This window comes from Veillonella parvula (assembly GCF_032550495.1).
Taxonomy (GTDB): Bacteria; Bacillota; Negativicutes; order Veillonellales; family Veillonellaceae; genus Veillonella; species Veillonella parvula_G.
On the sequence record NZ_JAWFZJ010000003.1, the window covers coordinates 288,357 to 403,699 of the forward strand.

Annotated in this window: 91 protein-coding genes, 1 other RNA gene and 1 riboswitch (1 of these 93 only partly in view); of the genes, 68 read left to right on the forward strand and 24 right to left on the reverse strand. The window is 39.8% G+C overall.

What is annotated here, in order from left to right; all coding sequences use genetic code 11:
- Nucleotides 1-162 precede the first annotated feature (162 nt).
- From E6X37_RS07675 to E6X37_RS07685, 3 genes are all read left to right on the forward strand, one after another.
- The gene (locus E6X37_RS07675; protein WP_004694893.1) at nt 163-1,329 is read left to right on the forward strand and encodes an iron-containing alcohol dehydrogenase; all 1,167 of its coding nucleotides are present in this window, start codon (nt 163-165) and stop codon (nt 1,327-1,329) included.
- A 100-nt stretch (nt 1,330-1,429) separates the two neighbouring features.
- A complete protein-coding gene (locus tag E6X37_RS07680; RefSeq protein WP_004694895.1) occupies nt 1,430-2,095 on the forward strand; it encodes an AzlC family ABC transporter permease in 666 nt (221 codons plus the stop codon).
- The gene (locus tag E6X37_RS07685) at nt 2,088-2,426 is read left to right on the forward strand and encodes a branched-chain amino acid transporter permease (RefSeq protein ID WP_316069005.1); all 339 of its coding nucleotides are present in this window, start codon (nt 2,088-2,090) and stop codon (nt 2,424-2,426) included. Before E6X37_RS07680 ends, E6X37_RS07685 begins: the two co-directional genes overlap by 8 nt.
- A gap of 55 nt (nt 2,427-2,481) precedes the next feature.
- On the opposite strand, the gene E6X37_RS07690 is transcribed toward E6X37_RS07685, so the two are convergent.
- The gene (locus tag E6X37_RS07690; RefSeq protein WP_123138141.1) at nt 2,482-3,333 is read right to left on the reverse strand and encodes an aldo/keto reductase; all 852 of its coding nucleotides are present in this window, start codon (nt 3,331-3,333) and stop codon (nt 2,482-2,484) included.
- A gap of 111 nt (nt 3,334-3,444) precedes the next feature.
- Between E6X37_RS07690 and E6X37_RS07695 the strand changes: the two genes are divergently transcribed.
- The 14 genes from E6X37_RS07695 (at nt 3,445) to E6X37_RS07760 (ending at nt 22,799) form a co-directional block, all read left to right on the forward strand.
- On the forward strand, nt 3,445-4,560 hold the full coding sequence (locus E6X37_RS07695; protein ID WP_287501456.1) for an efflux RND transporter periplasmic adaptor subunit: 1,116 nt from the start codon (nt 3,445-3,447) through the stop codon (nt 4,558-4,560).
- 101 nt (nt 4,561-4,661) lie between these two features.
- Nucleotides 4,662-5,597 carry a DUF2156 domain-containing protein gene (locus tag E6X37_RS07700; RefSeq protein ID WP_331711869.1) on the forward strand — a complete coding sequence of 312 codons (936 nt, stop codon included), beginning with the start codon at nt 4,662-4,664 and terminating at the stop codon, nt 5,595-5,597.
- Nucleotides 5,598-5,787: 190 nt separating this feature from the next.
- Nucleotides 5,788-6,981: a GNAT family N-acetyltransferase gene (locus E6X37_RS07705; RefSeq protein WP_316689725.1), complete on the forward strand. Its 1,194-nt coding sequence runs from the start codon at nt 5,788-5,790 to the stop codon at nt 6,979-6,981.
- A 1-nt stretch (nt 6,982) separates the two neighbouring features.
- Nucleotides 6,983-7,852 carry an RluA family pseudouridine synthase gene (locus E6X37_RS07710; RefSeq protein ID WP_077707686.1) on the forward strand — a complete coding sequence of 290 codons (870 nt, stop codon included), beginning with the start codon at nt 6,983-6,985 and terminating at the stop codon, nt 7,850-7,852.
- A 315-nt stretch (nt 7,853-8,167) separates the two neighbouring features.
- Nucleotides 8,168-12,748: a glutamate synthase large subunit gene (gene gltB / locus E6X37_RS07715; protein WP_316104923.1), complete on the forward strand. Its 4,581-nt coding sequence runs from the start codon at nt 8,168-8,170 to the stop codon at nt 12,746-12,748.
- Between the two features lie 117 nt (nt 12,749-12,865).
- Nucleotides 12,866-12,965: signal recognition particle sRNA small type (gene ffs, locus E6X37_RS07720), an RNA gene on the forward strand.
- 109 nt (nt 12,966-13,074) lie between these two features.
- Nucleotides 13,075-15,753: a DNA polymerase III subunit gamma/tau gene (dnaX, locus tag E6X37_RS07725; RefSeq protein WP_058948146.1), complete on the forward strand. Its 2,679-nt coding sequence runs from the start codon at nt 13,075-13,077 to the stop codon at nt 15,751-15,753.
- 141 nt (nt 15,754-15,894) lie between these two features.
- Nucleotides 15,895-16,224: a YbaB/EbfC family nucleoid-associated protein gene (locus tag E6X37_RS07730; protein ID WP_004694913.1), complete on the forward strand. Its 330-nt coding sequence runs from the start codon at nt 15,895-15,897 to the stop codon at nt 16,222-16,224.
- On the forward strand, nt 16,225-16,821 hold the full coding sequence (recR, locus tag E6X37_RS07735; protein WP_004694915.1) for a recombination mediator RecR: 597 nt from the start codon (nt 16,225-16,227) through the stop codon (nt 16,819-16,821).
- A 4-nt stretch (nt 16,822-16,825) separates the two neighbouring features.
- The gene (locus E6X37_RS07740; protein WP_004694917.1) at nt 16,826-17,077 is read left to right on the forward strand and encodes a hypothetical protein; all 252 of its coding nucleotides are present in this window, start codon (nt 16,826-16,828) and stop codon (nt 17,075-17,077) included.
- 12 nt (nt 17,078-17,089) lie between these two features.
- On the forward strand, nt 17,090-19,678 hold the full coding sequence (locus E6X37_RS07745; RefSeq protein WP_316689727.1) for a 3'-5' exonuclease: 2,589 nt from the start codon (nt 17,090-17,092) through the stop codon (nt 19,676-19,678).
- Nucleotides 19,678-20,796: an RluA family pseudouridine synthase gene (locus E6X37_RS07750; RefSeq protein WP_316689728.1), complete on the forward strand. Its 1,119-nt coding sequence runs from the start codon at nt 19,678-19,680 to the stop codon at nt 20,794-20,796. The genes E6X37_RS07745 and E6X37_RS07750 overlap by 1 nt, the downstream gene beginning before the upstream one ends.
- Nucleotides 20,797-21,053: 257 nt before the next feature.
- Nucleotides 21,054-22,178, forward strand: a complete 1,125-nt coding sequence (locus E6X37_RS07755; RefSeq protein ID WP_316689729.1) for a cation diffusion facilitator family transporter — start codon at nt 21,054-21,056, stop codon at nt 22,176-22,178.
- A gap of 48 nt (nt 22,179-22,226) precedes the next feature.
- Entirely contained in the window at nt 22,227-22,799 is a 573-nt protein-coding gene (locus E6X37_RS07760) for an immunity protein YezG family protein (protein WP_155085892.1), read from the forward strand.
- A 33-nt stretch (nt 22,800-22,832) separates the two neighbouring features.
- On the opposite strand, the gene E6X37_RS07765 is transcribed toward E6X37_RS07760, so the two are convergent.
- Complete coding sequence (locus E6X37_RS07765) at nt 22,833-24,275, reverse strand: amino acid permease (protein ID WP_155085894.1); 1,443 nt, start codon at nt 24,273-24,275, stop codon at nt 22,833-22,835.
- A 281-nt stretch (nt 24,276-24,556) separates the two neighbouring features.
- Here E6X37_RS07765 and E6X37_RS07770 point away from each other — a divergent pair, with 281 nt between their 5' ends.
- The 5 genes from E6X37_RS07770 (at nt 24,557) to E6X37_RS07790 (ending at nt 28,406) form a co-directional block, all read left to right on the forward strand.
- On the forward strand, nt 24,557-24,964 hold the full coding sequence (locus E6X37_RS07770) for an SRPBCC family protein (protein ID WP_004694930.1): 408 nt from the start codon (nt 24,557-24,559) through the stop codon (nt 24,962-24,964).
- A gap of 66 nt (nt 24,965-25,030) precedes the next feature.
- Nucleotides 25,031-25,420, forward strand: coding sequence for a MarR family winged helix-turn-helix transcriptional regulator (locus E6X37_RS07775; RefSeq protein WP_229039606.1), 390 nt, complete (start codon nt 25,031-25,033; stop codon nt 25,418-25,420).
- Nucleotides 25,421-25,455: 35 nt separating this feature from the next.
- Entirely contained in the window at nt 25,456-25,968 is a 513-nt protein-coding gene (locus E6X37_RS07780) for a pyridoxamine 5'-phosphate oxidase family protein (protein ID WP_004694934.1), read from the forward strand.
- Between the two features lie 238 nt (nt 25,969-26,206).
- On the forward strand, nt 26,207-26,968 hold the full coding sequence (locus E6X37_RS07785) for a hypothetical protein (protein ID WP_287531276.1): 762 nt from the start codon (nt 26,207-26,209) through the stop codon (nt 26,966-26,968).
- A 130-nt stretch (nt 26,969-27,098) separates the two neighbouring features.
- Nucleotides 27,099-28,406 (forward strand): hypothetical protein, encoded by a 1,308-nt coding sequence (locus E6X37_RS07790; protein WP_105087167.1) that lies wholly within the window; start codon nt 27,099-27,101, stop codon nt 28,404-28,406.
- A 248-nt stretch (nt 28,407-28,654) separates the two neighbouring features.
- Here E6X37_RS07790 and E6X37_RS07795 read toward each other — a convergent pair whose 3' ends face one another.
- On the reverse strand, nt 28,655-30,022 hold the full coding sequence (locus E6X37_RS07795) for an NCS2 family permease (RefSeq protein ID WP_316689730.1): 1,368 nt from the start codon (nt 30,020-30,022) through the stop codon (nt 28,655-28,657).
- Nucleotides 30,023-30,168: 146 nt separating this feature from the next.
- On the opposite strand from E6X37_RS07795, the gene E6X37_RS07800 reads away from it, so the two are divergent.
- The 3 genes from E6X37_RS07800 to aroD all read left to right on the forward strand — a co-directional run bounded on the left by E6X37_RS07800 (nt 30,169) and on the right by aroD (nt 33,198).
- Entirely contained in the window at nt 30,169-30,588 is a 420-nt protein-coding gene (locus E6X37_RS07800; RefSeq protein WP_004694942.1) for an RrF2 family transcriptional regulator, read from the forward strand.
- A gap of 261 nt (nt 30,589-30,849) precedes the next feature.
- Nucleotides 30,850-32,094 carry an MFS transporter gene (locus E6X37_RS07805; RefSeq protein WP_101928510.1) on the forward strand — a complete coding sequence of 415 codons (1,245 nt, stop codon included), beginning with the start codon at nt 30,850-30,852 and terminating at the stop codon, nt 32,092-32,094.
- Between the two features lie 309 nt (nt 32,095-32,403).
- A complete protein-coding gene (gene aroD, locus E6X37_RS07810; RefSeq protein ID WP_101928509.1) occupies nt 32,404-33,198 on the forward strand; it encodes a type I 3-dehydroquinate dehydratase in 795 nt (264 codons plus the stop codon).
- A gap of 24 nt (nt 33,199-33,222) precedes the next feature.
- On the opposite strand, the gene E6X37_RS07815 is transcribed toward aroD, so the two are convergent.
- The 8 genes from E6X37_RS07815 to aroF all read right to left on the reverse strand — a co-directional run bounded on the left by E6X37_RS07815 (nt 33,223) and on the right by aroF (nt 41,563).
- Nucleotides 33,223-33,525, reverse strand: coding sequence for a type II toxin-antitoxin system RelE/ParE family toxin (locus tag E6X37_RS07815; protein ID WP_008602295.1), 303 nt, complete (start codon nt 33,523-33,525; stop codon nt 33,223-33,225).
- A gap of 15 nt (nt 33,526-33,540) precedes the next feature.
- A complete protein-coding gene (locus E6X37_RS07820; protein ID WP_038125679.1) occupies nt 33,541-34,146 on the reverse strand; it encodes a type II toxin-antitoxin system RelB/DinJ family antitoxin in 606 nt (201 codons plus the stop codon).
- Between the two features lie 334 nt (nt 34,147-34,480).
- On the reverse strand, nt 34,481-35,716 hold the full coding sequence (locus E6X37_RS07825; RefSeq protein WP_077707673.1) for a shikimate kinase: 1,236 nt from the start codon (nt 35,714-35,716) through the stop codon (nt 34,481-34,483).
- 124 nt (nt 35,717-35,840) lie between these two features.
- Nucleotides 35,841-36,980 (reverse strand): bifunctional chorismate mutase/prephenate dehydratase, encoded by a 1,140-nt coding sequence (locus E6X37_RS07830; protein WP_008602300.1) that lies wholly within the window; start codon nt 36,978-36,980, stop codon nt 35,841-35,843.
- Nucleotides 36,967-38,061 carry a chorismate synthase gene (gene aroC, locus E6X37_RS07835; RefSeq protein ID WP_279008891.1) on the reverse strand — a complete coding sequence of 365 codons (1,095 nt, stop codon included), beginning with the start codon at nt 38,059-38,061 and terminating at the stop codon, nt 36,967-36,969. Before aroC ends, E6X37_RS07830 begins: the two co-directional genes overlap by 14 nt.
- A 74-nt stretch (nt 38,062-38,135) precedes the next feature.
- Nucleotides 38,136-39,404, reverse strand: a complete 1,269-nt coding sequence (aroA, locus tag E6X37_RS07840) for a 3-phosphoshikimate 1-carboxyvinyltransferase (RefSeq protein WP_287541406.1) — start codon at nt 39,402-39,404, stop codon at nt 38,136-38,138.
- 18 nt (nt 39,405-39,422) lie between these two features.
- Entirely contained in the window at nt 39,423-40,475 is a 1,053-nt protein-coding gene (gene aroB, locus E6X37_RS07845) for a 3-dehydroquinate synthase (RefSeq protein ID WP_316689731.1), read from the reverse strand.
- 74 nt (nt 40,476-40,549) lie between these two features.
- Nucleotides 40,550-41,563 (reverse strand): 3-deoxy-7-phosphoheptulonate synthase, encoded by a 1,014-nt coding sequence (gene aroF, locus E6X37_RS07850; RefSeq protein WP_008602305.1) that lies wholly within the window; start codon nt 41,561-41,563, stop codon nt 40,550-40,552.
- 476 nt (nt 41,564-42,039) lie between these two features.
- Here aroF and E6X37_RS07855 point away from each other — a divergent pair, with 476 nt between their 5' ends.
- Entirely contained in the window at nt 42,040-42,456 is a 417-nt protein-coding gene (locus E6X37_RS07855; protein WP_004694957.1) for a GNAT family N-acetyltransferase, read from the forward strand.
- Between the two features lie 101 nt (nt 42,457-42,557).
- Entirely contained in the window at nt 42,558-43,016 is a 459-nt protein-coding gene (locus E6X37_RS07860; protein WP_004694959.1) for a DIP1984 family protein, read from the forward strand.
- A gap of 395 nt (nt 43,017-43,411) precedes the next feature.
- On the opposite strand, the gene E6X37_RS07865 is transcribed toward E6X37_RS07860, so the two are convergent.
- The 3 genes from E6X37_RS07865 to E6X37_RS07875 all read right to left on the reverse strand — a co-directional run bounded on the left by E6X37_RS07865 (nt 43,412) and on the right by E6X37_RS07875 (nt 48,713).
- On the reverse strand, nt 43,412-44,440 hold the full coding sequence (locus tag E6X37_RS07865; protein ID WP_004698130.1) for a ribonucleotide-diphosphate reductase subunit beta: 1,029 nt from the start codon (nt 44,438-44,440) through the stop codon (nt 43,412-43,414).
- A gap of 148 nt (nt 44,441-44,588) precedes the next feature.
- Nucleotides 44,589-46,871, reverse strand: coding sequence for a ribonucleoside-diphosphate reductase subunit alpha (locus tag E6X37_RS07870; RefSeq protein ID WP_004698234.1), 2,283 nt, complete (start codon nt 46,869-46,871; stop codon nt 44,589-44,591).
- A gap of 282 nt (nt 46,872-47,153) precedes the next feature.
- Complete coding sequence (locus E6X37_RS07875) at nt 47,154-48,713, reverse strand: hypothetical protein (protein ID WP_316689732.1); 1,560 nt, start codon at nt 48,711-48,713, stop codon at nt 47,154-47,156.
- Nucleotides 48,714-48,860: 147 nt separating this feature from the next.
- On the opposite strand from E6X37_RS07875, the gene E6X37_RS07880 reads away from it, so the two are divergent.
- The 8 genes from E6X37_RS07880 (at nt 48,861) to E6X37_RS07915 (ending at nt 61,935) form a co-directional block, all read left to right on the forward strand.
- On the forward strand, nt 48,861-50,033 hold the full coding sequence (locus E6X37_RS07880) for an iron-containing alcohol dehydrogenase (protein ID WP_316066582.1): 1,173 nt from the start codon (nt 48,861-48,863) through the stop codon (nt 50,031-50,033).
- Between the two features lie 24 nt (nt 50,034-50,057).
- The gene (locus E6X37_RS07885; RefSeq protein ID WP_316066583.1) at nt 50,058-50,888 is read left to right on the forward strand and encodes a hypothetical protein; all 831 of its coding nucleotides are present in this window, start codon (nt 50,058-50,060) and stop codon (nt 50,886-50,888) included.
- 41 nt (nt 50,889-50,929) lie between these two features.
- Entirely contained in the window at nt 50,930-51,796 is an 867-nt protein-coding gene (locus E6X37_RS07890; protein WP_316066584.1) for a hypothetical protein, read from the forward strand.
- Nucleotides 51,797-51,993: 197 nt separating this feature from the next.
- A complete protein-coding gene (locus E6X37_RS07895) occupies nt 51,994-53,313 on the forward strand; it encodes a dicarboxylate/amino acid:cation symporter (RefSeq protein WP_316066585.1) in 1,320 nt (439 codons plus the stop codon).
- 285 nt (nt 53,314-53,598) lie between these two features.
- Nucleotides 53,599-54,636, forward strand: coding sequence for a nicotinate-nucleotide--dimethylbenzimidazole phosphoribosyltransferase (locus E6X37_RS07900; RefSeq protein WP_316066587.1), 1,038 nt, complete (start codon nt 53,599-53,601; stop codon nt 54,634-54,636).
- A 9-nt stretch (nt 54,637-54,645) separates the two neighbouring features.
- Nucleotides 54,646-55,959 (forward strand): DUF389 domain-containing protein, encoded by a 1,314-nt coding sequence (locus E6X37_RS07905; RefSeq protein WP_316066588.1) that lies wholly within the window; start codon nt 54,646-54,648, stop codon nt 55,957-55,959.
- A gap of 371 nt (nt 55,960-56,330) precedes the next feature.
- Nucleotides 56,331-57,164 (forward strand): MetQ/NlpA family ABC transporter substrate-binding protein, encoded by an 834-nt coding sequence (locus tag E6X37_RS07910; RefSeq protein ID WP_008714880.1) that lies wholly within the window; start codon nt 56,331-56,333, stop codon nt 57,162-57,164.
- A gap of 514 nt (nt 57,165-57,678) precedes the next feature.
- Nucleotides 57,679-61,935 (forward strand): acyl-CoA dehydratase activase-related protein, encoded by a 4,257-nt coding sequence (locus tag E6X37_RS07915; protein ID WP_316591579.1) that lies wholly within the window; start codon nt 57,679-57,681, stop codon nt 61,933-61,935.
- A gap of 714 nt (nt 61,936-62,649) precedes the next feature.
- On the opposite strand, the gene E6X37_RS07920 is transcribed toward E6X37_RS07915, so the two are convergent.
- Nucleotides 62,650-63,837 carry a multidrug effflux MFS transporter gene (locus tag E6X37_RS07920; protein WP_287533220.1) on the reverse strand — a complete coding sequence of 396 codons (1,188 nt, stop codon included), beginning with the start codon at nt 63,835-63,837 and terminating at the stop codon, nt 62,650-62,652.
- A gap of 377 nt (nt 63,838-64,214) precedes the next feature.
- On the opposite strand from E6X37_RS07920, the gene E6X37_RS07925 reads away from it, so the two are divergent.
- Nucleotides 64,215-64,499: a PepSY domain-containing protein gene (locus E6X37_RS07925; protein WP_302682633.1), complete on the forward strand. Its 285-nt coding sequence runs from the start codon at nt 64,215-64,217 to the stop codon at nt 64,497-64,499.
- Nucleotides 64,500-64,586: 87 nt separating this feature from the next.
- Here E6X37_RS07925 and E6X37_RS07930 read toward each other — a convergent pair whose 3' ends face one another.
- A complete protein-coding gene (locus E6X37_RS07930) occupies nt 64,587-66,224 on the reverse strand; it encodes an L-lactate permease (protein WP_004694986.1) in 1,638 nt (545 codons plus the stop codon).
- A 295-nt stretch (nt 66,225-66,519) separates the two neighbouring features.
- The gene (locus E6X37_RS07935) at nt 66,520-67,659 is read right to left on the reverse strand and encodes an Ldh family oxidoreductase (RefSeq protein ID WP_004698291.1); all 1,140 of its coding nucleotides are present in this window, start codon (nt 67,657-67,659) and stop codon (nt 66,520-66,522) included.
- Nucleotides 67,660-68,239: 580 nt separating this feature from the next.
- Here E6X37_RS07935 and E6X37_RS07940 point away from each other — a divergent pair.
- From E6X37_RS07940 to cysK, 15 genes are all read left to right on the forward strand, one after another.
- On the forward strand, nt 68,240-70,243 hold the full coding sequence (locus tag E6X37_RS07940) for a molybdopterin-containing oxidoreductase family protein (protein WP_316598021.1): 2,004 nt from the start codon (nt 68,240-68,242) through the stop codon (nt 70,241-70,243).
- 208 nt (nt 70,244-70,451) lie between these two features.
- Entirely contained in the window at nt 70,452-71,783 is a 1,332-nt protein-coding gene (gene brnQ / locus E6X37_RS07945; protein ID WP_004698182.1) for a branched-chain amino acid transport system II carrier protein, read from the forward strand.
- 149 nt (nt 71,784-71,932) lie between these two features.
- The gene (locus E6X37_RS07950; protein WP_008602376.1) at nt 71,933-73,006 is read left to right on the forward strand and encodes an iron-containing alcohol dehydrogenase family protein; all 1,074 of its coding nucleotides are present in this window, start codon (nt 71,933-71,935) and stop codon (nt 73,004-73,006) included.
- A gap of 44 nt (nt 73,007-73,050) precedes the next feature.
- On the forward strand, nt 73,051-73,287 hold the full coding sequence (locus E6X37_RS07955; protein WP_004698254.1) for a DUF1653 domain-containing protein: 237 nt from the start codon (nt 73,051-73,053) through the stop codon (nt 73,285-73,287).
- Nucleotides 73,288-73,295: 8 nt separating this feature from the next.
- Complete coding sequence (locus E6X37_RS07960) at nt 73,296-74,072, forward strand: HAD family hydrolase (RefSeq protein ID WP_004698247.1); 777 nt, start codon at nt 73,296-73,298, stop codon at nt 74,070-74,072.
- A gap of 136 nt (nt 74,073-74,208) precedes the next feature.
- Nucleotides 74,209-75,117 carry a DUF3829 domain-containing protein gene (locus tag E6X37_RS07965; RefSeq protein WP_004698282.1) on the forward strand — a complete coding sequence of 303 codons (909 nt, stop codon included), beginning with the start codon at nt 74,209-74,211 and terminating at the stop codon, nt 75,115-75,117.
- Nucleotides 75,118-75,343: 226 nt separating this feature from the next.
- Nucleotides 75,344-75,985, forward strand: coding sequence for a peptidylprolyl isomerase (locus E6X37_RS07970; protein ID WP_004695007.1), 642 nt, complete (start codon nt 75,344-75,346; stop codon nt 75,983-75,985).
- Between the two features lie 124 nt (nt 75,986-76,109).
- Nucleotides 76,110-76,361 (forward strand): GIY-YIG nuclease family protein, encoded by a 252-nt coding sequence (locus E6X37_RS07975; protein WP_287511048.1) that lies wholly within the window; start codon nt 76,110-76,112, stop codon nt 76,359-76,361.
- Between the two features lie 51 nt (nt 76,362-76,412).
- Complete coding sequence (locus E6X37_RS07980; protein ID WP_278457226.1) at nt 76,413-76,871, forward strand: YwiB family protein; 459 nt, start codon at nt 76,413-76,415, stop codon at nt 76,869-76,871.
- Entirely contained in the window at nt 76,837-78,570 is a 1,734-nt protein-coding gene (gene argS / locus E6X37_RS07985; protein ID WP_278457224.1) for an arginine--tRNA ligase, read from the forward strand. The genes E6X37_RS07980 and argS overlap by 35 nt, the downstream gene beginning before the upstream one ends.
- 15 nt (nt 78,571-78,585) lie before the next feature.
- Nucleotides 78,586-80,196, forward strand: a complete 1,611-nt coding sequence (locus E6X37_RS07990) for a CTP synthase (RefSeq protein WP_278457222.1) — start codon at nt 78,586-78,588, stop codon at nt 80,194-80,196.
- Between the two features lie 9 nt (nt 80,197-80,205).
- Entirely contained in the window at nt 80,206-80,421 is a 216-nt protein-coding gene (locus E6X37_RS07995; protein ID WP_316689733.1) for a hypothetical protein, read from the forward strand.
- Between the two features lie 188 nt (nt 80,422-80,609).
- Complete coding sequence (gene ahpC, locus E6X37_RS08000) at nt 80,610-81,173, forward strand: alkyl hydroperoxide reductase subunit C (RefSeq protein WP_004695016.1); 564 nt, start codon at nt 80,610-80,612, stop codon at nt 81,171-81,173.
- Nucleotides 81,174-81,655: 482 nt separating this feature from the next.
- Entirely contained in the window at nt 81,656-82,105 is a 450-nt protein-coding gene (locus E6X37_RS08005) for an RrF2 family transcriptional regulator (protein ID WP_004695020.1), read from the forward strand.
- A gap of 15 nt (nt 82,106-82,120) precedes the next feature.
- Nucleotides 82,121-83,056 carry a cysteine synthase A gene (gene cysK, locus E6X37_RS08010; protein WP_012864824.1) on the forward strand — a complete coding sequence of 312 codons (936 nt, stop codon included), beginning with the start codon at nt 82,121-82,123 and terminating at the stop codon, nt 83,054-83,056.
- Between the two features lie 275 nt (nt 83,057-83,331).
- Here cysK and E6X37_RS08015 read toward each other — a convergent pair whose 3' ends face one another.
- The 5 genes from E6X37_RS08015 to dapF form a co-directional block, all read right to left on the reverse strand.
- Complete coding sequence (locus E6X37_RS08015) at nt 83,332-86,631, reverse strand: subtype B tannase (protein ID WP_316689734.1); 3,300 nt, start codon at nt 86,629-86,631, stop codon at nt 83,332-83,334.
- A gap of 447 nt (nt 86,632-87,078) precedes the next feature.
- Complete coding sequence (locus E6X37_RS08020) at nt 87,079-89,073, reverse strand: PTS fructose transporter subunit IIABC (protein ID WP_004695026.1); 1,995 nt, start codon at nt 89,071-89,073, stop codon at nt 87,079-87,081.
- A 33-nt stretch (nt 89,074-89,106) separates the two neighbouring features.
- The gene (gene pfkB / locus E6X37_RS08025) at nt 89,107-90,021 is read right to left on the reverse strand and encodes a 1-phosphofructokinase (protein WP_004695028.1); all 915 of its coding nucleotides are present in this window, start codon (nt 90,019-90,021) and stop codon (nt 89,107-89,109) included.
- 28 nt (nt 90,022-90,049) lie between these two features.
- Nucleotides 90,050-91,447: a Na+/H+ antiporter NhaC family protein gene (locus E6X37_RS08030; protein WP_050774475.1), complete on the reverse strand. Its 1,398-nt coding sequence runs from the start codon at nt 91,445-91,447 to the stop codon at nt 90,050-90,052.
- A 1-nt stretch (nt 91,448) separates the two neighbouring features.
- Entirely contained in the window at nt 91,449-92,282 is an 834-nt protein-coding gene (gene dapF / locus E6X37_RS08035; RefSeq protein ID WP_004695030.1) for a diaminopimelate epimerase, read from the reverse strand.
- Between the two features lie 318 nt (nt 92,283-92,600).
- On the opposite strand from dapF, the gene ptsP reads away from it, so the two are divergent.
- Both ptsP and E6X37_RS08045 read left to right on the forward strand, forming a co-directional pair.
- Entirely contained in the window at nt 92,601-94,328 is a 1,728-nt protein-coding gene (ptsP, locus tag E6X37_RS08040; RefSeq protein WP_004697522.1) for a phosphoenolpyruvate--protein phosphotransferase, read from the forward strand.
- Between the two features lie 138 nt (nt 94,329-94,466).
- The gene (locus E6X37_RS08045) at nt 94,467-94,727 is read left to right on the forward strand and encodes an HPr family phosphocarrier protein (RefSeq protein WP_316689735.1); all 261 of its coding nucleotides are present in this window, start codon (nt 94,467-94,469) and stop codon (nt 94,725-94,727) included.
- Between the two features lie 92 nt (nt 94,728-94,819).
- Here the strand turns inward: E6X37_RS08045 and E6X37_RS08050 are convergent, their stop codons facing one another.
- Nucleotides 94,820-95,098, reverse strand: coding sequence for a metal-sensing transcriptional repressor (locus E6X37_RS08050; RefSeq protein ID WP_004697521.1), 279 nt, complete (start codon nt 95,096-95,098; stop codon nt 94,820-94,822).
- Nucleotides 95,099-95,429: 331 nt separating this feature from the next.
- On the opposite strand from E6X37_RS08050, the gene E6X37_RS08055 reads away from it, so the two are divergent.
- The 10 genes from E6X37_RS08055 (at nt 95,430) to E6X37_RS08100 (ending at nt 108,846) form a co-directional block, all read left to right on the forward strand.
- Nucleotides 95,430-96,236 carry a transglycosylase domain-containing protein gene (locus E6X37_RS08055; protein WP_058948111.1) on the forward strand — a complete coding sequence of 269 codons (807 nt, stop codon included), beginning with the start codon at nt 95,430-95,432 and terminating at the stop codon, nt 96,234-96,236.
- Nucleotides 96,237-96,487: 251 nt separating this feature from the next.
- Nucleotides 96,488-97,699, forward strand: a complete 1,212-nt coding sequence (locus E6X37_RS08060) for an argininosuccinate synthase (RefSeq protein ID WP_004697508.1) — start codon at nt 96,488-96,490, stop codon at nt 97,697-97,699.
- The gene (gene argH / locus E6X37_RS08065; protein WP_156697273.1) at nt 97,699-99,126 is read left to right on the forward strand and encodes an argininosuccinate lyase; all 1,428 of its coding nucleotides are present in this window, start codon (nt 97,699-97,701) and stop codon (nt 99,124-99,126) included. The genes E6X37_RS08060 and argH overlap by 1 nt, the downstream gene beginning before the upstream one ends.
- Before the next feature lie 589 nt (nt 99,127-99,715).
- Nucleotides 99,716-101,047, forward strand: coding sequence for a putrescine-ornithine antiporter (potE, locus tag E6X37_RS08070; protein WP_004697529.1), 1,332 nt, complete (start codon nt 99,716-99,718; stop codon nt 101,045-101,047).
- Nucleotides 101,048-101,453: 406 nt separating this feature from the next.
- A riboswitch (cobalamin riboswitch) is annotated at nt 101,454-101,641 on the forward strand.
- Nucleotides 101,642-101,786: 145 nt separating this feature from the next.
- Nucleotides 101,787-102,725 carry a nickel ABC transporter permease gene (gene nikB / locus E6X37_RS08075; protein ID WP_004697516.1) on the forward strand — a complete coding sequence of 313 codons (939 nt, stop codon included), beginning with the start codon at nt 101,787-101,789 and terminating at the stop codon, nt 102,723-102,725.
- A complete protein-coding gene (gene nikC / locus E6X37_RS08080; protein WP_021148552.1) occupies nt 102,725-103,546 on the forward strand; it encodes a nickel transporter permease in 822 nt (273 codons plus the stop codon). Before nikB ends, nikC begins: the two co-directional genes overlap by 1 nt.
- Nucleotides 103,547-103,719: 173 nt before the next feature.
- Nucleotides 103,720-105,288, forward strand: a complete 1,569-nt coding sequence (locus tag E6X37_RS08085; protein WP_004697531.1) for an ABC transporter substrate-binding protein — start codon at nt 103,720-103,722, stop codon at nt 105,286-105,288.
- A gap of 12 nt (nt 105,289-105,300) precedes the next feature.
- Nucleotides 105,301-106,098, forward strand: coding sequence for an ABC transporter ATP-binding protein (locus E6X37_RS08090; protein WP_187002389.1), 798 nt, complete (start codon nt 105,301-105,303; stop codon nt 106,096-106,098).
- Nucleotides 106,091-106,906 carry an ABC transporter ATP-binding protein gene (locus E6X37_RS08095; RefSeq protein ID WP_101928478.1) on the forward strand — a complete coding sequence of 272 codons (816 nt, stop codon included), beginning with the start codon at nt 106,091-106,093 and terminating at the stop codon, nt 106,904-106,906. The genes E6X37_RS08090 and E6X37_RS08095 overlap by 8 nt, the downstream gene beginning before the upstream one ends.
- Before the next feature lie 386 nt (nt 106,907-107,292).
- The gene (locus tag E6X37_RS08100) at nt 107,293-108,846 is read left to right on the forward strand and encodes an ABC transporter substrate-binding protein (RefSeq protein ID WP_215675770.1); all 1,554 of its coding nucleotides are present in this window, start codon (nt 107,293-107,295) and stop codon (nt 108,844-108,846) included.
- A gap of 67 nt (nt 108,847-108,913) precedes the next feature.
- Here the strand turns inward: E6X37_RS08100 and E6X37_RS08105 are convergent, their stop codons facing one another.
- A complete protein-coding gene (locus E6X37_RS08105; protein ID WP_187002388.1) occupies nt 108,914-109,843 on the reverse strand; it encodes a DUF3829 domain-containing protein in 930 nt (309 codons plus the stop codon).
- A gap of 314 nt (nt 109,844-110,157) precedes the next feature.
- On the opposite strand from E6X37_RS08105, the gene E6X37_RS08110 reads away from it, so the two are divergent.
- The 5 genes from E6X37_RS08110 to E6X37_RS08130 form a co-directional block, all read left to right on the forward strand.
- Entirely contained in the window at nt 110,158-113,061 is a 2,904-nt protein-coding gene (locus tag E6X37_RS08110) for a DEAD/DEAH box helicase (protein WP_316689736.1), read from the forward strand.
- Between the two features lie 8 nt (nt 113,062-113,069).
- Entirely contained in the window at nt 113,070-113,474 is a 405-nt protein-coding gene (locus E6X37_RS08115; RefSeq protein ID WP_288581859.1) for a (deoxy)nucleoside triphosphate pyrophosphohydrolase, read from the forward strand.
- 186 nt (nt 113,475-113,660) lie between these two features.
- On the forward strand, nt 113,661-114,479 hold the full coding sequence (locus E6X37_RS08120; RefSeq protein WP_316689737.1) for a sulfurtransferase: 819 nt from the start codon (nt 113,661-113,663) through the stop codon (nt 114,477-114,479).
- A 13-nt stretch (nt 114,480-114,492) separates the two neighbouring features.
- A complete protein-coding gene (locus tag E6X37_RS08125) occupies nt 114,493-114,720 on the forward strand; it encodes a hypothetical protein (protein WP_004695048.1) in 228 nt (75 codons plus the stop codon).
- A 137-nt stretch (nt 114,721-114,857) separates the two neighbouring features.
- Nucleotides 114,858-115,343 carry the 5' portion of an exodeoxyribonuclease III gene (locus E6X37_RS08130; RefSeq protein ID WP_004695049.1) on the forward strand. Its footprint extends 270 nt past the window's final position, so only the first 486 of its 756 coding nucleotides appear in the window; its start codon is at nt 114,858-114,860; its stop codon lies off the right edge, out of view.

A 115,343-nucleotide genomic window follows, 5' to 3' on the forward strand; every position in this document is an offset into this window, starting at 1 on the left:
ATGGTGAAATTCTAGCTCATTTATAATACAATTCAATATAATATATTGATTAATGTGTTATATTGAATGTGTGATCGCTAGGTAGTAAATTTATATTTTAAATATTTTTGTATAATTCTAATATGGATTCATATATCTATATGTCGGATTAATGGAGGATGTATGTATAATTTTGATTTTTATAACCCTACACATATCGTATTTGGTAAAGACCGTTTAGATGAATTAGATACATTGGTACCAAAGGATGCAAAGGTGCTCATTACTTATGGTGGTGGCTCCGCTGTGCACAGTGGTCTTATTGATCGCATTGTGAAAGCTCTTGGTAACCGCAAGGTTGAGCAGTTTGGTGGTATTGAGCCAAACCCATCTCTTGAAACTTGTGAACGTGCGGTAGCTTTCATTAAAGAACATGGCGTAGATTTCGTTCTCGCTGTAGGCGGCGGTTCTGTAGTAGATGCTACAAAACTTATCGTTATGGGTGCTACCTATGATGGTCCCGTTATTGAGGTAATGAAAGTTGGTGTGCCAGAGGTTCCGGTAGACATGGTACCAAATCCATTACCATTTGGCACAGTTATGACACTACCTGCAACTGGTTCCGAAATGAACAATGGTGCAGTTATTACTTATGGTGACGGTAAATACCCTGTATTCAGTAGCTTAGTATTCCCTAAGTTCTCCATGCTTGATCCAACATTGACTTTCACCTTGCCTGAAAGACAAGTTAAGAATGGCGTTATCGATACCTTTGTGCATACCACAGAGCAGTATTTAACATACCCTGTAGAAGGTCGTATTCAAGATCGTTTCAGCGAAGGTATTTTAAAAACTATGATTGAAATCGGCAAAGAAACAGTAGAAAATCCAGAAAACTACGATATTCGTGCTAACCACGTGTGGGCCTCTACATTGGCATTAAATGGTTTAATTGGTGCCGGCGTGCCACAAGACTGGGCAACTCATCTGATTGGCCATGAGTTAACTGCGGCGTACCATCTTGACCATGGTATTACATTGGCTATCGTATTACCTGCATTGTTAGAAGTGAAAAAAGCAGACAAACTTGAAAAATTGGCACAATATGCTACACGGGTATGGCATATTACAGAAGGTACAAACGAAGAAAAAGCGGACAAGGCTATCGCTAAAACTCGTGAATTCTTCGAGTCCCTTGGCGTATCTACGCATTTGAAAGACTATGGTCTTGGTGAAGAAGCAGTTGATAAAATTGTGAAACAATTAGAGGACCATGGCATGACACAACTTGGTGAAAATGGTGATGTAACACCAGAAGTAGCTCGCGAGATTTTAATGCGTGCCTTATAATTAAGGGGATTAACAGTGTAAACTTGTATGATATGGAAAGGAGGCGCTCCCTATAAATAAAATAAAAAATAGAAGTGCATTTTCTTTTGCACTTCCGATTATGATTCCCATGGGGCTTAGTTTCCTCTTTCTTGGAGTAGGCTTTGGTTTGTATGCTACCAGTCAAGGGTTTCCTTGGTGGACCGCTCCTGTTTTAGCTAGTACCATATTTGCAGGCTCCATGGAGTTCGTAACTATTGGGCTGTTAATGGCAGGCTTTGATCCAGTGAATACTTTTATGTTGACCTTGTTTGTCAATGGGCGTCATTTCTTCTATGGTCTATCTGCACTACAGCGATATGTGCATATGGGATGGAAGTGGTTTCCTACAGTTGCGTGGATGTGTGATGAAAGTTTTGCAATTAATGTATCTACGAAGTTACCCGATGATGTAGATGAAAAATGGTTCTACTTCCATGTATCGTGGCTTAATTATATCTTCTGGGTTGTGAGTACTCTTGTAGGGGGATTGTTCGGCGATTTATTAGCATCTGTAGATTTGCGAGGTATTGGTTTTGTATTACCTGGCTTATTTATTGTTATATTCCTTGAAATGTTATTTAATGCTAAAAGTAATAATATTCGAGGCTTAGGTGCTGTTGGAGCCGTTGTAGCCCTAGCAATGCTTCTATTAACGGGAAAATCCTTATTTATGCTTGCTTCTATGGGGTGTATGCTCGTAGTATGTTATATAGCGTATAAGTGGGGAGGTGTACATCTTGACTAGTTTTGAAATAGTCATTACTGTTGCTATTGTAGTAGCAGGTACATTGCTTACACGATTTGCTGCTTTTCTCATTTTCCCTCCCGGTAAAAAGGCGCCAGACTTTGTACTGTACTTAGGTAAAGCTTTACCTGCAGCGATTATGGGTCTGCTTGTTGTGTACACTTTTAAAGATATTGTAGTTCTAATATATCCTTACGGACTTCCTGAATTAATTGCATTCTTAGTTACAGTGGGGCTTCATATGTGGAAGCGAAATATGTTCATGTCTATTGGGGCAGGAACTGTAGCGTATATGATTCTTGTACAAGCCATATTTAATGTAACAAGATAAAATAAACCACGTATATCTATTCCTATGAAAGGTTAGATATACGTGGTTTTATGTTTTATTTTAGTTGTAAAAGTCTTTCAAGACCTGGCGCAGTATGATGGTCTTCCAAGAAGTCTTGTTGGTCTAGTAGTTCCATAACGTCCATATCGATGTTGGTGAGTTTGAAATCGAATACATCGAAGTTAGCTTCCATATGGCTCACGTTATTTGCCTTTGGCAATGGAATGATGCCTTGTTGGATGTGCCAACGCAAGATGATTTGATGTTTTGAAACACCGTATTTTTCCGCCAAGCTTTTGATGATTGGATGGTCAAAAATCGGTTGGCGGTCACGGGTAAATGGAGACCATGCCATGCCTACAACTTGATGCTTTCTCATCAATTGTAAGAGTGATTGACGTTGGTTGAACGGGTGGCATTCGATTTGGTTGACCACCGGCTTTACATTGCAGTGGTACAACAAGTCAATGAGGCGATCCTCGTAGAAGTTAGATAGGCCTAACCCACGAAGTACATTTTGATCGTATAATTCTTCCATGGCGCGCCAAGAACCGTAGTAATCACCCAGTGGTTGATGCACCAGCATGATGTCAATATAGTTGGTATTTAATTTCTTTAAGGAGCTTTCAACAGCACGCATCGTATTATCGTAGCCCGCATCAGTGTGCCAAATTTTAGTAGTGATGATTATATCTGTTCGTTTAATACCAGATGCTCTGATTCCTTTAGCCACGGCTTCTTCATTGCCATAATAGGCGGCCGTATCGAGTAAACGATAGCCTACGCTAAGTGCATTGGAAACAGCTTGTTCAGTCTCTCCTTCGGTACCTGTTTTATAGGTACCATAACCGATGGAGGGAATAAAGCTACCATTATTTAAAATCCTAAAGTCCATCCGTTCTTCCATGAGAACCTCCGTTATATTCATAAATTAAAGGAATTAGCTTTCATACAATTCTAACTGATTTTATGATATACTAAGGTATTGATAAAAATCAATATGATAGGAAGTGACAGAATGCAAATAAATCGTTTTTGCTCTGTAATTGCTATCCTTGGCGTTATGATTATGACACTCGCTATTGCGGGATGTGGTACGAAAACCGTATCCGTCGCAGAGGTAACGTACAAGGATATGCCGTTGCAGATTCATAATGATGCCAATGTAACGGCCCTTAATAAGGCGACGATAACGCCGACCTTGACGGGGCAGGTCGTGTATGCCGTGAAAGTAGGCGATCAAGTACAGCAAGGTCAAACTGTGGCAACTGTAGATACATCGGCTTTACAACAACAGCTAGCATCCTTGCAAGGACAATTAGCGCAAGCCCAATCACAATCATATGCCACAGCTGTGACGACTACGACTGCAGCATCTATAGACAGTACTCAACTGGAACAGGCTCAACGCATGCGTGAAGCGGGCATAATCACACAAAAAGAATATGATCGTATTTTGGAACGATCTCAACCACAAACTACAACAGTTACAACCGGTGGTGGCGGAGGCATCAATACGGCAGCCATTGAGGCACAAATCGCACAAGTATCGGCTCAGATGGCGGCATCTACAATCGTGGCTCCTATAGCAGGTACTGTAACATCTATCTATAACGAAGACCGTCAAATGGCGATTGCAGACCGTCCATTTATGATGATTCAGCAATCTACGCCGATGGTTGCATCCCTCAGCATTCCTCGTGATGCGGCTATGAAATTAGGTACACCTGAAGCGAAGAATGGCATGAAGGTACTTCTCAAGGTAGGTGACCAAGAATTACCAGGTGAATTGACTTACGTAGATATTACTCAACCTGAAAATGTGCCAAGTGTTCTTGTGAAAGCCACTTTCAATAATGAGAAAGGCCTAATCAAGGCTGGTGAATTCTATACACTCGTTATTGAATCTAATGTGAAAGCCAAGATGCTGACCGTTCCAACTAAGGCGGTTCGGGAAAATCAAGATGGGAAATATGTATATGTATTGACTGAGAATAATACAGTTGATGTACGTGTTGTTGAGGTAGGCATCACTGAAGGCGATGACGTAGCCATTATTTCTGGCTTAAACGAAGGTGATAAGGTTATTACGACGGATGGCACCTTTGTGTTAGGTGAATCTGTAAAATTGTAATTATGAGACCTAAGATTTTAGTACTAGATTGTTAGGATTATGTTTAAATGTGATGGAATCAAAACTTTCACAGATTGTGAAAGTAACCTCAAAAGAGGAATCTGATAGGAGGGATTATTATTTTAGAATTTAAACGTTTTGAATTGAGAGATAAACCATTAATCGACAAATATTTTGAACAACATCATTATGAAGCATCCGATAATTGCTTTACTACATTGTTTATGTGGCAAGATCCGTACGGTATTCGCTGGGCTGAAGAAAATGGCGTATTGTACATCCAAGGTGGTGGCAAGCGTGAGCCATTCCTTTTGCCTCCATTTGCTGGTAAAGATGCAAAGTTCCTTGATGGTTTGTTGCGTGCTAAAGAATGGTTCGTAGAAAATAAATTGCCGTTCCGATTTAAAGGCGTTAGCAAAGATGTAAAAGAACGCATGGAAGACCTATGTCCTGGTCGCTATGCATTTACACCTGACCGCGATAACTACGAATACATTTACAAGTCCGAAGATCTTATCAACTTGTCTGGTAAGAAATTCCGTCAAAAGAAAAACCATTTAAACCAATTCCGCATGCAATATTCTAACTATGAATATGTGCCGATTACAGATGATATTATTCCATTATGTCGTGAAACGGCAGCATCTTGGGTAGAAACGCATCATGAAGAAGGTATCGAAGATGAATTGATAGCCATCAATTTGTTATTTGATAACTGGGATGTGTTGGGACTTAAGGGCGGTGCTATTAAACTATTCGGCCGTGTCGAAGCCTTTAGTATCGGTGAGCTTCTCAATGACAGAATTGCTTTGATTCACATTGAAAAAGCAAATCCAGATATTCGTGGTTTGTATCAAGCTATCAATAATGAATTCATTCGTCATGAATTTAGCGAAGTAGAATTTATCAACCGCGAAGAAGATATGGGTTTGCCTGGCCTTCGTCAAGCAAAAGAATCTTATAACCCAGATCATTTTGCTGAAAAATATGACGCAGTATATGCTAACGAAGCTGATAATGCGACAGGCGGTAAATAAAAATTTGAGCTATGAAGCCGATGTGCTCCATAGCTCATTTTGTTATAATAGAATTGTTAGCCTATCTATTTGAATGTAACTATTGTATCATCATGGCGATATGATGTGCTTAAATTAGATCAGATTAGATATTATACGCTGTGACGCGACAGATAGATAACGGCTCTTATGATATAACGAGGACATAATTATGGAATTTAGAATTGCGACGGCTCAAGATACGCCTCATGTGGAAAATCTATGGGCGTACTGCTTTGAACCAAAGGAAGATCTATTCTTCCAATATTATTTTACAAATTGTTATGAACCAGAGAATACAATGGTCGGCCTAGAACAGGACCAATTGTTGAGTACCGTTCATTTGCGTCAATACAATCTTAATGTACGTGGTGCCGTATTGCCTACGAGCTATATGGTAGGCGTTGCAACGCATCCAGCAGCCCGCCGTGGTGGTGTAGGCGGTGCACTGTTAACTGCTGCACTAGATGAGCTTCGTAAACGCGGTCAAGCTATGACGATTTTGATGCCATCCAAGGCGGCGTTCTATCAGCAATATGGTTGGGAACTTTATGCTCATCAATGGGTGAACACCATATCGCTAGAAGACTTGCGCCCTATGACAGATAAAACGTTGAGCTTTGGCTTGCTAAATAGCGTAGATCAATGGACTTTGTTAGATCCAGTATATAAAACATATACGGCTCGTCTTTCTGGCTATGCAGAGCGTGGTGAAAAGGAATGGAAACGTTTGTTAGGCAGCTTTTTTGCAGAAGGCGTAAATGTTGCTGTAGTGCGCAACGATGACCATGTCATTGAAGGCTACGCAGTGTATCGTTTAGGTCAGCCTGAAATTCCTGTTACTGAGCTGGCTTACACGACACGCCGTGCACAACGTGCATTATTGAATTATTTCTATAATCACCGTTCCCAAGGTACGTCTATCCGTTGGAATGAAGGTCTTCACGATACATATTATCGCTTCTATCCTGATGGTAGAACTGGCCACGCTACCATGCCATATATGATGAGTCGTATTGTAGATGTAAAAGCTGCTTTCGAAGCAATTCCTGTCAATCAAGAGGCATTGATGATGCCTATAACAATGACCTTTGCTGTAAAAGATGGGCTTTGCAGTTGGAACGAAGGTCGCTATGAAGTACAATATGGCAGTGCATTAACTCCATCCGTTAAAAAGATTTCTGATACGATAGAGGATGAAACAGATATTACCATTGAGGTCGGTGCGTTGAGCCAGTTATTAATGGGCACAATTACGGCTCGAGACCTTGCGTTTGAAGGGAAACTTTCAGTAAGCGAAGAATGGTTAGACTATTTCGATATTCTCTATCCTGAACAAAAAACGTATATTAACGAATGGTGGTAATATGAGTTGGAAAACATATACGGTGAAAGAACCAACTGAGTTGACGGTTTCTAAATATGTAAAGGAACGATTTTCCTTATCCTCTCGGGATATCCAAATGATGTTTCGCAAGAAACGGGTAAAAGTTAATAGCCGTGTGGCTCATTCGCAGCGAGTACTTAAAAAGGGTGATGTATTAACTTTGGAGTTACCACAAGATAAGGATTATGGGGTTGATGTAGAAAAGGGGCCGATTACCGTTCTCTACGAAGATGCTCATACCTTAGTTGTAAATAAAGCTCCTTTTATGCTCGTTCATCCAGCAGGGCAAACAAAGTCTTGCACTTTAAGCAATTATATAGCTGGTTATTATGCGAAAAAGGGTGTAGTTCATAAGGTTCGCCCTGTGCATCGCCTCGACCGAGATACATCGGGGTGTATTCTATTTGGTAAAACAAAGGAAGCACAACAATATTATACGGATGAGCTACAAGCAGGTCGTATCGATCGTATTTATACAGGACTTGTAGAAGGTCATATTGATGCGGATGGCATGGTAGATGAGCCTATTGGGGTAGATCCAGTATTCGATAATCGCCGTGTTATCGATGAGTTTGGTCAGCCTGCTCAAACGGAATATACCGTTCTCGGTTATGAAGGAGACAATACTCTGTTACGTTTTAAATTGTTGACTGGCAGAACTCATCAAATTCGGGTTCACATGGAACATATTGGCCATCCTATTATTGGTGATGCTATGTATGGTACGCGCAATAAGCCCTATACACGCCAATGTTTGCACGCATCGGAGCTAACCTTTGTACCGTATGGTAAGGATGAAGCTATTACGATTACTTGTGAAGTAGGGGATAATTTTGGTCGAGAAAAATAACTGTTGATTTTTCCACTCAAAATAATAAGACTATCGTATTTATTGGATGAGAAGCTTATTATCCCTGTATCCTTGTATACAAAAAACAATAGTGATAAAAACTCATAGTCTATGCATGAAAAGCATAGACTATGTTTTTTTTATATTTTCAATTCACAGTGGACAGGAGTATACTGTGTATAGACATAAAATTCTATAGAATGTTAAATTGATAATTTTATAGAGAAATAGTTTGTTAGTTATACTTTTACCAAGACCGAACGGAACGATGCCGCAGTGCTTGGAATGATCAAGTGATATGAAGGAGTGCACGTTATGGATATGAAGCAAAGCACAATAGAGCAACAACGTCTAGATCAAGCTAGACTTGAAGCCAATGGTATGTACAGCAGCCAATTTGAAAAGGATGCGTGTGGCATGGGCTTCGTTGTTAATATTAAGGGAAAAAAATCTCATGATATTATCGACGATGGTTTACGCATTTTAGAGCGATTGGAACATCGTGGCGGTGCCGGTGCCGACAAGGATACTGGAGATGGTGCCGGTATTTTAGTACAAATTCCGCATGAGTTCTTTAAGCGCGAGTGCGAAGTGCTTGGTATTAACCTACCTGCAGCTGGCGAATATGGCGTAGGTATGGTCTTTGCCCATAAATATGAAAGTCTCCGTAACGAGCAAAAACGAATTCTCGAAGAGGTCGTGCGCGAAGAGGGGCAAGTTGTTCTCGGTTGGCGTGAAGTACCGGTAGATGGTACAAAGGTTGGTAAAGAGGCTGCGGCGATTCGTCCTTGGATGATTCAAATTCTCATCGGCAAAGGCCCCAATGTAACGAATAATAAGGAATTTGAACGCAAATTATATATCATCCGTAAATTGGCGGAAAAACGCATCATCCCATTGAGCAAAGAATTGTCTAGCGATTTCTATATCGCATCTTTGTCCTCTAAAACAATCGTATATAAAGGTATGTTAACACCTGGTCAATTGCGCGACTTCTACCTTGATTTGAGCGACCTTGACTTTACCTCTGCGTTGGCAATGGTTCACTCCCGTTTCAGTACGAATACATTCCCAAGTTGGGCGCGGGCACATCCTAACCGTTTCTTAGTTCACAACGGTGAAATCAATACTATTCGCGGTAATGTAAACTGGATCAATGCTCGTGAAGGTAAAGCGGAATCCCCATTATTCCCAGATATCAAAAAAGTATTCCCTGTTGTTGATGATAGCGGTTCTGACTCTGCTATGTTTGATAACACATTGGAATTCTTGCACATGACAGGCCGCTCCTTGCCTCATGCGATTATGATGATGATTCCTGAGCCTTGGGAACGCAATAATCTCATGAGTCAAGAAAAACATGATTTTTATGAGTTCAATAGCTTTATGATGGAACCTTGGGATGGTCCTGCGGCTATGGGCTTTACCGATGGTACAGTTATCGGCGGTGTCCTTGACCGCAACGGTTTGCGTCCTGCTCGTTACTATGTGACAACAGATGATCGCGTTATCATGGCTTCCGAAGTTGGCGTTGTAAACGAAAATGCTGAAAACATCCGCGCTAAAGGCCGTTTGGAACCAGGTAAAATGCTACTCATTGATACAGAGGAGCAACGTATCATCTCCGATGAAGAAATCAAACATCGCGTCGCTACTGAATTGCCATACAATGAATGGGTAAAGGAACACGTTATTCATTTGTCTGAAATTACGCAAGCCGATGAAAGTACAATTCCAACAGTAGATGATTTATTCAAAGAACAACAAGCTTTTGGTTATACCCAAGAAGACCTTGTGCGTATGATCGTGCCTATGGCAAAAGATGGGAAAGATCCTGTTGGTGCCATGGGGGCCGACGCGCCTTTAGCTATCTTGTCAGATAAACCACAATTGCTATATAGCTACTTCAAGCAAATGTTTGCGCAAGTAACGAATCCTCCAATTGATTCTATTCGTGAGGAAATGGTTACATCTACACGGGTTATGCTTGGTAACTCTGGTAATTTAACAGAACCTAACAAAGCTGGTACCTATGCATTGTCCATGCGTACCCCAATTCTTACAAACCAAGAATTGGCATCCATTAAAGCTCTTGATTGCCGTCGCATGAAATCCGTAACCTTGCCAATTCTCTTCGATCCTACTAAGGGTGCTGAAGGCTTGCGAGATGCGCTAAATGATTTATGCGAAAAGGCAGAAGAAGCAGCTCGTACAGATCAAAATGTGTTGATTTTATCCGACCGCGGTGTCGATGAAAATCATGCACCAATTCCAGCATTATTAGCTGTAGCAGCTGTTCATAATCATTTGATCGACAAAGTATTGCGTACAGAAATCGGCCTCATCCTTGAGTCTGGTGAACCACGTGAGGTTCATCACTTCTGTACATTAATTGGCTATGGCGTAACGGCCATCAACCCATATTTGGCGCTTGAAACAGTTCGCGATTTGCAAGCTCGGAAACGCCTTGGCGATATTACACCAGAACAAGCAGAAAAGAACTACATCAAGGCCGCTGTAGGTGGTATTATGAAAGTTATGTCCAAAATGGGTATTTCCACAGTTCGTTCCTACCACGGTGCACAAATCTTTGAAGCGTTGGGCTTGAATACTAACTTCATTAATAAGTTCTTCGTAAATACACCAACACGTATTGGCGGTATTGGTCTTGGTGGTGTAGCACATGAAGCATTAGCTCGTTTTGAACGTGCTTTCAAATCCGATGAAACAGTACTGGAACCAGGCGGTTGGTATGGTCCTGTAAAAGATGGGGAAGAGCATCTATTCAATCCTAAGACAATCGAGCTTTTACAAGAATCTCTTATCAACGGCGACTACGCAAAATATAAAGAATACTCCAAAGCGATTCGCAACGATTACCACGTTACATTGCGTTCCTTGATGGAATTGAACTATCCTGTAGGTGGCGGTATTCCTATCGAAGAGGTTGAACCTGAAGAATCCATTGTAAAACGCTTTAAAGCTGGTGCTATGAGCTACGGTGCCATAAGTAAAGAGGCGCATGAAGCTATCGCCATCGCAATGAATCGTTTAGGTTCTACATCTAACTCTGGTGAAGGCGGCGAAGATGTAGATCGTTTTAAACCATTGCCAAACGGCGATAGCATGAACTCCGAAGTAAAACAAATTGCATCTGGGCGGTTTGGGGTAACTGCAAACTACCTCATTCATGCAAAAGAATTGCAAATTAAATGTGCTCAAGGTGCCAAACCAGGTGAAGGCGGCCAATTACCAGGCAAAAAGGTATATCCTGAAATTGCCAAGGCTCGTCACTCCACTCCAGGCGTTGAGCTCGTATCTCCACCACCGCATCACGATATTTACTCCATCGAAGACTTGGCAGAGTTGATTTATGACTTGAAATGTGTTAACAAAGATGCGCGTATTTCCGTTAAATTGACATCTGAAGCAGGTGTTGGCACGATTGCTGCGGGTGTGGCGAAAGCGAAAGCGGATAATATCTTGATTTCCGGATACGATGGTGGTACAGGTGCGGCAGGGCGCACGTCTGTTAAACACGCTGGTGTGCCTTGGGAACTTGGTCTGTCTGAAACTCATCAAACCTTGATGCTCAACAGATTGCGTGACCGTGTTCAATTAGAAGTAGACTCCAAGTTGATGACTGGTTTCGATGTGGCTGTAGCAGCTATGCTCGGTGCTGAGCTATTCGGCTTTGGCACATTGCCTCTCGTAGCGGTAGGCTGTAAAATGGCTCGTGTATGTAATCTTAATACATGTCCTTATGGTGTAGCTACACAAGACGAAAAATTGCGTGCTCGTTTCACAGGTAAGCCTGAATATGTTGAAAACTTGATGCTTTTTATCGCTCGTGAATTGCGTGAAATCATGGCTCGCCTAGGTATTCGCTCCGTAGCAGAACTCGTTGGGCGTATCGATCTTGTTCGTCAAAAATCGCAAGACGATAACTTCAAATTGTCCCGCGTTGACCTTAAACGCATATTGTTCCGTCCATACATTGATGCCTCTGTAGGTCATATGCACATGGTTGACCAAGATCACGAGTTGGAACGCACCTTGGATATGTCCAAGCTCTTGCGTATGTGCCGTCCTGCTATTGAGGACCAAAAACCTATTCGCGCTAAATTGGCTATCACTAATATCAACCGTGTTGTAGGTACCTTGGTTGGTTCTGAGGTGACTCGTCGTTATGGTGAAAGCGGCTTGCCAGACAATACAATCAAGTTGAATTTCGAAGGCTCTGCAGGCCAATCCTTCGGTGCTTTCATTCCTAAAGGTATGACATTGGAACTCGAAGGGGATGCGAATGATTACCTTGGTAAAGGTTTATCCGGTGGTACAATCACTGTATATCCGCCTAAAGCATCTATCTTTGAGGCTGACGAAAACATTCTTATCGGTAATGTTGCCTTCTATGGTGCAACCTCTGGTACATCCTACATTAACGGTGTAGCTGGTGAACGTTTTGCCGTTCGTAACAGTGGCATCACTGCCGTTGTGGAAGGCGTCGGCGACCATGGCTGTGAATACATGACTGGTGGCGAAGTGCTCGTACTCGGTAAAATCGGCCGTAACTTCGGAGCAGGTATGTCCGGTGGCTATGCGTACATCCTCGATTGCGATGAACGCTATGTAAATCCAGGCCTCGTAGAACTACGTGCTGCCAATAATGATGACCTTAAACGCATTAAAGAACTGGTAGAACAACATGTATTGCATACTAACTCCGCTAAAGGCCGTCACATTTTAGAAAACTGGAATAACTTTGTAAACAGATTTACAAAGGTTGTACCTGTAGCATACGAGGAAATGCAAGCTACTATTGAACGATTCAAAGAACAAGGCTTGTCCTTAGAAGAAGCACAACTGGCTGCATTTAAAGAAAAATATGCATAATATATTTCTCCTTAGTTAATTTTTGTTATATAAGAATACAGTGAAAAGCCTCTATAGCTTTGACTATAGAGGCTTTTTCATGTATAATATTTATATTGCAATATTGGATCATGGCAGTTCTCGGGCCTGTGCAATGGGGGCCTGTGAATCGTGTCAGGACTGAGAGGTAGCAGCACTAAGCGGTAACCTTCATGTGCCACGGGGACCCCGGGGGCTGTCGTGATCGAATATTGCAAGGCGGCCTGTGGGGCCGCTTTTTTTATGCCTAATTTTCTTGAATATGGTATAATAAAGTATTGTAAGTTTCGGAAAAAGGGGGTGTTCCAATGGCATATATTGCGCTATATCGTAAGTATCGACCGCAGACATTTACCGATGTGGTCGGTCAGCATCAGGTGTCTGATACATTGATGCGCGCTATCCGTGAGGATAAGGTAGCTCACGCCTATTTATTTGCCGGTCCGCGGGGGACTGGTAAGACGAGCATGGCGAAGATTTTTGCGCGCGCTATCAACTGCGAGCATGGTCCAACGGATCACCCTTGTAACGAATGTAGTGCTTGTAAATCGATTTTGAGTGGACAGTCCATGGACGTTCTTGAAATCGACGCCGCATCCAATCGCGGTATCGATGAGGTTCGTGCTCTTCGTGAAAGCGTCAAATTTATGCCTGTTGAGGGGCGTAAAAAGGTGTTCATTATAGACGAAGCCCACATGCTCACTACAGAGGCGTGGAACGCGCTTTTAAAAACAATCGAAGAACCTCCTGCTCATGTGATGTTTATCTTTGCCACTACAGAAATTGAAAAATTGCCTGTTACTATCGTGTCTCGTTGTCAGCGGTACACTTTTAGACGCATTACATCTGATGATATCGCACAACGCTTATCTTACGTAGCAGAAAAAGAAGGCTTTAGCCTTGATTCTGCGGCAGCGCAGCTCATTGCTGTTCATGCAGATGGTGGCTTGCGTGATGCCTTGAGTATTTTAGACCAATGTGCAGGTATGGCAACGGGCTCTATTACACCGCAAGTGGTGGAAGAATTAATCGGTCTCGTAAGTAAGGAATGGATTATTCACTTCCTAGATGCTTTGCGTAACGGAGATGGTCCTAAAGTATTATCCTACGTTCACGATGCCTTGGCAGAAGGTCGCGATGCGACGCAAATTATGGAAGCCCTCATTCAACATGTGCGTGCCTTGCTCGTTGGTAAGGTGGCTCCTGATGCGGATGAGCTCAAGGTATACGATGCCTTTAAGGATGAGTTCCTAGCTCAGGCCAATAGCGTTGATTTCAATGAACTTAACCAATATGTGCGCAGTGCTCAATCCATCATGAATGATTCGAAACAAGTGGACAATCCAAGAACTATCATCGAAATGGGTCTACTCGTGCTTTGTGCTAAATTAGGCTCTGTTGATGAAAGCTTAGAAGACCGTATATATGCTCTAGAAAGTGCTGAGCGATCTGAACGAAATGATTTATTGAACCGCATGGCTCAATTGGAACAACGAGGCCCAGCGGCTCCTACACCAGCTTATGGTGCTAATGCATTTGGTCCACCTAGCGGCTATGCGAACAGCTTTGTTCCTGTAGATAATGCTGCTGTACAGAATACTTCCATGAGTAGTATTCAAGATACTGCTGTTGGCACTGTGCCACCTCCAAGCAGCGTAGGCATGACACCACCGCCTGCGAATGTGGGGATGACTCCACCACCGATGGGAGCACCAGGTAGTACACCTCCTCCGATGAATGGAGTGGGCATGGCTCCGCCACCATTGGGCGGCGTTGGCATGGCGCCACCACCGAATAATGGGGACCCAGTTTCCCGAAAAACCACAAGAAACCAAGCTAAGGGTCGTGCTAAAAAAGGAATTAGTACACAGGCCATCATTAGTGAACAAATCTTATCTGCTCAAGAGTATCGTAATGTACAATCCAATGTCATTAAATACTTGAAGGATAGTAATCGCAATATGACCTCTACCGTTATCGGTCAAGGTCAGCTAGTGTATGTAGACCAAAGCAAGGCGGTCATGGCCTTTAAAAATACATTACATCTCAATGTAATGACCAATGAAGTGAACTTGGCGGAAGCGGTTGATGCTTTCACCTATACACTGGGCTATGCAGTACACGTAGAAATCGTGGATGCCCTCACGCAAGTTTATAAAGACTATAAAAAGGCTGCTGGTAGCACCACACAACGCCAAGTAAAAGCACCCCAACGACCACAAGAACCGATGGTTGACGTAAAGACGACCTCTGGTGGGCAACCGACACAAATGGATTTAACCAATGATCCTCAAGAGAGTAAGCCTGATTCTGCAGCCGTGGACGCGGCTAAGGCTGCGGCGATGGCATTCTTAGCTAAGAAAACCGGCGGTGCCGTTGCAAATACGGTAGTTAGTGATAGTGCGAATACAACTACAATAGCTGCATCAGAAACTGCATTAGGAGCTGGCGTAGAAACAGAGCCAGCATCCGGTGGTGATGTGCCAATTACATCCTTTGATGGTAGTCCTGCGACACAGGTGCCAGATGGTGAAATTCCTATTGAGTCTCTAGCAGGTTCTATAGAAGGGGATGATATTCCAGTTCATTCCTTTGATGATGTGCCTGTAGATGATATGGAGGATTCTTATGTATCATCCTTAGATGATATGCCGCCACATCCATTAGATAGTGTGACTGTTATCAGCGAGGATGGCGAAGTGTTAGAGCGCCCTATGGATAGCGGTGCGCATATTGAGGTTGAAGCTGTCCCAAAGTCTGATGGGGGTGAATCTCGTGAGGTAACCCCGCATCAAGGTGATGACAATGATATGCTTTCAGCAGCACCTATTGAAGTAGAGGCTATCGATAGTGTTACGGTGGCTCGAGAATACGCTTGGGATCCAGAGCATATGACAGAAGAGGAACGAAACAATCCTCTCTTGGCGGAAACGTTAGAAAAATTATCTGAAGACCATGACATCATAGTCGAGGTTATCGAAGAATAGATAAAAAAGTAATTGTTATATAATAACCTTTGGCCTTGGGGCTATTAGGTGACACATATGTTATAAATCTATGTCATATATTGTTAATGATGTGGACTTAGAATGTTAGTATAGGACGATGTCTTAAAAGGAGGAAATACAATGTTTGGTAAAGGTATGGGCAACATGGCTGGCATGATGAAAAAAGTTCAAAAGATGCAAGAAGACATGAAGAAAATGCAAGAAGAGTTAAAAACTCGTACTGTAGAAGCTTCCGTAGGTGGCGGTGCAGTAACCGTTGTGATGAACGGTGAAAAAATCATCGAATCTTTAAAATTGAATCCTACAGCTGTTGATCCTGAAGATGTAGAAATGTTAGAGGATCTAGTAATGGCTGCGGTAAACGAAGCTAGCAAAAAAGTAGACGACCTCTTGGCTCAAGAAATGGGCAAAGTGACTGGTGGTCTAAACTTGCCAACAGGTTTATTCTAAATGACAAACGCTTTAGAACGGCTCGTAGAACAGCTGCGCCGCTTGCCTGGCATCGGCTCCAAGTCGGCTAGACGCTTGGCTTATCATTTGGTAGAAATGCCGAAGGAAGAGGTAGACCGCCTCGTGGAAACCATCGTAGAAGCGAAGGGGGCTACGCGTCACTGTTCTATTTGCTTTAACTTATCAGCTCAAGATCCTTGTGAATTTTGTAGCAATCCAAATCGCGACCAAACGACGATTATGGTTGTTGAAACATCTCGTGATGTGATTGCTATCGAGCGCAGTGGTGATTATAAGGGCTTGTATCATGTATTGGAAGGTGCTTTGTCCCCTATGGAGGGCATTGGTGCTGACGATATTCGCGTAAAAGAGTTGATTGCACGCCTTCGTGATGGTGTTGTACAAGAGGTTATCCTCGCGACAGACCCAGATGTCGAAGGGGAAGCTACAGCTCTGTATTTGGCGCGCTTATTAAGTCCAAGTGGCATCAAGGTAACGCGCATTGCCCGCGGTGTTCCTGTGGGCGGCGATATCGAATATGCCGATGAATTAACGCTAGGCGGTGCCGTAGTGAACCGTCAAGAAATGAAAGGATAATAGTATGGGAGCTTTATTAGCATCACCGATTATATCGGCGGTTATTTCCATTGCTGTAGCCTACATTGCTTTCAAAGTAGCATTTTTCACCATTAAACGGGTGGCTATGAATGTTGTGATTGGTGGGTTAACCTACTGGGTATGCGTTCATATACTTAATATTCCAATGGATATTGGAGTTGGTATTTGGGCATTAACAGCAATTTTAGGTCCTATTCCTATGGTCTTAGCTGCTATATATTACGGCATTAAATAACAGGAGGTTTTTATGCTTATCAATCGTGAACAACAACGCGTTATTGATGAAGTGGAACAGAATATCCTCTTGTTAGCGTCCGCTGGGACGGGAAAAACGAATACACTTGCTTATCGGGTGGCTCATCTCATCGAGGGTGGCTATGCGAAGGCGGAGAATATCTTGTGCATGACCTTTACGAACAAGGCCGCAAACGAGATGAAAGACCGCATTCAATCGCTCGTGGGCAGTCCTGCAAAGGCTGTGGAGGTTAGTACATTCCACAGCTTTTGCTTTTTCATTCTCCAACAAGAGGGCAAGCGCAACGAAACCTTGTACACGGATGTGACCATCTTTGACGAAGAAGACTGCAAGGAACTATCTGAACCGTACCGTCCTGGTAAATTGCGAGAAATGTCCTTTGCTAATGTTATCTCCATGGTGAAAGAATATCGTTCTTTATATGGCTTTTATTCTGATGATCTCGTAGGTGACTACAAGCGGACAATTGAACGCTTACAGAAGGAACAGCGTGAAGCCATTGAACAGCTCTTTTCGAGCTTTGGCAATGTCCTCTACAGTGAACTCCATGATTTCTTGAACCATGGTCACGAATGGATTGCTGCGTATGATGAAAGCTTAGCTTCCGTGCACGGCCTAGATTTTACAGATCTCATCTGCGGTGTTCATCGCCTATTTCAAGATCCTGTAGTTCGTGAGCGCTGGCGCAGTCGTTACAGCTATATCTCTGTAGATGAAATGCAAGATACAGGCGTACTAGAGTACAAAGTTCTAGAAATGCTGTGGGAAGGTAATCACGTACTTTTGTGTGGTGACTATTTCCAAACAATTTACGAATGGCGTGGCTCCGATCCGTTCCGCTTGCTCAAGCAATTTGATGCGGATTTCAAGCCTTTAAAAATTATCTTCTACGAAAACTATCGCTCCAACTGGACGCTCTTTACGATGGCTTTCAAAACCTTACAAAATATGTTCCCTGACCTGGTTGGGTCTATCTATACTGAATTGCCTCGTGCCAATAGTGAAAGCAAGGGTAAGCCTGTTCTCATTAAAGGTTGTAAAAATAGCTACCTTGAGGGCCGCTATATCTACGAAGCTATCTGCGCATTACCGAAGGATGCTAATATCGGCGTTCTCGTGAGGGATAATAAAAAGGCACAGCAGCTAAGTGATTCTTTTGAACGTCTTAACGGCGAACGACCTGAAGAGGAGCGCCGTCACTTCATGATTATCGACGAGTTTAAATTCTTTAGACGTCAAGAAATAAAGGACATTATGGCCTACTTCAAACTGCTCATGAATCCAAACGACTCTGTCAGTGCGAAGCGCATTATCAAGCGATATGTTGCTGGTATTGGTGATGCTCGTATCGCTGCGATTGAAAGCCTAGAGACGCGCCAAGTAGGTTTAAAATTGACGGACTTCATGGATATGCCTATCTTTGAGGCAGAGCCTTATGCAAAGCTTGTCAGTGGCTTAGAGCAGCACGAAGTAGTTGTTTATGACGTGGAGAGCACCGGCACAGATACGTCTCAAGACCGCATCATTCAAATTGCAGCCATTCGCATCGATGAAAGTGGACAGGTCTTAGAGGCCTTTGAACGCTTTATCAATCCAGGTGTACCTGTTGGTCAATCCGAAGAGGTACACGGCTTCTCCGATGCATATTTACAAGAACACGGCGAAGATCCTACTACAGTACTCAAAGCATTTAAGGAGTTTTCTAAGGATACTATTATTGTAGGTCACAATGTAAACTATGATGTGACCATCTTTACAAATGAATTGGCGCGTCATAACTTAGGCAATCCTGAGTTCAAGGCTATTTACGATACACTCGATATCTACCGTCGTTTCTATCCTAATTTGCCAAATCATAAATTGGGCTTCCTAGCATCTAAGTTCCCTATACACCATGAGCCAACACATAATGCAATGGATGATATCTTGGCCACTGCACAGCTTTTAATTTATGTGGTGAAAGAAAAAATCATACCAACTACAACGGGGCGCATGGTAGCTATAAATAAATATAAAGCAGCTTTCACGGATATCGCCTCTCAAATGGCGACCTTGCGTAGAAAAGCCTATACGGAGATGCCAACGAAATTATTGGCGTATATCATGAACCAAATGGGGGTTCTAGAATACTATAAATTTCATGGGGAAGCGGCAAAGGTAGAGCATATACGCGATTTGTATCGCATCATGGAAAAATTAGATGCGGCTTATGAAGGGCCAGCAGGATTAGCGCGGTTAAATCAAATCTTGCAGCTCGCAGCTCTTACGGCGGGCGAGCCCGCACAACAGGTGCGAAACGAAGACCGCATTCCTATCATTACCATTCACCAAGCGAAGGGTAGCGAGTTTGACCATGTATTCTTGGCTGGGCTAAATGAAGGAACTTTCCCCAGTCCCTTTGCCATTGCAGAAGGTCGTGAAGACGAGGAAAAGCGTTTATTCTATGTGGCCATAACTCGACCTAAACAAGAATTGACCATTACCTTTGAACAGACGAATATACGAGGTAGGGCAGTTCAACCAAGTTCGCTACTCAACTATATGCCACGAGATCCTGAACTCGTAGAAAGGAGATACTAATGGCGCGAAAAACATATCGCCCTGATGATATTCTGTGGACCGTGACAGCTGTAGATATAGAAGCTGTACTTAGCAAGAAAAATGCAAGACAAAAGCTAATAGGTAATGGTCAAGATATATCAAGTAAAAATCGAGATATATCGAGTAGCAATCAAGACATATCAAGTCGTGATTCCGAGCATATTGGAGAAATATGTGATATTTCACTTGGTGAAGTGTTAGATACTAGATATCCTAGAAAGTCCTTAGTTAAACTCTTTGAAGAGAAATTAATCCACATTAATGGACATAAGGCTACACCAAAGGATACAATCTCCGAAGGCGACGAGATTTGGATTGCTATGGCGAAGGAAAAAATAGATCATGACCCTATCGAAATGGACTTACGCATTCTGTATGAAGATACTGATCTCCTTATTGTGGATAAGCCATGCGGTTTGACGGTAAACTCTAAAGATCAAGTATCTCTTGCCAATGGTGTGGCGCATTATTTTAAAGAACATGGTATTAAGCGAAAGGTACGTTTCTTGAATCGTCTCGATAGAGATACGACAGGTTGCATTGTCATTGCAAAAAGTGGTTTAGCACAAAGTATTTATCAACAGCAAATGGATGATAATACCTTTGAAAAGTGGTATATGGCGACTGTGGAAGGCATTGTAGAAGCCGATGAGGATTCTTTAGTATTCCCTATGGAACGCAGTGCTGATGGGATTCATTACGAAGTGAATCCTAAGGGAAAAGAGACTCGTACAGATTTTTCCGTCCTATGTAGACATTCTTCAGAGACTGTGGATAACTCTGTGAATAAGTCTAAAAATTCTGTGGATATAACAGCAAAAAATGTGGATATAAACTTAGGAGATGTTGATAAAAGTAGTCAAAATGTGGACAAAACTGTGTATAAGTCCAATAAATGTGAATATACAGAGGTTTTAGTTCGTTTGTACACAGGGAAAACACATCAAATTCGAGTAGCTTTCAGCCATATAGGGCACCCTCTTGTAGGAGATATCTTATACGGTGCACAACCTACGGGACAGCCATTCCAATTACGGGCTCAAAAGGTAGTATTTACACATATGCGCACAGGCGAGCGTATTACGGTTACGGCATAATCTGATTTCCTTAAATCATTACGCGAGCCTAAGTACTGGTTTGATAATAGGTCTGTATTATATATTGTGAAGTCACAATACCTAAAACAATCTAATTGAGAAATGAGAATTATTGATAACTCAGCAAAATCAATAAGTTTAAAAATATTTTTTAAGAAAAATAATGACAAATGATAATCGATAAGCTATAATAGGAATATAAGTAAATCGATATAGTTCAATTTAAAAACTATAAATCAGAATGTAAGAGGTGTAGTATGATTTTACAAGATAATAGTGCAGCACGTAATCGGGGGATTACGCTTGCCAGTATAAAAGGCATTATAGGTAATGTCGTTCTCGTTATTTTTAAAATGATTGTGGGCCTTGCGTCTAATTCCATCGCCATTATCCTTGATGCGGTAAATAACTTAACAGACGTATTGTCCTCTGTATTAACTATTGTGGGTACAAAATTAGCCGCCAAAGGGGCTGATAAGGAGCATCCATTTGGCCACGGTCGTATAGAATATATGACTACCATGGCTATAGCTTTCATCATTCTCGGTGCTGGCATTGGATCCCTTAAGGAATCTGTGGAAAAAATTATTCACCCTGGGGTATCTACCTTTGATATTCCAGGCCTTGTTATCATCGCTGTTGCCATCGTGGTGAAAATCGTGATGGGCCGTTATATCAAGGCACAAGGTGAAAAATATAAATCCGATGCGCTCGTAGCATCTGGTATAGATGCCCTTTTTGATGCGGTAATTACCTTTGCCACATTGGTATCTGCAGGCTTAGTATTTTTCTTTAACTTTGATATTCAAGGTTATGTGGGCGCTGTTATTTCTGTTTTAATTTTAAAAGCGGCGTATGATATTTTACGTGAGATGTACAACCATTTGCTTGGTATTCGAGCAGATGATAATTTAATCCGTAATATTAAAGAAACTATCGCACAGCATCCGAATGTGGGTGGTGTATATGACTTGGTATTAAATAGCTATGGTCCGGGAGAAACAATTGGTTCTGTTCATATTTCTGTACCAGATACGATGACAATGGCAGAAGTTCATCCCCTAACAAAGGGCATTGCGGTTCATCTTTATAAAAAGTTTGGCATCAATATGACCGTTGGTGTATATGCTGAAAACCAACCAAGTGTAGAAGTACTTGAAATTAGAAAAGCTCTTGATCAAGTTATTAGTTTATATACACATGTAGTACAAGTACATGCCTTCTACGTACAAGAAGAAAAGAAGGTTATTTACTACGATATTATCTTTGACTTTGACGAAGAAGATCCGCATGGCACATTGGAAAAAATTAAGGCAGAAATGCAAAAACGTTACCCTGACTATACACAATTCGCTATTGTGGATACGGATTTTAGTAACTAATTTTATAAATTGTAATTTGTTTTGATAAATTCTCTAAGGAGAGATGGAATGAAAAAAATTGCTCTTACCGCATTAGCTGTAATGGCGGTTGTTGGTGTGTTCGCGGTTCAGCCTGCAGATGCAAAAAAGGTAGAACAAGATCCAGTAGTGGCATCTATTGATATGCCTATGAATGATGAGATTCAACAGGTTAATGGTGTTTCTAAATCAACAAATAAAGAAACACGACGTTTGTCTAATACTTTAGCAGAAGCTACAAAAGTGATGATTAAAAAGAATTGGAAGATCATTTATATTAAAGCAGTTCCTACGGGAGATAAGGATGCTGTACGCTTTTATTACAAAGATAATAGAGGTCAAGTATACAATGGTCAAGTCATTAGAAATACAGGCCTATCCAAGGGTAAATATATGGCTGGTTCTTTACGTCAAATAGAGGCCTTGCAAGAATTAGTTAATCACTTGCAACAGAATGGTCAAGAAGTACCATCCTCTATTGATATCATGATCACTCAAGAAGGCTATCGCATCAAGACTATTTTTAATTACAATGAAGATACAAGTAATTTACCAGCATATCTAGAACAATATGAACAACAGAATTTCCCTACTATGAAGTAAAAGAAAAGCTCGTGCTATGCACGAGCTTTTTTGTTAGATTACGTAATCATCGGAATCGTCTTTCTTAGGTTTTTTGTAAATTTCTTTTACACCAGCCATTTCGATGAGTTCTTCCCCAAGGGCATCTTCATCGTCTGTGTTAAGCATGGAGTAGAAGGCCCAAAGAATAATAAACCAAATTGGTGTGAACAAGAGGGCAATTCGCGTATCTTCGTTTAAGGCTAGAATGGCTAAAACGAAAACGAAGAACGCGAGGATAACGTAATTCATTACTGGGTATAGAGGCATTTTAAATTTAGACTGTGCCACTACATCAGGATTTTTTTTGCGATATTTGAGATGGCAAATAACCATCATGGCCCAAATAAAGATAAAGCAGAACGTAGAGATTGATGTAATCATAACGAATACTGCTTCAGGCATTACGTAGTTGAGTACAACCGTAATCAATAATACGGCTGCCGAGAAAATCGTTGCTTGGTATGGCACACTGCTGTGAGTCAAGCGGCGCATCGAACTCGGGGCGTGACCGCGTTTTGCCAAGGCGTAAATCATACGACCAGTACTGAAGATACCGGAGTTTGTAGCAGATGCTGCAGAGGTAAGAACAACGAAGTTTACGATACCTGCAGCGGCTGTAATACCAACGGCGGTAAATACAGCCACAAATGGACTTGCAGCAGGGTTAACGGCAGTCCAAGGGTAAATACTCATGATGATGGCTAAAGAGCCTACATAGAATAAAATAATACGCAATGGAATATTGTTTATGGCCATTGGAATAACCTTTTCAGGATCTTCTGTTTCGCCAGCCGTTAAACCTACGAGTTCTATGCCTGTGAAAGCAAATACAACCATTTGGAATGATAGGATAAAGCCCATCGTTCCATTCGGAAACCATCCTCCGTAATTCCACATATTACTAAAGGCGGCGACGCCAGCATCTGTAGTAAAACCTGTAACAATCATGATGATACCGATGATGATAAGAGAGATAATAGCGATTACCTTAATCAAGGCAAACCAGAATTCCATTTCGCCGAAATGTTTTACAGCTGTCAAGTTCATTAACAACAAGACGATTAAAACGAGTAAGGCGGGTATCCATTGGGGTAGCCACGGTATCCAGTACTGCATGTAGAGGCCTACGGCCGTTAAGTCTGCCATGGCTAGTGAAAGCCAGCAAAACCAGTATGTCCATCCCGTGATAAATGCTGCTCGATCCCCTAAGTAATCTTCTACAAAGTCGATAAAAGAGTGGTGGTTTAGGTTAGATAACAGTAATTCGCCTAGTGCTCTCATAATAAAGAAGCAAATAACACCTGTTATTAGGTAGGCGAATATAATGGATGGACCAGCCAAGTGAATGGCGCGGCCGGAGCCTAAGAATAAACCTGTACCAATAGCACCGCCGATAGCGAGCAACTGTACATGCCTGTTCTTAAGACCCCGTTTTAACTGATGAGTATCAGACATAATAAAGACCTCTTTTCTACAAACTATCTATAAACATAAAGGCTATGGATTACCACAGCTTTAACAATCTATAGAATCTTTAAAACTATTTTTTTATAATACAGTATCTATTCTAAAAAGTCAAATGTATTTTTACAGTAGACAAAAGATGATATGATTTTCTGATAGAGTATATCCTTATATTGATAAAAGCAAAGAATATTCTTTTTTTATGAAGTTTATTGACGAATAATATAAAATAATTTATAATAAGTACACTTATAATAAAAGGAGGATATAAAATGGAATTTAGTTTTAGTTTGAAAATAAAAGCAACAAAAGAAGCTGTGTGGGCGTACTATGCGAATATCGAAAAATGGTATGACTGGGAAGAGGATCTAAAAAATATTACATTAAACGGTAAATTTGAGACCGGTTCATGTGGTACAATGGAGCTTGAAGGTATACCACCTATGGAATATCAACTTACTCTTGTAAAACCTTTTGAAGAGTTTTGGGATAAGACTGAAACTCCATTTGGTGCTATTCTTTTCGGACATCAAATAATTGATAATCATGACGGAAGTGTAAATGTAAAACATACTGTAAGTTTAGAAAGTGAAGATAAGCAACATTTGGAATTTTTAAGTCAAGTTTTTTCGGATGTTCCTCAATCTATATTTATTCTAAAAAATTGTTTAGAAAGATAAGGTGATTGCTGTTTGTTTACATCAAAATATAAAGACAATTCAGAAAAATCAACAGGATTATTGTTCATGAGGGTGTACAATAAATGGCATTTTACTATAAAACAAGCGTTAAAAGAGTTGAACTTAACACATCCTCAATTTGTTGTTTTAGCGTCTCTTTCTTATCTATCACAACATGATAACGAAGTTACACAAGTTATGATTTCAAAACTTTCAGGGATAGATGTTATGACGGTATCTCAAATATTGAGCTTATTGGAAAAACGTGGTTTTGTAGAGCGAAAAGAGCACTCTAGAGATACACGTGCGAAAGCTGTTCTTTTAAATGAAGAGGGCGGTGCAATATTACAAAAGGCAGTCCCATTAGTTGAAGAGATTGATGAAATCTTTTTCGGAAAGCTGAATAGTGATGAGGCTCAATTTAAACATCTTCTTGGCAGATTACATGAAGAGTAAGGTGTATTAATTTTCCGATTCTTGTGGAGGCTATTATGAGACGTCAAGATCGTATGGTTACAAATATAGATGAAATTAAGGGCATTTTAAGTAGCACTCGCATCATTCACTTAGGTATGATGGATGGTGATTATCCTTACGTGGTACCTTTACATTTCGGTTATGAAATTGTAGATGATATACTCTACATCTATGTACATGGCTATCATGAGGGGAAGAAGTTTAATTTGATTAAAGTGAACCCCCATGTATTTATCGAAATTGACGGTAATGATGAGGCCCTCGTATCAGGTGGAGATATTCCTTGTAAATATAGCTCAGTTTATTCTAGTGTGATGGGCCGAGGAGAGGCTACCTACTTAGAGCGTGTTGATGAAAAGGATCATGGTTTACAAGTATTAATGAAGCATCAGACTGGTCGAGAATTTCCCTTTACTGATGCCATGGTAAACTCTGTGGGCGTCGTTCAAATTAAAGTTGTAGACTATACCGCAAAGAGACGAAGACAGCTTGAACAAGATATTATTATGCCTCCATTAACTAAATAATAACAAAACATCCTATTGAACTCTATTGTAATATAGCGTTTAGTAGGATGTTTTATTATGTATAACTAGTTAGAATTAAAGCAGCTAATAGCTCATAACTATACTTTCACAATAGGAAAGATAAAAGTTTTATGAAGTAGCTAGGGCAACAGAATCGGCAGCATGTTTTTGATATAAATAAGAAAATATATCATTATATGTGTAAAGTATATATCAATTTTTTATAAAAGGAGAGATCATGAAGAAGCTTCTATTTAAGTCCGTTTTGTCTGCTATGGCTGTAGGATTATTGTGTGCAGGATATGTTTCAGCTGATGTTGTTAATGATTCAATATCTACCGATAATGTTGGTGTTTCCGCTGCCGTTACATTTGATATGCCTAGAGTTCATCCTGATTCAGCAATCAAAGCATTACCAAGAAAGACTTTATTAGAGTGGCCTATGAAAACGCAAGAAGGGGCTCGTAATTGGAAAGGAATAGTAGAAGCTGCACAGCAACTGCCGTATGAGGTTAAGGCACCTAGTTATATACCTTATGGTTATCAGCTTTATACAGCACGTCAAGATCGAAATGATGTATTAGAGGTTGTATATTACAAAAAAGGTGTGACTATCTATCGGGATGGGAAAAAATATATAGATAGTATTATGGCCTATAGAATGGGATATTCCTTAGATACCGTAAGAGATATACCATATGTTCCATCTGAGTACGGCGATATTGAATGGTCTAAATCAGGTGATTCTAGTGAGGTTTATTTTACAGGTGATCCTGAAACACATATGGTTCGCAGCATTTCGTGGACGAAGGATGGGATGGCTTATTCTCTATTCTTCTTAGAACGGGTGAAAGAGGCTGATGCGGAATTCTATAAAGAGCATGTAGTACCGTTGAAGAGTATTGATAGCTCTCGTTATGAACTAGTTGGTAACTATCCGACAACACCTAAAACAATTGAAGAAATAAAAGAGGAACATGTAGTGCCTATGAAAGCATAGACTGGTGTGATTTATTAATGGTACGTAATACTCTTGAAAGTCAGTGATCTGAGTTAAAAAATGTAATAGATAAATGATTACTTCGGTAATATATACTTATAAATATCTAAATTTAGAGAGAGCAGAAATTATGAGATTGAAAACAACAAAATCATTATTAGCAATGGGAATACTAGCTGCTGTGTTAAGTAGCTTTGGAGTACAATCAGCTAGTGCGTTATCCCCTTTAGTGGATGAAAATGGAAATACTGTTACCACTGACACAGTGGAAAAGAATAAAGAGCTAGTGAATCGCTATCGGTGGTATGATCAAATTGATAATGGTGATATAGTACTGCTTAATGTTGACGCCAGTACAAATTATTTTGGATATGATTTACAGATTCCATCTTATATGCCTGAAGACTATGCAGTACGCGATGTAAAGTCAAGAGATCATGACGTATTAGAAATCGTGTATACGGAAACGGGCCATAATGGAGAATATGGTCAGAAATTAACCTTCTCTAATACAGATATTGTGTATCGTATGGGGTGGGCTATCGATACCGTAGTAAAGCCTATATTGGAAAAGACAAAATACAATGCTGATGATGTCGTTAGCTTTACTACCCCTAATGGAATCTCTGTACATACGTTAGGCTCTAGCAACGATTCTGTTCAAATTGCTTATTGGGAAAAAGATAACAAAGTTTATATGCTCTACTTTGCTTCCTCAAGAAACCAAAACTATGTAAGCAAAATTGTAGATTCAGTAGGGTCGTTAAGTAATGTGGCTTCTGATGATACTAGATTACGTGGTGACCGAAATGATAAGCAAAATGTTAAAGGCAATAATGCGCAAAGTTTTAAACAAAATGGAGAACAAGATAGACCTTATTTTGAATCTATTGGGCTGCCATTGCGTACACATACGAATTCTGAGTGGCCTATACTTACGAGTAAATCTATCGGCTTACCTAGCGGTGTAATTGATGCATCTCGTAAGCTGTCCTATAACGTATCTGTACCAAGTTACTTGCCTCTTGGCTATACATACTATGCTACACATTTTTATGATAATGATGTATTAGAAACTGTATATTGGAAGGAAGGTCAAGAATATCAAGAACGCAGCGGCCGTTGGGTAAATCATGTTATGGCCTTCCGCATGAGTTACTCTAAGGATACTGTATGGCCTAAAGAATATGTTCCAACGGAATACCATGACGTACAGTGGATTGACTCTACGCCAACCGGTGATGTGCAGTATACAGGTAATGTAGATAAGAGCTTAGTTCGCAGTATTACGTGGAGCAAAGATAACATGTCATATTTCTTGTTCTTCCAAGTGCCTGTGAAAGCATCTGAAGCAGAGTTTTATAAAGATCATGTAGTACCATTAAATGATATTGATCCAAGTCGTACAGACTTAATCGGTGTAAAAACAATTCGTTAATAAGAAACAGTAATAAGAAACTATAACTATAGCATCATAATTTGGTGAGGCTATACGATATTAGTATTTACTATAAAATAACACATAATAAAAAGAACCTATCTCCTAGATATTAGAGTAATATCTTTGGAGATAGGTTCTTTTAGTGTATGTAATTTACATATATTTTGCTTTTAGGTATTAGTGATTTTATAGCTATCGAATATAAAGTAGCTTTCACTAATAGCATCATTATGGGTATATGTTAATTAGAAGAATACGTAACGGATGATAACGAGAACCGCCAATACGTACATAATCCAGTTAACTTCTTTTGCACGGCCTGCAATGATTTTGAGTAGAGGGTATGCAATAAGACCTGCAGAGATACCGTTAGCGATGCTGTATGTGAACGGCATTAATACGATAACGAGGAATGCAGGGAAGCCTTCTGTCCAATCATCGAAGTCGATGTTGCGAATGGCACCTAACATGAGGGCACCTACGATGATAAGAACAGGAGATGTGGCTGCATTTGGAACCAAGGATACCAATGGAGCCAAGAATAAGCAAATTAGGAAAAGTACGCCTGTTGTGACAGCTGTTAAACCTGTACGGCCGCCAGCCCCTACACCTGCCGCACTTTCAACGAAAGCCGTAATTGTAGAAGTACCGAGTAATGCACCGGCACTAACACCGATAGCATCTACGGTCATGGCTTTACCAAGACCCGGGAATTTACCAGATTTAGGATCTGCGATTTTCGCCTCTGTAGCGGTACCAATCAAAGTGCCCATAGAGTCGAATAATTCTACAAATGTGAAGGAGAAAATAATCGTAATTAAGCCCATGTGAAGAGCACCAGGAATATCTAATTGCAAGAATGCTGCTTTGGAGAAATCAGGAACGGCCAATACGGTGAAGTTCTCAGGCATTGTGGAAAGGCCTGTCGCATAGGAGATGATTGTTGTTACTAAAACGCCGATCAAGAGGGAACCTTGAATTTTGCGAGCCATCAATAAAGCTGTAAAGATGAGGCTGAATAGTGCTAACAATGTTTCACCACTGTGCAAATTACCAAGCGTTAAGAGTGCCTCAGATGCTGGAGGGACTAAATTACCATGTGTTTGTACAACCTGACCTAAGGAGTTTGGAGACAAACTAATGGAGATGGCCATCAAGCCGGATAACTTCAAACCGATGATAGAAATGAAGAGACCGATACCAACGGTAATGGCAATTTTCATGGAGGCTGGGATACCTTCAACGATCATTTGTCGCACCGACGTAAGTGTTAATACGAGGAATACGAGACCTGAAATGAATACCGCACCTAATGCTGTTTGCCAAGATACGCCCATACCGAGAACTACAGTAAAGGAGTAAAATGCCAAGAGGCCAACTCCTGGAGCGAGAGCAATTGGGTAGTTTACGAATAAACCCATAGCAATCGTCACAAGACCTCCACCTAAGGCTGTGGCAATGAGGACCGCATCCTTATCCATACCTGCAAGACTAAGAATGTTTGGCGCCAAGAATAGGATGTACGCCATCGTGATAAACGTAGTGATACCTGCTAAAATTTCTGTTTTAACGGTTGTGCCACGCTCACTGAGTTGAAATAATTTATCTAACATTAGATAAAATCCTCCCTATATGAAATTAAAATCATACCTAAATAAAGATATTTCGATATATGTATAGTGTATCATATTTCCCACCATTTTTTGTATGAATTTGTGATATACTATTAATATATTATGAATGATATAGAGGTTAACTTATGAAAATATCTACAAAAGGGCGTTATGCCTTACGGATATTGGCGGATATTGCAGAACATGGAGTAGAAAAAAATGTACCAATTCGTGAGATTGCAGAACGCCAAGGATTTTCCGATAAATATTTAGAGGGGATTGTATCTCGATTATCCTCCGCGGGCCTTGTTAAAAGTGGACGTGGTAAATATGGAGGATATCGTTTGGTGAAATCTCCGGCTGAATACAATGTATATGAAATTTTATATGCCGCAGAGGACTCCATTGCTCTCGTGTCTTGTTTAGAAGATGATGTAGAACCGTGTCCTATGTTTAATGACTGCTTGACAGCTCCATTGTGGCAGTATTTACAAGATGAGTTCCGACATGTTATGGAACATGTTTCCTTGCAAGATGTAATGGATCACAAATTTCCTACGGAATAATTGATAGTCCGAAAACTTTAATTTGAATAATCTTTGAGGATTACTACATTGTATACCTATATTTTAGGTATTTTTTATGGAAAGAGTCGCGTTTCGTATGCGGCTCTTCTTTATATATGAAATTAAAATGTAATAACATTTTATGAATAGTAACATAGATTGAAATCTAAGTAGGACTGTAATTTAAATGGAACTGTAATTAAAAGTGATTTATGTGTATATTAGTTTATCTAAACAATTTTATGTGGAAGGGAGGGTACTATGAGTACAAGTGTATATGATGCTCGCGGTGGCATGCGCAATGTATGGATTATTACGGCTAGTATGACCGTGCTAGCCATATGTTACACAATGATAATTCCTTTTCTGCCTATATATCTGTTGGAACTCGGTGTTCCTAAGGCTGATGTGGCACTTTGGTCAGGTCTTGTCTTTGGTATTACCTTCCTTATTGCTGGTATTATGGCGCCTATATGGGGCAAAATTGCAGATAATAAAGGGAAAAAGCGGATGGCTTTGCGCGCTGGTTTTGCCATTGCTGTCAGTTATGTCCTCATCGGTATGGTAACGGATCAGTACCAATTGTTGATGGGGCGTGCCTTGGTAGGTTTTGCCAACGGTTTCTATCCTGCGGCGATGACCATGGTTTCCCTGAGCGTTGATGAGAAACAGGTGGGCCGTGCCCTCGGCATATTCCAAACAGGTCTGATTTTAGGCAATGTCATCGGCCCATTTTTAGGTGGTGCCGTTGAAAGTGTCGTAGGTATGCGCCCTGTATTTTATATTTCTGGTATAGCTGTATTCATTGCTACTTTGGCGGTATTGTTTCTTGTAAAAGAACCAAAACTAGAAGTTGAAAATACAACTTCTAAGGAGCAGTCCAAACAGCCGGTAAAAGCTACATCCTTGCGAGAGGATTTTAAGTCGGTTCAAGAACAACCTGTATTAGTAAGACTTTTATGGATTTACTTCTTTATGCAATGTGTCATCATGATGCTACAGCCTATTTTGGCGCTTTATGTAGGTGATATGCAAGGCACCATGGAAGGGGCAGCCATCATTTCAGGTACAATCCTCAGTATCGGTGGTTTAGCCGGTTCCTTAACGACCAATATATGGGTGCGCCTCGGTGAGCGTCGTGGGTACTTTAGAACCATTTCCTACTGTATGCTTGGTAGTGGTGTTGTTCTCTTACTTCAAAGCTTACCAGTAGGTATCTGGTGGTTTGGTGTACTACAAGTGTTAATTGGCTCTTGTATTGTAGGGATCAACCCATCTTTGAGTGCAGCTGTAACACTTAATACAGAACCAGGCTTTAGAGGTCGCATGTTTGGTATGACGACGACGGCTCAACAATTTGGTTCCATGGTGGGTCCAGTGTTTGCAAGTATTGTATCTACCTATATTGGGATATCCTATGTATTTAGCATTACAGGTTTGCTATTACTCTATATGGGATTCCAATCACGGAAACTATCCGTACAACATGATAAATATAGTGTGTGAATTAGAGTCTAACAAGCTCCTTACTAATATATTGGTAAGGAGCTTTTACTTTTTTAGGCTATTTTCATAATACGAAACTTTCAAGTACAGATTGTTTATTGGTAAGAGGTCTTAATCTAGGGTATAAGAAAAAGTAATGTTAATCGTTAATCTAAGAATACTGTTTTAGTGCATAATAGCAGGCTTTCATACGTTTTTAGTGAATAGCAATCCAATATGGGCTGATTGATTGCTTTTACAAAAATATTGGTATATAGTTAGTTTAAGGTAAGTCACTAGTCTCACCGCGTGGGACAGAAAGGAGTTATTATGGTCCGTATCGGACATACTGTACTCGGAGAAAAGGGTACAAAAATATGCGTGCCTATTGTGGGCACAACAATGAAAGAGATTCTAGATGCCACCGCGGTAGCATGTAATACACCGTGTCATGTAGTGGAGCTACGCATTGACTATTTCGAGCGGGCCCACTCCATTGACGCTATTATTGAATTATTAATGCTCATCAAGCCACAACTGAAAGGTCGTGGGTTGCTCTTTACATGGCGCACAAAAGGTGAAGGTGGGGAAAGAACGATTTCTACACAAGATTATTTTACAATGCTGGAGCGCTTGATTCCTACAGGATTGGTGGATGCTATCGATATTGAGCTGTTTTTTGATCAAGATAGAATGCTTAAAACGATAGAGTTTGCTAAGGTTCATGGAATCACTATTATCATGAGCAACCATGATTTCCATTGTACGCCGAGCCGTGAAGTCATTGTAAATCGACTTATTCAAATGAAAGAGTTCTTGGCCGATGTGCCAAAGATTGCCGTTATGCCTCACACAACTGGTGATGTATTGACGCTACTTGAAGCAACTGCTGAAGTGAAAGCTTTGTATCCTTCGGATCCAATTATTACGATGGCAATGGGAGAACTAGGTGCTGTTACACGCACTGTAGGTGCTCTATTTGGAAATGCCATGACCTTTGCCTCTGCTGGTAAAGCATCGGCACCAGGGCAAATCGATGTACATGCTTTAAAACGAATTCTAGATACCATCGATGTAGATGGTGTATTTGACGAACAACAACATAAACGCGTAAAAGTGCATTAAAAAAGTCGGCGAGAGCCGACTTTTTTATATGTTTTGTATTTCTTGTAGTATATTCATTTTTGAAGGGCGGATATAAAAAATATATATGTTATTATTAATGACTTTATATAGAATAAGATATTTTTTGTATGATAATTTTCTGTAATTGGTATTACTATTTACAATAGGATAACGTTCAGGAAAGATAGCTAATGAAGAAATTTTTTGATAAATCAACTTTAATTCTTTTCTAATAAAGGAAGAATCTATAATCTGTTGTTCTAGTGAACTTTTGAGATTTACTATATCAGACTTAGCTGTAGGCGTCATAATTACTGTATACTTCATTTCAGCTCTCCAAATTTATAAATCTTCAAGGAGTTCATTAAAAATTTTTTCCGCAGGTTCACCAATTTCTTTTTCTGCTTGATTTAGCCCTAATTGTATTCTTGTAGTTAAATCTTCTTCAGTCCAGAAATCATTATTAATAGCATCAATCCATTCTGGACGGAGGATAGTAGGTGGAATATCCTTATTAAATTGTATTTGTTTAGATACAAGTGTAACTGTTTGTGACATGGTTAATCCCATTTCTTTTAGAATAGCTGTTGTTAGTGTCTTAACTTTAGGATTGATACGGATGTTAAGAACTCCTGTCTTATCGATTGTATCGAAGGATATTTCTTGATTTTCTTCTCTTGGTGTACCATATGCACCTATATAATCTGAGGCTTTTAATGTAGTTTGTGGTTGTTCATAGGTGCCGTTGTTGAGTGTGCTTGGTGTAGGTGTTTCATCGATAGGTGCCGTTGGTAACGCAATGGCAAACGGAATGCGACGCTCTTTGATGATTTGGCGGAATAGTGCATCTAGCATAGAGGTGTATGATAGACCTTGTGCTTTTAATATGCTAGATACTTCTTGTTTTAGATCTTCGTTGATACGGACTTGTAGGTTTACGGTTTTCATAGTATCTCTCCTAGTATTCTTTTGGCTTATGACTGAAACATCTTGGTTATATTGTTGATTTTATGTTAAAAAGTATTTAAGTTACTCAATCCTATTTGTAATTACATTGTAATTGCAAATGTAGTTTTCTACCAATATATATAATACATAGGAGACCTAAAAAAGCAGTAGTTACCCTGAGGATAGCTACTGCTTTTCAGTTTATATCATGTATGTCATGATATGAGTTTTAGTTTTATCTAAAAATACAGATGTAAATGCTCTCACTTCTAAAAATGTAGAAGTCCTTACTTATATAGAGGAAACAATCTTATAAATACCGTTATATAAACTCTTACAATAAGTTTGCTTCGAAGTCTTCTAGTATAGCCGCTACTGTTTCCGGTGCATTACGATTATGTTCTACGATGCATTGTGCAAAGCTTTCATACATTGGAGTGCGAGTTTCTTCGAGTTCACGTAAGCGCTCTATACCGCCACTAGAGAGAACACGACCTGACGTAGATAGCTTTTCTACAGGCTGCGTTAATTGGTAAATACGACCATTTTGACGTAGATGTACATAGTTTTTAGGTACTGTTACACAGCCGCCACCAGTGGAGATGACAAGGCCAGTTTCTGTGCCTAATTTTGCAATCATTTCTGCTTCTTTTTCACGGAATGCTGCTTCCCCTTGCTCCGTAATATATGTGGATATATCACCGATTTCTTTTGCTAACTCTTGATCGACATCAATACAAGTACGGCCCATCTCTTTGCCGATTGCCTTGCCTACAGTTGTTTTCCCAACACCAGGCATGCCGATGAGGATGATATTTTCCTTTTCACGGCGCATATCTCGCAAAATTTGCTCGATTTCCTTGGTGCCAAAGCTTTCACCTTGGAAATGATTAGCTGCCTCAACGCCTTGTGCCACGAGGAAAGGTAGACCATCACAATGAGGAATATCCATCATTTCTGCTTGTAAAAGCAAAACGGTACGGCGCGGATTGTAGATTAGATCTACAACGCCTTCTAATTTGGAAAATTGCATAATATCTATCAGGCTAGCCGGATTATGCGGATACATCCCGATAGGCGTGCAGTTAATGATAATCTGTGCTGTTTCGTAGTAATTAGGTGCATCGGTATAGAGCGGAGCTGTTTTACGGGATAGATGCGTGATGCTCTTAGCACCTAGATCTTCAAGAGCCACGTGAACGGTAGCAGAAGATGCGCCATCGCCAAGGATGATGCACTCCTTATCAGATACATCGATACCAGCGTGTTTTAGGGTGAATACAAATCCATCGTAGTCTGTATTGTAACCATGCCATTTGCCGTCTTTACGGACCATAGTGTTTACACAGCCAATGCGTTCCGCGCGAGGGTCAACTACATCGCAAGCCTCAAGGGCATTAACCTTGTAAGGAAAGGTAATATTAATACCTTGTAATTCTGGATTTGCGAAGAACTCTTGCAGTTGGCTCGGTTCTCGTTCAAATAATTCATAATTAGTATTTCCCAAAGCATTGTGGATGCGTGGGGAAAAGCTATGGCCCAACGTACGGCCAAGTAAACCAAATTTCATAGGACCTCCTAGGTCAATATACACAAAATGGCTAATAGGCTGTCACCTATTAGCCATTGGAGTTTTAAAACTATATCCATTGTACTATATATGCCATTAATAAGCACTACTATAGAGGAAAATATTAATTTTCAGGATAATTACCGAGCAAGCGGAATTTATCTTGCGATGCGTGGAGTTCTGCCAACACGGAGAGTACTTTTGGATCTGCTAAGGATGCTTCCAAATCAAGGTAGAACAAGAATTCAAAGTTATGTCCTACGATAGGGCGGGACTCAAGTTTTGTAAGGTTTACACCGATGTTAGCAAATTTGGTGAGCAATGTACCAAGGCCACCAGGTGCATGACTTGCAGTGGTTACAACAGAGATTTTATTGGCTCCTGGGTATACGTGGAAGTCCTTACTAATACAGATAAAGCGCGTATAGTTGTTGTCGCTATTTTGGATGTTTCTTAGCAATGGAGACAAATTATATAGGTCTGCACATTGAGGTGCTGCGATAGCTGCCACACCTGGGTCATCACTAGCCGCTACGAGCTGTGCAGCTCGAGCCGTGTTGTCATAGGAGCGTAATTCTACGCCTTCTAACTTATCTAGGAAGTGACTGCATTGGCCCAACGCTTGAGGGTGGGAAATTATGGTATGGATATCTTCTAGTTTAGTGCCTTTTTTTACGAGCAAGTCATGAGAAATCCAAAGGCGCGTGCCGCGAACGATATAACATTTGCGCTCTTCTAAGAGGTCATATACTTCTTTTACAGAACCATTGGAGCTGTTTTCAATAGGCAATACACCGAATTGACATTCGCCTGACTCTACGGCATCGAATACGGCACGGAAACCCGTTACATAATGGATTTGGCTGAGGGGTAATAATTTATCACACGCCATTTGAGCATTGCTACCGAATACGCCGGCGCAAGCTACACTGCCCCGTTGAGGTGGCAAAGTAGGGGATTGCTCGATGGCTTTTTTCATTTTTAAAGTGAATTCATTGTCTTGGAATAGTTGCTCAGATTGGTATGTACGACTCAAGCTAAATAATGCTTCAAAAAAGCGGCGTGCATATAGATCGAGGTCCGGACCTGCATCTTTTGTTACCTTGTCGAGAATGTCGCGCTCTCGTTTGGCATCGTAAATGGCCTTATTCATTTCTTTTTTTGCAGCCGCTACGTCCTTGGAGAGTTCCATGCGCTCTTTGAAGAGGGCGAGCATTTGGTCGTTTATGTCGTTAATCTTAACGCGTACTTCATCTAAGTTCATGGTCAATATCTCCTAAGAAATCAAGAATGACAAGGGCCGTAACGGCTTCGATAACAGGTACAGCACGAAGCGCTACACATGGGTCGTGACGACCTTTAATGGTGAGTAAGGTGTCCTCTTTTTGTGAAAGAGACACAGAATGTTGTTCCTTATAAATGGATGGAGTAGGCTTGATGCCCACTTGCATAACGAGAGGCAAGCCGTTGGTGATACCGCCTTGAATGCCACCGCTATTATTGGTAGTTGTTGTGATTATATCGCCGTCCATGGTAAAAGCATCGTTCACCTCTGATCCAAGGCGAGAACACATGTCGAAGCCACCCCCAAAGGACACGCCTTTGATGGCAGGTACGCCAAAGATCACGCGAGCTAATCGGTTCTCGATGCCATCAAAGTTTGGATTACCAAGACCGATTGGTAGACCTGTAGCCACAACCTCAACGATACCACCCGTGGAGTCGCCGTCTTTTTTTAGTTTCATGACTAAGTTTTCTACTTCAGAGCGCTTGTATGCATCGAGCATAGCAATTGGTTCTGTAGCAATTTCACGAAGTGCTTTCATATCTGGATGAACCATATCGATAGGAGTATCTTGGATTGTACCAACTTGTTTTAAATGGCCGTGAATTTCGATACCTTTTTCACGCAATAACTGTAGTGCAATGCCACCAGCTACGCAAAGAGGTGCTGTAAGACGTGCCGAGAAGTGGCCGCCACCGCGCATATCTACCTTGTCACCATAGCGCATGCGAGCCGTAAAGTCCGCATGAGATGGGCGAGGAATGTCGCGCAAGTTATTGTAATCACCGGAGTGCTGCGATGTATTGCGAATCATAAATGCTAATGGAGATCCACTGAGCATGCCATCTACCATACCTGATAAGAATTCAGGTATATCGGCTTCTTTACGTTGCGTTTGTAATTGGTTTTGACCTGGCGCACGGCGCTTTAAGAAGGCTTGTAGCTCGTCGATGTCGATGGTATGTCCACAAGGGAGGCCTTCCACGATACCACCGATGGCGTACCCATGAGACGCGCCAAAGGTAGCTACTTGTATAGTTTTACCGAAATTAGATGCCATTATATTAACTCCTACTTATAGTATGTATGACTAGTATTCTTATCTATTGAAACGCATTAGCTGTGACTAGGACGCTATACTTGCTGTGCATTGCCACCTAGCATGTTCCAGTCCTCGAAAAAGTCAGGATAGGATTTTGTAATAGCTTCGCTATCTTGTAAGATGACAGGGGTTTCACTAATGAGAGCCATCAATGTGCCTGCCATAACGAGGCGATGGTCGTTAACACAATCACCTTGTCCTCCTTTTAGTATACCACTACCGATGATATATAGGTCATCACCATCTTCGCGAACCGTGCCTCCTAAATCTCTGACGAGATTAGCAACGGCTTCGAGGCGATCTGATTCTTTTAACCGTAGGCGAGCACCATTAACAAAGGAGCTTTCACCTTGGATAGAGCAAGCGAGGGCTGCCATAACTGGCAACATATCGGGCATTTGCTCGAGGTCGGCATGGATTGGCTTACTAGCGCGACCTGATACAGTGATATTCATGCCATCCCATGTAATAGTGCACCCTGCGGATTCGATGACCTGCATGATGCGGCGGTCAGCTTGTACAGAATTCTTGTTCATACCCGTAATGGTAATAGCTTGGCCTGTCATAGCGGCAGCAACCATCCAAATCGCTGTATTGGACCAATCGCCTTCGATTTGGTAATTACTTTGACCTTTAAAAGTAGCATTAGCAGTTACCGTAAAGGATTCTTGTACTGTGCCACGTGCAGGTATATGGTCAACGGTTACGCCGAAGTCTGCCATCGTCGTAGTCGTCAATGTTACATAGTCGCTAGATTGAAGTGGCGTAGTAGATGTAATTGTAGCGCCTCCACATTGTGGAGCTGCTAACAATAATCCAGAGAAAAACTGGCTACTCACATCGCCAACCATACCGAACTCTCCACCTTGGAGACGACCTGTCATGGTGAATGGTGGTTTATCTTGGGAGAATGTTACGCCGTGAGCTTTCATTTCACCGAGCATGGGCTCTAGAGGGCGATCTGGTAAACGCCCCTTTGCATCTACGTCTACCTCATTACAAATGGATGCTGCCACTGGTAATAAGAGGCGCAATGTGGTACCAGATTCATGGGGAGCTACATTGCCCTTTGTAGGTACAGGACCAGGTGTAACAGTGACAACTTTATTTTCATACACAACATGTGCTCCTAAGCCTCGTAAGGAGTCCATAGTTGCATTGATGTCTTTAGAGGTGCGGCTCAGTAGTATGGTAGATGACGAGTTTGCGAGAGCTGCGCAAATCAGCGCACGGTGTGCATGAGCTTTTGCAGGGATGGACGCGATAGTCCCTGTAGGGATGGCGTTCGTTACGGAATGCATATAAATCTCCTTTATATCTCAGTCTAAATAGGTTACAAGTTCATCGTGCGTTACTACTTTGAGCTCGCTGTGACCATAGCTAGTAGGTACTACGATTTTAATGGTTGCTCCTTCACTTTTTTTGTCGTGCTTAGCGGCAGCTAGAATTTCTTCTTTGCTTATCGTTGTTGTGGTTGGCAAATCGTGTGCTTTGATGAGGGCCTTTAATTTGTCTAACGACTCTACATCTAATTCTCCATGTTTGACAGCACCTTGTGCCATGAGCACCATACCAATAGCAACGGCATAACCGTGATGTACCCCGAAATGACTTGCTTTTTCGATGCCGTGACCAAAGGTATGACCGAGGTTTAAGAGGGCACGAACGCCAGACTCGCGTTCGTCTTGTTCCACGATATCCGCTTTTGCTTGAACGCAACGAGCGATGACAGTACTAACATTATCGCGATGTTTAATTAATGGTTTATGTTCTAGTTGGGTTAATAAACCAGGTACGTCGAGGAAGCCGTATTTGATAATTTCGCCGCACCCATTAATCCATTCCATATCAGGTAATGTATTGAGTGTAGCTGGATCGCAGAGGACGAGGATAGGTTGTTTGAAAGCACCCCAGAGGTTTTTCCCAGCTTCGAGATTGACCGCTGTTTTACCACCTACAGAGGAGTCTACTGCGGCTAATAGAGATGTAGGAACCTGAACATAGTCGATACCACGTAAATAGGTTGCTGCTGCAAAGCCCGCCATATCGCCTACAACACCGCCCCCAAGGGCGATGAGCAAGTCTTTGCGAGTCAATGATTGGCCCGCCATGTATTCTACTAAATCGATGAGTTGATGAGCATTTTTGGAGCTTTCACCAGCAGGGAAAACATAATCACAAACAGCATAACCCGCATGTTCCATATTAGCTTTCACAGAGTCCAAATAGTGAGGCGCCACGTTGCTATCGCTGACGATGATAACACGGCAATTTGGTTTTAATGGTTTAATATAATCGGTGATGCGTTGTAAAGCGCCTTCCTCGATGACAACATCATACGGTGTAGATGCATTAATATGGATGCGAGTCATAACGGTTCCTTTCTTAAAAGAATAAGCTAGTATCTATTATAACGGATACTAGCTTATTTGTGTGATATGTAAGATTATTTAGTACATTCTACCAATGCTTGGCGTAACGCATTAATTTCTTTCATAAGGCTAGTGAATTGGTCTGGACGCAATGCTTGCGGACCGTCGCACAATGCTTTGGCTGGATCGTTGTGAACTTCAATCATAAGGCCGTCTGCACCGCCGCCTACGGATGCAAGTGAAAGCGGACGAACCATGCGGCTCATACCTGCTGCGTGGCTAGGGTCCATGATAATTGGCAAGTGAGATAATTCATGCATCATAGGAATTGCTGTTACATCTAAGGTATTGCGAGTCTTAGTTTCGAATGTGCGGATACCGCGCTCGCATAATACAATTTGTTCATTGCCTTCGGACATGATGTACTCAGCAGCCATCAACCATTCTTCGTATGTTGCAGATAAACCACGTTTTAAAAGAACTGGTTTATTTAATTTGCCCACTTCTTTTAAAAGCGTGAAGTTTTGCATGTTACGAGCACCGATTTGAAGCATATCTACATTATCAAAGTATTGTAATTGGGAGATATCCATAACCTCAGAAACGATAGGAAGACCTGTTTCTTTTTTAGCAAGCTCTAATAACTCTAAGCCTTCTGGGCCCATGCCTTGAAAGGAGTATGGGGATGTACGAGGTTTGAAAGCGCCGCCACGAAGGATGGTAGCACCAGCTTCTTTACATGCTTTAGCAGTGGCTAATACTTGTTCAGGTGTTTCCACAGAGCAAGGACCGGCCATTACTGCGAAGTGACCACCACCGATGAGGACACCACCTACATTGATTACAGAATCATCTGGATGGAATTTGCGGTTTGCTTTTTTGTATGGCTCTTGAATGCGAGTTACTTTATCTACGAAATCTAGGGATTCGATTTGACGAGCATCAAGAGATGCAGTATCACCAATCAGACCTAGAATATTGTATCGCGTTCCTTCTACTGGGTGGATAACAAATCCTTGAGCCTCTAATTCACCGCGTAAACGAGATACTTCTTCCGCTGCTGCATTTTGCTTCAATGTAATAATCATGATAATTCCTCCTTGTAACTACAGTGAATAGTAGGGCTGACCATACGGATAGCAAACAAAAAAGGGCTACCCGTAAGCTAATACGGGTAGCCCTTTAACTATTCTGTGAGCAACTAATGTTGAATAATCCTTAATTAGCGCATCACAAATAGTTCCTTACCCGTACGTTGGATAAAGAACCAATAAAAGTATTGCTTTGCTGTGAGGCTAATTTGGTTAGTCATCTTTGGTTGCTCCTTTCTAAAATGTTGGGTATAGTATAAACCCAAATGATAAAATTATGCAATACCTAAAAGTGAATTTCATGGAAGTTTTAAAATATTTTTGATGTGGGAATTAATAGGAACTGAGACGTTTTGTGGTATTAATCGTATTTTTGATATAATAAAAATAAGAAGCTTTTATTGCTTATAGGATATTTCGTAATACGCCTAAATCGATTCTTATAAATATGCTTATAATCAGAAAGGGCACCTATGATTATTCAAATCTTAGATCATATAACAGAGGAAATAAAACAAATTCGTGTCGATGTATTTATAAAAGAACAAGGGTTTGAAGACGAGTTTGATGAAATCGATGAGACTGCAAAGTTTGTGCTCTTATCCATTGATGGTAAAGCGGCTGGTACGTGTCGATATTTTCCCAGTGACACAGCTGGAGATGCACATATTGGGCGTATGGCGGTACGCAAGTTGTATCGTGGACAACATTTAGGTACTAAGATCATGATGGCCGCCGAAAATGCTATTCGTCGTGACGGCTTTAAGACGTGCTCCTTGTCAGCGCAAGTACAGGCCAAACCATTCTATGAATCCCTTGGATATCGTGCTGAAGGGGACGAATACCTTGATGAAGGCTGTCCGCATGTGATGATGCGGAAAGTATTATAAGCCGTTCAATAGTGTTGTATAATAAGAATTGATGGATATATTATTATTGTACATAGTATTTTATAAGTAAATTGATATATCTTTTTGAGAGGTGAGAGTTTATGAAACTAGCAGAAGCATTACAAGAACGATCTGATTTAAATTATAAAATAAGCGATTTAGAGCTTCGCTTAACTCAAAATAGTTTAGTGCAAGAAGGGGAAGTACCGAATGAGAACCCTGAAGAACTTTTGAAAACATTAGAACAATGTGTAAATAGACTTCAAAAATTAATTGCAGATATTAATTTAACAAATTGCAAAACTATTATAGAAGGTCGATCTATTACTGAAATCATTGCCGAAAAAGATTGCGCTGCTTTGCGCCTAACTGCTTATCGAACATTGGCATCTAGCGCAGGTAGTATTAATTTCCGTGCGAGAGGGTCTGAGATTAAGCTAATGCCGACCGTGAATGTGGCAGACGTCCAAAAAGAAGCTGATCATATCGCAAAACAAGTCCGCTTATTAGACAATCTATTGCAGTCTGCTAACTGGACAACTGAATTGATTGAAAGCTAATAATAGTTGGTAGTTTGAAACAGGGTGGATACAAAAACTTTTGCTTTTACCAAGCTTATTATGAATACATTCATGGGGCGAATGAAAATCTACGGTGTAGGCCTATTTGCGCACAAATGTATTGATACAATTTACAATGTATAACCATGTGTCAACTGTAAAAACGAGGGTGGCGTTTGGGGACTATATTTCTAGCAACATATACACTGATATGATAGACTGATATGATAGTATTTTGTTTTTTTAGAGATAAATAGGAAAGCGCTGTTTAAACTTGCAGCAATTCCTCATAACTAAGGTTTAAATAATCATGAAAAAAGAGCTGATAGCGTTATAGCTATTAGCTCTTTTCTATTGGTCCGTACGTCCTTAGATATTGTATTTTATAACGTCTATTATTCTAAATCGTCAAAATCAAATGCCGCTGCTTTTGTATAGTTTGTAACTTTAGCTTCAAAGAAGTCAGTTTTTGTGCTATTCAAGTTGGAGAAGCTTTCAATCCATTCCATTGGATTTTCCTTAATTTCAGGATACAAATGAGGCAAGCCGATTGCTTCTAAGCGGATATTTGCAAGGTATTTGATGTAGCGTTCGATAAGAACGTTGTTAAGACCGAGAATTTTATCGTCAGTGATGTATTGGCCCCAAGCGATTTCATTCTCTGCACCTTGGCGAATCATGTCCGTGATTTTTGCTTCTAGTTCAGGTGTGAACAAGTCAGGACGTTCACGACGTAACTCGCGGATGATGTTTTGGAATAATACGAGGTGAGTTACTTCATCGCGGTTGATGTATTTAAAGATTGTGGATGTAGCTGTCATTTTACCTTGGCGTGCCAATGTGTAGAAGAAGCTAAAGCCAGAGTAGAAGTAAATGCCTTCTAAGATATAGTTAGCGATGATTGTATGAATGAGATTTGCTTCGCTAGGATCATCGCTGAAACGTTGGTATGCATCGGCGATGAAACGGTTACGTTCAAGCAATGTTTTATCTGTACGCCATTCGTCATAGATTTTGTCACGTGTAATCGGATTTGTTACAGTGTCCAAAATGTAGGAATAACTTTGAGCGTGAATTTCTTCTTGGAATGCTTGGATATTCAATAAGGATGCCACTTCAGATGCTGTAATATAGCGGCTCAAATTAGGCAAGTTTTCAGATTGAATGGAATCAAGGAAGTTTAAGAACGCAATGATTTTATCGAAGGCACGACGCTCGTAATCTGTTAAGTATGGGAATTGTTTAACGTCTTCGTTCAAGGAAATCTCTTCTGGAATCCAGAAGTTGTTGAGCATTGTACGGTACATTTGGTTTGCCCAGTCGTATTTGATACGATTCCACTCGCGAAGGTTTGTGGTATTACCGCCAATCATGGATTGCGTGCCACGGTCACCATGTTCGTTGAAAATCAGTTTTTTATCCATAGTAGGACTCCTTTATACAATGATGCGACCTATACGACTATAGGTCGTCATCAGATTTATAGTGCTGGTGAAAGTATCCTTCTCGAAATCGGTACTTTCTATTTATAGTGAATAGGTTTTGCAAAATATAGCAATTATATTTCCAATATTAGGAGGAGCAGCTAGTGCACTCATCCATTTCGAGGGATTGATTACGGATATAGTAGATTGTTTTAATCCCTTGTTTGTAGGCTTCTACGTAAAGGTCAAGAATTTCTTTCGCTTTCATTTGAGGCGTAATGTACAAGTTGAAAGATTGTGCTTGGTCAATATGACGTTGACGTACGCCACAAGCTTTGATGGACCATTGTTGGTCGATAGTATGCGCCTCTTTGTAGAGCCAGAATGTTTTGTCGTTCAAATCTGGTGCCGTTTTTGGTGTGAAAGAACCTTTCTTTTCTTCGATGAAGAATTTTTTGAAGATAGGGTCGATACCAGCTGTTGTATTAGCGATGTTGGATGTAGAACCTGTAGGAGCTACGGCCATCAAGTAACCGTTGCGGATACCGTATTTTGCAACATCTGCAGCGAGTTGTTTCCAACGATCAGATGTGTAGTCACGACGTGTGAAATATTCACCAGTTTCCCACTCGGAACCTTTGAAAGCAGGGTACGCACCTTTTTCTTTAGCAAGCTCCATGGAAGCTTTAATCGCATAGAATGCGATGTTTTCAAATAATTTGTCCGCTACTTCGATATGTTCATCGGATTCCCATTGGATATCATGATTTACGAGGTAGTGGTGATAACCAGATGTACCAAGACCGATAGCACGGTATTTATCAGAAGTCATGCGAGACTCTGGTACTGGTGCTTGGTTGATGGAAATAACATTGTCTAACATGCGAATTTGAAGGGCAATGTTTTCTTCCAACTCTTCGTCTGTAATGCGACCGAGGCTGATGGAGTTTAAGTTACATGTAACCATATCACCTGTGTTTGTTTTTGTAGTAATTGTACCGTCTTCGTTGATGATTTCTTCAGCAAGATTAGTGAAGCCAACGTTTTGTGCGATTTCATGACACAAGTTGGATGCGTAAATCATACCTGCATGTTTGTTAGGATTGGCAGCATTTACAGTATCGCGGAAGAAGATAAATGGTGTACCAGTTTCAACAGCGGAGCGCATGATTTTTTTCATCATATCTAATGCTGGTACTTCGATGCCGTGTAAGTTAGGATCTTGTTCACATTCGAGGTAACGTTTTGTGAACTCCTTATTGTCATCAGTATCGTAATAGTCCTCTAAGGAATAGCCCTTTACAGCCAAGATTTCATGAGGGTCGAAGAGGGTGAAGTTTTCACGAGCTAACATACGTTCCATGAAGATATTTGGAACGGAGATAGCAGGGAAGATATCGTGCGCTTTGCGACGATCATCACCATTATTTGTACGAAGTTCTACGAATTCGTAGAAGTCTTTATGCCAAATATCAAGCGTTACTGTAGCGCCGCCTTTACGTTTACCCAATTGGTCTACCGCAACTGCAGTATCATTGTACAAGCGGATCCAAGGAATAACGCCACCAGAGGAGTTTTTAAAGCCGCGGATATCGGAGTTCAATGCACGAACTTTACCAAGGTAGATACCAAGAGCACCACCGTGTTTAGATACGCGAGAGAACTTGCTATTTACGTCGTAAATGGACCATAAGTTATCATCTACACCAGAGATAAAGCAAGAGGACAATTGGTGGAATGGTGTACCAGCATTTGCCAAAGTAGGTGTAGCTGTCGTCATTTTTAATTGACTCATCAAATCGTAGAATTTCTTAGCGTATTCTACTTTATTTTCCCCTTCTACAAGAGCCAAATGCATTGCGATAGCCATGAAACGTTCTTGAGGTAATTCAAAGATTTCTTTGTTAAAACCTTTTACCAAGTAACGGTCAGCCAATAATTTGAGACCTTCATAGTTGAAGAGATAGTCGCGCTTAGGTTTGATGTAATCGCCTAATTCTTGCAATTCGTCAGCTGTGTACTCTGTAACGAAGAAGTCTGCGTATTTTTTCTCTTTTACAAGCATGTTGACTAGATTTGGGAAGTTTCCGTAGCCAAATGCTTTGTAACGACGAGTAATAGCGGCTTCTTTATAGAGATCGAACAAGAATAGGCGGGCTGCTACGAACTGCCAATCTTGGTTCATTTTATTAACTTGGTTGCCGAAGCCGTCGTCTTTTTTAGATATAACTTTTTCGATAGCTGTTTGGACTAAGGTCTTTTGAATTTCTTTAGTAGTCATGCCATCAACGAATTGCAACTTCGCATCCATTTCCAATTCTAGTGGATCACAAGAATCTAACCCCAAACATGCGAAGGCTATCATTCGTTTCGTTTTTTCAACGGACAACGGCTCGAAATGGCCATCCCGTTTCTTGATCATAATCTCCATTACTGTTCCCCTTGAGAGCAAAAAGTCATAAAACTGTTAATATAGTCGTATAAGCATATATAAGATTAGAATGAATTATATAAAATATCTTTAAGTTGAGTCTAATCAGAAAAATAAGAAAACTACTATATATGGTAGTTTTCTTATTTGGCTTATACATTATGTTACGATTATAGCGAAAAAAATCTATATATTCAATATTGACATTTGGAAATTTTTTAATATAGTTTTACAAAAAATGTCGATATGGCTGAAGATGCCTTAAATTACTAGCTTTCATAATTAATTATATAATACGCTAAAAATAATTCTTCGTGCGCTGTCTTGATATGCATAGTAGGAGTGGATTAAGAGTTTGTATCCCGTACCTTCTATAATGACTGAATCTGAAGCCGTTTTAGAAACAGTGAGAAATTTTTCATATATATGATGAACCTCGGTCACGCCATTTGGTAGAGATACCTCTAAATCAAGGCCTTCATTGATGAATCTAAAGTTGATAGATTCATAGGATGCTGTTGGTATGTCAGCTGTACTATCAGCAGGCTCACGTACTTCTAATTCGATGTTAGAAATGAATTTATTATATCCTACAAGCGAAATAATATGAGGCTCTTCAACGGCCGTAAAGCTGATAAACTGAATATTTCGTTCCTTATATATTTCCGTTTCTCCTGGTTTTGAAGAATCCCCCTGTATAATCGTCCTGCCATAGTCTGTAAAATCAGGGTTAAATGTTTCTGTAATAGGCAAGTATACGTGCCATTGACCGTCAATTTTCGTATAGTTTGTAAACTCTCGATGGGATGTGTAACCGATAAAAGGCATTAAAAGGACTGCACCTAGGGCGAGCGCCATAATCGTTGTATGGATCGATGGAGTCAAACGCTTTACAAAGGAATACAAGTTATGTGCTAAGAAGATTAGATTGAATGCGGCTACGTAAATCGTATTGAGCCAGAGTACGGGCTCATTTATTACGCGCTTGCCAATCAGGATTAAGCACAATATTGTAATCGTAATAAATAAGAAACATAGGATCCTTTGTGTCTTGCTGCTTTCACTAGACCTGAAACTAGCCAAGTAAAATAGATAGAAAATGGCTACATACGGATAATATGTGTAAAGGAACCGTGCATCTTCACGGAGGCCTAAGAGGATCAATACCAAGTAGATATTAGCTAGAATACCTGTAATGATGGAAGCTTTTGGTAGTATGATTCCAAAAACAACATTATAGAATGTATTTGGTTCTGGCGGCCCATCAAGCTCCTCTTTATAAGTGCACAGCATGGACATACAGATAAAAATATTAATAGCGGCTAGTACTTTAAAGATTAGATCATCAAAGGTAAATGGTTTGTTCAGAATGATGAAGAAAAACCATAGAGTCATGATTATGACGACATTGTACAGTGTTGATGTAACAATGGTAATACCAATCCGTTTCAGGCGATTGATGATTTCGCCGATGTAGTATTCTCCAGGCGATGTAAAATATAGAGCAATCATAGAGTACAGCCATAGATATGATATGTTTTCTGTGGCTAGCTCGATGCCTCGTATGTGATGGTACGTTTCATGAATCGTATATAGACCAACGCTGATAGCTATGCTTAATAATGTATATACTATGGAGAACTTTCGATCTCGTGTTATATATGATTGTAGTATGACGATGAAGAAATACAGCCCATAGAACCAAAGGTCTATATCGGCAAACCAATCTTGCTCTAGATAAAACGGTGTACATGAAAATACGGCAATTAATGCCAGTAATATAGGTGACTGCGTTGCTAGGTCACGCAGCGAAAACCATAAATGTGTAATTGCAGATTTCATAGATTCTCTCCCTTTATAAAAATAAATGTCCCCTCTTATCTGTAGTATACATGTTTTCTAGTGAAAGTCCTATGAGGTTTTACAGGCGTCTGAATATACATTACAATAACATTAAGATCTAGTATTTATAGAAAAGAGGTCGTTCACATGGAGTTCTCTTATTTTTTACCAGTACATATCCAATTTGGTTGGGATAAAGTCGATAGTGTTGCTGATTTTGTTAAGCATTATGGCAATAAAGCACTCATCGTAACAGGGCGGACAAGTGCCAAAAAATCTGGACTATATGACCGTGTGACAGCAAAACTTGATGCGGCACATATTGAACATGTATTGTTTGATCAAGTGGATGCCAATCCTTTAACAACGACTGCATTGGACGGCGCTACTTTAGCTAAATCTGAAAGCTGTGATATGGTCATTGCCATCGGTGGTGGCTCTATCATGGACTGTGCAAAAGGCATTGCATTTATGGCCGTTAACGATGGTGACATTAACGACTATATATTTAACCGTAAAACCAGTGATAAGGCGTTGCCTCTTATTGTAATTCCCACAACCTGTGGCACCGGCTCCGAAGGTAATGGCTTTGGTGTACTTACTAATCCCAAAACAGGAGATAAGAAATCCTTGCGTTGTAACGCCATCGTTCCGAAGGTATCCATTGTAGACCCTGCTGTAATGGGCACTATGCCTCCTCATGTATTGGCATCTGTGGGCTTTGATGCACTCTGTCATAATATCGAGGCCTATACATCTAAAACGGCACAACCTTTTACCGATGCATTAGCTCATTATGCTGTAACTTTGTTAGCACAATATCTTGTGCCTCTATATAAACATGTGAAAGCAAAGGCTGAAAGTAAATCAGCTGTTCTCAACGAAACTCAACTTACAAAAGCTTGGGAGTCCGTTACATTGGCTAGCACAATTGGAGGCATGGTTATTAATACCGCCGGTGTAACACTTGCTCATGGCATGGAACATCCTGCCAGTGGGCTTAAGGATATTACTCACGGTGTAGGCCTTGCCGTTATTGAACCTGTTGCGGTGGAATATACATGGAGTGCAAACCCTGATAAGTTTGGTGCCTTAGCTCGCATATTCAACCACGGAGATGGATCCGAACTAGGTGAAGCATTACGCTTGATTGTACATGACCTAGACCTTACTACAAACCTTACAGAACTTGGTTTTACAAAAGAAGACATTCCTTGGCTTGTCGATAACGTGTATGTCGTAGCAACCGGCAATATTGCTAATACAATGGCCAATGTGAGTCGGGAAGATATAGAAATGTTGTATAAGAAAATGTTCTAAGTATTGTCATGATAGGAGAGAGTTTTGTTTCAAGGATTTTATGGCCTATTAACGGTTATGCTATGCGTGTTGTTTGCAATTGTGGTAGCGCTATTTAACATAGCACCTATTACATACATGGTTTTTGGTATAGCCATAGTATTGAGTGTGTTACTGCAATATGGTCGCTTTAAGAAACGAACCATATCTGAAAAAGCCCATAGCCGACTAGCTTGCGGTTTATTTATTGTCATAACCCTTAGTATATCTTGGCTTGTAGCTGATTGGCTTAAGTATGATACTCAAACGACTCGTGATCAAACTGATGGTTTTGAGTTTAGTACGATGGATTGGAAACGTGGTTGGCCTGATAGTGATGAATTACCAGAAGGATTAAAGCGTCCTAGTGTACTTCCAGAAGGGATTATTAGAGCCTCAGCATCTGGTGATGACTTAGCTTGGGCGGGTGCATATCCTACGAAATATACCGTTTTAGAAGGGGACCCTGCAGTTATTGCACAGTATGAGAAAATTGCAAAGGCACAAGCTACTTATCAAGTACAAATCGATAAGCATGGTGTTTTACGTGATTTAAATACGGGAGAACGAAAAACGTCAATATCTCATCCGAGTGAATATAATATTATTGAAAGTATAAATGAAGAGCCAATAAATCTACCTAAGCGAGATTTTGTTGAATGGTTGCGCTTTGCACCTAGAAAAGAAACAAAAACGGTGGTTAATCAAAGTACTAGCTCCGTTCGTAATCATAGACTATATGTATTTGTAGATAATGGTGATATAAAAAGGCCTCATTTTGTAGAACTGTTAATCAATGATGATGGGACTCGAGCTGTGTTTTATCAGTCGAATTAAAATACTTAAGACTTTTACAAATTCGATTGTAGAGAGTGTATATGCGACAGTGTTTAATGTATTTAAAGAATTTGTTTACTGAGCCTCCATATAGAAAAAGTATATGGTTCTTTATAATTATTTGGGTACTAACATTTTTGTTTTCGGATGAGATATCATATTCTGGGTTATACTATCTGATTTTGTTAGTAGCTACGATTGTGTTATTGTTTGAAAAATGTGGAGTAATTGATAGTGAGAAAGCTATACGAAAAAGATTTTTAACATATTTTTATGTAATCTTTTTTCTGTGTATGCTTCCCACATTAGCTGTTAATTTAGCATTTTCTGCTATAGGGGTATCTCATTATGATACAAAACAGTGGCACTCTACATGGCCCTCATCTAAAGCGGGGTATATTCCGGCTCCATTACAAACACCTAAGTCTTTACCAGAGAGCTTGAAAGTGGTTTCTTCTGCTGAGGTAATTGGATTGGGTGGGAGTTATAGTTGCTTGGTATTAGATGGTGATGAAGCTACTATTTCACAGTATGAGGAAACTGTTAAATCTCATGCTTGGTATTCGTTTGTAAATGGCAGGAAAAATGATAGTACCTTTAAAGCACTTAATTCATTTACATATCCAAAGGATAGAAATTTATTAGTTAGTGACGTGAATGAATATTATGAGATTATTACCGTTCAACGACAAAACTGGAAATTATTTCCCTGGGTAATTGATGGTACACAGAGTATCGGTGATGATCCTAAGGAAGATTATTATTATAGTACTCGGATATCAGCTGAGAAATATATAGTATATGTTGTTTACCATAACTTTGATCATGATCAGCCTAGAGTCATTTACTTTATGTTTAATCCAGAGCGAACGCGAATGATTACTGTAGATATAGATATGTATCATTAGTTTTTATTAGAATGTCTATAAAAAATTGAAATAATACTTGAATATATTATAATGTGTTCAAATATTGGAATTGACAATTTTAAATCATATCTCTATAATGTGAATTAAAGAGAGACTCGGATATTCACTGTCCCAGCCCTAGGGCTGGGGTTTCTTTTTATAGTCTCATATAGTTTAGTTTGTAGAGAGGTGTTATCATGGCAGATCAAAACAACAAAAATGTCGATGCCCTAGCGCAAGAGATTACCTTGAAAAGTCGTGGACAAGGAAAATTGCGTCAGTTCATTTTATGGATGGGAGCTCTCATCATAGGCGCTATCTTAGGATGGCAACATATTCCGGCTTTAAATGAGCTCTTTAATTTTATTGCAGCGATCTTTACCCGTTTGTTTCAATTTATCGCAATTCCAACCGTATCCTTAGCAGTAATTACTACATTATCCATGCTAGGTGCTAAAAAGGATACAGGTCGTATCTTTGGTCATGCCGTAGTGTATACTTTGCTAACCACGATTTGTGCAGCAGCTGTAGGACTTGGCTTATTCCTGTGGATTGCACCAGGTAATTTGCCAATTGATGTAATCGGTGCCGGTGCGGCTCAAGTGCCTGAAAAACTTGGCAATGTTACGTATTACGATCATTTCTTATCTGTTATTCCAAACAATATCTTGCAACCATACTTACAAGCCAATGTATTGTCTGTAATGTTTATTTCTGCTTCCGTTGGTTTAGCCTTTGCGTTCATGCCACGCACTGAAAATCGTGAAGCGGTGTTGAAAGTCTTATTTGGTTTACAAGAATTACTATTTACATTGATTAAAGCATTACTTTATGTATTGCCAATCGGTATCCTCGCCTTTGCAGGTCAATTATCTGCGCAAATCGAAGCGGGCGTAATTGTTGGTGCTTTAGGTAAATATACGGCTGTTGTTATCGGTGGTAACTTGATCCAATTCTTTATCGTAATTCCATTGTTCTTGTTATTCCGCGGTTTGAACCCTGTGGATGTATTCCGCAAAATGTCCCCAGCCGTAGCCGTTGCGTTGTTTACTAAATCTTCTGCTGCAACATTGCCTGTTACATTAGCATCTGCTGAGGATAATTTGAAAGCTCATCCTGCAGTAGCTCGTTTCGTATTGCCAATTTGTACAACTATTAATATGAATGGTTGCGCAGCTTTCATTCTTGTCACATCTTTATTCGTAATGCAAAATGCGGGAATGGAATTGACTATGGGCACAATGGTGGCCTGGTTATTTATTGCTGTTCTCGCTGCGATTGGTAATGCGGGCGTTCCAATGGGTTGTTATTTCTTAACCTTATCCTTGATGAGTTCCATCGGTGCACCAATTGGTTTGCTTGGTATCATCTTGCCAATCTATACGATTATCGATATGATTGAAACCGCTGAAAACGTATGGTCTGATGCATCTGTATGTGCCATGGTTGACCATGACCTTCAAGGTAAATTGGACGACTCTAGTGGCGACGATATGCCTCAATTCCAAGGTGCTTAATTCTAGAGGGAAAAGAAGCGTAAGAAATACATCATTATATAGATAAAAAAGGTTATCCTGTAAGGGGATAACCTTTTTTATCTACTAGAGTAGTTGTAATTGTGTAATGATAATTTCGATTAGAAATAATGCCGTTAGAATACTATATTTCAAAACTAAATTATACTTCTAAAAACTAATAATAGTCACATTACTAGATATGCATTTTATGTTATACTTTCAGATAGAATAATATCGAATTAATAGAAGGCTAGTTGGCATATTAGGTGCGGATTAGAGAATAAAATGAAAGATAAGTCAGTATTACCGATAGAGAAACAATTAAATAAATTTCTCCAACCAAAATGCCTTATCCCAGGTGGTCTTGGTTTATGGGAAATATATTTCCGTAAGATTTGTACGGCATGGGGCGAGATTAATGGTGAAATTCGACCACAGCATATCATATTTTCTGCCGATAATGGTTGCAATATAGAAGGCTATGTGGGCTATAACTATGAGGTGACACAAAAGCAATCCCGTAATATGTTACTCGGTCGCTCGTCAGCCACACAATTTTGCAACTTTAATAATATTCCTTATGAGGTCGTGGATGTAGGCATTGCCTCAGATGATGGCATCGGTGTGAATCGCAAAGTAGCGAAGGGTACAAAGAATATTTTGAACCATCCTGCCATGGCTGAGGATGAATTTAATAGCGCCTTTCAAGCTGGATATGAACGGATTCAACATTATGTAGAACAAGGAATCAATCTGTTCTCCTTTGGTGAAATGGGCTTGGGTAATACAACAACCTCTGCTTGTGTTTTGTCTGCATTAACTGGAGCTAAGCCAACGGAAACCGTGGGCCCTGGTTCCTGGCCAGACAAACCAGAGCTGATGAAGCGTAAAATTGATTTTGTTCGGTCTGTTTTAGAGCATCATAAGAACAATATGGCTTCTGAACATGAGCCTGACCGAGTTCGTAAAATCGTAGCTCATGTTGGGGGCTTTGATATTGCCGCTATTCTTGGGGCGATGCTAGCTTGTGTAGATTTTGAAAAGCCTTTTGTTATTGACGGCTTTATAACATCTGTGGCAGCTGCTTGTGCAACGCACATAAACGCTCGTATTAAGGACTATGCATTGCCATCGCATTATTCTAAAGAAAAAGGTACGGAAATCGCTTTGGCTGAGGTGGGGATCACTCAAGACATGGTTCCTATTCAAGCACAAATGTCGATGGGAGAAGGCACGGGGGCCATCTTGATGGTTCAAATGCTAAAAACAACGCAGCATATGTTTGTAAATGTGGGCACCTTTGCAGAGCTGATGAAATTATAAGGAAGAAGAATGGAAATAAATAAATACTTTGATATACATTTTGAGCGAGCCGATGATGCAACCATTGCTAAAAGGTTGATAGGTGGGGCTAAGATTAAGGGACCTGCTTTGGTTATCCTGATCCTCTCCATGTTTATTGCCTCTATTGGGTTGAATATGAATAGTACAGCCGTTATTATTGGTGCTATGCTTATATCGCCGTTGATGGGACCGATTCTAGCAACTGGCTTTGGCTTCGCTACGCTTAATTTTACAGTTGTGAAAAGTGCTATTTTAAGATTGTCCTTACAGATTATGATTGCTGTTTTGGCATCTGCTTTATATTTTTATATTTCCCCCGTTCAGACAGTTACATCTGAACTATTAGCGCGTACAGAACCGAATATTTTTGATGTATTCATTGCTATATTTGGTGGGTTAGCTGGGATTATTGGTCAAACGCGTAAGACCTTAGATAATGTCATACCAGGGGTAGCGATTGCGACTGCACTTATGCCACCACTGTGTACGGCAGGATATGGACTGGCTAATGGAAATTGGCATTATTTCTTTGGGGCTGGGTATCTATTCTTTATAAATGCATTTTTCATCTTCTTTGCATCTTTTATTGTTTTAAAAGGTGTATATAGTTTGCCATCCCATAAGCAAGCAGAAGAGATTAATCGTCGTAATCAGCTAATATTTCTTGTGATTGGTCTTATTATGGCTATACCAAGCATTTATGCAGGCTATGATATGACCATCAAGTATTCTGAGTCAAATCATATAGAGCAGTTTATTAAGACCAATATTAATCAAGATGGGCGTCGACTAGTGATTGATTATTCATTGGACCGAGTGAATAAGCTAGTAGATATAGTAGTTGTAGGAGCTCCTGTGACTTCAGAGGAACGATCCCAGTTGGATGATAAATTACAGAAAGACGAGTATTTGCAGTCTTATGCAGTGCGATTTGTTAATAGTGTAGATGAGAAAAAATCTGCTGTGGATAAGACGAGCTTGAATAAAGCCTCGGAGGATCATGAAAAATATACAAACTTGAGTAATCTGTACCAGCCGACTTATCAACTAGTAAGTGAAACTATAAACACTATGAAAACGACAGAAGCTGAAGCAAAGGCGTTATTCCCGTTTGTAAGCAGAGTGGAAGGCATGCCTTTGATAGATAATTTAGAACAGCCTAAAGCGAATCGCTATATGGTGATTATCCATACCGCGTCCACTGTATCTGATGCAGATTCGGAACGAATAAAAGCTTGGTTAGAGGCTAAATTATCAGCACCTGTAACTATTTCTGTGGAGCAAACAACGTCAACTTTATAATTGAATCTTTTGATTTTGATTAGATTGTTTATTATATAGAGCGATATTTATAACGGTACTAAGTTTGATTGTACCTATTAGGTATATTACCTAGTAGTACGGGGAATCATCTTAGTACCGTTTTTATGTACTTGGCATAGCTAAATGTAATTACTCTTATCTTGCTATAGTTTAAAGTTATATCCATGGATATATAAAAACTATTATACGAGTAGGATTTAAATTGCTATACTAACCACATCGAAATTATTAAATAATTAAATGTAGATACAGTGTAAGAATATATAGATTTATTAACATATCTACGTGTGTTGTATACGCATGAGTCCTCGTCAATAGATGTAGGTGTTCATCGTAGATAGGAGGATTACATGAAAAAATGGTTAGCATTAGCAGCGACGGCCGTACTAGGCGCGTCCTTATTGATTAGTGGTTGTGGTTCTTCCACAAATGACGCAAGTTCCAGCAGTGCTGGTAGTTCTAAAGCAGAGGTGTTAAAAGTGGCAGCAAACCCCGTACCTCATGCTGAGATCTTAAATCAAATTAAACCTTTATTGGCTAAGGAAGGTGTAGATCTTCAAATCATTGAATTTACAGACTACATTCAACCAAACATGGCATTATCTAGCCATGAAGTAGATGCAAACTTCTTTGCTAACGTGCCTTACCAAAATAACTTCAATAAAGATCATGGTACAAACTTCGTAAGCTTTGCACCAGTTCACATCGAACCATTAGCTATTTACTCTCAAAAAATTAAAGATTTGAAAGATTTGCCTAATGGCGCAAAAGTAGCGATTCCATCTGACCCGACAAACAGTGCTCGTGCACTTCTCTTGTTGCAAAGTGCAGGTCTTGTCACATTGAAAGACCCAACTGGTTTGACTAACACACCGTTTGATGTGACTAGCAACCCTAAAAACATTCAAATTACAGAGTTGGAAGCAGCTCAAATTCCTCGTTCCATTCAAGACTTAGATGCAGCTGTAATCAATGCTAACTATGCATTGCCAGCAGGTCTTAATCCTACAAAAGATGGCTTATTCGTAGAAAAAGCGGATTCTCCATATGCAAATCTTCTTTCCGTAAACCCTGGTGATGAAAATAAACCAGCTATTCAAAAATTAGCTAAAGCATTACAATCTCCAGAAGTTAAGAAGTTCATCGAAGATCATTACAAAGGGGCTATTATTCCAGCGTTTTAATCAATGATCGTTAATAACATATATGTATTTAATACAATACTCTCTCATGACATAACTTTATAGATACGAATAAGATATACTATCTTATGAACTAACCCCCAAATTGGAATCCATTTTGGGGGTTAGTTTTTATCTATTGCATATTGTCTAATGCAGTTAATATATTTGATTTGTCCTGTTATGTTGCAAAAGTTACGTTATTTTTCATTGTAAAATGGTATAATATTTTTTACATCCTATTATATATATGACTTTGTAATTTAAATCTTAACATATTTTCTATAACATTTTAGATATAGAAATAACTTAGATTTTAACTGCTGTTGTTGTATAATAAAGATAGGATATTTAAAAATTTAGATATTTTGGTGAAAGTATTATATCCTTATCTAATTTAATTTTTATTTTAGATGCTTAGTACAGTATATATGTTGTACATATTACATGTGAGACTTTCACAAAAATAAGTATGGTCACTTAGGTGGTCATACGGTCGTTAAAAAGAGAGGTATTTATGCAGCACATGCTACGCATGGGGATTGACGTGGGGTCTACAACGGTTAAAGTTGTATTATTGGACGAACACGATAATTATTTGTATAAAAAGTACATACGCCATTATGCAAACATATTGGACACAGTATATACCTTGCTACAAGAGGCTCAAGTTGGTCATGAAGACGCTCTTGTTCATGTATGTATTACTGGTTCTGGTGGGATGGCTATGGCCGAAAAGGTGCGCATCCCATTCGTACAAGAGGTGATTGCTGAAACGCGAGCTGTAAAAGCCCTCTATCCAGAAACAGACGTTATCATCGAACTTGGTGGTGAAGATGCGAAGGTTACGTATTTAGGTCAAACTGCGGAACACCGTATGAATGGTTCCTGTGCTGGTGGTACGGGTGCTTTTATCGACCAAATGGCGACCTTATTGCAGACAGATGCATCTGGTCTTAATCAATTAGCCATGAATGCTGATACGATTTATCCAATTGCGGCACGTTGTGGCGTATTTGCTAAAACAGATGTACAAGCTTTGTTAAATCAAGGCGCATCTCATGAAAATATTGCAAAATCCGTATTCCAAGCAATTGTAAACCAAACGATTGCTGGCCTTGCATGCGGACATAAAATCGAAGGTAATGTAGCATTCCTTGGCGGTCCATTGACATTCTTATCCGAGTTGCGCCAATGCTTCTGCGATACTTTAGAGTTGGATGAAGCGCATCGCATTATCCCTGAGAATGGTGAGTTGTTCATTGCTTTAGGGGCGGCATTGATGAAAGATGAGTGCCGTGAGATCACTGTCGGTCAATTGACAAAGGAAATCGGTGCACTTATCGGTATTCCTATGGAAGCTACAGACCGTGTCGATCCGCTATTTAAGAATGAACAAGAATTAGAAGAATTTCGTGCTCGTCACGCTAAGGCGGTAACGCCAAAAGCGAATATTGAGGATGCTCAAGGTCCTTGTTATCTTGGGATTGATGCTGGTTCTACTACGCTAAAGGTAGTACTCATTAATAGTAATAAGGAAATTATCTTCTCTCACTATGGTCCTAACCATGGTAAACCGTTAGAAAAATCTCGTGAAATCATCGAGAAAATATATGAATTATTGCCAAAAGGCGCCTATATTGCACACTCTGGCGTAACCGGCTACGGTGAGGCCTTTCTTAAACGCGCCCTCGGCATCGATATAGGCGAAGTAGAAACGATGGCTCATTATCGTGCGGCTCGATTCTTCTGTCCTGATGTATCCTTTATTTTGGATATTGGCGGTCAAGATATGAAATGCTGTAAGGTTCGTGATGGGTATATCGAAGATATCGTGTTGAACGAAGCTTGCTCATCTGGTTGCGGCTCTTTCATTGATACATTTGCATCTGGTCTACGAATTCCAATCGATCAATTCGCAAAAGAAGGGTTATTGGCACCTATGCCAATCGACTTAGGCTCTCGTTGTACCGTATTTATGAACTCTAAGGTTAAGCAGGCTCAAAAAGAAGGTGCTACGGTACAAGATATCGCGGCAGGTCTTGCTTATTCTGTAATTAAAAATGCCCTTTATAAGGTTCTCAAGGTGAAAGACCCTAAAGAATTAGGCGATCATATCGTTGTACAAGGTGGTACGTTCTATAACGAATCTGTTTTGCGTGCCTTTGAGAAATTGATGGGCGTAGAGGTGATTCGCCCTGATGTATCTGGTTTGATGGGTGCATACGGTATGGCTCTTCTTGCCGCGGAAACGGCGGAAGAGTTGCAAAAGGGTGAAAGTACATTGCTAGATAGTGAAGGCCTTAATTCTTTACAAGTATCTACGACAATGCGCAATTGTGGCCTTTGCCCAAATAACTGCATGCTTACTATTAATGCCTTCTCCGATGGTCGTACGTACGTAACGGGTAACCGTTGTGATCGCGGTGCTGGCGATATGATCCAAGAGAAACGTAAACCAGTTCCTAACTTGGTAGATGTAAAATTACGTCGTTACTTTGATTACTACTTGAAGAAAAACATTCCAGAGTTTGAAGGTAAAATGCGTGTAGGTATTCCTCGCGTTCTCAACATGTATGAGGACTTCCCATTCTGGTTTACATTCTTCAATAGCTTGGGTTATGAAGTAATCCTTTCAGATTATACGACTAAGGATCAATACAATAAGGCTATCGATACGATTCCATCCGATACGGCTTGCTATCCAGCAAAAGCTGTTCATGGTCACATTCGCGACTTAGCGAATGCACAGGTAGACTTTATTTGGTACCCTTGTATTCAACATGGCCCTAAGGAATTTAGCCGCGACAATAATTACCATTGTCCAATGGTTATTTCCTATCCAGAACTTATCAAAAATAATATGCAAGAGGTTTTGGGCGATACTCCGTTCCACGTACCATTCTTGCCGCTAGCTGATAAAAAAGCCCTTGTTCCGGCCCTTGTGAAAGCATTGGATTTCTTAGGCGTAAAGAAGAAGGATATTGCTAAGGCTGTAGACCTCGCTTGGGAAGAGCAGGAAAACTGCAAAGCGTCTTACCGTGAAACGACAAAGAAAACTGTGTCTCGCCTCGTGGCAGAACAAATTCCGACAATCGTATTGGCTGGCCGTCCATATCATTTAGACTCCGGTATTAACCACGGTATTCCTGAACTTATTACATCTCTTGGTATGGCTGTTCTTACAGAAGATGGCGTTGCCCCATTAGGCAATGAAATCAAGCATTTACGCGTTGTAGACCAATGGTCCTACCATAGTCGCCTATATCGTGCCGCTGAATTTGTAAGTAGAACTGAAGGATTCCAAATTGTAGAGCTTAACTCCTTTGGTTGTGGATTGGATTCTATCGTAGCAGATCAGGTAAAAGATATACTTTCAGCAAACCACAAAATCCATACCTTGCTCAAAATCGATGAAGGTACAAACCTTGGAGCCGTGACAATCCGTTTGCGATCCTTGCAATCTGTAATGGAACGTAGTTTGCGTCGTCATCATAATCCTGAGGCGCCGGAAGAGGTAGTGGTAGAGAAATTACCAACTTACGATTACAATCGCGTTGTCTTTACAGAAGAAATGCGTAAGACTTATAAAATCTTGGTACCACAAATGTCACCATTGCATTTTAGCCTCTTAGAGCCAGTTCTCAAAAATGAAGGATATGACTTTGAAATGTTGCCAGCGCCTACGCGTGACGATATCGAAGTGGGTTTAAAATACATTAATAATGATGCATGTTACCCAGCGATTATCGTTGTAGGGCAGCTCATGTCCGCACTATTATCCGGTAAATATGATGTAGATAAGACGGCTGTTATCATCTCTCAAACTGGTGGTGGTTGTCGTGCTACAAACTACATCGGTTACTTACGTAAAGCATTGATTGATGCTGGTATGAAACAAGTACCTATTCTATCTCTTAATGCGAGTGATATGGAACGCCAACCAGGCTTTAAGTTGACAAAAGGTTTCTTACATCGCATGATTCAAGCTGTTGTATACGGTGATGCGCTCATGCAATGTGTTCTTGCCACACGGCCATACGAGACAAATCCTGGTTCTACCGATGCATTATGTGATTATTGGATTAAAAAATTACGTGATAATATTACATCTGCCAGTCTTCGACAATATAATAAGTACATCAAAGAAATCATCCATGATTTTGATAACTTGCCAATTAATAAAGATGTACAAAAACCTCGTGTTGGTGTCGTAGGGGAAATTTACGTTAAATTCCATCCAAGTGCTAACAATCATATTAATGAGCTTATCGAAAAGGAAGGCGGCGAAGTCGTTACATCTGGCTTGCTAGATTTCTTCTTGTATTGTGCAATGGATAGCACATACCGTGCTAAGCACCTTGATGGTACATGGCTATCTGGCTTCTTTGGTACATTGGCTCGTGAAGCCCTTGAGCTCTACCGCTTGCCATATGCAAAAGCCGTAGCAGCGTCAAAACACTTTGACCCGCTACAACGTATGACAGAAGTAGCAAAAGAAGCAGCTCAATTCATCGGACTTGGTAACCAATGTGGTGAAGGCTGGTTCCTCACAGGCGATATGATCGACCTCATCGAAAAAGGAGCTAAACAAATTGTATGCTTACAACCATTTGGTTGTTTGCCGAACCACGTAACAGGTAAAGGTATGGTGAAAACACTATCCGCTGCCTACCCAGACGTGCGAATTGCGGCTATCGACTACGATCCAGGATCCAGTGCGGTTAATCAAGCAAACCGATTGAAACTACTACTATCGACAATGTTCGAGTAAGTAGTTAGTGTATTGCGAATTTTTGCTAAACTAATAGTTGTGTAACTCGATGGAGCTACTGTAAATAAGTGATAAGGTCTCTTACATTTTATAATGGGGCCCGAATACAACTGCATATTACTAGTATAGAAAAAATACAGCCCTCTCTTGGCTCAGTACGTCACTACGTTCCGTAAAATCGCTGCAGAGAGGGCTGTATTCTTTTCTATATACGCTAATTATGAAGATGTCCCATTATAAAATGTAAATGATTCAATCTACTGTATATCTAATAGCTCCATCGTTTTTTTATCTCATTATTCACAAAAAATTCGCAATACATCTAACGGAAAAAGAGGAGAGAGGGCTGTGTTCTTTTCTATAAACGCTCGCTATGAAGATGTCCCATTGAAAATATAACTGGATAGAGGAGGGGGGAGAAATGTGGAGATGTGCCTATGGCACATCTCCTTTCTCCTACAATCAGTTGTGTAGGTGGTTTTCGTTATTATGCCTAGGTGTTTGTAGAGTTAAAGAATTAATCTATTTTGAAATATGCTTGTAAAGTCCCACAATGGGACGCCTTCACAGGTAGTATTAATATAAATAAGATCCCCCTTTACGAAGCGATTTTACGAAGTACTGAGCAAGGAAAGGGGGATCTTATTTATATACTAATATTATTCTGTTGTAGTCGGGCCCCATTGTGGGGCTCATACAAATGTATAAAAGAGATTATTCTTTTTCTACCAAACCATATAGGCACAATAAGGAAAGCACTGCACATACTAGCATTGTAATCCCCATGGGAATCCCCGTATATTCCCCACCAATACCAACTAATGGAGATACGATTCCTGCAGAGAACATGCTAGCAAAGCCAAGTACTGCAGAGGCACTTCCAGCCATTTTACCGTATTTAGCCATTGCCATAGAGAAAGAGGCAGAGCCAAATAGGGATACTGTACATACGGTAAAGAATAGAATGGTCGTTACAGGAATAAGTGGCCATTCGAAAAGCATAGCTATTAAGAATAGCAAGGAGCCGATTGTTAGTTGCCAGAGGGCAAATGTTAGTAATTGTCGAACTGTGATTACATTACTTAATCTAGCGCTTATGGCACTAGCTAAGATAATACCACAGCTATTGATACCAAAGAGATAGCTAAATTCTTGTGCAGATAGTTGGAAGATGTTTTGGTATACAAAGGATGAACCTGAGATATACGCAAAGAATCCACCAAAAGCAAAGAATTGGATTAGTGTTTGCCCAAGGAATGGTTTATCTTTCATCAGCGTAAGATAATTTTTTACAGATGTAGTGATACCACCTGCAATACGTTTTTCTTTGGGTAAACTTTCACGGAAGAGAAGAGAACCTACTAATAGAATGGCTGAGAATACAGCGAGGATAATAAAAATAACGCGCCATGTAGTAAAGAGTAGTAATTGGCCACCTACTAATGGTGCAAGTACTGGCGCAAGGCCATTAACCATCATAAGTAATGCAAAGAGTTTGGTTAATTCCTGACCAGATGCAAAATCTCGAGCGATAGCCTTCGCGATAACAACGCCAATAGATCCTGTTAAGCCTTGTAAAAATCGACCTAGTAACAGTATTTCAATACTAGGTGCGTAGGCACAGATGATACCAGAGATGACACACAGCAAATTACCAACGATAAGGGGGAGTTTACGCCCCATTGTATCACTAATGGGGCCACCAAATAGTTGTCCTAAGGCGACACCAAAGGTCATAACACCTATGGTCATTTGAATATTAGAAGCTGTTGTATTCAGCTCCCCAGGCATAATTGGTAATGCCGGTAAATAAAGATCTGTTGCCAAGGGTGTAATCGCCGTCAACAGACCGAGGAATACTACTAAGATGAAAGAGACTTTAGCAGAGCTTTCTTGAGTCATAAAACCCTCCTATACTAAAGTGAGAAAAATAAAAGTCTGCGAATCGCACTTCGCAGACTGCATTTAATTTTGCCTTATAATGAGAAGTATTGTAACATAATTTGATAAATTATTCTATAGATTTATATGTAAAAGCTTTTTCTATTCTAGCCCATATATACTTCTAGCCTTTATATACTATTTTACTTAGGTTAAATTTTTGTATTTATATATAAAATATTTTTATGAGTATATAAATAATAACGTAGCGTATAGTGTTTGTGAGGTGGTTCTATATCAAAAGTTCGTGTTTGATGTATTTTGATTTATAGATTAGAATAAATGTATAAAGTAAATCTAAAAAAATCAATATAATTTATCGTATATAGGAGGTTATTATGAGAAAATTTATGAAAGCCTTGGTATTGGCTGCTGTAGCTGCTCTTGGATTGACAATATTTGCGTCTGCTCAAAGTATTGGTGAGCAAGAGGCATTAAATCGTGCCTTGGCACGCGTGCCAGGAGCAACACAAGCTAATGTAACTGAATTTGGGCATGACTATGATCATGGTAGATTGGAATACGAAGGTGAAATTCGATACAATGGTTACGAATATGACTTTGAAATCGATGCAGCTAGTGGCAACTTCACAAAATGGGAAGTTGAACGCAAGTATTTTTAATTATATTTAGTAAGAATAAAATATAGTATCTTAATACAAATAAAAAGAACAGCTCATTACGAGCTGTTCTTTTTGTTTCACTAATTCTTAGAAGAAGAAGTGGTGAATTTCATGGATGAAATGTTGACCGAAGAAGGAGATACAACCATGCATAACGATGAAGATCAAGAAGTATTTGAATGCGCTGTTCATGATAACGCTTGCTTCGATTTCATGTTCTAGTTTATGAGCTTCTTCAGCACTGATTTCTTTGTGGTTTTCTAGGTATGCTTTTAAAGCAGGTCCTACGGCACCAATAGAAATCGCGATGGATTGTGGGGACAACATTTTGCCGATACCAGCTGCACCGGAGTTAACTGCTGCCAACCAGAAGCCAAGGTCTTCGAAGTTTGTAGGATCTAAACCTTGAGCTGCAGCGATTTGAAGTGGACCAAACAATACGTTGGAGTTTGTACCAGAACCAGTTAAGAATGCACCCAACGCACCCACGATAGGAGCGAATAGAGGATACAATGTACCTGTACCAGCAACCATTGCTTTTGCAATGTCTGCAGTCATACCAGAGTAAGTCATCAATTTAGCTGTCATAACAACTGTGATGATTGTAAGGTATGTGAATTTCAAGTTTTTAACTGTGCTACCCAATGTACCGAAGATTTCGCCAGCTTTTGCTTTTTGGATGAAACCACCAACAATACCAGCGATAAAAATCATAATACCAGGAGTTGCAATCCATACGAATGTGTAAGGTTTTGCACCAGCACCTTGATAAATAGGTACAGATGTTTTAATGGACGCAAGAGGACCATTAATTGCAGGGAACAATTTAGAAGTTAATAACAATAATACGAAGATTAAGATGAATGGCATTGCAGCTACAAGGCCTTCGCCACCAGAAACTTTAGGGACTTCGCCAGTTTGTTTAACTGCGTATTTAGGATCATTAGGAGGCATGATTTTTGCACAACCAATGATAACTGCCATGATAACGATGGATGCAGAAATTACGGATAATTCTGGACCCATTACAGCGTTGATTACAGTTTCAGGAACTGCTAATGCTAAACCAGAAAGCAATGTTACAAGGAATACGCCTTTTAACGCTTTAATACCGCCACCAATAATCATAACAACAAAGAATGGAGCGATAAGGTTAAGCAAGAACAATTGTACGGAAATGAATGTACCTAAATGGCTTGGATCAAGGTTTGTTAAGGATGCCAATGTAGTTGTTGGAATCCCGATAGAACCAAATGTTGTTGGTACGGAGTTTGCAACGAGACATGCGATGATAGATTTAAGTGGGTCAAAACCTACGGCAACCATCATAGCTGCAGGAATTGCAACGGCAGTACCGAAGCCAGCCATACCTTCCATGAAGGCACCAAAGCCCCATGCAAGTAGTAATGCAAGTACACGAGTATCAGATGTTACAGAAGAAAGCATGGTTTTAATAGTTTCCATTGCTTTCGTATGTACTACCAAGTTATAAACGAAGATAGCAGCTGTAATAACTAATAGGATTGGCCAGATTGCCAATGCGGCACCTTCAAGGGCACCAGTGACCATAATAAATGGGTCAGCTTGGAATGCTGTAATAGCGATAATGAAAGAACCAATCGCAGCAACACTTGTTGCTTGCCATGCAGGTAATTTCAAGATGGATAACGCTACAATCAACCAAATGATTGGAGATAGCGCTAATAGAACGGTGATAGCACTCATTTCTAAGATCATCCTTTCAAGTAAAACAAAAATATATGCTCAACAGGACGACGTAGTTTAATCAATTTAATTGATGAATAAATCGCTATGATGTTAATTTGTAAAAGTTCAGTTAAAATAAAAGCTTACAATAAAATAACAGATATACTTATCATAAAAATTGATATAGTACATAAAATTTTTTAACCTCATAGCCTATGAGGTTAAAAACATAAGAGAGGGGACATAAACAGTGTTTATGTCCCCTTCTGTACTAACTACAAGTCCTTGTTAGGGCCATTACTAAGTTTAGGTATTAGTAGTTACCTTTGAACATTGTAGCAGGAGCTTCTGGTACATAATCGCCGAAGTAGGATTTGAAGTCTAGACCTAATTCATTGCAAAGGTCTTGAACTTCAAGCATTGTACCGTTAAGTACAGGGATGCCTTCAGCTTTAACTTTTTCAACGGATTCATGTTCTTTTTCGCCATGAGTATAGATACGATCTTGACCTTGAGCTTTAGGTGCTTCACGTAATTCTTGTAAGAATTGGGAGAAGTGTTTTTTGATTTCCGCAGGGTCACCGAAGAATTCAGGGTTGATAGCCATGAAGCCATGACAGATGTTGGATTTACCACCAACCATACATTTGTTGGAAGTACCACCTTGGGACAAGATAGAGGAGAACAACTCAGCAATCATGCCGTTACCATAACCTTTGTGACCGCCAAGAACTTCTGTAGCACCACCTAAAGGAAGGATACCGCCACCTTCATGACGGGAGATGTTGCCCAATACTTCAGCTGCATCAGTGGAAGGAACGCCGTCTTTATTAACAGCCCAGCCATCTGGAGTAGCTTTGCCCATTTTGTTGTACATTTCAAGTTTACCACGAGTTACTACTGTAGTGGAGCAATCGAAGAAGAAGTCAACTGGATCAGCTGGTACAGTCCAAGCGATAGGGTTAGAACCAAGCATAGCTTTACGAGCATATGTAGGAACCATGATTGCTTCGGAGTTTGTACAAGAGAAACCGATTAAGCCTTGGTCGGATGCCATTTTAGCATAGTAACCAGCGATACCGTAGTGGTTGGAGTTACGTACAGATACGATACCAACACCGGATTTTTTAGCTTTTTCGATAGCCATTTCCATAGCTTTATGACCCAATAATTGACCCATGCCGTCATGACCGTCGATAACTGCAGAAATTGGAGTTTCTTTTACGATTTCAGGTTTAGCGTCGATTTTAATCAAACCATTAGTGATACCTTTATGGTAACGAACCATACGTTGCATACCATGGCTTTGAATACCGAACAAGTCAGAAGTCAAAAGTACGTCTTGGATGATGTCAGCTTCTTTTTCGGAGAAACCAAATTTTTGGAAAGCGTCCATGCTCAATTTTTTTAGTGTTTCATAAGGGAATAACACAGTGTTTTTTGCGTCTGCCATCGTTAAAACCTCTTTTCAGAAAATATGTACCTGATATAGCTACTTCACATTAGATAATCATGAATTCAAAATGATTTCTTGTGAGTTCTATATCCTCTCAAATGACACTGTCAGTATAGCACAGAAACAAGTGAGATTGAATAGTCTTACAGTCTGAACGACATTACTAAATACGCATACGTACCGGTGATTTTTGTCACATAATCTATACGACACTATTAAAATGTCTGATTATACCTAAAACTATATGGTTATGACTTTTAGTAATGATTGCATGATTTTTTTGAAGAATTTTGGTATTTTTATAGAACTTATTAGTATATCTGTTTAGGCATTGGACAAGAATGATAATGGATAGATATCGATAAAACTTGAAATGTTTAACTATATATATCAAAATAAATGATGAGGTCATAAATGTAATGTGATAATTGAATGCATTGATATACATAAAATAATCAATTCTAAAACCTTTTTAATTCAGAATATGTGCAAAAGGTTATACTTATACGAGTCATACTATAATATAATATAAATATACATCCTATAGTTTATACAATTTATAAGCGAGGTGCTTATTATGAAAGAATATAAATCTGTATGCCCATACGATTGTCCCGATGCATGCGGTCTCATCGTATCAGTTGATGATAATAAAGTAATCTCTGTTCGGGGGGATAGAGATCATGCTTTCACAAGAGGTACATTATGTCCTAAGATGGCACATTATGAAAAAGTAATACATTCTCCGTTACGCTTGAAGTCCCCTATGAAGCGTGTTGGTAAAAAGGGCATTGGTGAAGATCAGTACACTCGTATTAGTTGGGATGAAGCCCTTGATGCAATTGTCAATAATTTCAAAGAAACTATTGATACTTATGGCAGTGAAAGTATTTTGCGGTACTCTTATGCAGGAACAATGGGAGTTATTCAAAGTCCTGCGGCAGATTATTTCTTCCGTCGCATTGGTGCTACAGACCAAGATCGAGGTATTTGTTCTCCTGCCAAACAGGCGGGGTTCCGCTCTGTTTACGGTGATACCTTAGCGATCAAACCACAAGAGGCGCAGCATAGTGATCTTATCGTCTTGTGGGGCATGAATGCGACAGCCACAGATGTTCATATTTTACATGATGTGAACATTGCGAAAAAGAAGGGTGCTCGCGTTTGGATTATCGACACTCATAAAACTTATACTTTTAGCCAAGCTCATGAACATATTATTGTTAAACCCGGAAGTGATGGGGCACTAGCATTAGGTATGCTCCATATCATTCATCGTGACGGTTTAGCAGATATAGATTTTATCAAGCAACATGTGCAAGGCTACGATGAGTTAGTAAAAGATGTGTTGCTTGACTTTACACCGGAGAAAGCGGCTGAAATTTGCGGTGTTTCCGTGGAGCGGATGACTGAGTTTGCTCATGCTTACGCAAAGTCAAAAGCGCCGTTTATTCGTCTCGGCAGTGGACTATCTCGATATGGCAATGGTGCTATGACATGCCGTGCTATTAATGCTTTACCTGCAGTGGTTGGGGCGTGGCAACATCTTGGAGGTGGATTACTATCGAGTGCAAGTGGTAGTAAATTTGTTGGTAAAGAAGTGATGCAACAGGTACATGTTCATGCACCAGCTAAACGATTGATGCCGATGGTTAAACTGGGTGAAATGCTCACCGATCCAGAAGGCACTAAGATTCATAGCTTATATGTGTTTTCTACAAACCCTGCCATTACCGCACCGGATCAAAATATAGTTCGTAAAGGTTTGATGCGTAATGACTTATTCACAATTGTGCATGAGCGTTTTTTTACGGATACCTGTAAATATGCGGATATTATTTTGCCGGCCACAACATCTGTAGAGCATGATGATATTTATAATTCTTATGGTCATTACACAATTGGTACGGGTTACAAATTGATTGATCCAGTTGGGGAGTCTCGTTCCAATTGGCAAGTTATCGCCGAGTTAGCAAAACGTATGGGGTTGGAGGATGCATTTTTTAACCTTAGTGAAAGAGAGCTTATTGAACAAATTGTGCACACTTCGAGTCGTATATCCAAGAGGGACCAAGAGTTGATTTTAAACGGTGAGCCTGTGGAGATGACGGTACCTGAAAATTATAAGATGGATTTCAAAACACCGTCTGGAAAAATTGAATTATATAATCCGCAAGATGTAGAACCATTAATTCGGTATATGCCTCCATATGGTGACAATGCACCGTTTTGGCTCATAATCGGTAATGATATTCGAATTTTGGACTCTAGCTTCTGCGAATTAGACTTTAATGATCCTGAGTTGATGAAACTTCGCATTCATCCAGAAGATGCAAAAATGTATAACATAAACGATGGTGCTGAGGTAGAAATCTATAACAATCGTGGCAGTGTAAAAATTAAAGCCTACTACGACGATGAAGTGCAACGGGGGACTTTGGTAACGCTAGGTGTATGGTGGCAATCCCAATCGAGTGATCCTCATGTGGCAATCAATGCGCTTACCGCAGCTCGTCCCACAGATCAAGGCTGGGGTAGTACCTTCTATGATGTGCAAGTTCATATAAGAAACCTTTCATAGATAATAGTTTATTACCATATCATGAACGAATATGTATAAGATGTGTGATGTCACATGCTTTTACAGCTATATTTAAAAATTAAATCCTTTTACTTATGGGAATAACATTATACGGATATAGAATAGTGAGGATATTTTTCTTGTATACCTTAGCTCCTTTAGATTATAATAGTAATATTATTTTATTGACCTAAAGGGGGTTACATTTATGAATGGTAACGACAATCTGTCGACCCGTGCCTATTTGGCTATAGGTATGATGTTATTTGCTCTATTCTTTGGGGCAGGAAATTTGATTTTCCCAGCGGCCTTAGGGCAACATGCTGGTGATAATGTAGGTTGGGCTTTGCTCGGCTTCGTATTAACTGGTGTAGGCCTTCCACTCTTAGGTGTTGCAGCGATGGGTTACTCTTCCTGTAAAGATGTTGAAGAACTTGCAAGTCGTGTTCATCCGATTTATGGCTTGTTGTACACAATTTCTTTATACTTGAGTATTGGTCCAATGTTTGCGACGCCACGTACTGGTACTGTAGCTTATGAAATCGCAATTAAACCTTTTGCTGAAGGTTTAAGCATGAATATGGAACCAATTTTCTTGGCATTATTCTTTGGTATTTCTTTGTGGTTATCTATTAGTCCGCAAAAACTTGTTAACCGTATCGGCAATATTTTGACACCAGCTTTACTACTTGTAATTCTGTTGTTAATTGTTAAATCCTTTATTACTCCACTTGGTGGTTATGCGGTGCCACAACCGGCATATGGTGATGCGCCAACGGCTGTATTACAAGGCTTCCTAGATGGCTACAATACAATGGATGCCTTAGCTTCCGTAGTATTTGCTATTCTTGTAATCGACTTTGTTCGTCTTAGCGGTGCTACATCTCGTGCTGTGATTACAAAAACGGTAATGGAGGTAGGTGCTATTGCGGTAGGTCTTCTTGGTATTGTTTACGTATTTATCGCTAATATCGGTGCTACTAGTGTTGAACGCTTTGGTTTGTTCGAGACAGGGGCTCCTGTATTGTCCGTAAGTGCTAACTATTTGTTTGGTGAGTTCGGTCAAATCATCTTGGCTATCATCGTTTTGCTAGCTTGCTTGTCTACAAGTATTGGTCTTATCACTTCTTGCGGTACATATTTCCACAAGTTGACGCCAAAGATTAGTTACAAATTATATGTAGTAATTTTCTCTGTAGCGGCGTTTGGTCTTAGCATGTTTGGCTTGAAAACAATCATCAGTGCAGCAATCCCTGTGTTGATGCTCTTGTATCCGTTGACTATCGTAATCATCTTGTTGGCACTTCTTCATAATGTGTTTGGTGGTCGTCGTTGCGTATATGCATGGACTATGGCTTTCACAATGATCTCTGCCCTCATGACTGGTCTTGAAACTGCAGGTATTGCACCTACAGCTTTGGAACAGCTCTTTGCTCAATATATTCCATTTCAAAGTGCTGGTATGGGCTGGGTAAGCTTTGCGGTATTAGGCTTTGTTGTGGGTCTTATCCATAAAGGTCTTGCTTCCGATAATAAGTAATAAAGATAAAGGCTCTATGCTTTCATTTTGTGAGAGTATAGAGCCTTTTTATGTTTTGATTGTTGTCATATAAAATTGATTTTGTGTGTAGAAGTTTCTATAATAAGGATAAATAAGGATATAAATGATAAAAGAAGGAAGGAAATTTTATGCGTAGTACTCATTGTTTACCTAGTTATAGTTTTGGAGGTCATGATGTATTTGACGCTATTCCAAAGTTTACAAAATTATATGGCAAGTCTGTAGCTATCATCGGTGGCGAAACAGCTCTTTCTAAAGCTTTGCCACACATTCGTCCAGTGCTTGATAAAGCGGGGATTAAGGTGCTAGATATTATCCACTTTGGTGGAGAGTGTACTTTTGCTCGAGGCAAGGAAATTGCACAAATGGCATCTGTAAAAGATGCGGACTTTTTGTTTGCTGTTGGTGGTGGTAAGGCCATGGATACGGTAAAAGTAGTAGCTATAGAGTTAGATGATAAACCATTCTTTACAATTCCAACCATTGCGTCTACTTGTGCGGCAACGTCAGAAGTGGCAGCTGTATACACGGCAGATCATACTTTTGATGACGTAGCTTTTGTAAATCATCCTCCTGTGCACTGCTTTATTGATGCTGATATTCTCGTAGAAGCACCAAGCCGTTACTTGTGGGCAGGAATGGGAGATACTATTGCAAAACACTATGAAACTCATCTTTCTGCTCGCAGTCGCGAGCAAGACTATAATACTCAGTTAGGCCTTACTCTAGCTTCTATGTGTAGTGAACCAATTTTAGCACATGGTATACAAGCCTATAAAGATAGTCAAGCTAATAAACGTAGTGATGCCTTTGATACCATTGCTATGACTGTTATCTTTACTACCGGTGTTGTATCAGGTTGTGTTCCTATGGCATATAATAGCAACATGGCTCATGCTGTATGTTATGGCTGTGTTACTAATAAAGAAACAGAAGAAAATCATTTGCATGGTGAAATAGTAGCTTATGGCTTACTTATTTTGTTAACCGTTGACCAACAAATGGATGAGTTACAACGGTGGTTGCCAGTATATCGCGAATTAGGTTGGCCTACTAAACTTTCACAATTAGATCTTACTGCATCGCATATTCCTCGAATTGTTGAAAAGGCTACATCTGTTCATGATATTGATGTATCTCCATATAAAATTACAGCAGATATGTTGACTAAGGCTATTCAATATATGGAATCTCTTGATTAATATGGTTTGTAACTATTTGTGTATGTTATGTGATGAGGTTATAAATGCAAGAAATTGTAAAGGGTGGCTTATATCGTCATTTTAAAGGCATGTACTATTACGTGTTAGATGTTGCAACTCATTCGGAAACGAGTGAACAGTTCGTGGTATATCAAAAATTATATGATCAACGTGACTTATATGTACGACCACTAGATATGTTTTTGAGTGATGTGGACCATGAAAAATATCCAGATGTAAAACAAAAAGAGCGGTTTAAGCTGATGAGTGGACGCGATTAGGAGGGCCTGTGGAACAGAAGTTTTTCTTTTTCGATATCGATAATACCTTAGCTGTATGGCCTGAAGGTAAAATCCCTGAAAGTGCTCAATACAGTTTAGATGAGTTAAAGCGTCGTGGTCATCGTGTAGCCTTAGCAACTGGTCGTATTCAAGTGGATGCTAAGCGTTTCGCAGAGCAAGCAGGCCTTACTGATTTCGTAGCAGATGGTGGTCACAGTATCACTGTTAATAATGAATTGGTATCCATGATAGGTATGGATCGTGATGCATGTATTAAATATTTAGAGTATTTAGAATCACATAATATTCCTTGGGCCGTAACGGATCGTAATAAACTCGGTCGTATTACGCCGTATAAGGAAATTTTAGAGTGGCATCCAAATTGGGATGTATTTAAAACAACTGTAGACCCTAATTTTGACTTTCATAGTGTTGAAGAATTTTATAAGATTTATGTGTTTTTCAAGGAAGGAGAGGAAGAGGAGAAGGATATCGAGCATATGACACATAAGCTCATTCGTTATGGTGATGGCTGTGTTCTATATGAGCCTATGGAAAAGGCGTTGGGTATTCGTAATATGCTTGAACACTTTGGAATGCAGCCAAATCAAGCTGTTGTATTTGGTGATGGGTATAATGATCTGTCTATGTTTAGGCCTGAGTGGCTAAATATTGCTATGGGTAATGCGCGCCCTGAATTAAAGGCAAAGGCTGATTATATTACTACAGACTGTGATAAAGATGGCATTTATAATGCGTGTAAGCATTTTAAATGGATTGATTAATTATCGCTAATGCCCCTAAGCCAGGTGAAGTTTATATGAAGATTTATTTTTGTAGCTGCGGCTACAGAATTGGTGTAGTATAGTTAGTATAATGCGCTTAGTTCAATATTCATGTGTTAAAAGGAGAAGAGAAGATATGAACAATAAACGCAGATTATTTTCAACTTTACTTTGTGTAGCGGCATTGACAGCAGGTTTATTTGTTTCTGGTTGTGGCAGTGATAAAGCGGGTGGCATTGGCTCCGTAGTATCCTCCGTAGTTGATGGCGGTAGCGATGAGAAAGCAGCTGCTAAGCTTAATACACTTATTGATGCAACAAATCGCTTCAATGGTGATAATGCAACTTGGGGTCAAAACTATGCAGATAGTTTGGCTAAACTAAAGGGTGGTTTCCAAGAAGGTGCTATTGGTCGTCAACCTCACTATGATACTTTAAAAGATGCTTTGGAAAAATCTAAAAAAGAAGGTTCTACATTTAAAGAAGTTGACACAGAACGCGATAATGTATTAAATATTCTTAATGAATTAGTACCAACATTCAAAGATTTGAAAGCTTATGATGACTCTAAAGCCTATATGAATGATGGTGGTGCTAAAGGTAAAGAACTAGCAGCTAAATACGTAGCACAAGTAGAAAAATTTGATGCAGCTTATGCGAAGTTCAATGATGCTCTTAACAAAGCTAACACCGAACAAACTAAGAAACAAATCGAAAAATTGAAAAAAGACGGTAAAAAAGGCTATGCAGCAGCAATGGAATCTACGCTTCGCTTGACTACTCTTGTAGAAAATGTAGAAAAAGCTCCTAAAAATGCAGACAAACAAGCTGTAGAAAAAGAACTTAATGAAATTCAAACATTGCTTAAGAGCATAAATAATGATCGTGGAGAAGTGCTTGTTAACTCTTATAACTCTGTAGTTGGTTCTGTTCGTCAAGTACTTAACGATGCAAATGAAAACAACCTTAACGACATGATTGAGAATTTCAATAATTATATTGAGTCTTATAACAATACAACCCCAGACCAATTTGACTCTAAATAATCGAATTAACTACGTGATTATCTGAGGATTACAAAAACAGAGCTCCTTTGAAGCTCTGTTTTTTGTTGTTATTATTTATTGTTATATTATTTTTTTATATTTTTAATCTCAATAGTGCCATAATATGATATACTAAAAAAGAGCCGCTCATGGGTTGAGCGGTTTTTCTATGTAAATTTTAAATCTACATTTTAGTTAAATATAATATTAGTATTTTGGGGGACATATGAACTGGAAACGCTTGGCTTTATGCGCAATGTTGGGGATTACAGTGCTTGGTACAACTGCATGCGGTACAAACAGTGGTGAACAACCACAAGGTAACACCGTGAAAGCAGAAACTGTAGCTATGCCCAATTTTACAAACGCACCAATTGCTGATGAATATGCTATCTTTGATACAAACTATGGTCAATTTAAGGTTCGTTTGTTAGGGTCTAAAGCGCCGATTACGGTCAAAAATTTTGATTATCTCGTGAAAAAAGGCTTCTATAATGGTGTGACATTTCACCGTGTTATCGAAGGCTTTATGATTCAAGGTGGAGATCCTGATGGCACAGGTGCTGGTGGCCCAGGCTATACAATTCCTGATGAATTCTCCAATGATTTACACTTCAATAAAATGGGCGTTCTAGCCATGGCTAACCGTGGTCCTAATACAGGAGGATCTCAATTTTTTATTACCTTGGGACCTACGGATTGGTTAGATAATAAACACACCATCTTTGGTACTGTAGTACAAGGCATGGATGTAGTTGAAAAAATCGGCAAGGTTAAAACCGGTCGCAATGATAAGCCAGTAGAACCAGTAATCATCAATACCATTACATTGGAGCCGATTACTGATGATGCGAAAAATGGCAAATAAGAAAAGTACTTCTCAAGAGTCTCTTTCTGGTGAATGCGCATCTACACAAGAGGTACAAGGTATAATTGTAGATTGTGATACAATCTTGAACGACGCTAGTGTTCAAGGCGATGAATCAAAAGAAATGCACTATATTTACTTAGTGCGTTGCTCTGATGATTCTTTGTATTGTGGATGGACTACAGATCTCAAACGTCGAATAGATGCTCACAATGGACATATCTCAGGCGGTGCAAAGTATACGCGAGGACGTCGTCCTGTGACCTTGGTATATTCTGAAAGCTTTCACCAAAAACAAGAAGCACAACGCAGAGAATATGCTATTAAACGGATGACGAAGACTAAGAAATTGAGACTCATTAAGGGTGCAAAATAGTCCTTGATTATGGTATAATATGATGATTAATTACTACCATGGAGGTTAAAAATGAAGCGGGTTCTAGTGTCCGTAAAGAGTGTACAACGAGATATGGATGGCAAGGATACCGTAGTGGAACTGATTTCCCCAGGTACGTCACATGAAAAGGGTAGTGCTCAATATGTGCGTTATGAAGAATCTAGTGTGACTGGATTGGATGGGGTTAAGACGACCATTAAAATCCATGATGATTCTATCGTGTTGCTTCGAACAGGGGCTGTCAATATGCGTCATCAATACGTCCGTGGTGAAGAACGCGAAGCCGTATATGAAACACCATATGGTGATTTACATATGGCTGTAAATACTCATGAATTAACAGTAGACTTTCATGATGGCGTAGGTCATGTTCATTTAGGATATGATATTTCCGTTGAAGGTGAATGGCAATTTTATAATCAGTTAGATATAGACGTGCGGGAGGATATAGAGCATGGACATGAAGGAAATCCTGAAATCGGGGATTGAACAGGCATTACAAGATACGATTAACAGCGGTGATTTGCCGGCTGGGGAATATCCAGAAATCGTTCTCGAAGTGCCACCTCAAAAGGAATTCGGTGATTTTTCTACAAACATCGCTATGCAATCCGCTCGTGTAGCTCGTCAAAATCCTCGAGCTATTGCTGAAGCTTTGATTAGTCATATGAACTTTGATTGGCTTGAACGTACTGAGGTTGCCGGCGCAGGTTTTATTAATTTCTTTTTGAAATCTGATATGGTGTACGATACGTTAAAAGCCATTTTGAATGCTAGTATTGAGTATGGTGTTCAACCATTGCGTGCGCGCGATACGATTCAAGTAGAGTACGTAAGTGCAAACCCTACAGGACCATTGCACGTAGGTCATGGTCGCGGTGCTGCGTACGGTAGTGCTCTTGTAAACTTGTTACGTGCAGCGGGTTATAATGTACAATCCGAGTACTATATCAATGATGCAGGTAATCAAATCGACAACATGGCTATTTCCATTGAGTACCGTTTCCAAGAGTTACAAGGTGCTACATTAGTATTCCCACCTAAACGCAATGAAGACGGTTCTATGCCTGAGTTTGATATTCCAGAAGGGGCTTTAGTGTTCCCTGAAAATGGCTATCGTGGCCCAGATATTATTGAAACAGCGAAAGCGATTGCAGAACGCGAAGGCTTTGATAAATTAAATGCTATGAACGAAGTAGATCGTGTAGCCTTGTTTAAGGAAGAGGGCTTAAAAGAAAAATTAGCTCGCTTAGAGGAAACATTAAGAAACTTCCGCGTTACGTTCGATAACTGGTTCTCTGAACGTACAGTTCATGAAACTGATGAGATTCATCATTCCGTAGAGGCATTAAAGGCCCTTGGCAAAGTTTATGAAAAAAACGGTGCTTTATGGTTAAAATCTACTGATTATGGTGATGATAAAGACCGCGTAGTTATTCGTGATAATGGGGTTCCTACGTATTTGGCGGCAGATATTGCATATCATCGCAATAAATATGACCGTGGTTTCAAAGAGATGATTGATATTTGGGGCGCTGACCATCATGGCTATGTATGTCGTGTAAAAGCGGCTATGGCGGCGTTTGGTTATGACCCTGATAAATTAACAGTATTGCTATTACAAATGGTAGCATTGTTCCGTGACGGACAACTTGTTAAATTGTCTAAACGTAGTGGTGATAGCGTTACATTAGATGAATTGATTGAAGAGGTTGGCGTAGATGCGTCTCGCTATTTCTTCTTGATGCGTTCCTTAGACAGCCAACTTGATTTCGATATTAACTTGGCAAAATCTCGCAGTAATGACAACCCAGTGTATTATATCCAATATGCTCATGCTCGTATTCACAGTATTTACAACCAAGTGCGTGAAGCTGGCATCGCATTTGGCGATTATAGTGAAACTGATTTCACAACGCTTACAAGTGAAATGGAATTAGAATTAATTAAGAAATTAGCTGAATATCCGGAAGAGGTCGTTCAAGCTGCTGAACATCGTGCACCTCATCGTATTGCTCGTTATCTATACGATTTGGCAAGTATGTTTCATTCATTCTACCGTCAAGGTCGTATCATTGGCGTAGATCCAGCATTACAACAAGCTCGTCTTGGATTAATTACAGCGATTGCCCTCGTTCTTTGTCAAGGCTTGGGTATTTTAGGTATTTCCGCTCCGGAAAAAATGTAATAGGTGGGAGGCATCATGGCAACTAAGTATATTTTCGTAACTGGCGGCGTTGTTTCTTCTCTTGGGAAGGGAATTACAGCAGCATCTTTGGGTCGTTTACTAAAAAACCGCGGTTTCAATGTAACGATTCAAAAATTTGACCCATACATTAATATCGATCCGGGTACGATGAGCCCTTACCAACATGGTGAAGTATTTGTAACAGATGACGGCGCTGAAACTGACCTTGATTTGGGCCATTATGAACGCTTTATCGATATTAACCTTAGTAAACGTTCCAATATTACAGCTGGTAAAGTATATTGGTCTGTAATCAATAAAGAACGCAAAGGTGATTACCTAGGTAGCACTGTACAAGTAATTCCACATATTACAAATGAAATTAAACAAAATGTTTACCGTGTAGGTAAAGAGGATAATGCTGATGTAGTTATCACTGAAATCGGCGGTACTGTAGGTGATATTGAAAGCTTGCCATTTATGGAAGCTATTCGCCAGGTGAAAAAAGAAGTAGGTCGTAACGATGTACTTTACATTCACGTTACGTTGGTGCCTTACATCAATGCCGCAGGCGAGTTGAAAACAAAACCTACACAACATAGTGTAAAAGAATTGCGTAGCATCGGTATTCAACCAGATATTTTGGTATGTCGTAGTGAGAAACATATCTCTGATGATATGAAAGAAAAACTTGCTTTGTTCTGTGACGTAGAACCTGAAGCAGTTATTGAAAATCAAACCTGTAGCTCTATCTATGAAGTGCCATTGATGATGCAAGAGCAAGGTCTTGACGATATTGTTATCAAAAAGTTAGGTCTTGAAGATCGTCCATGTGATATGACTGCATGGAAAGAAATGGTTCATAAGATTTTGAATCCTAATAAAGATATTACAGTTGCTATTGTTGGTAAATATGTAGCGTTGCATGATGCGTATTTATCCGTAGTTGAAGCTCTAGATCATGCTGGTATTGCTACGGGTACTAAAGTGAATATTCGTTGGATTGACTCCGAAGAACTTGATGATACATCTGTAGATCCTAAAGAGGTATTTGAAGGTGTTGAAGGTATCATCGTGCCTGGTGGCTTTGGTTCCCGTGGTGTAGAAGGTAAAATCCGCACAATCCAATACGCTCGTGAAAACAATATTCCATATCTTGGCCTATGCCTTGGCATGCAATCTGCAGTAATGGAATTTGCTCGTAACGTATGTGGCATGGAAGGAGCAACCTCTAGCGAATTCGATGAAAATGCTAAATACAAAGTAATTGACTTGATGAGTGATCAAGTTGATGTAGATAAAAAAGGCGGTACAATGCGCCTAGGTATCTATCCATGCAAAGTGGAAGCCGGTACGAAAACTCACGAAGCTTATGGGGAAGATTTGATTTATGAACGTCATCGTCATCGCTATGAGTTCAACAATGAATACCGTCAACAATTGACTGATGCAGGACTCGTAATTTCTGGTACATCTCCAGATGGCCGTCTCGTTGAAAGTATTGAAGTAAAAAATCATCCATTCTTCATTGGTACACAAGCACATCCAGAACTTAAATCTCGTCCAAATAATGCACATCCATTATTCCGTGGTTTCGTAGATGCAATCTTAGAACTAAAAAAATAGATTAAAGCGATGGAATCTATTTTATCTATTATAGGTTTATTTATATTAGCTGCACTCAAACTAGAGCAGTTTGTATATGGTAAATCGGGAAAAGAACAATCTACAACTGGTCACATAGCACGAAGAGGGCTTGCTAATATAGCGGATTTAATCGCTTTTGATCACGCTACTGTGAACAGTAAGTCTATTGTAGTACGTAAAAAAAAGAAAGGTGCTCAGAAATGAGCATCTTTCTTCTTTTTTTGCTTACATTGAAAAAAGTTGGGAAAATATATCGATAAATTTAAAAATAACGCTTGCAATATTGAATGATATTTGTTATTATATAGACAAAGATAGATATAGATATGGTGTTAAGTACACCAATATAAATATATTCGTTAAATATGGAACTCAAATAAGGAGGACATAACATGTCTATTATTGGTAAACAACTTCCTGAATTTACACTTGATGCTTTCAAAAAACCTGAATTGGTAAAAGTTAGCACTGCAGACGTGTTGGGTAAATGGTCTGTATTCGTATTCTATCCAGCAGACTTTACATTCGTATGCCCTACTGAGTTGGAAGACGTACAAAACTCTTATGCAGAGTTGAAAGAATTGGGTTGCGAAGTTTACTCCGTATCTTGTGACTCCGAATTCGTTCACAAAGCATGGTCTGATGCTTCTCCAAGCATCAATAAAATCGAGTACTACATGTTAGCTGACAAAAAACATGAATTGGCTGACTTCTTCGATGTATTCCAAGAAGAATCTGCTATGGCTTACCGTGGTACATTCGTAGTAGATCCAGAAGGCTTCGTGCGTACAGCAGAAATTCATGATATGGGTATCGGCCGTTCCGCTGAAGAATTGGTTCGCAAAGTACAAGCTGCTCAATTCGTAGCTAAACATGGCGATCAAGTGTGCCCTGCACGTTGGAAGCCAGGTAAAGACACTTTGAAACCAGGTCTTGATCTTGTAGGTAAAATCTAATTAAGAAACTTATACTTAAATGCTAGAGTAATCTAGATAACTCCTCAAATGACATAAACACGGGCGCGCATCGTTTTCCTGACGATACGGTAAGTCCCAATACCAGATGAACCCTCTCCAATTCATCATGGTAAACCTCATATAACAAACTACAAACTATACGCAAAAGGACTGGCCTTCGGGCTGGTCCTTTTGTGTTATAAGATTATCCTTACTTCGTTGTGTTGCGAATTAACAAAAGTATTATAACTTGAGCTTTCTACGAGGCAAGTTATTAAGTTAAAATATAGGATAAACTCAATAAATATAGAATGAGTAAATATCCCTTTATAAAAGTAGGAAATAAGTTCTTGCATTTTTATAGTGAGTGGTCTATAATGAAATTAATTCCTATTAATATGAAAGGTTTTATAAATATAATATAAGTACTTTATAATATGGGGTGTGTTTAACACTAACGTTTACAAAGAAAGGCAAAATATATGAGGATTTCCACAAAAGGTCGGTATGCATTGATGGTCCTCATCGATTTGGCAGAGCAAGGTCAAGATAAACCTGTCTCCTTGCGATCTGTGGCAGAACGACAAGGCATATCTGAAAAATACCTAGAAGGTATCGTAGCTCGTTTAGGCGCTGCAAAACTAGTGGATAGTATCCGCGGTAAGTATGGCGGCTATCGCTTATCTAAAAGTCCTAAAGAATATACAATTATTGAAATTTTGCTTGCTACAGAGGAATCTATGGCTATCATCTCTACCCTTGATGAAGGGGTGAGTACTGATACAGTGATCAACGAACGGACTGTTGGTTTCTGGGCAGGATTACAAAACTATATTCATGATTATTTAGAAAACGTAACCCTTCAAGATGTAATTGATGGGACCTATGCTAAACTTGATACAAAATATGATAATTGGGATGGTTCTATTTAATAAGGAGTGACCACTATGTCTAAAATTGCAAAATCTTTTGTTGAATTAATCGGTAAAACACCATTATTAGCTGCTACACGTTTTGGTAAAAAATATGGTGCAAACGCTAATATTTTCGCAAAATTGGAATACTTCAACCCAGGCGGTTCCGTAAAAGACCGTATCGCAGCAGCAATCATTCAAGCTGCAGTTGAATCTGGTGAATTACAACCAGGCGGCACAATCGTAGAAGCTACATCTGGTAATACTGGTATTGGCTTGTCTGCTGTAGGTGCTGCGCTTGGTTATAAAGTTGTAATCGTAATGCCTGAAACGATGTCCATTGAACGCCGTAAATTAATGCTTGGTTATGGCGCGCAACTCGTATTGACTGACGGTTCTCTTGGCATGAAAGGCGCTATTGCAAAAGCTAAGGAAATCGTAACGGCTACAGCCGGTGCTATTGAAGCAGGTCAGTTCGTAAATCAAGCTAATCCAGCAATTCATTACAGAACAACTGGACCTGAAATCTGGCAAGATACTGATGGTACTGTAGATATCTACGTGTCTGGTGTTGGTACAGGCGGTACGTTGACAGGTGCAGGTCGCTACTTGAAAGAACAAAACCCTGATGTACATGTGGTTGCCGTAGAACCAGCAGATTCTCCTGTATTGTCTAATGGTAAACCAGGCCCTCATAAAATCCAAGGCTTAGGTGCTGGCTTCATTCCAGATACATTGGATACTAACATTTACGATGAAGTAATCCAAGTTTCTAACGAGGATGCTTTTGCTACATCTCAAGCTTTCGGTCACACAGAAGGCGTATTGGTAGGTATTTCCTCTGGTGCTGCGCTTTGGGCGGCTCAAGAATTGGCAAAACGCCCTGAAAATAAAGGCAAAAATATTGTAGTAATTCTCCCTGATACAGGCGAACGCTACTTATCTACAGCATTGTTCCCTGAAGTTTAATCGCCTATCATGGTGAAAGCATAATAATTGCTTTTACCTGGCTCAAACACATAGATGCCCCCTGTATTTTACAGGGGGCATCCTTTTTTGATTGAATTTTTTTATTATTATAATAGGGTGATGTACTGATTAAATAATGGTGCAGATTATTCATAGTCGGAGAGGGACTTTCACAATAACATTTATAATTGAATACACAAGAAAATTTATAATTGTATATGAAAAAGGAACTACTAGGTAGCTCCTTTAGTATTTTGGTATGTATTTAATTGTGATTATCTACCGTTTTTAACGATATTATCCATCCAGTTGAATAATTCTTCTAAATCGTAGTCACCAGAGTGATCTACATTAAATGGTGTTGCCATATCTACTCTGTACCCAAGGTTTTGAGCACGTGTACCTACGATTAAAGGAATTGCAACAGATGTATTACTGTCGGCTGTGCCATAACGAATACGATAGAATCGTGCATTTGTCGCAGCAGGAGAACCAAGATAGTTCATTGGGTTCATCATAGTAACGATCTTAGCATTTTCTACGTATACATCTTGGTTAGCTGTTGAATCGTGTAATGCAGCAGTAATGGTAAAGTGATTATTATCTGTAGTACTTGTACCAAATAGATTGTTTTCACCTGTATCATTAGCACGAGAGTCAAAGGCACCAGGCGCTTTTGAGCGACTTACAAAGTGGTTATATGCTTCCCAGTTTATGTCTTTGATAGTTCCTGTTTTATTATCTCGTACAAGGTATGTATGCTTGGATAAATCAGTACCTTTAGCTGCTGCTTTATTAGCGGCAGCAACAATAAATTCTTTTACATAATTTTTGAAAGTACCGTTACCGTTCTTGTCAAGTTTTAGTACACGACCTAGAGAGTCACGTAATTGTAAGTTATTTACGTAATCAGGGAAGTGTTCGCTGAGCATTTTAGAGTATGATAGATCGTCTGCATTCAAGTTTACACGTTGCATCGTGCGTTGTGGTGGAGCAGAGTTGCCACCTACATTAGCTTGTGGTAATTCGCCTTGGCCCATAGTTACTTTGTTAAAGGATGTGATACCATTATAGCTCCATTCGTAAGCCATATCAGCCGCATCAAGGTTAGTGATAGGGGCATACGCAGATACTGCGTATACATTAGTTGCCGCTGTAGCTGCACCTAATGCTTGTAAATATGGTTGGAAGTCGGAACTGTTACCAGTTGCACCTTGTAACAAGGATACACCACCGCCTGCACTTGTACCATTTGTGATAATGCGGTTTGCATTACCTGGCATAGCGGAATCGTTAGCGTGTAAGTAGGCTGTAGCCGCTTGTAAGTCAACGATTACTGCAGGGGCCTTACCGATGAAGTTGCCATCGGAAGCTTTATTGGTACGACCACGTGTAGCAGGGGAAGCTACTACATAACCACGGGATAATGCGTAAAGAACACTGTTAGGTTTACCATTTTCCATTTTTGGAGTCATAGCTTGACTTGGCATATAACCGCCTACCGCATTTGGCATGAAGATAGGGGCTGTTTGGGTGTTGTAACCGTTGATAGTGCCGTTGTTGAAATATTCCTCTGGTACATAAATGTTCATGTATTGCTGATCTATGTCGATTGGATTAGCCACGTAAGGGATGTACTCGAAGGCACGATATTTGATTTCCTTATTATCTACTGTCGTAGACATAGATTCGTAATTTTTCGCGTCGAAAGCAAGACTAATCTTTGCAGACGCATCAGCTTGCAATGGGGGTTCAATTGGTTGGGAGAGAATATTTTTCTCTTCTGTAACAGTAGAGCCCTTTGTGGAAGCTTCATTACGAGCGTTTACATAAGATTGCGGTAATTTACTTTCTTGAACCTGTTTAGTCTCTGCGTCAGATTTAGCTTTTGCTTCGGCTTCAGCACGTTGGCGAGCTGCTTCTTCAGCCGCTAAGCGTTCTTCTTCAGCCTGTTGAGCGAGGATACGCTCACGTTCAGCTTTTAAAGCTGCTTGGCGTTGAGCTTCAGCCCGTTGAGCGGCAATACGCTCTTGTTCAGCTTTAATAGCTGCTTGGCGTTGCGCTTCGGCTTGCTGAGCGGCGATACGTTCTTGTTCTGCTTTAATAGCGGCTTGCCGTTGCGCCTCAGCTTGTTGAGCGGCGATACGTTCTTGTTCAGCTTTAATAGCTGCTTGGCGTTGAGCTTCAGCCTGTTGAGTGGCAATACGCTCTTGTTCAGCTTTTAAAGCGGCTTGGCGTTCAGCCTCAGCTTGTTGAGCAGCGATACGTTCTTGTTCAGCTTTAATAGCGGCTTGCCGTTGCGCTTCTGCTTGTTGAGCAGCGATACGTTCTTGCTCAGCTCTAATAGCCGCTTGGCGTTGAACCTCGGTTTGTTGAGCAGCGATACGTTCTTGCTCTGCTCTAATAGCAGCTTGGCGTTGCGCCTCTGCTTGTTGAGCGGCGATACGCTCTTGCTCGGCTCTAATAGCTGCTTGGCGTTGAGCCTCGGCTTGTTGAGCAGCGATACGTTCTTGTTCCGCTCTAATAGCTGCTTGACGTTGTGCCTCAGCTTGTTGAGCCGCCATGCGCTCTTGCTCAGCTTGTTGTAGGGCCATACGGCGTTGCTCTTCTTGGATGCGAATACGTTGTTGCTCTGCTGCTTGACGTTGTGCTTCTGCAATACGAGCTTGCTCTGCTTGTTGAGCCGCAATACGTTCCTGTTCAGTACGTAAAGCCGTTTGTCGTTGAGCCTCGGTTTGTTGATCTACCACACGTTCTTGTTCCGCCCGCAAAGCTGCTTGCCGTTGGACTTCTGCTTGTTGTTGTGCTTTTAGTGCCGCTTGACGTTGCGCTTCAGCTTGTTTTTGAGCGAGTTGTTGTTGATCAACTTGTGATACATTTTCTTGTTGAGCTGCTTCTTCTGCGGCTAGTTGAGCTAAACGCTCGCGCTCAGCACGTTGAATATCGCGAATTGTAAGTCTTTGTTTGGCTACCACGGCTTTTGTTACTGTAGTATTAGATACAGTTAATGGCGCTATGGATTCTTGTTGAATAACAACAGGCGTACGCTGTACTTGTGTAGTTTGTACTTGTTGCTTACCATCTACTGGTTTTTCTACAGTAACAGGTTCAGTTTTTCGCTGTACATTTATCAAACTGTGCATTGCTAATGTAGGTTCCATGACAGCCTTTGTATCTTTATTGACAACATACTGCGGTTGAGTTTGAACCTGTTGTTGAGATTGCATTGGTACTACTTGTTGCGGTACTGATTGCAATGGTGTAACTTGTTGAGTTTGTACAGGGCTAACCGTTGCTGGTTGCATCACGTAGGATGGTTGAGGTTGTGCCATCGGTGGTGTTTGTTGTTGTACAACGGTGGCCGGTTGTGGTGTAGCTGGTAAGACTGGCTGAGTTGCAATTGGTTTCACGACTGGAGTTGCTACACTTGTAGGACTCTGTGTCGTTGATTCAGCACTGGTACTCGTACCTACTAAATCATTCATGTTAAGTGTAGGCTCTGCATGGGCAACACCACCCAATGCAGCTGCAGCAAGAAATGCAGCAGTGACCTTACAATTTTTGGATGATTTCATGAATTAGCTCTCCGAACTAGATTTCTAATAATAGTTTATAATTTTAAAGTTTATTAATATTTATATAGTTTAACATAAATCGATGTGATTGTACAATTTTGAGGACTTGCTTCCACTTTTGAAAGTAGTCTAGATTATAAAATATAAAATAATATTAATTATTTTTGAATATCAGAAAAGGACTAGATCACGTATACTTCTGAATTGTTGTTCCAAAATTGTGTCCAATTTTAGGTCAGTTCAGAATACGTATATTCTAGTCCTTTTACTATATCTACTGGTGTGACACCAGCTTTCACCATCGATAAGAGTCATTAATCAATTAGTCGCTAAATGTTAACTATTAGTTACTAACTGCTAATCGTCGAAACTCATCATAAACAATCAACAATTATCAGCCATCAATCAATCATATATAAGCTATAATTGATGGTTAATTTTAATGATTTATTTTGTGATACTATTTTTTAAGCTTGGCTTTACAAGTGCTAAGATAAAGCAAGCCACAACGGAACCGATTGCGATGGACGCAAGGTATAGTAGTGGATTACCAATTGTTGGTACTACAAAAATGCCGCCGTGTGGAGCGCGTAGTGTGCATTCGAAGAACATGGATAACGCACCGGCTGTACCAGCACCGATAATACAAGCTGGTAATACGCGAACTGGATCGGCTGCTGCAAATGGGATGGCACCTTCTGTGATGAAGGAAAGGCCCATGATGTAGTTTGTGATACCAGATTTACGTTCAGCCTCTGTGAAGCGGCTAGGGAAGAATGTAGTACAAAGAGCGATTGCCAATGGAGGAACCATACCGCCTGCCATGACAGCCGCCATAATACCGTATTCGCCAGTTGCAAGAGCACCAGTACCGATAACATAAGCCGCTTTGTTTACAGGGCCGCCCATGTCAACGGACATCATAGCACCAAAGATAAGACCTAACAATACGCGGCTCGTTGTGCCCATGGATTGCAAGGAGTCCATCAACCAGTGGTTAAGTGCGGATACAGGAGGATTGATGATAAAGGTAATGGCGATACCAATGAATAATACGCCAAGCACAGGGTAGAAGAGAACCGGTTTTGTACCTTCTAAGGCTTGAGGTAAACCAGATACTAATTTCTTAACTAATAATACCAAATAACCTGCTGCGAAACCGGCAATCAATGCACCTAGGAAACCAGAGCCACCTTGGTTAGCTAATAAGCCTCCAACAAAACCAGCTACAAGACCTGGACGGTCCGCAATACTCATAGCGATGTAACCCGCTAATACGGGTAACATGAAGCCAAAGGAAGCGCCACCGATTTGCATTAAGAAAGCTGCAAGAGGTGTACCGGAACCAAAGTTTTTAGGATTTGCTGGGTCGAATACATCGAATAAAAAGGCAAGGGCAATTAAGATACCGCCACCGATAACGAATGGCAACATGTGGGAGACACCATTCATCAAATGTTTGTAGATTTGACGACCAAAGTTATCTGCCGCATCGAATGCAGCCACTGCACCATTTTTGTCAGATGGGGAAGCATGGTATACAGGTGCTGTACCAGCCATAGCTTCACGCAATAACTCTTCCGCTTTATTGATGCCGTTCGCAACCTTAGTTTGAATCATAGGTTTGCCATCAAAGCGTGCCATCTCTACTTGACGGTCAGAAGCTACGATAATGCATTTAGCGTGCTCGATTTCTTCTGCTGTAAGAGCGTCTTTAACACCAGATGCACCATTCTTTTCTACTTTTAAAGAAACACCCATTTCTTTAGCTTTGCGTTCTAAAGATTCAGCCGCCATATAGGTATGTGCAATGCCTGTAGGGCAGCCAGTAACAGCAAGTACATCATAATGCGGGTTATCTACAGAAATCTTAGGTGCTACCTTTTCAATTGCTTCTGTAGCCTTTGCTTCGATAGCATCGGTAATGCTGGTTGCTTTTTGATCCTCTGCTGGTTTGATATATCCTTCTACGGATGGGTCAAAGTTTCCTTCTTCTTTAGCTGTAATGAGCTCTAAGAATCGATCAACAGTAGCCGCTTGAATTAGGGCTTCTTTGAAGTCTGGGTCAATCACCATAGTTGCTAGTTTGCTCAATACCTCAACATGAGTGTCAGCGGCGCCTTCTGGAGCCGCAATCATGAAGAATAGGCGAGAAGGTTGACCATCTAATGCTTCAAAGTCTACCCCATTAGGTACAACCATAGCGGCGAGGCCTGGTTCTTTTACTCCTGCAGATTTAGCATGTGGTGTGGCAATACCGTCGCCAAGGCCTGTAGAACCAGACTCTTCACGAGCGAAGACAGCTTTTAAATATTCTGCCTTGTCTGTCAAATAGCCTCCTTTGTCCATCAATTCACCTAAGGTGTAAATGGCGTCAGCTTTTGTGACAGGATCTGCATTCAGTAGGATAGATTGAGGTTTTAATAGATCAGTGATTTTCATATGTGTACTCCTTGATGCACATAAAATATAAAACTATTTAACTCGTACTTGTGAAAGCAGTGTTTCTACTTCTTCAAGGGTTGCGAGGTTTTCAGAGTAAGCGGAGGCAGAGCCACTGGAGATACCCCAATAGAGCGCCTCTTGTAAGTCACCCGTCTTTTCATAGCCCGTAATAAAGCCGGCTACCATGGAGTCGCCAGCACCCACGGAATTCACGAGAGTTCCTTTAGGGGCAGGACTGGTATATACAGTGCCGTCAGCGGACACCAAAATAGCACCATCACCAGCCATGGAGATGAGCACGTGTTGTGCGCCTTTCTCTTGCAATGTTTTTGCTGCTTCTACAAGCTGATCTTTTGTAGATAAAGTGCGCCCAAAGATTTCACTAAGCTCGTGATTATTTGGCTTAATTAAAAATGGTTTATAAGGCAAGACTTTTGTGAGTAGATCCTTTGTAGCATCGACTACGATGCGAATATTTTTATGTTGTAAGCGCTCCATAATGAGTTCGTACATATCGCTTGGTAGGCTAGAAGGAATGCTGCCAGCAAGGATTAAGGTGTCCTTTTCGGTCAACGCATCAAGCTGTTTGTATAGAGCTTCTAATTCGTCGGTAGCAATGATTGGGCCGCGGCCATTAATCTCTGTTTCCTCATCAGAGGCTTTTACCTTAACATTGATGCGGGTTAATCCTTCGCGAAGCCGGATGAAATCTTCTTTCACGCCGAATTTCTTGAGTTGTGTTACGATTTCTTCGCCTGTAAACCCTGCGATGAAGCCGAGTGCTGTCGTATCCATGCCAAGATTGTTGAGCACGATAGATACGTTGATACCTTTGCCACCACCGAGAACGTATTCTTGGATGGTGCGATTAATAGTACCCGTCTTGAGGTGATCAAGGCGCACGATATAATCGAGAGCTGGATTAAAGGTAATGGTATAAATCATACAATTTCCCCTTTTGAGATAATACTAATTAGCGTATGATTGGTTGATCTTGCTTCCGTAATCGTAACCAATAGATGAGTGGTACTAGATATAGGAAGAAGGCAAATGGTACATAACCTGTTGAACTTGTACCCATCATGACAATGGGCACGTAGGCAGCGATATTCCATGGTTGTAATGGAGCGATGAGAATGCCACTATTTTCAAAGTCTAGCATTACATCTTCGTCTTGAATACCTCGCTGTGCGTAGGTAATACGCATAATAGAGTGCGTCATAACTACCGCAATAGCTTGGCTGCATCCAACCGCACCTGTTAAGAAAGCAAGACCTACATTGGCAGCAAATACATCGCTCCGTGTTTTAGCTCGCTCTAACAGTTGTCGTATATCGTTCCAGAAGCCAACCCCTTCGAGCATGCCTGAAATGGCAGTAGCCATAAAAATTGAAAGGGTAGGGATAAACATCGTTTGTAGACCGCCGCCATGAATGATATTAGCTAGTGGATTATAGTGCGGTAGTTCAAAGCCTGTTAAGGTATACCATCCCAACTCTGAGAGGCTCGCATCCTGATTGGTATAGGCTAGAATGGCCGCCGCTAATGCACTGAGTCCGATAGGCCAACGGATAGATACTTTCAAAGGCAATAGACCAATGACGATGATGACTGGAATCCATAATGTCCAATCGATATTGAAAATAAAGTGAATTGTATCGGATAGTAAACTATTTTCGTAATTGAGTGGGTACCACTGAGATAGTAATAGATACAACACTGTAGAGATGATGAGTGCTGGAATACCATCTTTAAACATAATGGGAATATTCGTCGATACCTTTGTATGGGTCAAGGCCGCTACAAGAGATGCACTAGAGGATAGTGGACCGTTTCGATCACCAAAGTAAGCACCTGCAATAATGGCACCAACTACGATATTTTCTGGAATACTTCCAGCTCTTGCCATGGTGATGAGTACGATGCCTATCGTTCCTACAGTGCCCAGTGCAGTACCTAACAGCATACTCACTATGGCTGTTATTAAAAAGGCACAGACGATAAAGATGGATGGATCAATTAAATCGATACCTGTGGCGATAATCATAGGAATAACGCCTGCTGCTTGCCACATGGCGATGAGCCAACCGATGAGAAGGAAGATTTGCATCACTATGATGGATGTTTTCGCACCTGTCCAAGATAGGTTTAATAATTCTTTTAGGGCATATCCTTTGCGGTAGAACACGTAGGCCATGATGCTCCATACGACAATCAAGGCATAACCAATAGCGATGCTATTGGCTACGGCTATGAGGATGACGAGAATGGATGCAAGTAGTCCCAAAAGGGGCTCTATATTCCGTGGTATGAGTGTGCGACCCTGTTGGTACCTTAGGAACGCATTTAATATAAGTTGTAACCACTTCATTTTAATCGATAGGAAGTTCTGTTTCGAAGACTTCCTCAGCCGGGCCTGTCATGAGCACCGTGCCATCCTCCAAGTATGAAATATGCAATGTTCCTAAATAGAGTTCCACATCTACTTCGCGGCCTGTTAAGCCCTTTTCAAAGGACATAGCGGCAGAGGCACAAGATCCTGTTCCACAAGCTAAAGTAGCGCCAGCGCCGCGTTCCCATGTGCGCACCTTGATGTGTTTGTCGTTTACCACTTCAATGTAGTTTACATTGGTGTTGGCAGGGAAGGCATCGTGCTTTTCAAGGATAGGGCCTTGTGTTGTAACAGGGGCTTTTGTAATGTCGTCGATGAATACCTCCGTATGAGGCACACCGAGCAATACAGAACTCACTGTTACGGTTTCACCGTTTACATTGAGGTCTACGTCGATAACCTTATCCATGTTTACATTCATAGGAATGTCTTGGGCCTTAAAAAATGGTTTGCCCATGTCTACAGTAACTTGTGTGACTATACCGTTTTCGATAGTCAATGTAGGCTTCATTACGCCAGCTAAGGTTTCAATGGTGAAAGTCTCCTTCGTTGTTTCACCGTGTTCATAAGCGTATTTGGCAAAGCAACGGATGGCATTACCGCACATTTCTGCTTCACTACCATCGGAGTTGATGATGCGCATGCGCACATCACAGGTTTCGGAAGGAACTAGGATAGCAAGACCATCAGCACCAATACCCGTGCGACGATCGCAAAGGCGGATGGCGAGGTCTGTGTAGTCTTTAGACGTCCCTTGTGGGTCGGCAAAGAGGATGAAGTCATTGCCGAGACCATGCATTTTCGTTAATTTCATAAAGTCTCCTATCAATAAGTAAGACTTTCACCATGAAGCCCGTGAAAGTCTCATATGTTTATTATTATATATTCTATATTATAATATTATATCATAAATAGGTCCTAAGCATGGCATGGAATCGTATAAATTTATAGCAAAATAAAGGGAAAATAAGGAAAGCTTACAACGTTTATTGAGAGTTATAGTAAAACAAAAAATGCCCCATATGGGACGGTTATTTAAGGGAGTATAGGTATTTGGATTACTTTATTGTTTAACAGAGAAATGATAAAATAAAGAGTAATGTAGTTAATCGTAATAGAAAGAGGAACACATATGCGAATTCAAGGGATTTCTGGATCTCGTGGCGTTGCAGTAGGCAATGTATATAGATATATTCAAGAGGAAATTGTCATTCCTGATTACAATGTAACGGAAGACAAGGTAGAAGAAGAAATTGGCAAGTTTGCAACTGCTATGGCATCTACCTTAAAACAATTGGATACTATTCGTAAAAAAGCGTTGGATGAAATGGGGCCAGAAGAGGCGGCTATTTTTGAAGCGCATATGCAAATTGCTCAAGACCCATCCTTATCTGACGGAATTAAATCCCTTGTTGAGTCTAGCCATATGAATGTGGTAGCGGCTACGGCTCAAACAATTGAAACCTTTGCAAATATCTTTCTCGGCATGGAAGACGCCTATATGCGTGAACGAGGCGCAGATATTAAGGATATCGGTGATCGTTTGATGCGTAATATGTTAGGCATGAACCCTCGCGGTTTATCACATATTTCTGGCGAGGTTATCTTGGTGGCTCATGATTTGGCACCATCTGATACGGCATCCCTTGATAAAGCGGTAGTAAAAGGTATCGTTACGGCAGCAGGTGGCCCTACATCTCATGCGGCTATTATGGCTCGCACCTTAGAGATTCCTGCAGTTATGGGCGTTGGTGATATTGAAAGCTTTGCAGATGGCGATAAGGCAGTCGTTCTTGGTACGGATGGTATCGTGGAAATCAATCCATCTGATGCGGATTGGACGGAGTATACAAATCAAGCGTTGGCGTTCCAAGAGGAATTAAAACGGTTGCGCGAATCCGCTAATCTTGAAGCTACTACCATTGATGGTCATCATGTAGAACTATTCGGCAACATTGGTAAGGCGAAGGATGCTAAACATGCGCTCACTATGGGCGCACAAGGTATTGGTTTGTATCGTACAGAATTCCTTTACATGGAAAATGACGAATTGCCTGCAGAAGAAATACAATTCGAAGAGTATAAAAAGGTAGCCCAAGATATGAAGGGACAGCCTGTTATCATCCGTACCATGGACATCGGTGGAGACAAGGAATTGAAATGCCTTGATTTACCAAGTGAAATGAACCCATTCCTAGGATACCGTGCTATTCGAATATCCTTAAATCGTCCAGATATCTTTAAGGTACAATTGCGGGCTTTGTTACGTGCTAGTGCGTTTGGTGATATTCACATCATGTATCCTATGATTGCTTCCGTTGAGGAAGTGAAACAAGCGAATGCTATGCTTGATGAATGTAAAGAGGAGCTGGCGGCTGAGAGTAAAGATTTTAACAAGGATATCAAGGTTGGCATCATGATCGAAGTACCAGCGGCAGCTGTTATATCTCCAATCCTTGCTAAATATGTTGACTTCTTCAGTATCGGTACGAATGATCTTTGCCAATACACATTGGCAGTAGACCGTATGAACGAAGCAATTGGTAGCTTGTATCAACCATTGCATCCAGGGGTGTTACGTCTTATTAAACACGTCATTGATGCCAGTCATGAACAAGGTAAATTTACCGGTATGTGTGGCGAGCTTGCTAGCGACCCTGTGGCGACCATGATTCTGTTGGGCCTTGGTCTCGACGAATTCTCCATGACGGCGTCTTCGATTCCTCTTATTAAAAATATTTTGCGTTCTGTTTCCAAAACAGAATGTGAAGAGGTGGCAAATAAAGCACTTACTATGGACACAGCAGAAGAAATTACAGAATACGCTAAATCTGTATTAGCTGAAAAAGGTTTATTATAATCCAGTTTTGCCTTAAATAGAATCATTATATAGCAAATAAGATGTAATATACTTGAATTGAAATACTTGATATTGATACAATATATCTATTAGAATGTATGAGATAGGCTCTGCCTATCGAGATAGAAAGAGGTTATCATGAAAGAATTAACAGTAGAAATTACTAACGAATCTGGTTTACATGCTCGTCCTGCTACAGCCTTCACACAATTGGCTACTAAGTTCACTTCCAAAGTGACTATCGCTGCCAATGGCAAAACAGCGGATGCTAAGTCTATCTTAACTGTATTGACTTTGGGGGCTACAAAAGGTACATCCGTTACATTGACTGCTGACGGTGCTGACGAAGATGATGTACTCGCTGCATTGAGCGAATTCTTAACAACTAACCACGATTAATATTGGGGTAATAAAAAGGACCCTACATTTTGAACTGCATCTCCCAAAATTATGTCTAATTTTTGGGTGCAATTCATTTGTAGAGTCCTTTTTTATTTACCCATATTTGCAAAGCGTTCTACAGCTTTTGTAAAGTCGCTAATGGTTTTTTCTACGTCACCATGTTCGATACCATCTCGTACGCAGTGGTTGATATGTCCTTCAAGAATTACTTGTCCTACTTTATGTAGTGCAGATTTAGCTGCATTAATTTGGCTCAACACATCTTCGCAGGGAATGTCTTCTTCAATCATTCGATCAATAGCTTGCACTTGACCTAAGATTTTACGCAATCGACGATGCAGATTTTCTGAATCCATACACTGTTTCATATTACTCCTCCATAGGCATGTTTTTATCATCTCATATATTATACTCTATTTAAAGTTTTTAATACAACTTAATAAGTATAACTAATATGCATTAATCGGTATTTATAGATATATAGTATCGTGCCGTTATTAAGATATATTAAATATATTTGTACTATGAGTGGACGTAAAAACTAGTGTTTTACATATCTTCTTCTTGATTGATGTGATACAATACATTTAATATACCTTATATTTGTATATGTATATAAGGTATTGTATAGATGGCTAGATTATAAACCTATATTTACATGTGTTTATATTACAGACCTTTAAGAAATAGGTGAAAGAAATGAAAGTATTTCGCTACCTTCGAAACCTAGTTGTATTCGTGGTGGTCATGATTTTGGCTATGTTTATATATGACGGATACCATAGCTTTCAAGGGACAAATCGTGAGAGTAAAGCTCATACACTTGTTGAAAAACAAATAGAACAAAGTGAAGACACGCTCAGTCGTACAGATCGAATTATACGACTGTTTACATTTAGAGATAAAGTACAGATAGCTCTTAATCAACGTGTTTCAAAAGAGCATTGGGTGAAAGGGGATGTTATTCCTGAGTATACAAAAAATGCATTAATTGCTATTGAGGATAAGCGGTATTATAAACATGGAGCTATTGATGTACTCGGTATTATTCGCGCCTTGTACACAAATACCATAGCAGGTGAAACGCTGGAAGGCGGTAGTACTATTACACAACAACTCGTAAAAAATCTTTTCCTTTCCTCGAAACGCATCATGAGTCGTAAGGTAGAAGAGGCGATTCTCGCTAGTGAAATGGAACATTATTACTCTAAGGAAGAAATCCTTACCATGTATTTGAATACCGTATATTATGGTCATAATTATTATGGTATCTACGAAGCAGCTCACGGATACTTTGGGACGAGTCCCAGTCGATTAACATTGGGGCAAAGCGCTTTGCTCGCAGCATTACCTAATGCACCGTCCTATTTAGATCCTTATACGAACTATGAAGGGGCTAAAGCTCGACAAAAGCTGGTGCTCGAACAAATGGTAGACCAAGGCATGATTACACAAGCAGAAGCAGACTATGCGTATGAACAGGACTTAGAGCTTGTGGAAGAATAACTTAATATATTTAATAAGCTATATCTGGTGTTCGATTACTAGATATAGTTTTTTATTAGTTCGGAAAAGAAATATATTATTAAAGTGAATAAAAATAATACTTGCATTTATAATTATACAGGTGTATACTATTTTTTGTCAGAAGGAGAAAATGCTTGTCGGTAATAGAAGATACCACGGTACTTTCACAATTATCTGATACTGTATTGATTATATGAGTCTAAATAGATAGTGGTTTATGAGGTGTTATCATGGGTAAAGCAAATAAAGTAGTACTCGCATATTCTGGTGGCTTAGATACTTCTGTTATCATTCCTTGGCTGAAAGAAAATTATGGCGCTGAAGTTATTGCAGTGTGTGTAGACTTGGGCCAACCTGAGGATTATGATGCAGTTGAGAAAAAAGCGATCAAATCTGGCGCATCTAAAGCGTACATCGTTGACGCTAAGGAAGAGTTTGTAAAAGATTATGTATGGCCTACTGTAAAAGCTGGTGCAATTTATGAAGGTAAATATTTATTAGGTACATCCTTCGCGAGACCTTTAATTGGTAAAATTCTTGTAGATATTGCAAAAAAAGAAGGCGCTGATGCAATCGCTCATGGTGCGACTGGTAAAGGTAATGACCAAGTTCGTTTTGAGTTGACTATCAAAGCATTAGCTCCTAACATGAAAATCATCGCTCCTTGGAGAGAATGGGATTTGAAATCTAGAACAGACTGTATGGAATATGCTGCTAAACACGATATTCCAGTTGTAGCTACAAAATCTCATCCATATTCTATGGACCAAAACGTATGGCATTTGTCCCATGAAGGCGGCGATCTTGAAAATCCAGCAAATGCACCTAAAGATGATGTGTACTTGGTAACACATACACCTGAACAAGCTCCAGATGAAGCTGGTTATGTAACTGTATCCTTCAAAGAAGGTGTACCTGTAGCTGTAGATGGTCAAGAAGGTACTCCATTACAAATATTAGAAAAACTCAACGAAATCGGTGCACACTATGGTGTAGGCGTTGTAGATATCGTCGAAAATAGATTGGTAGGCATGAAATCCCGTGGCGTTTATGAAAACCCAGGTGGCTCTATCATCATGTATGCTCATAGAGAACTTGAATACCTATGCCTCGACAGAGCTACATACCACTACAAAGAACTCATTGCTAACAAATACGCTGAACTCGTATATGATGGCATGTGGTTCGCACCATTGATGAACGCGTTACAAGCGTTTGTTGACGAAACTCAAAAAACTGTAACAGGTGAAGTAAAACTTAAATTGTACAAAGGAAATATCATTTCTGCAGGTAGTACTTCTCCATATTCTTTGTACAGCGAAGATTTCGTAACATTCGAAGAAGATGATGTATACGATCAATCTGATGCAGAAGGTTTCATCAACTTGTTCGGTTTACCTCTCAAAATTAATGCATTGATGAAAGAGAAAGCAGGTAAATAATGGCTAAATTGTGGGGCGGGCGTTTCACAAAAGGCACTGATAAAGCGGTAGAGGATTTTACATCCTCTATCGCTTTTGATGCGCGGATGTACGCCGAAGATATTGCAGGCAGCAAGGCTCATGCGACTATGCTGGCAAAACAACATATTATCTCCGACGCAGATCGAGATGCTATTTTAGTAGGTTTAACGAAGATTAAAAATCAGATTGATAAAGGAGAGTTTCCGTTCTCCGTGGCTCTTGAAGATATTCATATGAATATTGAAAAACGCCTTACTGATGATATCGGTGAAGCTGGTGGTCGTTTGCATACAGGCCGCAGCCGTAATGACCAATGTGCAGTAGACTTGCACATGTACGTGCGTAAAGCTGTTGTGGAAATGGGTGAACTCATCGTAGATATGCAGAAGGCTCTCATCGAAACAGCTGAAAAGTATAGTGATGTTATCATGCCTGGCTATACGCATTTACAACGGGCTCAACCTGTATTGTTTGGGCATCATATGATGGCCTATTTCTCTATGTTGGAACGTGATTTTGATCGTTTGTTGATGGTATTCAAACATGCTGACATCATGCCACTTGGGGCCGGCGCATTAGCTGGTTCTACATACGGCATTGATCAAACATATACGCAAAAGCTTTTGGGCTTTTCTCGTATTTACGAAAATAGTATGGACGCCGTATCTGACCGTGACTACGTAGTTGAATTCTTGTCCTTTGCATCTCTAGTAATGATGCATTTGAGTCGTCTTAGCGAAGAGTTGATCTTGTGGTCTACCAATGAGTTCAATTTTATTGAACTTGATGATGCTCACTGCACGGGCTCTAGTATTATGCCGCAAAAGAAAAATCCTGACGTTTGCGAGCTGGTTCGTGGTAAAACAGGCCGTACCTATGGTCATTTGTTAGGCCTTTTAACAACTTTGAAAGGCTTGCCTCTTACATACAACAAGGATATGCAAGAGGATAAAGAAGGTATCTTCGATGCTATTGATACAGTACACTTCGCATTGTCCATTAATGCGGCTATGATTCGTGGTATGAAGGTCAATGGGGCTCATATGAAAGCAGTCCTTGATGACGACTTCTCTAATGCTACGGATATGGCAGATTATCTTGCGAAGAAAGGTGTCCCATTCCGTGAAGCCCATGAAATCGTAGGTAATGCGGTGCATCATTGCATCGAAAAAGGTTGTGTACTTCTTGATTTATCGATAGAGGACTTCAAAGCAATCTCTCATCACTTTGATGCGGATATTCTTGATGCCATTTCCATTGAAGCTTGTGTTGCAGGTCGTAATAACTATTCTGGTACGGCGCCAGAATGTGTGGAGCGACAACGCAATAATGGTAAAGCTATTATCGTTGCTGAGGAAAAACAAATTGCTGAATGGAAAGCAATCGTTGAATCTGTACAAGAGTAGAGCTTAGTGCGGAATAAGCAGTAGATAAAAATAAAGAATAGTTATCAATAAAATCTGAAAAAATAAGATCGATATACATATAAGGATTTCATTAAGGGACTAATATTGCCTATTATACTTATATGTATATCGATTTTTTATTTAAAAGCTAGACGATACCTATAAATCCCAAAATTCTAATTGATAATTCACTATTAAAATGATGCATTTGTGTGTACACATATAGTGGACTGTGAGGAAATAATAGTCTTGTACTAGGACACTATAACCGTGATAGATAGGAAAAATTACATCTATACACAGAATAAAATAGGGTAAAAATATACTTTGCCACAATTAAAATGAGTTCTGTTCAATTTTGATGATAAATTACCTATGATTTATTCAATTCGTGTAATATAGCTTGTCCGCCAATAAAGTACTTTTATTTTGGTTTCATAGGTGTTATTATTTAACTCGTAATAAGAATAAAAACGGTAAATTCACATTCAAGCCCATCACAGCACGAACTGGATTTACTTAGCGGTATATATATTTTAAGTGAATTATGGACGAGAAAAAATTCACCTTAGTGAAAGGGGATTGATACATGAAAACCACCGCTAAAAAAATGTCTGTATTCCAGCTAACCACAATGGTAGCAGCCAATATGCTAGGAGCTGGGATCATTATGTTACCAACTAATTTGGCTCAAGTTGGTACTATTTCAGTTTTATCTTGGCTCGTGACAGCTGTGGGTGCGCTTTTACTAGCGTATATTTTTGCTCAAGCGGGTATGTTCTCCCAAAAACAAGGGGGCATGGGCGGTTATGCAGAACATCGCTTCGGTAAAACTGGACATTTTATGGCGAGCTATGCTTACAGCATATCTCTCATCATTGCTAATATCGCCATCGCGGTATCTGCCGTAGGTTATGGCGCAGCTTTCTTTGGCGTTGACCTCAATGCGACACAAACAAGTCAGGTAACAATTGTGCTCTTGTGGTTTGCAGCGATTCTAAACTTCAGAGGGAATCGTTTCACAGGTCGACTCAGCAATATGACTATTTGGGGCTCTATTGTTCCGGTTTTATTAATCGGTACAATCGGCTGGTATTGGTTTGATCCATCTATTTATTGGGCGGCATGGAACCCAAATGATCTTCCGCTTTATGATGCGGTAAAACAATCTATTTCCCTAACTTTATGGGGCTTCCTAGGATTTGAGTCCGCAGCGGCTAATGCTGATGCTGTTGAGAATCCAAAGAAAAACGTACCTATCGCAACTGTGGCGGGTACATTAGCAGTGGCCGTGGTTTATATCTTGTCCACAAACGTTATGGCAGGTATTGTGCCTAACGTTGATTTATTAAATTCTAATGCACCATTCGGTTTGACATTCGTATACATGTTCAATGATACAATTGCAAACATCGTTATGGCTGCTATGGTTATTTCTTGCTTTGGCGCTTTGCTTTGCTGGCAATTCACATTGTCTCGCGTCTTCAAAAGTGCAGCAGAACATGGTTACTTCCCTAAAATATTCGCTCGTGTAAATAGCAAAGATGCTCCTGTTCGTGGTGTATTGATTTTACTCGCTGTTGAAACATTACTTACTTTATTCACTGCAAGCGAATCCTTGCGTGAGCAATTTGAAATCTTAGTAAACTTAGCGGTTGTAACTAACGTAGTACCGTATGTATTGTGCATTTTGGCAGTACCTACAATGATGCGTATGGCTGGCGTAGCTGAAAGTCGTATTAAACGCTCTAATTACTTGTTCGGTATAGGCGTTCTTTATTGTCTATATGCAATCTACGCATGTGGTTTTGATGCTATGGTAGGTAGCGCAGTGGCAGTAAGCATAGGTTTGGTGATTTATGTTTTGCGTAAAGCGTGGGATACACGCAGAGCACACCGCTTACAACAAAGTATTGATTAACTGAATACATCTCGTCTTATTAGAGGCTATTACTTCGGTAATAGCCTCTTTTTTATGATAATTATAAATTAGACTTATAATTCATGAGTGTCTAATTTGAAAAAACTTAAAGAGCATTTTTATTATTAATCAAATTTTTGCTGTGCATAAAAAGATTTTATAATAAAGTTTTTACGTTGCTTTGTTATTATTAAAATTAATATATATACCGTCTTATACAGTAAATATAATAAAAAATTATTTATATAAGTTAATTTATATGGTTTTATGCAGGATTGTGAATTTAATCACTAATCAATATTTTTTATCAGTATAAAAATTATATTGAAAATACGTGAAATATATATACCCATAAGGGGTATATGTATTGTAAATAGAGTGTTAATATAGTATATTTATAATCGATAAAAATGAATGAACTAGTGAGTGTCGGTATTTACCGAGCGTAAAAGAGGAAAATGGGTGAAAAACCCATACTATGCAAATAGCTGTAATGAGGAGCAAGGTTTCATTATAGGGTCACTGGGAAACTGGGAAGGCCGAAATGTTGCGATGAATCAGAGTCAGAAAGCCTGCTCTAAAGGCATGGTATACATATGCTGTGCTTAATTTGGGTTAGTCGGGCGACTAACCTTTTTTCGTTCCCTAGCCTTTAAGCTTCATCGCTATATAAAAAAGCTAGTACCATTAGTTTGTCATTTGAATTGTTGTTAGTGTTTAGAGAGTTTAGGAGGCGCCTATGGGCAAACGCTTTGTCAAACAATTGGGGCAATTTATTGTTACCTTGTTTGGCATCACATTTTTGACATTTTGTCTCACCTATTTAGCACCAGGTGACCCAGTAACGATGTTACTTGAAACGGCAGATACTATCGTATCTCAGGAGCTTATCGATGAAACTCGAGCTCAGCTTGGGTTAGATAAACCATTTGTAGTACAGTATGCAAACTGGGTCGTCAATGCCGCACAAGGTGATTTAGGGATGAGTTATTCTGCTAAAAAACCAGTAGTAGATCGTATGTTGGAGGCTTTACCAGGTACATTAATGTTAGCGGGTACGGCTTTAGTATTTACGCTGCTCTATGCATTGCCTGCAGGTATTATAAGCGCCTTAAATCGTAACAAATGGGTTGATTATGTGTTGAGATTTCTATCCTTCGTAGGCGTATCTATGCCTACGTTCTGGTTAGGTCTTGTACTGATTTACATCTTCGGTCTTAAATTGGGCCTTGTACCGATTGCATCCTCTCGAGTGACTGCGTCTGGTGTTATTTTGCCCGCTATTACTTTGGCAGTTGTTGTTGGGTCTAAATACATGCGTCAAGTGCGGCTCGTTATCCTTGAGGAAATGCAAAAGGATTATGTTATTGGCGCTCGTGCTCGCGGTGTTAGTGAGATAAAAATTTTATTCGGTCATATTTTACCTAATGCGGTGTTACCACTCATCACTATTCTTGGTGTTGTTATTGGTTGGTTACTAGGTGGTGTGGCAGTCGTAGAAATGGTATTCTCTTGGCCGGGACTTGGGAATATGGCAATTTATGCTATTACTATGCGCGATTATCCATTGATTGAAGGTTTTGTGTTGTGGGTTGCTTTAGCATATATGTGTATTAACGCATTGGTTGATGCATCATATATCTTATTAGACCCTAGATTGAAAAGGGAGAGAGCATAATGGCAGAATTTATTCAAAAACATAAATTGTTCTCTTTCTATAGTGGGTTGATGATTATCATTGTTCTCATCGCTATCTTTGCACCCTGGCTTGCACCGGGCGATGCTTTCACCTCAAATATAAATCAGGCATTGCAAGCACCAAGCAGCCAACATTGGTTTGGTACAGATAAATTAGGACGTGATGTATTATCTCGTATCATTTATGGTACTCAATTATCCTTGTTCATGGGCGTATCCATCGTCGTTATCATGGTGAGCATTGGTACTATCATCGGTGCTATAGCAGGATATTTTGGCGGCAAAGTCGAAATGGTCCTCATGCGCCTAGCTGATATTATGTTATCATTCCCTGGTATCGTATTGGCTATTGCTATTGCTGGTATTCTAGGTGGTAGCATTGTAAATACGATTTTAGCCTTATCTGTTGTAGGTTGGGCAAAATATGCTCGTATTGTACGTTCTATGACGCTCAAGGTGCGCGGTGAGGAATATGTAACGGCTGCTGTTATGATGGGCGCATCTACGACGGCCATCATCAGACGTCATATCATTCCTAATATTATGCCTCTCGTTATTACAACAGGTGCATTAGATATCGGGGCTATCATGATTGAGGTAGCAGGTTTATCCTTCCTTGGCTTTGGTGCTCAGCCACCGACTCCAGAATGGGGTCTTATGCTTAACGAGGGTCGCCAGTACTTGCAAACGAGTCCATGGCTCATGGCATTCCCTGGTATGTCCATCCTTATCGTGGTTGCTATTTTTAATCTTTGGTCCGATTCCTTACGTGATGTAGTGGATCCTAAAAACCAAGGATAATATAGTATATCTATTCATGTTTTGAAAGCTTTTGGTGGTAATTTCTCTTGTAAAAGCTTCTATGTGAATAGGTATAAATAATGGTTTTTCCATCACTGACTATTTTGGATTATCATAGTCTTGATGTTTAAATGTTTTTATGTTTTGTATGTAATTGTACAAGGAGATTTTACATGAAAAAATCTTGGAAAAAGGCCCTTTTAGCAGGTCTTAGTATTGTAATGATGGGTTCCTTCATAGCTGGTTGTGGGTCTGATAATAATGGTGCTGCTAACAAAGATGTATTAAAAGTAGGCGTTACTAACTTCGCATCCACATTAGAACCTACAGAAAACTTCTTCGCATGGGTTGTAATGCGCTATGGTGTAGGTGAAACATTGGCTAAGTTTGACGAACAAATGAAACCTCAACCATGGATTGCATCTAAATGGGAAGTATCCCCAGATCATAAAACGTGGACTTTCACAATCAATGATAAGGTGAAATTCTCCAATGGTAAAAAAGTTGATGCAGCAGCTGTAAAGGCGTCTATTGAACGTGCTTTTGCAAAGTCTAATCGTGCGAAAACATTCTTCGAATATGACTCTATGGAAGCTAATGGTCAACAATTAGTTATTCATACAACAAAAGAATATCCTAATATGCCTGGCCTTTTAGCGGATCCGTTGTTCCTAATCGTTGACGTTCAAGCTGAAAAAGATGGCCGTAACTTTGCGAAGGAAGGTCCTATCGGTACAGGCCCATATGTAGTTAAATCCTTCACTAAAGAACGTGCTGAAATGGCTGCGAACGAAAACTACTGGGATGGTACAGTACCATTTAAAACTGTAGAAATTCCTTCCATCGATGACCCTAATACGCGTGCTTTGAGCTTACAATCTGGCGACGTAGATATGGCTGTTAACATCGGTCCTGGTGAAATTGGTTTATTCCAAGGCAATGATAAATTCAAAGTAGATGAAATCGCATCTCTTCGTGTCGTATTGGCCCGTATTAATCAAAAAGGTATTCTTGGGGATGACAAAGTTCGTGCTGCAGTTATCTCTGCAACAGACCGTAAAAACTATGCTGATGTATTGTTAAAAGGTACATTTATTCCTGGTTCTGCTCCAATTCCACCATCCATGGACTATGGCTTCAACGATTTGAAAGATCCTAATGCGTATAATCCTGAACGTTCTAAACAATTGTTGGCTGAAGATGGTTGGAAAGATACTGATGGCGATGGGATCCTTGATAAAGATGGCAAACCATTAACATTCAACTTCATAGTATATAACTCTCGTGCAGAATTACCACTTTATGCAGAAGCTGTTCAAGCAGACCTTAAAAAGGTTGGCATCGATATGAAAATCAAAACAGTTGACTATAACTTGATCGATAAAATGGGTCAAGACGGCGACTATGATATGCTTATCTCCAACATTGTAACAGCTAATACAGGTGATCCAATCTGGTTCTTGGCTAACTATTGGCACACTAACAACAATGGCTCCAACCCTCAAAATGGTTCTGGTTACTCCAATCCACAAGTTGACCAATTGTTAGATGCAGCTGAAACTGAATTCGACCCAGCAAAACGTCGTGATTACGCAATGCAAATTCAACAATTGTTGATGAATGATGGTGCTGCATTATTCTTAGGCTATCCTAAAACTAATATCGTTACAGGTTCTTACTTGAAAGGTGCTGTAATGTACCCAAGTGATTACTACTGGATTACTAACAAAATTACAAAATAGTGAGGAGCTATAATGGCAGAAAACATACTAACTGTAGAAAACCTTAACATTGCGTACCAAGGTGTGCCTGCTGTTATGGATGTGAACTTTACCTTGGAACGCGGTAAGGTATTAACCATTGTAGGTGAGTCCGGATCCGGTAAAACTACTGTAATCCGGGCCCTCATGGGTTTATTATCTGTAGGTGGTGAGGTTACAGACGGTACAATGATCTTTAACGGTCACAACCTTCGTACCCTATCTAAGTCAGAATGGAGAGCCATACGTGGTAAAGATATGGCTATGATTTTCCAAGATAGTGGTAGTGCATTAGATCCAATTGTTCGCATTGGTAAACAATTTAGAGAATTGTTTACATCTCATATTGAAATCACTAATGATGAATGTGATCGACGAGCAATTGAGTTATTAGAATCTGTATCTCTTCCTAATGGAGCGGATATATTGCGCCGTTATCCACACGAATTATCTGGTGGTCAACGTCAACGTGTTGGTATTGCTATGGCGTTAGCATTGGACCCAGCATTACTCATCGGTGACGAACCGACATCTGCACTCGATGTAACAACACAATCTCAAGTGGTTATGCAAATGCTTGAACTAGCTAAAGAGCATAACTCCGCAATCGTAATGGTAACCCATAATCTTGGTGTAGCGGCGTATATGTCAGACTACATTATCGTTATGAAAAAGGGCCGTGTCGTAGATGCAGGTACTCCTAAAGACATTTTGGAAAATCCATCTAATGAATATACGAAACAATTAAAAGAGGCTGTACCAACATTGGGAGGAGGTCGTTACATTGACTAACTACGCAGTAGAATTAAAAAATGTATGTAAACGATTCCCACTTCCCACTGGTGGTGAACTCGAAGCATGTAAGGATATTAATATAACTCTCGAAAAAGGTCAGTCCCTTGGGATTGTAGGGGAATCTGGCTCTGGGAAAACAACATTGGTTCGTATGATCATGAAAATGCTTCCTATTACGGAAGGCGAGATTTATGTAGATGGTGTAGAGATTCAACATATGAATTCTGAACAAACGAAAGAATATCGTAAAAAGATTCAAATGGTATTCCAAGATCCATCTGCAGCTTTTAACCCACGTATGAAGGTTAAAGATATCATTCTTGAGCCACTTTATAATTTTGGTCTTCTTGAAAAGGGAAAAGAAGAGCAAATCGCAGGTGACTACCTGGAAATGGTAGATTTACCTCGCGAGTTTATGCATCGCTATCCTCATGAAATGTCTGGTGGTCAACGCCAACGTGTTGCCATTGCTCGTGCTATCGTTTTAGAGCCCGAAATCCTCGTGTTAGACGAGGCTACTAGTGCCCTAGATGTATCTGTACAAGACTCCATTGCGTACCTTTTGGCGCGTTTACAAAAAAAGAAAAATTTAACATACCTATTTATTGCTCATGATATTGCCTTTATTCGTACGATGTGCCACAAGGTGGTCGTAATGTACAAAGGTGCTATCGTTGAAGAACTAGATGCTTTCCACTTGGCGGATGCAAAACATCCATATACAAAGGTTTTATTGAGCTCTATCTTTGAAATTGGTCAAGATCATAAGCCGCTTACCTTGGATGAGGCTGCATTAGAAGCTTAATAGGAAAATTTACTTTCAAAATTTCAAAAGTATAAATTTGAAATGTAGAGAGTTACATCGGATAGGTAAACTTAAAATAGCAGTTAGTTTCAAGACTAACTGCTATTTTTATGCATAGTTAAGATATGAAATTTTTTAATAGATATATTGAAATGTTTCTCAAATTATACATTGTGTTAACACCTAATATATAGTATAGTTGACTGTATAAAATATACCCCTATGGGTATAACAAGATATGCTCATATGAAGTGATGTACATAGATTCTCTTTATATTAACTATTGTAAAAGCAGGTTATATTTACTAGATTATGTTAATGCAAAAAATAGTGAGTATCTGAGTATAAATAGATAGTTAATGTGTGTAGAAAGGTTAGGTGTATAAATGAAAGGATTACGCAAGGCTTTACTAATTGGTATGACCCTTGGTGTGACTATGCTCGGAACTGTTGGTTGTATGAATCAAGATTCTGCTTCATCTAATGATGTATTAAAGGTAGGGGCTATTAGTTTTGCTGGCACATTAGAACCAACGGAAAATTATTTTAGTTGGGCCGTTGTACGATTTGGTATAGGTGAAACGCTTATCAAGTTTGATGATCAAATGAAAGCAACGCCTTGGCTTGCCACCTCTTGGAAGCAAGGTGATGACAAGTTAACATGGACTTTCACCATCAATGATAAAGTTAAATTCTCAAATGGTAATAGTTTGACAGCTGAGGCGGTAAAAGCATCTTTAGAACGAACTTTTGCTAAAAGTAAACGAGCAAAAACGTTCTTTAACTATACAGAAATTACTGCTAACGGTCAGGAGTTGACCATCAAGACTGACAAGGAATATTATAACTTGCCCAACTTGTTAGGAGATCCATTGTTTTTGATTATGGATGTGACAGCAGAGGCGAATGGTCGTGATATTGCAAAGGAAGGTCCTATTGGTACTGGTCCATATGTAGTATCCTCTTTCACAAAAGAGCGTGCTGAACTAAAACGTAATGATAATTACTGGGATGGTAAAGCAGGCTTTGCCAAGGTTGAGATTCCTTCCATTAATGATGCGAATACGCGTGCTATGGCATTACAATCTGGTGATGTAGATATGGCTATTAGCATTGGACCTGGTGAATATAGTATCTTCCAAAATGATAAGAACTTCACTATCTATGAAATGTCTTCCTTGCGTGATGTATTTGTTCGTATGGGGCAAAAGGGGAAACTACGAAATCCAAATCTTCGTGCAGCCCTCATTGCAGCGGCAGACCGCGAGTCTTATGCGAAAAATCTCATGAAAGATACGTTCGTAGCTGGTAAGGCTCCATTGCCACCATCCATCGATTATGGCTTTAACCAATTACGCGATCCTAATAAATATAATGTAGAGCGCGCTAAAGAATTACTTAAACGGGAAGGCTATGAAGATACGAATGGTGATGGCATTGTCGATAAAGATGGTGAAAACCTCGTACTTGATTTTTATGCCTACACAACTCGTCCTGAATTGCCATTATATGCGGAAGCATTGCAAGCGGACTACAAAAAAATCGGTGTAGATTTACGAATTAAAATCGTAGATTATGCGGTTATCGACACATTATCTCAATCTGGTGATTATGATATGATTATCTCCAGTGTTGTAACCGCTAATACGGGTCAACCAGTATGGTTCTTGAAACAATATTGGGGTACAGGCGTTGAAACTAATGGGTCTGGCTTCTCTAATCCTCGTTTCGATGAATTGTTGGCTCTTGGTGAAAGCAGTAGCGACCCAGTGGTGCGTCGTAATGCGGTTATCAATGCGCAACAACTGATGTTAGATAACGCTGTAGCATTATTCCTTGGGTATCCTAAAATTAATATTGTAGGTAATAAACATATTGATGGTATCAAGATAACACCGTCTGAATATTACATCATTACAAAAGATTTGAAAAAGAAATAAAGTTTGTTGCTTACATAAAAATAAAAGGACTAGCTCGCATGGGCTAGTCCTTTGTGTTATCTAAATATTATTTTTTTTCTGTTACATCTAAGTCTGCCATGTTAACTGCATTGGCCTTGCCAATCATTTTATTATACTTGATAAATAATTGCGTATAAGCTTCGCCATAAGATGAGTTGATAATAATGTAGTTGCGTGCCTCTGCAACAAATTCTTTTACTGAGTCTTGATACTCTCTTACCGCATTTTGTACTTCTGGTGTAGTACCAGGTTGTAATTTATTGAGGCGTTGTGTAATTTGTTGTAAGTTTGATTCTACCTTTTGGGTGTCTGTATTCCCATCTGGATCAATAAGGTCAATAGTTTGTGCTGTTATGAGATTTATCTCTATAAAGTTAACCGCATTTTCCCGTTTTTCTCCCTGATACTCAGTCATGCGTTCGTTATAAAGCTCATTATTACGATTATCTAAAGCTAAGTCTAATGCATTATATGTAGCGTAGAACTGTTCTGCTAAAGGTACATATTGAGCTGCTAGCTCATCGCTACCTTTATAATTATCCTTTTCATAACGACGTTCCACATAGTAAGATTGCAACTGATCAGCAATAGGAATAATTTGATCAAGTACTACGAGGACATCATTTGTTGCTTGGTTTACATCTTCGTAGGGCGTAGAACTATCTTGTTTTGCTACCTCTAATGCAGCTTTAAGTTCCTTATATTTAGGTAAGGTAATCGTCGTATTATGAGACCCATTGCGCAACTCTTCAAGAGTTGGCTGTAATTGGCTAGCATAGGCTACACTGTATGAGTTATATGCATCTAATGCAACAATATAAGGTCGTATGGCGTTGATTTTATCGTCAACGGTTGATCGATATAAAATTGTCGTTGTATTGGATGATAAGAGTGTATACACCCCATAGATCCCACCACCGATAATAGCAGCACCAAGCACAATGGCTGCTATTAACTTGATGTACCCCTTTTTCAACTGCGCACGCTCCTTGAAAACACACTAACTCTTTTGGATCCATTTGGACAGACTAATGTCCTAAGAGTAATTATTTACATTATATCACAACTTTACGTGGCAAAAAAGACGTATAGATATGATAATTATAAGGAATAGATGAAAATGTTAGATTTGGACATGTATTTATATTTATAATTAGCGATTAAACGATGAATGAGGCTGTAAGCTGTTATAAAAATATACTTTTAAAAGTAAAACTATATACTCTCTAGACGTTGCAGCTGCGGCTGGTATAATAGCAAGTATAGTATTCATTATATGGGGAGTTCGTTATGTCAGAATCGAATCATTTAATCAATTTTGCTACATCTTCGGAACTTATTGCTAATGGGGAAGGGCGTAATGTATTATCTGCTATTGAAGATGGATTACGCAATTGTGATGAGTTTTTAATATCGGTAGCATTTATTACTCCAGAAGGCTTATTAACATTAAAACCAATTCTTAAAGAGTTAGAAGAACGTGGCGTCCGAGGACGTGTGTTAACGACGGATTATCTTGGTTTTAATAGTCCACAAGTTTTGGAAGATTTAGGAAATTTAAATAATATTGAGTTAAAAGTGTATTGCACTACACAAGGTAGTGGTCATGGATTTCATACAAAAGGCTACATTTTTAGAAAAGATGAATCTTATCAGATTATAGTTGGTAGTTCTAATTTAACTATTAATGCATTAAAGAAAAATCGTGAATGGAATACTCGATCTGAAGCTCATTGCAGTGATACCTATGCTAGAGAAATCACGGAAGAATTTGACTTGTATTGGAATTCAAAATTTTCTATTCTTTATGAAGATTTTATTCCTTGGTATAAACCAAGATGGGTGCGTCCAGAGCGAACTTCACAAAGGACTGTAGCAGAGCAATTTAGAAAAATAGATTTGCTTCAACTGGAACCTAATAGTATGCAACAACAGTTTATTGCTAACTTCAATGAACTAAGGGCTAATAATGCTAAAAGAGGCCTTTTGATTTCTGCTACGGGTACCGGCAAAACCTATGCGGCGGCTTTTGCTATGAGAGAAATGAAGCCTAAAAGAATATTATTTTTAGTACATCGGGAGCAAATTGCAAAACAAGCGATTGCCAGCTTTGAGCGGATTTATAATGATCCATCCATTACATTTGGTTTGGTTTCTGGGAATGCTAAATACTATAATGCGACTCATGTATTCTCTACGATGCAAATGATGGGCCGTAATGATGTAATGAAACAGTATGATCCAATGGAATTTGACTGTATTATTATTGACGAAGTGCATCGTGCAGGTTCAGATAGTTACCAACGCATCATTGATTACTTTGATCCTCAATTTTTATTGGGAATGACAGCTAGCCCGGAACGTACAGATGGTTATGATTTATATGAATTGTTTGACCATAATATTATTTACGAAATTCGATTACAACAGGCTTTAGAAGAAGATTTATTATGTCCATTTCATTATTTTGGTATTAGTGATTTATGGGTAGATACTCAAGAAGATATTTCTGATTTGGAGGTATCCTTTTCAAACTTGTCTACAAAAGAGCGGGTAGATAAAATTGTAGAAAAGATTCGCTATTTTGGTCATAGTGGTAGTCGTGTTAAGGGCTTAGTATTTTGTAGTAATCGAGTTGAGGCAAAAGAGCTGTCTAATGCTTTTAATGAGCGTGGTATTTATCGTACGATATGTTTAACTGGTGAAGACAGTCAAGAAATTAGGGAGAAAGCAATTGCTCGATTAACTGGCACAGGAGAGTACCAAGGTCGTATTGATGAACAGCTAGACTATATCTTTACCGTAGATATCTTCAATGAAGGTGTTGATATTCCAGAAATTAATCAAGTTATTATGCTACGTCAAACTGAAAGCCCTATAATCTTTATTCAACAACTTGGACGTGGTCTTCGTAAATTTGAAGATAAAGAATATGTAGTTATCTTGGATTTCATTGGAAATTATACAAATAATTTTATGATTCCATTAGCCTTATCTGGTGATAGAAGCTATAACAAAGATACATTGCGTCGTTATGTACAAGCTGGCAATCGTATTATTCCAGGTACATCAACTGTACATTTTGATAAAATTGCAAAACAACGCATTTATGAATCTATTGATACGGCAAGATTTTCCGATATGAAATTAATTAAAGAAGCTTATTTTAATTTACGCTTCAAATTAGGTCGTATTCCTAAAATTTCTGATTTTGCTGATCATGCTTCGATTGATATTAGTAGAATTTTCAATAAATTTAAGTCATATCATCATTTCTTGATAAAGGTTAAGGATAAGGACTATGATATATCCTTTACACCGGTTCAGGAGAGAATGCTACATTTTATATCTCAGAAATTAACGATCGGTATACGTGTAAGAGAGCTTCTATTGTTGCAAGCATTACTAGATGGTTGTGATGATGTGATTAATTATGTTTCCGAAGAGCTATTTGATAGTTATAATGTAGACCTATCGGAATATGGACGTGTTAATCTCATCAATATGATGACAAATCAATTTGGTGTTCAAGTAGCACAAAAGACATTTGCCGATAGTGAATTTATTGAATTTTCCAATGGTAGCTATGGTATATCTCGAATCTTTAAACAGGCTTTAGAGGATAATAATTTTAAGGAACAAGTTCAAGAGCTTATTGCTTATGGATTGAAGCAGTTCAATGAGAAGTACAAAGACAATATTTATGGTAATACACCATTTGCATTATATGAAAAATATACGTATGAACAGGTTTGCCAATTATTAGAGTGGCCTCAAAACGAAGTTCCTCTCAACATTGGGGGTTATAAATTCCATAAAGAAACAAAGACATATCCCGTTTTTATTAATTATCATAAAGCAGATGATATTCAAGATACCATTAAATACGAGGATAGATTTGAGAATCCAGGATTACTAAAAGCTATTTCTAAAAATAAGAGAACCTTTGCCTCTGATGATGTACAAACCGCATTTAATGCTGATGAACTAGGTGTTGCTATGCATTTGTTTGTGAGAAAAAACAAGGATGATGAAGAGTCTAAAGAGTTTTATTATTTGGGACCGATTCATTCTACTGGTCAGGAAAATGCTAAAGAAATTTCTATGGTTAATGGTACTGCGGCGGTAGAGTTAGAATATGTACTCGAAGTACCTGTACGGGATGATATTTATGATTATATTGTTAATGGATAAGGATATTTATGAGTGAACAACGAAAACAAATTGAAGTTGTAGCAGCTATTATAAAAAAGGATAATACCATATTAGCAACTCAGCGTGGATATGGTGATTTAAAAGATGGTTGGGAATTTCCGGGTGGCAAAATTGAACCTGGTGAACCCCATGAAGTAGCTCTTATTAGAGAAATCAAAGAAGAACTAGAAGCTGATATTAATATTCAAGAGCATATTATTACTATCGAATATACCGGTTATGAAAAATTTGATTTAACAATGCACTGTTATTTATGTTCGTTGAAAAATGATTCTAATATTACCTTAGTAGAACATGAAGCTGCTAAATGGCTATCTAAAGAAACCTTATATTCTGTAGATTGGTTACCTGCTGATATTGATGCGGTAGATGAAATGTATAGACGTTTATAAGCTTAACATTGAATTACCTAAAAGTCCCTATCTAAGATAGGGGCTTTTTATGTTTACTCTAGTTGTTACATCGCAAGAATAAATAACTTTTACTATACCAAAATAAATTGTATATCCTGTTGTAGTCGTATATAATAATATTAAAAGATTTGTATTTTTCGATATAATCAAAGAAAGGAGTACAATATGTCAAATTTTATCACTCCTAAAGAATTATTAGCTTGTCTCGATGAGGTCATCATTTTAGATGCTAGAGGGTATCAAGATTATAAAAAAGGCCATATTAAGGGGGCTTATGCGGTAGATTTAGACAAGGATTTGACTGGTCCTTTAGGCGAGCATGGTGGTCGTCATCCATTGCCAGATATGGAACAGTTAGCTCATACCTTTGAGTCTTATGGCATCACTCGTAACTCAAAGGTTGTAGTATATGATTCGTGGCTATTTTTAGCGGGTCGTCTTTGGTGGACGTTACGTTACATGGGCTTAACAGATGTACGTGTTTTGTCTGGTGGTATTGAACGTTGGGTTCGAGAGGGCCATCTCTTAACCAAAGAGCCGACGCCGTTACCTGCTAAACCATCTATCTTTAACTATGAGTTGCAAACGGATATGGTTATGAGTCGTGATGAGGTACTCAAGGCTAGTGAAAGCGGAGATCATGTTATTATTGATGCTCGTGCGCCATTCCGTTATGATGGATCTCAAGTGGATACGATGGATGGTATGACAGGACATATTCCTGGGGCTGTTAATCATTTTTATGAAAGTGGTTATACCGTAGATGGTCCTAAATCCTTGAAAGATTTAGAGGCTGAGTATTACAACGAAATCTACCAAAATAGGCCAGTTGTAACGTACTGTGGGTCTGGTGTGACTGCGTGCAATGCGTTGTTAACCATGAGTGAAGTAGGGCTTGAATCTGCTTTATATGTTGGTAGTTCTAGTGACTGGGTAACGTATGAAGGCTTCCCGCTTAGTACAGGTGTAGAAACATTAAACTAACTTAGGAGGGCGAATGAATCTATTAAAACAATTACTAACAGTCGTTGCCTTTGGTTATTTGTGTTATCACATCTATACCTTCGGACCGGGTATGTTTAATGTAACCGTATTAGTGATTCTTATCTTGTCGGCGGTGGCTAACTATTTCCGTGAGAAACGTGAAAGCGATCTTAAAGCAAATGAAAATGCCCGCAAGGCTCGTGCCGAAGCAAGACATGCTAAAAAACATAAAAAGCAGTAGTATTGCTAACATATAATCCTTAAATTAGCTTACGGTAAGCAAAAACTTGATGTATATTCTATGTGAAAGAGACTTTCACCAAGTTAAATACGGTGAATAGTATTAGATTGATGCGAAGTATTATAAAGGAGTAAGAATTGAAATTAATTTCTTGGAATGTAAACGGCCTCCGCGCCGCTGTAACAAAGGGATTCATGGAATCCTTTAATGAATTAGATGCAGATATTTTCTGCCTGCAAGAAACAAAATTGCAACCCGATCAAATTTCTTTGGAGTTGCCAGGGTATGAGCAATATTGGAATAGTGCAGTTAAGAAAGGCTATAGTGGCACGGCTGTATTCACGCGTATTAAGCCATTGTCCGTAACTAATGGCATCGGTATTGAAGAACACGATCAAGAGGGTCGTGTTATCACTGCTGAATACGATAATTTCTATTTGGTATGCTGTTATACACCGAATAGCCAACGTGAATTAGCTCGCCTTGATTATCGCATGACTTGGGAAGATGCATTCCGTAATTATCTACTTGAATTAGATAAGAAAAAGCCTGTCATTCTATGTGGTGATCTCAATGTAGCACATCAAGAAATCGACCTAAAAAATCCTAAGACAAACCGTAAA

Bases quoted from the DNA above. Each gene is read 5' to 3' on its own strand.
- E6X37_RS07750 (WP_316689728.1), top strand. From the start codon at position 19,678: ATGGCGCGAAAAACATATCGCCCTGATGATATTCTGTGGACCGTGACA.
- E6X37_RS07740 (WP_004694917.1), top strand. From the start codon at position 16,826: ATGGGAGCTTTATTAGCATCACCGATTATATCGGCGGTTATTTCCATT.
- recR (WP_004694915.1), top strand. From the start codon at position 16,225: ATGACAAACGCTTTAGAACGGCTCGTAGAACAGCTGCGCCGCTTGCCT.
- E6X37_RS08125 (WP_004695048.1), top strand. From the start codon at position 114,493: ATGAATCTATTAAAACAATTACTAACAGTCGTTGCCTTTGGTTATTTG.
- E6X37_RS07795 (WP_316689730.1), bottom strand. From the start codon at position 30,022: ATGTTAGATAAATTATTTCAACTCAGTGAGCGTGGCACAACCGTTAAA.
- E6X37_RS07925 (WP_302682633.1), top strand. From the start codon at position 64,215: ATGAGAAAATTTATGAAAGCCTTGGTATTGGCTGCTGTAGCTGCTCTT.
- E6X37_RS08100 (WP_215675770.1), top strand. From the start codon at position 107,293: ATGAAAGGATTACGCAAGGCTTTACTAATTGGTATGACCCTTGGTGTG.
- E6X37_RS08045 (WP_316689735.1), top strand. From the start codon at position 94,467: ATGAAAGAATTAACAGTAGAAATTACTAACGAATCTGGTTTACATGCT.
- gltB (WP_316104923.1), top strand. From the start codon at position 8,168: ATGGATATGAAGCAAAGCACAATAGAGCAACAACGTCTAGATCAAGCT.
- E6X37_RS07790 (WP_105087167.1), top strand. From the start codon at position 27,099: ATGAGATTGAAAACAACAAAATCATTATTAGCAATGGGAATACTAGCT.
- potE (WP_004697529.1), top strand. From the start codon at position 99,716: ATGAAAACCACCGCTAAAAAAATGTCTGTATTCCAGCTAACCACAATG.
- argH (WP_156697273.1), top strand. From the start codon at position 97,699: ATGGCTAAATTGTGGGGCGGGCGTTTCACAAAAGGCACTGATAAAGCG.
- E6X37_RS07915 (WP_316591579.1), top strand. From the start codon at position 57,679: ATGCAGCACATGCTACGCATGGGGATTGACGTGGGGTCTACAACGGTT.
- E6X37_RS07830 (WP_008602300.1), bottom strand. From the start codon at position 36,980: ATGAACTTAGATGAAGTACGCGTTAAGATTAACGACATAAACGACCAA.
- E6X37_RS07805 (WP_101928510.1), top strand. From the start codon at position 30,850: ATGAGTACAAGTGTATATGATGCTCGCGGTGGCATGCGCAATGTATGG.
- E6X37_RS07760 (WP_155085892.1), top strand. From the start codon at position 22,227: ATGAAAAAAATTGCTCTTACCGCATTAGCTGTAATGGCGGTTGTTGGT.
- pfkB (WP_004695028.1), bottom strand. From the start codon at position 90,021: ATGATTTATACCATTACCTTTAATCCAGCTCTCGATTATATCGTGCGC.
- E6X37_RS07690 (WP_123138141.1), bottom strand. From the start codon at position 3,333: ATGGAAGAACGGATGGACTTTAGGATTTTAAATAATGGTAGCTTTATT.
- E6X37_RS08115 (WP_288581859.1), top strand. From the start codon at position 113,070: ATGAGTGAACAACGAAAACAAATTGAAGTTGTAGCAGCTATTATAAAA.
- E6X37_RS07815 (WP_008602295.1), bottom strand. From the start codon at position 33,525: ATGAAGTATACAGTAATTATGACGCCTACAGCTAAGTCTGATATAGTA.
- E6X37_RS08030 (WP_050774475.1), bottom strand. From the start codon at position 91,447: ATGAAGTGGTTACAACTTATATTAAATGCGTTCCTAAGGTACCAACAG.
- E6X37_RS07825 (WP_077707673.1), bottom strand. From the start codon at position 35,716: ATGAAATTTGGTTTACTTGGCCGTACGTTGGGCCATAGCTTTTCCCCA.
- E6X37_RS07910 (WP_008714880.1), top strand. From the start codon at position 56,331: ATGAAAAAATGGTTAGCATTAGCAGCGACGGCCGTACTAGGCGCGTCC.
- argS (WP_278457224.1), top strand. From the start codon at position 76,837: ATGGACATGAAGGAAATCCTGAAATCGGGGATTGAACAGGCATTACAA.
- E6X37_RS07870 (WP_004698234.1), bottom strand. From the start codon at position 46,871: ATGGAGATTATGATCAAGAAACGGGATGGCCATTTCGAGCCGTTGTCC.
- E6X37_RS07710 (WP_077707686.1), top strand. From the start codon at position 6,983: ATGAGTTGGAAAACATATACGGTGAAAGAACCAACTGAGTTGACGGTT.
- E6X37_RS08110 (WP_316689736.1), top strand. From the start codon at position 110,158: ATGTCAGAATCGAATCATTTAATCAATTTTGCTACATCTTCGGAACTT.
- E6X37_RS07855 (WP_004694957.1), top strand. From the start codon at position 42,040: ATGATTATTCAAATCTTAGATCATATAACAGAGGAAATAAAACAAATT.
- E6X37_RS07990 (WP_278457222.1), top strand. From the start codon at position 78,586: ATGGCAACTAAGTATATTTTCGTAACTGGCGGCGTTGTTTCTTCTCTT.
- E6X37_RS07890 (WP_316066584.1), top strand. From the start codon at position 50,930: ATGCGACAGTGTTTAATGTATTTAAAGAATTTGTTTACTGAGCCTCCA.
- E6X37_RS08020 (WP_004695026.1), bottom strand. From the start codon at position 89,073: ATGAAAATCACTGATCTATTAAAACCTCAATCTATCCTACTGAATGCA.
- E6X37_RS07875 (WP_316689732.1), bottom strand. From the start codon at position 48,713: ATGAAATCTGCAATTACACATTTATGGTTTTCGCTGCGTGACCTAGCA.
- E6X37_RS07905 (WP_316066588.1), top strand. From the start codon at position 54,646: ATGGAAATAAATAAATACTTTGATATACATTTTGAGCGAGCCGATGAT.
- E6X37_RS07935 (WP_004698291.1), bottom strand. From the start codon at position 67,659: ATGGCAGACGCAAAAAACACTGTGTTATTCCCTTATGAAACACTAAAA.
- E6X37_RS07800 (WP_004694942.1), top strand. From the start codon at position 30,169: ATGAAAATATCTACAAAAGGGCGTTATGCCTTACGGATATTGGCGGAT.
- aroC (WP_279008891.1), bottom strand. From the start codon at position 38,061: ATGGCATCTAATTTCGGTAAAACTATACAAGTAGCTACCTTTGGCGCG.
- E6X37_RS08055 (WP_058948111.1), top strand. From the start codon at position 95,430: ATGAAAGTATTTCGCTACCTTCGAAACCTAGTTGTATTCGTGGTGGTC.
- E6X37_RS07745 (WP_316689727.1), top strand. From the start codon at position 17,090: ATGCTTATCAATCGTGAACAACAACGCGTTATTGATGAAGTGGAACAG.
- E6X37_RS07940 (WP_316598021.1), top strand. From the start codon at position 68,240: ATGAAAGAATATAAATCTGTATGCCCATACGATTGTCCCGATGCATGC.
- E6X37_RS07965 (WP_004698282.1), top strand. From the start codon at position 74,209: ATGAACAATAAACGCAGATTATTTTCAACTTTACTTTGTGTAGCGGCA.
- E6X37_RS07930 (WP_004694986.1), bottom strand. From the start codon at position 66,224: ATGAGTGCTATCACCGTTCTATTAGCGCTATCTCCAATCATTTGGTTG.
- E6X37_RS07865 (WP_004698130.1), bottom strand. From the start codon at position 44,440: ATGGATAAAAAACTGATTTTCAACGAACATGGTGACCGTGGCACGCAA.
- E6X37_RS08050 (WP_004697521.1), bottom strand. From the start codon at position 95,098: ATGAAACAGTGTATGGATTCAGAAAATCTGCATCGTCGATTGCGTAAA.
- E6X37_RS07770 (WP_004694930.1), top strand. From the start codon at position 24,557: ATGGAATTTAGTTTTAGTTTGAAAATAAAAGCAACAAAAGAAGCTGTG.
- E6X37_RS07995 (WP_316689733.1), top strand. From the start codon at position 80,206: ATGGAATCTATTTTATCTATTATAGGTTTATTTATATTAGCTGCACTC.
- E6X37_RS07705 (WP_316689725.1), top strand. From the start codon at position 5,788: ATGGAATTTAGAATTGCGACGGCTCAAGATACGCCTCATGTGGAAAAT.
- ahpC (WP_004695016.1), top strand. From the start codon at position 80,610: ATGTCTATTATTGGTAAACAACTTCCTGAATTTACACTTGATGCTTTC.
- E6X37_RS07975 (WP_287511048.1), top strand. From the start codon at position 76,110: ATGCACTATATTTACTTAGTGCGTTGCTCTGATGATTCTTTGTATTGT.
- aroD (WP_101928509.1), top strand. From the start codon at position 32,404: ATGGTCCGTATCGGACATACTGTACTCGGAGAAAAGGGTACAAAAATA.
- aroA (WP_287541406.1), bottom strand. From the start codon at position 39,404: ATGCATTCCGTAACGAACGCCATCCCTACAGGGACTATCGCGTCCATC.
- E6X37_RS07755 (WP_316689729.1), top strand. From the start codon at position 21,054: ATGATTTTACAAGATAATAGTGCAGCACGTAATCGGGGGATTACGCTT.
- E6X37_RS08060 (WP_004697508.1), top strand. From the start codon at position 96,488: ATGGGTAAAGCAAATAAAGTAGTACTCGCATATTCTGGTGGCTTAGAT.
- E6X37_RS07955 (WP_004698254.1), top strand. From the start codon at position 73,051: ATGCAAGAAATTGTAAAGGGTGGCTTATATCGTCATTTTAAAGGCATG.
- E6X37_RS07880 (WP_316066582.1), top strand. From the start codon at position 48,861: ATGGAGTTCTCTTATTTTTTACCAGTACATATCCAATTTGGTTGGGAT.
- E6X37_RS07920 (WP_287533220.1), bottom strand. From the start codon at position 63,837: ATGACTCAAGAAAGCTCTGCTAAAGTCTCTTTCATCTTAGTAGTATTC.
- E6X37_RS07730 (WP_004694913.1), top strand. From the start codon at position 15,895: ATGTTTGGTAAAGGTATGGGCAACATGGCTGGCATGATGAAAAAAGTT.
- nikB (WP_004697516.1), top strand. From the start codon at position 101,787: ATGGGCAAACGCTTTGTCAAACAATTGGGGCAATTTATTGTTACCTTG.
- dnaX (WP_058948146.1), top strand. From the start codon at position 13,075: ATGGCATATATTGCGCTATATCGTAAGTATCGACCGCAGACATTTACC.
- E6X37_RS08090 (WP_187002389.1), top strand. From the start codon at position 105,301: ATGGCAGAAAACATACTAACTGTAGAAAACCTTAACATTGCGTACCAA.
- E6X37_RS07980 (WP_278457226.1), top strand. From the start codon at position 76,413: ATGAAGCGGGTTCTAGTGTCCGTAAAGAGTGTACAACGAGATATGGAT.
- E6X37_RS08120 (WP_316689737.1), top strand. From the start codon at position 113,661: ATGTCAAATTTTATCACTCCTAAAGAATTATTAGCTTGTCTCGATGAG.
- E6X37_RS07675 (WP_004694893.1), top strand. From the start codon at position 163: ATGTATAATTTTGATTTTTATAACCCTACACATATCGTATTTGGTAAA.
- E6X37_RS07950 (WP_008602376.1), top strand. From the start codon at position 71,933: ATGCGTAGTACTCATTGTTTACCTAGTTATAGTTTTGGAGGTCATGAT.
- E6X37_RS07785 (WP_287531276.1), top strand. From the start codon at position 26,207: ATGAAGAAGCTTCTATTTAAGTCCGTTTTGTCTGCTATGGCTGTAGGA.
- brnQ (WP_004698182.1), top strand. From the start codon at position 70,452: ATGAATGGTAACGACAATCTGTCGACCCGTGCCTATTTGGCTATAGGT.
- E6X37_RS07775 (WP_229039606.1), top strand. From the start codon at position 25,031: ATGAGGGTGTACAATAAATGGCATTTTACTATAAAACAAGCGTTAAAA.
- E6X37_RS07970 (WP_004695007.1), top strand. From the start codon at position 75,344: ATGAACTGGAAACGCTTGGCTTTATGCGCAATGTTGGGGATTACAGTG.
- E6X37_RS07820 (WP_038125679.1), bottom strand. From the start codon at position 34,146: ATGAAAACCGTAAACCTACAAGTCCGTATCAACGAAGATCTAAAACAA.
- E6X37_RS08015 (WP_316689734.1), bottom strand. From the start codon at position 86,631: ATGAAATCATCCAAAAATTGTAAGGTCACTGCTGCATTTCTTGCTGCA.
- aroB (WP_316689731.1), bottom strand. From the start codon at position 40,475: ATGACTCGCATCCATATTAATGCATCTACACCGTATGATGTTGTCATC.
- ptsP (WP_004697522.1), top strand. From the start codon at position 92,601: ATGCGAATTCAAGGGATTTCTGGATCTCGTGGCGTTGCAGTAGGCAAT.
- aroF (WP_008602305.1), bottom strand. From the start codon at position 41,563: ATGATTATTACATTGAAGCAAAATGCAGCAGCGGAAGAAGTATCTCGT.
- dapF (WP_004695030.1), bottom strand. From the start codon at position 92,282: ATGAAATTAACGAAAATGCATGGTCTCGGCAATGACTTCATCCTCTTT.
- E6X37_RS07895 (WP_316066585.1), top strand. From the start codon at position 51,994: ATGGCAGATCAAAACAACAAAAATGTCGATGCCCTAGCGCAAGAGATT.
- E6X37_RS07900 (WP_316066587.1), top strand. From the start codon at position 53,599: ATGAAAGATAAGTCAGTATTACCGATAGAGAAACAATTAAATAAATTT.
- E6X37_RS07695 (WP_287501456.1), top strand. From the start codon at position 3,445: ATGCAAATAAATCGTTTTTGCTCTGTAATTGCTATCCTTGGCGTTATG.
- E6X37_RS08005 (WP_004695020.1), top strand. From the start codon at position 81,656: ATGAGGATTTCCACAAAAGGTCGGTATGCATTGATGGTCCTCATCGAT.
- E6X37_RS07680 (WP_004694895.1), top strand. From the start codon at position 1,430: ATGATTCCCATGGGGCTTAGTTTCCTCTTTCTTGGAGTAGGCTTTGGT.
- cysK (WP_012864824.1), top strand. From the start codon at position 82,121: ATGTCTAAAATTGCAAAATCTTTTGTTGAATTAATCGGTAAAACACCA.
- E6X37_RS07765 (WP_155085894.1), bottom strand. From the start codon at position 24,275: ATGTCTGATACTCATCAGTTAAAACGGGGTCTTAAGAACAGGCATGTA.
- E6X37_RS07780 (WP_004694934.1), top strand. From the start codon at position 25,456: ATGAGACGTCAAGATCGTATGGTTACAAATATAGATGAAATTAAGGGC.
- E6X37_RS08085 (WP_004697531.1), top strand. From the start codon at position 103,720: ATGAAAAAATCTTGGAAAAAGGCCCTTTTAGCAGGTCTTAGTATTGTA.
- nikC (WP_021148552.1), top strand. From the start codon at position 102,725: ATGGCAGAATTTATTCAAAAACATAAATTGTTCTCTTTCTATAGTGGG.
- E6X37_RS07860 (WP_004694959.1), top strand. From the start codon at position 42,558: ATGAAACTAGCAGAAGCATTACAAGAACGATCTGATTTAAATTATAAA.